This window comes from Kineococcus sp. R86509, from assembly GCF_042466365.1.
Taxonomy (GTDB): domain Bacteria; phylum Actinomycetota; class Actinomycetes; order Actinomycetales; family Kineococcaceae; genus Kineococcus.
In genome coordinates this window covers 2405762-2517565 of sequence record NZ_JAXHCE010000001.1, presented here as the reverse complement: position 1 = coordinate 2517565, position 111804 = coordinate 2405762, and the positions used below count along the sequence as shown (strand labels likewise).

Annotated in this window: 127 protein-coding genes, 2 pseudogenes and 1 riboswitch (2 of these 130 only partly in view); of the genes and pseudogenes, 74 read left to right on the top strand and 55 right to left on the bottom strand. The window is 72.0% G+C overall.

What is annotated here, in order from left to right; genetic code table 11:
• On the top strand, positions 1-1159 hold the 3' portion of the coding sequence (locus SJY07_RS12250; RefSeq protein ID WP_380159407.1) for a dipeptide ABC transporter ATP-binding protein. The gene continues 401 nt to the left of window position 1, outside the view; the window shows 1159 of its 1560 coding nt (coding positions 402-1560); the start codon falls outside the window, past its left edge; its stop codon occupies positions 1157-1159.
• A 1-nt stretch (position 1160) separates the two neighbouring features.
• Complete coding sequence (locus SJY07_RS12245; RefSeq protein ID WP_380159405.1) at positions 1161-1793, top strand: GntR family transcriptional regulator; 633 nt, start codon at positions 1161-1163, stop codon at positions 1791-1793.
• Between the two features lie 49 nt (positions 1794-1842).
• Here SJY07_RS12245 and SJY07_RS12240 read toward each other — a convergent pair whose 3' ends face one another.
• The 3 genes from SJY07_RS12240 to SJY07_RS12230 all read right to left on the bottom strand — a co-directional run bounded on the left by SJY07_RS12240 (position 1843) and on the right by SJY07_RS12230 (position 5541).
• Positions 1843-4026: a heavy metal translocating P-type ATPase gene (locus SJY07_RS12240; protein ID WP_380162294.1), complete on the bottom strand. Its 2184-nt coding sequence runs from the start codon at positions 4024-4026 to the stop codon at positions 1843-1845.
• Between the two features lie 73 nt (positions 4027-4099).
• Positions 4100-4378, bottom strand: a complete 279-nt coding sequence (locus SJY07_RS12235) for a DUF1490 family protein (RefSeq protein WP_328293978.1) — start codon at positions 4376-4378, stop codon at positions 4100-4102.
• A gap of 26 nt (positions 4379-4404) precedes the next feature.
• Complete coding sequence (locus SJY07_RS12230) at positions 4405-5541, bottom strand: GTP-binding protein (protein ID WP_380159403.1); 1137 nt, start codon at positions 5539-5541, stop codon at positions 4405-4407.
• 68 nt (positions 5542-5609) lie between these two features.
• On the opposite strand from SJY07_RS12230, the gene SJY07_RS12225 reads away from it, so the two are divergent.
• Positions 5610-6029: a hypothetical protein gene (locus SJY07_RS12225; RefSeq protein ID WP_380159401.1), complete on the top strand. Its 420-nt coding sequence runs from the start codon at positions 5610-5612 to the stop codon at positions 6027-6029.
• Here the strand turns inward: SJY07_RS12225 and SJY07_RS12220 are convergent.
• Complete coding sequence (locus SJY07_RS12220; protein ID WP_328293981.1) at positions 6014-6268, bottom strand: type B 50S ribosomal protein L31; 255 nt, start codon at positions 6266-6268, stop codon at positions 6014-6016. The two genes, SJY07_RS12225 and SJY07_RS12220, sit on opposite strands and share 16 nt — an antisense overlap.
• Before the next feature lie 72 nt (positions 6269-6340).
• On the opposite strand from SJY07_RS12220, the gene rpmB reads away from it, so the two are divergent.
• The 4 genes from rpmB to ykgO are packed head-to-tail and all read left to right on the top strand — an operon-like array spanning position 6341 to position 7189.
• Positions 6341-6577 carry a 50S ribosomal protein L28 gene (rpmB, locus tag SJY07_RS12215; RefSeq protein WP_380159398.1) on the top strand — a complete coding sequence of 79 codons (237 nt, stop codon included), beginning with the start codon at positions 6341-6343 and terminating at the stop codon, positions 6575-6577.
• Positions 6577-6744, top strand: a complete 168-nt coding sequence (rpmG, locus tag SJY07_RS12210; protein ID WP_380159396.1) for a 50S ribosomal protein L33 — start codon at positions 6577-6579, stop codon at positions 6742-6744. The genes rpmB and rpmG overlap by 1 nt, the downstream gene beginning before the upstream one ends.
• 3 nt (positions 6745-6747) lie before the next feature.
• On the top strand, positions 6748-7053 hold the full coding sequence (gene rpsN / locus SJY07_RS12205; protein WP_380159394.1) for a 30S ribosomal protein S14: 306 nt from the start codon (positions 6748-6750) through the stop codon (positions 7051-7053).
• 13 nt (positions 7054-7066) lie between these two features.
• The gene (ykgO, locus tag SJY07_RS12200; RefSeq protein WP_328293985.1) at positions 7067-7189 is read left to right on the top strand and encodes a type B 50S ribosomal protein L36; all 123 of its coding nucleotides are present in this window, start codon (positions 7067-7069) and stop codon (positions 7187-7189) included.
• A 43-nt stretch (positions 7190-7232) separates the two neighbouring features.
• On the opposite strand, the gene SJY07_RS12195 is transcribed toward ykgO, so the two are convergent.
• A complete protein-coding gene (locus tag SJY07_RS12195; RefSeq protein ID WP_380159392.1) occupies positions 7233-8045 on the bottom strand; it encodes an Fpg/Nei family DNA glycosylase in 813 nt (270 codons plus the stop codon).
• Between the two features lie 41 nt (positions 8046-8086).
• On the opposite strand from SJY07_RS12195, the gene SJY07_RS12190 reads away from it, so the two are divergent.
• A complete protein-coding gene (locus tag SJY07_RS12190) occupies positions 8087-9127 on the top strand; it encodes a CapA family protein (protein ID WP_380159390.1) in 1041 nt (346 codons plus the stop codon).
• Here SJY07_RS12190 and SJY07_RS12185 read toward each other — a convergent pair.
• A complete protein-coding gene (locus tag SJY07_RS12185; RefSeq protein WP_380162292.1) occupies positions 9109-10179 on the bottom strand; it encodes an alkene reductase in 1071 nt (356 codons plus the stop codon). The two genes, SJY07_RS12190 and SJY07_RS12185, sit on opposite strands and share 19 nt — an antisense overlap.
• A gap of 38 nt (positions 10180-10217) precedes the next feature.
• Here SJY07_RS12185 and SJY07_RS12180 point away from each other — a divergent pair, with 38 nt between their 5' ends.
• The 3 genes from SJY07_RS12180 to SJY07_RS12170 are packed head-to-tail and all read left to right on the top strand — an operon-like array spanning position 10218 to position 12270.
• Entirely contained in the window at positions 10218-10601 is a 384-nt protein-coding gene (locus SJY07_RS12180; protein ID WP_328293989.1) for a hypothetical protein, read from the top strand.
• Positions 10602-10612: 11 nt separating this feature from the next.
• The gene (locus SJY07_RS12175) at positions 10613-11020 is read left to right on the top strand and encodes a hypothetical protein (protein WP_328293990.1); all 408 of its coding nucleotides are present in this window, start codon (positions 10613-10615) and stop codon (positions 11018-11020) included.
• 44 nt (positions 11021-11064) lie between these two features.
• The gene (locus SJY07_RS12170; RefSeq protein WP_380159387.1) at positions 11065-12270 is read left to right on the top strand and encodes an MFS transporter; all 1206 of its coding nucleotides are present in this window, start codon (positions 11065-11067) and stop codon (positions 12268-12270) included.
• Positions 12271-12285: 15 nt separating this feature from the next.
• Here SJY07_RS12170 and SJY07_RS12165 read toward each other — a convergent pair whose 3' ends face one another.
• The 3 genes from SJY07_RS12165 to SJY07_RS12155 all read right to left on the bottom strand — a co-directional run bounded on the left by SJY07_RS12165 (position 12286) and on the right by SJY07_RS12155 (position 16905).
• A complete protein-coding gene (locus SJY07_RS12165; protein ID WP_328293992.1) occupies positions 12286-13740 on the bottom strand; it encodes an FAD-dependent oxidoreductase in 1455 nt (484 codons plus the stop codon).
• Between the two features lie 61 nt (positions 13741-13801).
• Positions 13802-15163: an APC family permease gene (locus tag SJY07_RS12160; protein ID WP_380159385.1), complete on the bottom strand. Its 1362-nt coding sequence runs from the start codon at positions 15161-15163 to the stop codon at positions 13802-13804.
• Positions 15164-15174: 11 nt separating this feature from the next.
• Entirely contained in the window at positions 15175-16905 is a 1731-nt protein-coding gene (locus SJY07_RS12155; RefSeq protein ID WP_380159383.1) for an amidohydrolase, read from the bottom strand.
• 105 nt (positions 16906-17010) lie between these two features.
• Between SJY07_RS12155 and SJY07_RS12150 the strand changes: the two genes are divergently transcribed.
• Complete coding sequence (locus tag SJY07_RS12150) at positions 17011-17658, top strand: TetR family transcriptional regulator (RefSeq protein WP_380159381.1); 648 nt, start codon at positions 17011-17013, stop codon at positions 17656-17658.
• Here the strand turns inward: SJY07_RS12150 and SJY07_RS12145 are convergent.
• Together SJY07_RS12145 and SJY07_RS12140 are read right to left on the bottom strand one after the other, a co-directional pair.
• Positions 17655-18035, bottom strand: coding sequence for an ATP-binding protein (locus SJY07_RS12145; RefSeq protein WP_328293995.1), 381 nt, complete (start codon positions 18033-18035; stop codon positions 17655-17657). The two genes, SJY07_RS12150 and SJY07_RS12145, sit on opposite strands and share 4 nt — an antisense overlap.
• Positions 18036-18227: 192 nt before the next feature.
• Entirely contained in the window at positions 18228-18845 is a 618-nt protein-coding gene (locus SJY07_RS12140) for a TMEM165/GDT1 family protein (RefSeq protein ID WP_380159379.1), read from the bottom strand.
• Positions 18846-18991: 146 nt separating this feature from the next.
• Between SJY07_RS12140 and SJY07_RS12135 the strand changes: the two genes are divergently transcribed.
• The 4 genes from SJY07_RS12135 (at position 18992) to SJY07_RS12120 (ending at position 22029) form a co-directional block, all read left to right on the top strand.
• Positions 18992-19879, top strand: a complete 888-nt coding sequence (locus SJY07_RS12135) for an Fpg/Nei family DNA glycosylase (RefSeq protein ID WP_380159377.1) — start codon at positions 18992-18994, stop codon at positions 19877-19879.
• Positions 19880-19944: 65 nt separating this feature from the next.
• Complete coding sequence (locus SJY07_RS12130) at positions 19945-21045, top strand: glycerophosphodiester phosphodiesterase family protein (RefSeq protein ID WP_328293998.1); 1101 nt, start codon at positions 19945-19947, stop codon at positions 21043-21045.
• 146 nt (positions 21046-21191) lie between these two features.
• Positions 21192-21446: a hypothetical protein gene (locus tag SJY07_RS12125; protein ID WP_328293999.1), complete on the top strand. Its 255-nt coding sequence runs from the start codon at positions 21192-21194 to the stop codon at positions 21444-21446.
• Between the two features lie 79 nt (positions 21447-21525).
• Entirely contained in the window at positions 21526-22029 is a 504-nt protein-coding gene (locus SJY07_RS12120) for a GNAT family N-acetyltransferase (RefSeq protein WP_380159374.1), read from the top strand.
• 45 nt (positions 22030-22074) lie between these two features.
• Here SJY07_RS12120 and trpS read toward each other — a convergent pair.
• The 4 genes and pseudogenes from trpS to SJY07_RS12100 form a co-directional block, all read right to left on the bottom strand.
• A pseudogene (trpS, locus tag SJY07_RS12115) lies at positions 22075-23158 on the bottom strand (tryptophan--tRNA ligase).
• Between the two features lie 281 nt (positions 23159-23439).
• A complete protein-coding gene (locus SJY07_RS12110) occupies positions 23440-24471 on the bottom strand; it encodes a cell wall-binding repeat-containing protein (RefSeq protein WP_328294002.1) in 1032 nt (343 codons plus the stop codon).
• Positions 24472-24506: 35 nt separating this feature from the next.
• A complete protein-coding gene (locus SJY07_RS12105; protein WP_380159371.1) occupies positions 24507-25442 on the bottom strand; it encodes a ferritin-like domain-containing protein in 936 nt (311 codons plus the stop codon).
• Between the two features lie 192 nt (positions 25443-25634).
• Entirely contained in the window at positions 25635-26150 is a 516-nt protein-coding gene (locus SJY07_RS12100; protein ID WP_380159369.1) for an SSI family serine proteinase inhibitor, read from the bottom strand.
• A gap of 230 nt (positions 26151-26380) precedes the next feature.
• On the opposite strand from SJY07_RS12100, the gene SJY07_RS12095 reads away from it, so the two are divergent.
• Positions 26381-28423 carry a HelD family protein gene (locus SJY07_RS12095; protein WP_380159367.1) on the top strand — a complete coding sequence of 681 codons (2043 nt, stop codon included), beginning with the start codon at positions 26381-26383 and terminating at the stop codon, positions 28421-28423.
• 17 nt (positions 28424-28440) lie between these two features.
• Here the strand turns inward: SJY07_RS12095 and SJY07_RS12090 are convergent, their stop codons facing one another.
• A complete protein-coding gene (locus SJY07_RS12090; RefSeq protein ID WP_380162290.1) occupies positions 28441-29379 on the bottom strand; it encodes a ribose-phosphate diphosphokinase in 939 nt (312 codons plus the stop codon).
• 61 nt (positions 29380-29440) lie between these two features.
• Here SJY07_RS12090 and SJY07_RS12085 point away from each other — a divergent pair, with 61 nt between their 5' ends.
• Complete coding sequence (locus SJY07_RS12085; protein WP_328294007.1) at positions 29441-29788, top strand: rhodanese-like domain-containing protein; 348 nt, start codon at positions 29441-29443, stop codon at positions 29786-29788.
• Here the strand turns inward: SJY07_RS12085 and SJY07_RS12080 are convergent.
• Both SJY07_RS12080 and SJY07_RS12075 read right to left on the bottom strand, forming a co-directional pair.
• Complete coding sequence (locus SJY07_RS12080) at positions 29767-30480, bottom strand: alpha/beta hydrolase (RefSeq protein ID WP_328294008.1); 714 nt, start codon at positions 30478-30480, stop codon at positions 29767-29769. The two genes, SJY07_RS12085 and SJY07_RS12080, sit on opposite strands and share 22 nt — an antisense overlap.
• A gap of 61 nt (positions 30481-30541) precedes the next feature.
• Positions 30542-31489: a glucosyl-3-phosphoglycerate synthase gene (locus tag SJY07_RS12075; protein ID WP_380159364.1), complete on the bottom strand. Its 948-nt coding sequence runs from the start codon at positions 31487-31489 to the stop codon at positions 30542-30544.
• A 276-nt stretch (positions 31490-31765) separates the two neighbouring features.
• Between SJY07_RS12075 and SJY07_RS12070 the strand changes: the two genes are divergently transcribed.
• The 5 genes from SJY07_RS12070 (at position 31766) to SJY07_RS12050 (ending at position 37212) form a co-directional block, all read left to right on the top strand.
• A complete protein-coding gene (locus SJY07_RS12070; RefSeq protein ID WP_328294010.1) occupies positions 31766-32194 on the top strand; it encodes an ATP-binding protein in 429 nt (142 codons plus the stop codon).
• A gap of 112 nt (positions 32195-32306) precedes the next feature.
• On the top strand, positions 32307-34424 hold the full coding sequence (locus SJY07_RS12065; RefSeq protein WP_380159362.1) for a SpoIIE family protein phosphatase: 2118 nt from the start codon (positions 32307-32309) through the stop codon (positions 34422-34424).
• 9 nt (positions 34425-34433) lie between these two features.
• A complete protein-coding gene (locus SJY07_RS12060; protein ID WP_328294012.1) occupies positions 34434-35186 on the top strand; it encodes a glycosyltransferase in 753 nt (250 codons plus the stop codon).
• A complete protein-coding gene (locus SJY07_RS12055) occupies positions 35179-36618 on the top strand; it encodes a hypothetical protein (RefSeq protein WP_380159359.1) in 1440 nt (479 codons plus the stop codon). Before SJY07_RS12060 ends, SJY07_RS12055 begins: the two co-directional genes overlap by 8 nt.
• Positions 36619-36810: 192 nt before the next feature.
• Complete coding sequence (locus tag SJY07_RS12050; protein ID WP_328294014.1) at positions 36811-37212, top strand: helix-turn-helix transcriptional regulator; 402 nt, start codon at positions 36811-36813, stop codon at positions 37210-37212.
• Positions 37213-37221: 9 nt separating this feature from the next.
• On the opposite strand, the gene SJY07_RS12045 is transcribed toward SJY07_RS12050, so the two are convergent.
• Positions 37222-37902, bottom strand: coding sequence for a PAS domain-containing protein (locus tag SJY07_RS12045; protein ID WP_328294015.1), 681 nt, complete (start codon positions 37900-37902; stop codon positions 37222-37224).
• Between the two features lie 138 nt (positions 37903-38040).
• On the opposite strand from SJY07_RS12045, the gene SJY07_RS12040 reads away from it, so the two are divergent.
• Entirely contained in the window at positions 38041-40614 is a 2574-nt protein-coding gene (locus SJY07_RS12040) for a DEAD/DEAH box helicase (RefSeq protein ID WP_380159356.1), read from the top strand.
• A gap of 10 nt (positions 40615-40624) precedes the next feature.
• Positions 40625-41455 carry an endo alpha-1,4 polygalactosaminidase gene (locus SJY07_RS12035; RefSeq protein ID WP_380159354.1) on the top strand — a complete coding sequence of 277 codons (831 nt, stop codon included), beginning with the start codon at positions 40625-40627 and terminating at the stop codon, positions 41453-41455.
• A 189-nt stretch (positions 41456-41644) separates the two neighbouring features.
• Here the strand turns inward: SJY07_RS12035 and SJY07_RS12030 are convergent, their stop codons facing one another.
• From SJY07_RS12030 to SJY07_RS12020, 3 genes are all read right to left on the bottom strand, one after another.
• Positions 41645-42778 carry an ABC transporter substrate-binding protein gene (locus SJY07_RS12030; protein ID WP_380159352.1) on the bottom strand — a complete coding sequence of 378 codons (1134 nt, stop codon included), beginning with the start codon at positions 42776-42778 and terminating at the stop codon, positions 41645-41647.
• A gap of 491 nt (positions 42779-43269) precedes the next feature.
• Positions 43270-43791 carry a MarR family transcriptional regulator gene (locus tag SJY07_RS12025; protein WP_328294019.1) on the bottom strand — a complete coding sequence of 174 codons (522 nt, stop codon included), beginning with the start codon at positions 43789-43791 and terminating at the stop codon, positions 43270-43272.
• A gap of 132 nt (positions 43792-43923) precedes the next feature.
• Positions 43924-44757, bottom strand: a complete 834-nt coding sequence (locus SJY07_RS12020) for a DeoR/GlpR family DNA-binding transcription regulator (RefSeq protein WP_380162288.1) — start codon at positions 44755-44757, stop codon at positions 43924-43926.
• 92 nt (positions 44758-44849) lie between these two features.
• Between SJY07_RS12020 and melA the strand changes: the two genes are divergently transcribed.
• From melA to SJY07_RS11955, 13 genes are all read left to right on the top strand, one after another.
• Positions 44850-46166 carry an alpha-galactosidase gene (gene melA / locus SJY07_RS12015; RefSeq protein WP_380159350.1) on the top strand — a complete coding sequence of 439 codons (1317 nt, stop codon included), beginning with the start codon at positions 44850-44852 and terminating at the stop codon, positions 46164-46166.
• A 25-nt stretch (positions 46167-46191) separates the two neighbouring features.
• The gene (locus SJY07_RS12010) at positions 46192-47484 is read left to right on the top strand and encodes an extracellular solute-binding protein (protein WP_380159348.1); all 1293 of its coding nucleotides are present in this window, start codon (positions 46192-46194) and stop codon (positions 47482-47484) included.
• Positions 47485-47493: 9 nt separating this feature from the next.
• A complete protein-coding gene (locus tag SJY07_RS12005; protein ID WP_380159346.1) occupies positions 47494-48432 on the top strand; it encodes a carbohydrate ABC transporter permease in 939 nt (312 codons plus the stop codon).
• Positions 48433-48437: 5 nt separating this feature from the next.
• Entirely contained in the window at positions 48438-49301 is an 864-nt protein-coding gene (locus SJY07_RS12000) for a carbohydrate ABC transporter permease (protein ID WP_380162286.1), read from the top strand.
• A 55-nt stretch (positions 49302-49356) separates the two neighbouring features.
• Positions 49357-50493 carry an SIS domain-containing protein gene (locus SJY07_RS11995; protein ID WP_380159344.1) on the top strand — a complete coding sequence of 379 codons (1137 nt, stop codon included), beginning with the start codon at positions 49357-49359 and terminating at the stop codon, positions 50491-50493.
• Entirely contained in the window at positions 50490-51446 is a 957-nt protein-coding gene (locus SJY07_RS11990) for a BadF/BadG/BcrA/BcrD ATPase family protein (RefSeq protein WP_328294025.1), read from the top strand. The genes SJY07_RS11995 and SJY07_RS11990 overlap by 4 nt, the downstream gene beginning before the upstream one ends.
• Positions 51443-52351 carry a 1-phosphofructokinase family hexose kinase gene (locus tag SJY07_RS11985; protein WP_380159341.1) on the top strand — a complete coding sequence of 303 codons (909 nt, stop codon included), beginning with the start codon at positions 51443-51445 and terminating at the stop codon, positions 52349-52351. The genes SJY07_RS11990 and SJY07_RS11985 overlap by 4 nt, the downstream gene beginning before the upstream one ends.
• Positions 52348-53190, top strand: coding sequence for a class II fructose-bisphosphate aldolase (locus SJY07_RS11980; RefSeq protein WP_328294027.1), 843 nt, complete (start codon positions 52348-52350; stop codon positions 53188-53190). The genes SJY07_RS11985 and SJY07_RS11980 overlap by 4 nt, the downstream gene beginning before the upstream one ends.
• Positions 53191-53243: 53 nt before the next feature.
• The gene (locus SJY07_RS11975; RefSeq protein ID WP_380159339.1) at positions 53244-53756 is read left to right on the top strand and encodes a hypothetical protein; all 513 of its coding nucleotides are present in this window, start codon (positions 53244-53246) and stop codon (positions 53754-53756) included.
• On the top strand, positions 53753-54913 hold the full coding sequence (locus SJY07_RS11970) for an aminotransferase class V-fold PLP-dependent enzyme (RefSeq protein WP_380159337.1): 1161 nt from the start codon (positions 53753-53755) through the stop codon (positions 54911-54913). Before SJY07_RS11975 ends, SJY07_RS11970 begins: the two co-directional genes overlap by 4 nt.
• Before the next feature lie 11 nt (positions 54914-54924).
• Positions 54925-56187 (top strand): FAD-dependent oxidoreductase, encoded by a 1263-nt coding sequence (locus tag SJY07_RS11965; protein ID WP_380159335.1) that lies wholly within the window; start codon positions 54925-54927, stop codon positions 56185-56187.
• Positions 56188-56242: 55 nt separating this feature from the next.
• Positions 56243-57226: an aldo/keto reductase gene (locus SJY07_RS11960; protein WP_380162284.1), complete on the top strand. Its 984-nt coding sequence runs from the start codon at positions 56243-56245 to the stop codon at positions 57224-57226.
• Positions 57227-57608: 382 nt separating this feature from the next.
• The gene (locus SJY07_RS11955; RefSeq protein WP_380159333.1) at positions 57609-58133 is read left to right on the top strand and encodes a hypothetical protein; all 525 of its coding nucleotides are present in this window, start codon (positions 57609-57611) and stop codon (positions 58131-58133) included.
• Here the strand turns inward: SJY07_RS11955 and SJY07_RS11950 are convergent.
• Both SJY07_RS11950 and SJY07_RS11945 read right to left on the bottom strand, forming a co-directional pair.
• The gene (locus tag SJY07_RS11950; protein ID WP_380159331.1) at positions 58090-59172 is read right to left on the bottom strand and encodes a DUF475 domain-containing protein; all 1083 of its coding nucleotides are present in this window, start codon (positions 59170-59172) and stop codon (positions 58090-58092) included. The two genes, SJY07_RS11955 and SJY07_RS11950, sit on opposite strands and share 44 nt — an antisense overlap.
• A gap of 320 nt (positions 59173-59492) precedes the next feature.
• Positions 59493-60782: an FAD-dependent monooxygenase gene (locus tag SJY07_RS11945; RefSeq protein ID WP_380159329.1), complete on the bottom strand. Its 1290-nt coding sequence runs from the start codon at positions 60780-60782 to the stop codon at positions 59493-59495.
• Between the two features lie 78 nt (positions 60783-60860).
• On the opposite strand from SJY07_RS11945, the gene SJY07_RS11940 reads away from it, so the two are divergent.
• Positions 60861-61388, top strand: a complete 528-nt coding sequence (locus SJY07_RS11940; RefSeq protein WP_328294035.1) for a MarR family transcriptional regulator — start codon at positions 60861-60863, stop codon at positions 61386-61388.
• 335 nt (positions 61389-61723) lie between these two features.
• On the opposite strand, the gene SJY07_RS11935 is transcribed toward SJY07_RS11940, so the two are convergent.
• Positions 61724-62242, bottom strand: coding sequence for a GNAT family N-acetyltransferase (locus tag SJY07_RS11935; protein WP_380159327.1), 519 nt, complete (start codon positions 62240-62242; stop codon positions 61724-61726).
• 367 nt (positions 62243-62609) lie between these two features.
• Here SJY07_RS11935 and SJY07_RS11930 point away from each other — a divergent pair, with 367 nt between their 5' ends.
• Positions 62610-63488, top strand: coding sequence for a CARDB domain-containing protein (locus SJY07_RS11930; RefSeq protein ID WP_380159325.1), 879 nt, complete (start codon positions 62610-62612; stop codon positions 63486-63488).
• A gap of 415 nt (positions 63489-63903) precedes the next feature.
• The gene (locus tag SJY07_RS11925; protein WP_380159323.1) at positions 63904-64914 is read left to right on the top strand and encodes an LGFP repeat-containing protein; all 1011 of its coding nucleotides are present in this window, start codon (positions 63904-63906) and stop codon (positions 64912-64914) included.
• Between the two features lie 139 nt (positions 64915-65053).
• Here SJY07_RS11925 and SJY07_RS11920 read toward each other — a convergent pair whose 3' ends face one another.
• Positions 65054-65977: a DNA-3-methyladenine glycosylase family protein gene (locus SJY07_RS11920; protein ID WP_380159321.1), complete on the bottom strand. Its 924-nt coding sequence runs from the start codon at positions 65975-65977 to the stop codon at positions 65054-65056.
• 445 nt (positions 65978-66422) lie between these two features.
• Between SJY07_RS11920 and SJY07_RS11915 the strand changes: the two genes are divergently transcribed.
• The 9 genes from SJY07_RS11915 to SJY07_RS11875 all read left to right on the top strand — a co-directional run bounded on the left by SJY07_RS11915 (position 66423) and on the right by SJY07_RS11875 (position 72361).
• The gene (locus tag SJY07_RS11915; protein ID WP_380159319.1) at positions 66423-67337 is read left to right on the top strand and encodes an SDR family NAD(P)-dependent oxidoreductase; all 915 of its coding nucleotides are present in this window, start codon (positions 66423-66425) and stop codon (positions 67335-67337) included.
• 170 nt (positions 67338-67507) lie between these two features.
• Positions 67508-68095, top strand: a complete 588-nt coding sequence (locus SJY07_RS11910; protein ID WP_380159317.1) for a YceI family protein — start codon at positions 67508-67510, stop codon at positions 68093-68095.
• Between the two features lies 1 nt (position 68096).
• Entirely contained in the window at positions 68097-68804 is a 708-nt protein-coding gene (locus SJY07_RS11905; RefSeq protein WP_380159315.1) for a hypothetical protein, read from the top strand.
• Positions 68805-68868: 64 nt separating this feature from the next.
• Positions 68869-69051 (top strand): hypothetical protein, encoded by a 183-nt coding sequence (locus SJY07_RS11900; protein ID WP_380159313.1) that lies wholly within the window; start codon positions 68869-68871, stop codon positions 69049-69051.
• A gap of 144 nt (positions 69052-69195) precedes the next feature.
• Entirely contained in the window at positions 69196-69417 is a 222-nt protein-coding gene (locus tag SJY07_RS11895; protein ID WP_380159311.1) for a hypothetical protein, read from the top strand.
• A gap of 200 nt (positions 69418-69617) precedes the next feature.
• On the top strand, positions 69618-70007 hold the full coding sequence (locus SJY07_RS11890) for a VOC family protein (RefSeq protein WP_380159309.1): 390 nt from the start codon (positions 69618-69620) through the stop codon (positions 70005-70007).
• Between the two features lie 193 nt (positions 70008-70200).
• The gene (locus tag SJY07_RS11885; RefSeq protein ID WP_380159307.1) at positions 70201-70443 is read left to right on the top strand and encodes a hypothetical protein; all 243 of its coding nucleotides are present in this window, start codon (positions 70201-70203) and stop codon (positions 70441-70443) included.
• A 925-nt stretch (positions 70444-71368) separates the two neighbouring features.
• Positions 71369-71785, top strand: a complete 417-nt coding sequence (locus tag SJY07_RS11880; RefSeq protein ID WP_380159305.1) for a hypothetical protein — start codon at positions 71369-71371, stop codon at positions 71783-71785.
• A gap of 105 nt (positions 71786-71890) precedes the next feature.
• A complete protein-coding gene (locus tag SJY07_RS11875; protein ID WP_380159304.1) occupies positions 71891-72361 on the top strand; it encodes a hypothetical protein in 471 nt (156 codons plus the stop codon).
• A gap of 109 nt (positions 72362-72470) precedes the next feature.
• On the opposite strand, the gene SJY07_RS11870 is transcribed toward SJY07_RS11875, so the two are convergent.
• The 7 genes from SJY07_RS11870 to SJY07_RS11840 all read right to left on the bottom strand — a co-directional run bounded on the left by SJY07_RS11870 (position 72471) and on the right by SJY07_RS11840 (position 76587).
• Complete coding sequence (locus tag SJY07_RS11870; RefSeq protein ID WP_380159302.1) at positions 72471-73007, bottom strand: hypothetical protein; 537 nt, start codon at positions 73005-73007, stop codon at positions 72471-72473.
• 319 nt (positions 73008-73326) lie between these two features.
• Positions 73327-73779 (bottom strand): hypothetical protein, encoded by a 453-nt coding sequence (locus tag SJY07_RS11865; protein WP_380159300.1) that lies wholly within the window; start codon positions 73777-73779, stop codon positions 73327-73329.
• A gap of 101 nt (positions 73780-73880) precedes the next feature.
• A complete protein-coding gene (locus tag SJY07_RS11860; protein WP_380159298.1) occupies positions 73881-74531 on the bottom strand; it encodes a hypothetical protein in 651 nt (216 codons plus the stop codon).
• Between the two features lie 172 nt (positions 74532-74703).
• Positions 74704-75267, bottom strand: coding sequence for a hypothetical protein (locus SJY07_RS11855; protein ID WP_380159296.1), 564 nt, complete (start codon positions 75265-75267; stop codon positions 74704-74706).
• Between the two features lie 120 nt (positions 75268-75387).
• Positions 75388-75738, bottom strand: a complete 351-nt coding sequence (locus tag SJY07_RS11850) for a type II toxin-antitoxin system PemK/MazF family toxin (RefSeq protein ID WP_380162282.1) — start codon at positions 75736-75738, stop codon at positions 75388-75390.
• Positions 75735-75953 carry a ribbon-helix-helix domain-containing protein gene (locus SJY07_RS11845; RefSeq protein WP_328294053.1) on the bottom strand — a complete coding sequence of 73 codons (219 nt, stop codon included), beginning with the start codon at positions 75951-75953 and terminating at the stop codon, positions 75735-75737. Before SJY07_RS11845 ends, SJY07_RS11850 begins: the two co-directional genes overlap by 4 nt.
• A 325-nt stretch (positions 75954-76278) precedes the next feature.
• On the bottom strand, positions 76279-76587 hold the full coding sequence (locus SJY07_RS11840) for a hypothetical protein (RefSeq protein ID WP_328294054.1): 309 nt from the start codon (positions 76585-76587) through the stop codon (positions 76279-76281).
• A gap of 220 nt (positions 76588-76807) precedes the next feature.
• On the opposite strand from SJY07_RS11840, the gene SJY07_RS11835 reads away from it, so the two are divergent.
• A complete protein-coding gene (locus SJY07_RS11835) occupies positions 76808-77179 on the top strand; it encodes a hypothetical protein (protein ID WP_328294055.1) in 372 nt (123 codons plus the stop codon).
• Positions 77180-77218: 39 nt separating this feature from the next.
• Positions 77219-78796, top strand: a complete 1578-nt coding sequence (locus SJY07_RS11830) for a GGDEF domain-containing protein (protein ID WP_380159293.1) — start codon at positions 77219-77221, stop codon at positions 78794-78796.
• A 17-nt stretch (positions 78797-78813) separates the two neighbouring features.
• Here SJY07_RS11830 and SJY07_RS11825 read toward each other — a convergent pair whose 3' ends face one another.
• Both SJY07_RS11825 and SJY07_RS11820 read right to left on the bottom strand, forming a co-directional pair.
• The gene (locus tag SJY07_RS11825; protein ID WP_380159291.1) at positions 78814-79260 is read right to left on the bottom strand and encodes an Lrp/AsnC family transcriptional regulator; all 447 of its coding nucleotides are present in this window, start codon (positions 79258-79260) and stop codon (positions 78814-78816) included.
• A gap of 3 nt (positions 79261-79263) precedes the next feature.
• The gene (locus SJY07_RS11820) at positions 79264-79833 is read right to left on the bottom strand and encodes a TetR/AcrR family transcriptional regulator (RefSeq protein WP_328294058.1); all 570 of its coding nucleotides are present in this window, start codon (positions 79831-79833) and stop codon (positions 79264-79266) included.
• Positions 79834-79933: 100 nt separating this feature from the next.
• Between SJY07_RS11820 and SJY07_RS11815 the strand changes: the two genes are divergently transcribed.
• Positions 79934-80761, top strand: a complete 828-nt coding sequence (locus SJY07_RS11815; protein ID WP_380159289.1) for an alpha/beta fold hydrolase — start codon at positions 79934-79936, stop codon at positions 80759-80761.
• Positions 80762-80775: 14 nt separating this feature from the next.
• On the opposite strand, the gene SJY07_RS11810 is transcribed toward SJY07_RS11815, so the two are convergent.
• The 5 genes from SJY07_RS11810 to SJY07_RS11790 all read right to left on the bottom strand — a co-directional run bounded on the left by SJY07_RS11810 (position 80776) and on the right by SJY07_RS11790 (position 84001).
• Positions 80776-81645 (bottom strand): GNAT family N-acetyltransferase, encoded by an 870-nt coding sequence (locus SJY07_RS11810; protein WP_380159287.1) that lies wholly within the window; start codon positions 81643-81645, stop codon positions 80776-80778.
• 4 nt (positions 81646-81649) lie between these two features.
• The gene (locus SJY07_RS11805) at positions 81650-82450 is read right to left on the bottom strand and encodes a phosphotransferase (protein ID WP_328294061.1); all 801 of its coding nucleotides are present in this window, start codon (positions 82448-82450) and stop codon (positions 81650-81652) included.
• A gap of 54 nt (positions 82451-82504) precedes the next feature.
• On the bottom strand, positions 82505-83218 hold the full coding sequence (gene aqpZ / locus SJY07_RS11800) for an aquaporin Z (RefSeq protein WP_380162280.1): 714 nt from the start codon (positions 83216-83218) through the stop codon (positions 82505-82507).
• A gap of 83 nt (positions 83219-83301) precedes the next feature.
• Positions 83302-83535, bottom strand: coding sequence for a hypothetical protein (locus tag SJY07_RS11795; protein ID WP_380159284.1), 234 nt, complete (start codon positions 83533-83535; stop codon positions 83302-83304).
• Between the two features lie 49 nt (positions 83536-83584).
• Entirely contained in the window at positions 83585-84001 is a 417-nt protein-coding gene (locus SJY07_RS11790; protein WP_328294064.1) for an Asp23/Gls24 family envelope stress response protein, read from the bottom strand.
• Positions 84002-84171: 170 nt separating this feature from the next.
• On the opposite strand from SJY07_RS11790, the gene SJY07_RS11785 reads away from it, so the two are divergent.
• The 3 genes from SJY07_RS11785 to SJY07_RS11775 all read left to right on the top strand — a co-directional run bounded on the left by SJY07_RS11785 (position 84172) and on the right by SJY07_RS11775 (position 85706).
• A complete protein-coding gene (locus SJY07_RS11785) occupies positions 84172-84963 on the top strand; it encodes a TetR/AcrR family transcriptional regulator C-terminal domain-containing protein (RefSeq protein WP_328294065.1) in 792 nt (263 codons plus the stop codon).
• Positions 84964-85060: 97 nt separating this feature from the next.
• A complete protein-coding gene (locus SJY07_RS11780; RefSeq protein ID WP_328294066.1) occupies positions 85061-85486 on the top strand; it encodes a hypothetical protein in 426 nt (141 codons plus the stop codon).
• Between the two features lie 61 nt (positions 85487-85547).
• Positions 85548-85706 carry a YqaE/Pmp3 family membrane protein gene (locus tag SJY07_RS11775; protein ID WP_380159281.1) on the top strand — a complete coding sequence of 53 codons (159 nt, stop codon included), beginning with the start codon at positions 85548-85550 and terminating at the stop codon, positions 85704-85706.
• A gap of 29 nt (positions 85707-85735) precedes the next feature.
• Here the strand turns inward: SJY07_RS11775 and SJY07_RS11770 are convergent, their stop codons facing one another.
• The gene (locus SJY07_RS11770; protein ID WP_380159279.1) at positions 85736-86404 is read right to left on the bottom strand and encodes a GNAT family N-acetyltransferase; all 669 of its coding nucleotides are present in this window, start codon (positions 86402-86404) and stop codon (positions 85736-85738) included.
• Between the two features lie 93 nt (positions 86405-86497).
• Between SJY07_RS11770 and SJY07_RS11765 the strand changes: the two genes are divergently transcribed.
• Together SJY07_RS11765 and SJY07_RS11760 are read left to right on the top strand one after the other, a co-directional pair.
• The gene (locus tag SJY07_RS11765; protein ID WP_328294069.1) at positions 86498-86845 is read left to right on the top strand and encodes a hypothetical protein; all 348 of its coding nucleotides are present in this window, start codon (positions 86498-86500) and stop codon (positions 86843-86845) included.
• Positions 86846-86883: 38 nt separating this feature from the next.
• On the top strand, positions 86884-87276 hold the full coding sequence (locus SJY07_RS11760) for a VOC family protein (RefSeq protein WP_380159276.1): 393 nt from the start codon (positions 86884-86886) through the stop codon (positions 87274-87276).
• An 80-nt stretch (positions 87277-87356) separates the two neighbouring features.
• Here the strand turns inward: SJY07_RS11760 and SJY07_RS11755 are convergent, their stop codons facing one another.
• The 6 genes and pseudogenes from SJY07_RS11755 to SJY07_RS11730 form a co-directional block, all read right to left on the bottom strand.
• Positions 87357-87884, bottom strand: a complete 528-nt coding sequence (locus SJY07_RS11755) for an ATP-binding protein (RefSeq protein ID WP_328294071.1) — start codon at positions 87882-87884, stop codon at positions 87357-87359.
• Between the two features lie 38 nt (positions 87885-87922).
• Positions 87923-88159 carry a hypothetical protein gene (locus SJY07_RS11750; protein WP_380159274.1) on the bottom strand — a complete coding sequence of 79 codons (237 nt, stop codon included), beginning with the start codon at positions 88157-88159 and terminating at the stop codon, positions 87923-87925.
• Between the two features lie 133 nt (positions 88160-88292).
• A complete protein-coding gene (locus SJY07_RS11745) occupies positions 88293-88541 on the bottom strand; it encodes a nuclear transport factor 2 family protein (RefSeq protein WP_380159272.1) in 249 nt (82 codons plus the stop codon).
• Positions 88542-88698: 157 nt separating this feature from the next.
• A complete protein-coding gene (locus tag SJY07_RS11740) occupies positions 88699-90714 on the bottom strand; it encodes an alkaline phosphatase (protein WP_380159270.1) in 2016 nt (671 codons plus the stop codon).
• Positions 90715-90857: 143 nt separating this feature from the next.
• Positions 90858-91860: pseudogene (locus SJY07_RS11735) on the bottom strand (alpha/beta hydrolase).
• Positions 91857-93077, bottom strand: a complete 1221-nt coding sequence (locus SJY07_RS11730; RefSeq protein WP_380159268.1) for an MFS transporter — start codon at positions 93075-93077, stop codon at positions 91857-91859. The pseudogene SJY07_RS11735 and the gene SJY07_RS11730 overlap by 4 nt, the downstream one beginning before the upstream one ends.
• An 89-nt stretch (positions 93078-93166) precedes the next feature.
• Between SJY07_RS11730 and SJY07_RS11725 the strand changes: the two genes are divergently transcribed.
• Complete coding sequence (locus tag SJY07_RS11725; RefSeq protein ID WP_380159266.1) at positions 93167-93730, top strand: TetR/AcrR family transcriptional regulator; 564 nt, start codon at positions 93167-93169, stop codon at positions 93728-93730.
• A gap of 6 nt (positions 93731-93736) precedes the next feature.
• Here SJY07_RS11725 and SJY07_RS11720 read toward each other — a convergent pair whose 3' ends face one another.
• Positions 93737-94192: an Lrp/AsnC family transcriptional regulator gene (locus tag SJY07_RS11720; RefSeq protein ID WP_328294078.1), complete on the bottom strand. Its 456-nt coding sequence runs from the start codon at positions 94190-94192 to the stop codon at positions 93737-93739.
• A gap of 101 nt (positions 94193-94293) precedes the next feature.
• Between SJY07_RS11720 and SJY07_RS11715 the strand changes: the two genes are divergently transcribed.
• Positions 94294-95958: an alpha-keto acid decarboxylase family protein gene (locus SJY07_RS11715; RefSeq protein WP_380159264.1), complete on the top strand. Its 1665-nt coding sequence runs from the start codon at positions 94294-94296 to the stop codon at positions 95956-95958.
• Between the two features lies 1 nt (position 95959).
• Here SJY07_RS11715 and SJY07_RS11710 read toward each other — a convergent pair whose 3' ends face one another.
• Positions 95960-96712 (bottom strand): SDR family NAD(P)-dependent oxidoreductase, encoded by a 753-nt coding sequence (locus SJY07_RS11710; protein ID WP_328294080.1) that lies wholly within the window; start codon positions 96710-96712, stop codon positions 95960-95962.
• A 101-nt stretch (positions 96713-96813) separates the two neighbouring features.
• Here SJY07_RS11710 and SJY07_RS11705 point away from each other — a divergent pair, with 101 nt between their 5' ends.
• Positions 96814-97650: a helix-turn-helix transcriptional regulator gene (locus SJY07_RS11705; RefSeq protein ID WP_380159261.1), complete on the top strand. Its 837-nt coding sequence runs from the start codon at positions 96814-96816 to the stop codon at positions 97648-97650.
• Here the strand turns inward: SJY07_RS11705 and SJY07_RS11700 are convergent.
• A complete protein-coding gene (locus tag SJY07_RS11700) occupies positions 97622-98581 on the bottom strand; it encodes a DUF389 domain-containing protein (protein WP_380159259.1) in 960 nt (319 codons plus the stop codon). The two genes, SJY07_RS11705 and SJY07_RS11700, sit on opposite strands and share 29 nt — an antisense overlap.
• A gap of 60 nt (positions 98582-98641) precedes the next feature.
• Positions 98642-98708, top strand: a riboswitch (guanidine-III (ykkC-III) riboswitch).
• Positions 98709-98718: 10 nt separating this feature from the next.
• Here SJY07_RS11700 and SJY07_RS11695 point away from each other — a divergent pair.
• A complete protein-coding gene (locus tag SJY07_RS11695; protein WP_328294083.1) occupies positions 98719-99033 on the top strand; it encodes an SMR family transporter in 315 nt (104 codons plus the stop codon).
• Between the two features lie 28 nt (positions 99034-99061).
• Here the strand turns inward: SJY07_RS11695 and SJY07_RS11690 are convergent, their stop codons facing one another.
• Together SJY07_RS11690 and SJY07_RS11685 are read right to left on the bottom strand one after the other, a co-directional pair.
• Positions 99062-99601 carry an SRPBCC domain-containing protein gene (locus SJY07_RS11690; RefSeq protein ID WP_328294084.1) on the bottom strand — a complete coding sequence of 180 codons (540 nt, stop codon included), beginning with the start codon at positions 99599-99601 and terminating at the stop codon, positions 99062-99064.
• 36 nt (positions 99602-99637) lie between these two features.
• Positions 99638-100831 (bottom strand): MFS transporter, encoded by a 1194-nt coding sequence (locus SJY07_RS11685; RefSeq protein ID WP_328294085.1) that lies wholly within the window; start codon positions 100829-100831, stop codon positions 99638-99640.
• A 29-nt stretch (positions 100832-100860) separates the two neighbouring features.
• On the opposite strand from SJY07_RS11685, the gene SJY07_RS11680 reads away from it, so the two are divergent.
• Positions 100861-101541, top strand: coding sequence for a GntR family transcriptional regulator (locus SJY07_RS11680; protein ID WP_328294086.1), 681 nt, complete (start codon positions 100861-100863; stop codon positions 101539-101541).
• A 16-nt stretch (positions 101542-101557) separates the two neighbouring features.
• Here the strand turns inward: SJY07_RS11680 and SJY07_RS11675 are convergent, their stop codons facing one another.
• Both SJY07_RS11675 and SJY07_RS11670 read right to left on the bottom strand, forming a co-directional pair.
• Positions 101558-101986 (bottom strand): acyl-CoA thioesterase, encoded by a 429-nt coding sequence (locus tag SJY07_RS11675; protein ID WP_380159256.1) that lies wholly within the window; start codon positions 101984-101986, stop codon positions 101558-101560.
• Positions 101987-101995: 9 nt separating this feature from the next.
• Positions 101996-102586 (bottom strand): TetR/AcrR family transcriptional regulator, encoded by a 591-nt coding sequence (locus SJY07_RS11670; RefSeq protein ID WP_380159254.1) that lies wholly within the window; start codon positions 102584-102586, stop codon positions 101996-101998.
• Between the two features lie 64 nt (positions 102587-102650).
• Here SJY07_RS11670 and SJY07_RS11665 point away from each other — a divergent pair, with 64 nt between their 5' ends.
• Positions 102651-103517: an oxidoreductase gene (locus tag SJY07_RS11665; protein WP_328294089.1), complete on the top strand. Its 867-nt coding sequence runs from the start codon at positions 102651-102653 to the stop codon at positions 103515-103517.
• 112 nt (positions 103518-103629) lie between these two features.
• Here the strand turns inward: SJY07_RS11665 and SJY07_RS11660 are convergent, their stop codons facing one another.
• The gene (locus tag SJY07_RS11660; protein WP_380159251.1) at positions 103630-104811 is read right to left on the bottom strand and encodes a hypothetical protein; all 1182 of its coding nucleotides are present in this window, start codon (positions 104809-104811) and stop codon (positions 103630-103632) included.
• A gap of 249 nt (positions 104812-105060) precedes the next feature.
• Between SJY07_RS11660 and ppk2 the strand changes: the two genes are divergently transcribed.
• From ppk2 to menC, 10 genes are all read left to right on the top strand, one after another.
• Positions 105061-105918, top strand: a complete 858-nt coding sequence (gene ppk2 / locus SJY07_RS11655; RefSeq protein ID WP_380162278.1) for a polyphosphate kinase 2 — start codon at positions 105061-105063, stop codon at positions 105916-105918.
• A gap of 187 nt (positions 105919-106105) precedes the next feature.
• Positions 106106-107323, top strand: a complete 1218-nt coding sequence (locus SJY07_RS11650) for an anion permease (protein WP_328294092.1) — start codon at positions 106106-106108, stop codon at positions 107321-107323.
• Between the two features lie 13 nt (positions 107324-107336).
• Positions 107337-107636 (top strand): hypothetical protein, encoded by a 300-nt coding sequence (locus SJY07_RS11645; protein ID WP_328294093.1) that lies wholly within the window; start codon positions 107337-107339, stop codon positions 107634-107636.
• A gap of 10 nt (positions 107637-107646) precedes the next feature.
• Positions 107647-107961 (top strand): DUF3349 domain-containing protein, encoded by a 315-nt coding sequence (locus SJY07_RS11640; protein WP_380159249.1) that lies wholly within the window; start codon positions 107647-107649, stop codon positions 107959-107961.
• A 161-nt stretch (positions 107962-108122) separates the two neighbouring features.
• Positions 108123-108467, top strand: a complete 345-nt coding sequence (locus SJY07_RS11635) for a hypothetical protein (protein WP_380159247.1) — start codon at positions 108123-108125, stop codon at positions 108465-108467.
• On the top strand, positions 108464-108877 hold the full coding sequence (locus tag SJY07_RS11630; protein ID WP_380159245.1) for a fluoride efflux transporter FluC: 414 nt from the start codon (positions 108464-108466) through the stop codon (positions 108875-108877). Before SJY07_RS11635 ends, SJY07_RS11630 begins: the two co-directional genes overlap by 4 nt.
• On the top strand, positions 108874-109236 hold the full coding sequence (gene crcB / locus SJY07_RS11625) for a fluoride efflux transporter CrcB (RefSeq protein WP_328294097.1): 363 nt from the start codon (positions 108874-108876) through the stop codon (positions 109234-109236). Before SJY07_RS11630 ends, crcB begins: the two co-directional genes overlap by 4 nt.
• Before the next feature lie 85 nt (positions 109237-109321).
• On the top strand, positions 109322-110635 hold the full coding sequence (nhaA, locus tag SJY07_RS11620) for a Na+/H+ antiporter NhaA (protein WP_380159242.1): 1314 nt from the start codon (positions 109322-109324) through the stop codon (positions 110633-110635).
• Between the two features lie 110 nt (positions 110636-110745).
• Positions 110746-111381: a GNAT family N-acetyltransferase gene (locus SJY07_RS11615; protein ID WP_380159240.1), complete on the top strand. Its 636-nt coding sequence runs from the start codon at positions 110746-110748 to the stop codon at positions 111379-111381.
• A 55-nt stretch (positions 111382-111436) separates the two neighbouring features.
• A protein-coding gene (gene menC / locus SJY07_RS11610; protein ID WP_380159238.1) for an o-succinylbenzoate synthase crosses the window boundary here: on the top strand, positions 111437-111804 show its start. 751 nt of this gene lie beyond the right edge of the window; only the first 368 of its 1119 coding nucleotides appear in the window; its start codon is at positions 111437-111439; its stop codon lies beyond the right edge, outside the window.

Below are 111804 nucleotides of genomic sequence, written 5' to 3'. Positions count from 1 at the left end.
ACTGCTGGAGGAGGCCGGGATCCCCGACGCCGGGCGTCGGGCGAAGCAGTACCCGCACGAGTTCTCCGGCGGGATGCGCCAGCGCGTCCTCATCGCGATGGCCCTAGCCGCGGAACCGGAACTCCTCATCGCCGACGAACCCACCTCCGCGCTCGACGTCACCGTCCAGCGCCAGATCCTCGACCACCTCGAACGTCTCACCGCGGCCCGGGGTGCCTCGCTGCTGCTCATCACCCACGACCTGGCCCTCGCCGCGGACCGCTGCGACGAGGTCGTGGTGATGTCGGCGGGCCGGGTCGTGGAGACCGGTGCGGCGCAGGGTGTCCTGCGCTCCCCGACGCACGAGTACACCCAGCGGTTGGTCGCCGCGGTGCCGGGACGGACCGAACCCCGCACCGCGCCGGAGGGGGCGGCGGAGGTGCTGCGGGTCGAGAACCTCGTCAAGGACTACCGGGTCCGCGGCCGGCGCGAACGGTTGCGGGCGGTGTCCGACGTGTCGTTCTCGGTGCGGGCCGGGACCACGACGGCCGTCGTGGGGGAGTCCGGCTCGGGGAAGTCGACGACGGCGCGGATGGTCCTGGGGCTGGAGGAACCCACGTCGGGCACGGTGACGCTCGACGGCGGGCGCCGCGACATGCAACCCGTGTTCCAGGACCCCTACGGTTCGCTGGACCCGACGATGACCGTCGAACGGCTGATCGACGAACCGCTGCGGGTGTTCTCGGTCGGTGACGCCCGGGCCCGCCGGGAACGCGTCGGTGAACTGCTCGACCAGGTCGCCCTCGGACGCGACCTCGCCCAGCGACGCCCGGCGGAACTCTCCGGCGGGCAGCGGCAGCGGGTCGCGATCGCCCGGGCGCTCGCGCTGAACCCGAAGCTGGTGGTGTGCGACGAGGCCGTCTCGGCCCTCGACGTCCTGGTGCAGAAGCAGGTGCTGGAACTCCTGGGCCGGTTGCAGGCCGACCTCGGGGTGAGCTACCTGTTCATCACCCACGACCTCGCCGTCGCGCGCAGCATCGCGCACGACGTGCTGGTCATGCGGCGCGGGGAGGTCGTCGAAGCGGGCAGGATCGAGGACGTGTTCGACCACCCCCAGCACGAGTACACCCGCGAACTCCTGACGGCGATCCCCGGGGCCACCCCCCGGCGCGCGGCCTGAGGTGGGCGCCACGGCGGAACGGGTCACCGAGGCCCTGCGCCAGGACGTCCTCAGCGGCGCGCTGCCCCCGGGGTCCCGCCTCACCGAGACCCTCCTGGCGCAGCGGTACGGGACCTCCCGCGTCCCGGTGCGGGAGGCCGTGCGGGCCCTGGCCGCCGACGGCTTCCTCGACCTGCGCCCCAACGCGGGCGCGACGGTCGCCGCTGTGCCCGTCGACGACCTCGCTGACCTCTACGCCGTCCGCAGGGTCGCCGAGGGGATCACCGCGGCCCGCTGCGCGCGGCGGGTCGCGGCGGGCGACGCGGACGGGCTCGTCGCCGAACTCGGGGAGATCGTCGAGGCGGGTTTCGCGGCGCTGGCCGAGGAACGGGCGGCCGAGGGGGCCCGGCTGAACGCCGAGTTCCACGCCACCATCGCGCGGGCCTCGGGGGCGGCGAGCATGACGATGGTGCTGCGCCGGGTGACCGAGCGGATCCAGTGGGCCTACGCGACGACCGTCCCGCAGCAGGGGAAGCGGGCCTGGACCGAGCACCGCCAGATCGTCGCCGCCATCGCGGCCGGCGACGAGACCCGGGCGAGCCGCTGCATGGAGACCCACGTCGAGAGGTCGCGGGCGGGGTTCCACGGCCGCTGAGCCCCGTTCGCCCACCTCGCCGCGGTGACGGGGACGTCGATCACCGCCGTCACGGCCGTCCTCCTGCTGCGCTCCGGCGGCGCACGGGAACCTGGTAGCGGATCAGCCGTGCGGAGTTGACGGCCACGAAGACCGAGGACGCGTTGTGTGCGATGGCCGCCACCACGGGCGACAGCGCCCCCGCGGCACCGAGCGCCAGCCCCAGGCCGTTCACGGCGATCGAGGCGCCGTAGTTCTGCTTGATCAGACCCAGGGTCCGGTCCCCCAGGTCCCGCAACTGCAGCAACCGGCGCAGGTCGTCGCCGACGAGCGCGACGTCGGCGGTCTCGACGGCGACGTCGGTGCCCGACATGCCCATCGCGATCCCGAGATCGGCCAGGGCCAGCGCCGGGGCGTCGTTCGTGCCGTCGCCCACCACGGCGACGGTGAAGCCCTCGGCCTGCAGGGCCCGCACGACGTCCTGCTTGTCCTCCGGCATCGTCTCCGCGCGGAACTCGGTGATGCCGAGTTCCGCGGCGACGGCGGCGGCCGTGTCGGGGTTGTCGCCGGTGAGCATGACGATCCGCTGGACCCCGCTGCGGCGCAGGGTGTCCAGAACCTCGCGCGCCTCCGGGCGGACCTCGTCACGCAGACTCACCAACCCCGTGAGAACTCCGTCCACGGCCAGCAGCAGCGGGGTCTCGGCGGCCCGCTGCAACCGGTCCACCCAGTCGGTGGCGTGCTCGTCGACGCTCACGCCCTCGCGGCGCATCAACCCCGGCGATCCCACGAGCAGGACCCGGCCGTTGGCCTGCACGCGCATCCCCAGACCGAGGATGACCTCGCACTCCTCGTGGGTGGGGATGAGCAGGTGACGTTCCTCGGTGGAACGGATGACGGCTTGGGCCAGCGGGTGCCTGGAGTGCACCTCGGAGTTCGCGGCCTCGGAGAGGACCTGCTCGGGGGTCCAGTCCTCGCGGAAGGACAACACGTTCGTCACGACGGGACGGCCGACGGTCAGGGTCCCGGTCTTGTCGAAGACGAACGCGTCGACACGACCCGCGGCTTCCAGGTGCGAACCGCCCTTGACGAGGATCCCGCGCCGGGCCCCGTTGCCGATGGCCGCGCTGATGGCCGTCGGCGTGGCCAGTCCGACCGCGCAGGGGCAGGCGATGAGCAGCATCGTCATGGCCCGCCGCACGTCACGGGTGAACACCAACGTCGCCAGGGCCAGGCCGAAGGAGGCCGGGACGAACTTGCGGCTGAACGCGTCGCCCACGGTCTGCACGGGGGCACGGTCGGCCTGGGCGTCCTCGACGCGGGCGATGATCCGTCCCACCGCGGTGTCCGAACCCGTTGCGGTGGCCCGGACGACGAGACGTCCGCGCAGGTTGACGCTGCCGGCCAGCACGGGGTCACCGACGGCGCGCTGGACGGGGAGGTTCTCCCCCGTCAGCGCGGCCTGGTCCACGACGGCCTCGCCGTCGACGACCAGGCCGTCGACGGGCACGGTGGACTGGTCGTGGACGACGACGAGGTCGCCGACCCGCAGTTCGGCGAGGTCGACGCGCTGCTCGACGACCTCCCCCTCGGCGGTGTTCCGCCGCACCCACGCGGTGGTCTCGCTGCCCTGCAGCAGGTCTGCGATGGCCCGCCGGGTGCGGCGCAGCGTGAGGTCCTGCAGGTACTCCCCGATGTTGAGCAACCAGAGCACGGTGAGGGCCACGACGTTCTCGCGCAGCAACAGGCTCGCGACCGTGGCGGCGGAGACCAGCGCGTCGGTGCCCGCGCTCCGCTTCCCGACGAGGGAACCGAAGGCCCCCTTGAGGAAGGGGTAGCCGGAGAAGATCGTCACACCCGTCGCGACGAGACGTGAGGTCGGGCCGAGCAACGCCGGGCGACCGAAGGCGTAGCGGCGCAGGCCCAGCAGGGCCAGTGCGGCACCGCCGACGGCGATGCGGGCCACCTCACCGTTGCCGACGTCGGCCGAGCGCGGGGTGCGGGACGGATCGGCGTCGTGCGCGACCCTCGCGCTGGAGGCGACCGCCGCCGCCATCTGCTCCACGTGCAGGGTCGCGGGGTCGAAGTGCACGACGACGTTGCCCGTCACGGGGTAGGCCCGCGCCAGGCGGACACCGTCGAGGCGGTCGAGGGCTTCTTCGGCCGCGACCGCACGAGCTGGGCTGCGGCGCAACCAGTCCGCCTGCAGCCGCAGGCGACCCGGAGCCACGGCCACGACGTTCAGCGGCGACAGCTCGACCGGGCTCCAGGTGGGGCTGGACACGTGCGCACCTCCTGGGGGGTGGGGGACGGTGAGCCGGAACCGCTCAGTGCTGGTGGTCGTGCCCCGCCTGCGGGGTGGGCGGTACGGGGACCTGCTCGCCGAGCTCGTCGTAGGCCTGGGCCACGATGTCGCCGGTGCCCAGGCGCAGGCGCTCGACCCCGGTCTCGGCGGCGCGGGAGGCCTTGATGCCGGCCTTGGTCCCGCTGACGGCGAGGCGGCGCAGGGCCGCGCCGCCGCGACCGTCACCCAGGGCCTTGACGATCCCGGCCGAGGCGGCTGCGGTGAGGGCGAGACGCCCGAGGGGCGCGGCGATGGGCAGCACGGAAGACCTCCTGAGACGACGGACGTTCATTCCACCACGAGCGGATCGGTGAGGAGGTGGTCCGGGACGTGGGGCTCTCGCGGGCCCAGCCACGCCTCGAACCCGTCCTCCTCGGGGCCCTGGGCACCGGCGGCCTGCTGGACCGCCTCCTCCTGCGCCCCGGCTTCCTCGGGCACCGTGGCCAGGACGTCGGTGAAGGCGGCCCGCACCCGGTCCCTGTCGCCGGGTTCGGTGCCGGTGACGACGAGGTGGGTGCTGCGGTCCCCGGGGCGCCAGGTGCCGGTCTCGCCGATGCTCAGCTGGCCCCCGGCGCCGTCCCACGCGCAGACCGTGCCCGGCCGGGTGGCGAGGCGGAAGGTGCCGCGGGCGCGCAGACGCCCGGCGCCGAGGTCCTCGATCCGTTCCAGCAGCCGGCCCGGGTGCAGCGTGCGGTCTGAGGTGAGCTCCACGGTCCAGACCCCGCAGGTGTCCTCGACCGGGGGGCGGCGCACGGTCAGCAGGTCGGCGCGGGCGCCGCTGCGGTGCGTCCCGCCCGCGACGTCGACGAGCTGCGCGCCGCCGGTGTCCTCCAGGGGCAGCACCGGTACCGCCGGGCCGCACAGGTGGGCGAGCAGGGTGCGTGCGCGCCCGTCGGGGGTGCCGTCGGTCAGCACCAGGTCCGCCTCGTCGAGCTGTCGGGCCAGGGCCTCGCCGACGGCGCGTTCGTCGTCCTCGCCGAGAGCGGTGCCGCGTTCGGACAGCAGTGCGTCGCCGAGGAGGTCCTCGACGAGGCCGGCGGCCTCGACGGCGGCCACGACCCCGCGCACGGCGACGGCGTCGCGCAGGTCGTCCTGCGTGCACAGCGCGGCCAGGACCGGGGTGGGATCGGCGCCGACCGGCAGGGCCAGCACGAGGGCGGACCAGCGGCCGGTCGCCGCGATGGCCGCCACCGTCGGCAGGAGGTCCTCCCGCTGGGCGCAGCCCAGGCAGGCGTGCTCGAGCGGGACCACCACGTCCTCCACCACGCCGCTGAAGTCGCTCACGACGCGCCGCAGGTCCTCGGCCCCGAGGTCGTAGCGCAGGACGACGGCGCCGGGGACGTCGCAGAAGACGGTGCTCGTCACCAGGTCGCGCTGCAGCGGGTGGATCGAGGTCACGACGGTGATCGGCAGGGCGGACGACACGGACACCTCCACTTGAGAACGGTTCTCGCTTAGGGTGACGCTACCAGCCGCCGAACCCTGGAGGAGACGTGCCCCGTCCCGCAGCCCGCACGCCCGCTGAACCGTTCACCACGCCGACGACCCCGCCGCCCGTCCCCGCGCCCCGGGGTTGGGTGCTCGTCCCCGCCGGGGAACCCGGCCTGCTGCACCGGGCGCGCGCCGTCGTCCGCAACTCACGGAACCTCGTCCTGGTCGCCCTGGACCCGGGGGTGGCGACCCCGGCCCGTGCCTGCCTGGCCGTCGGGGTGGAGTTCGCCTGGACCGCACCGCGCCCGGGGTGCCTGACGTGGTTCCGCGACCTCACCGCCCACGAGACCGCCGCGGCCCTGGACTGGATCGCGGGTCCCGTGGCGGAACTGACCGCGGTCCCCGCCGCGCTGCACCGCCGCATCGCCGCGGTGCAGCCGGCGGGTGCCCGGCCGCGGGGGGAGGGTCAGTCGCGCGCGTAGCGGCGGCGGAACTTCTCCACCCGACCCTCGGTGTCCAGCACGCGGGCGCTCCCGGTCCAGAACGGGTGGCTCGCCGCCGACACGTCGACGTCGAACACGGGGTAGGTGCGTCCGTCCTCCCACTCCGCGGTCGGCAGGTCTCGGCGCGCGGCGAGGGTGGAGTTCGACAGGAACGCCGTGCCCGCGGCCTTGTCGCGGAAGACGACCGGGCCGTAGACGGGATGCAGGTGTGGTTTCACAGTTCCTCCTGTAGATGAGATACGTTCTCAACAGTAGGACCCAAACCCGTTCACCACGACCAGGGAGCCCACGTGTCCGCTCACTGCCAGGTCACCGGAGCCGTTCCGGGGTTCGGCAAGTCCGTCTCGCACTCGCACCGGCGCACCAATCGCCGGTTCGACCCGAACGTCCAGCGCAAGAAGTGGTTCGTCCCCTCCCTGGGGCGCACCGTGACGCTGACCGTTTCCGCGCGCGGCATCAAGACCGTCGACAAGCGCGGCATCGAGTCCGTCGTCGCGCAACTGCGAGCCCGGGGGGAGAAGTTCTGATGGCCAGGTCCCAGGACGTGCGTCCCGTCATCAAACTCCGCTCCACGGGCGGGACGGGCTACACCTACGTCACGCGCAAGAACCGCCGGAACGACCCCGACCGCATGGTCGTCCGCAAGTACGACCCCGTCCTGCGCCGACACGTCGACTTCCGCGAGGAGCGCTGAACCATGGCCAAGAAGAGCAAGATCGCCAAGAACGAGCAGCGCAAGGACGTCGTCGCCCGGTACGCCGCGCGCCGGGCCGAACTCAAGCAGGCCGCCGTCGACCCGCACTCGACCAGCCGGGAACGGGCCGCGGCCCAGCTGGCCCTGCAGAAGCTCCCGCGCGACGCCAGCCCCACCCGGGTCCGCAACCGCGACGTCACCGACGGGCGCCCCCGTGGCGTCCTGCGCACGTTCGGGTTGTCGCGCATCACGTTCCGCGACATGGCCCACGCCGGGGAGCTACCCGGCGTCACGAAGTCCAGCTGGTGAGGGGAGCGACGTCGTGAAGGTACGCGCATCGTTGAAGAGCCTGAAGCAGAAGGAGGGATCCATCGTCGTGCGTCGTCACGGGAAGACCTACGTCATCAACAAGAGGAACCCGCGCTGGAAGGCGCGGCAGGGCTGACCCCGCGGTGGCGCTCCGACGCGATCGGCGGTCGGGAGCGGGGTCAGGCCTGTTCCGCCGAGCACCACCACGTCGTGCGTCCCCCGATCGTCGCGCGCACCATCTCGGCGCCGCAGCGGGGGCAGTGCCCTCCGTTCGTGCGGTGCGGGATCACCTCGCCGGTGTGGACGCCGCCGTGCTTGACGGCGTGCCGGATCCCGGCGCGCAGTTCCCGGCGGAGTTCGTCGAGCTCCTCGGTGCGCAGTTCCCCGGCCGGCCTGCGCGGGGACATCCGGCTGCGCCACAGCACCTCGTCGGCCAGCAGGTTCCCGATCCCCGCCAGCACCGACTGGTCCAGCAACCGCGCCTTCAACGGAGCGGTTCCGCGGCCGACGCGTTCGCGGAACTCCTCGCGCCCGATCTCCTCGGCGTCCGGGCCCAGCGCGTCCAGGTCGGGATCGAGCCGGACCCGGCCCAGCCGGCGCTTGTCGAAGAGCCGCAACTGCCCGCCGTCCTCGAAGTCGAGGGTGAAGCGGTACCACTCGTCCTTGACCGCGGTCGACTGCGGCCGCGGCCCGGCGTAGTCACCGCCGACCGCCAGGTCTCCCTCGCCGCCGGGCGGGCTGATGAAGATGCGTCCGCTCATGCCCAGGTGGATCCCGAGCGACGGACCGTCCTCGGAGGAGTCGCACCACATGGACTTCCCGCGCCGGTGGGCCGCGGTCAGGGTCCGGCCCAGCAGGGCCTTGCGCAGGTCGCCCGGTGCGTGCGGGCGGCACTCGTAGGTGTCGCGGTCGTCGACGTCGGCGATCCGGCGGTCCAGACCGCTCTCCTCGATGACCTTGCGGGCGGACTCGACCTCGGGCAGCTCCGGCACGTCGTGACCCTAACCTCCGGTTCCGCCCCTACTGTGGCCCGGTGCGCTCAGGGGTTCTCGCGGTCGTGGCCCTGCTGCTCCTCGCCGGGTGCTCCGGGGAGCCCGAAGCACCCGCGCCGCAACCCATCACCGTGAACGTCGCCGGCGACGTCCACTTCGCCGGCTCCAGTGCCGCGGCCCTCGGACCCGGCGGGCTGGAGGCGGTCGCGGGGGTGCTCGGCGACGCCGACGTCACGGTGGTCAACGTCGAGACCGCGATCACCGACCGCGGGGACCCCGCGGGCAAGAAGTACACGTTCCGGGCGCCGGCGTCCGGGCTCGGCGCGTTGAAGGCGGTCGGGGTCGACGTCGCGGCGATGGCCAACAACCACAGCCTCGACTACGGCCGGACCGGTCTGCAGGACACCCTCGCCGCGGGGAAGGCGCAGGGACTGCCGATCATCGGGCTGGGGACGGACGTCGGCGCGGCGTTCGCGCCGTACCGCACGACCGTCCGCGACAACCGCCTCGCCGTGTTCGACGCCACCCAGGTCCTCGACACCTCGCTCGCGACGGCGTGGACCGCGACCGCGGAGAAACCCGGGTTGGCCTCCGTGCAGACGGACTCCGGGCGGGCGCGACTCGTCGCCGCGGTGAAGGCCGAACGCGGACGCAGCGACTCGATCGTCGTCGTCCTGCACTACGGCAGGGAACTCGCCGGGTGCCCCACCGACGACCAGCGCCGGATCGCCCGGGAACTCGTCGCCGCGGGCGCCGACGCCGTCGTCGGATCGCACGCGCACATCCAGCTCGGGCAGGGTTTCCTGACCGCCGGGGACCGGACGGGTTTCGTCGACTACGGCCTCGGGAACTTCGTGTTCTACGCCGAGCGCCGCGGGACGGTCGACTCCGGCGTCCTGAAGCTGACGCTGCCCGGAACGGGCGGGGTCTCCGCCGCGGCGTGGACGCCCGCCACCATCCGTTCCGGGGTCCCCGTCCCGCTGACGGGCGACGAGGCGGCCGAGGCGCTGCAGGAGAAGGACTCCCTGCGCGCCTGCGCCGAACTCGCCGCCACGTCGGGAGGTCAGGCCAGGAAGGGGTAGTCCGTGTAGCCCTCGGCGCCCGAGCCGTAGCTCGTGGTCGGGTCGAGCTCGTTCTCGGGGTGACCCCCCTGCCAGCGCGCCAGCAGGTCCGGGTTCGCCATCACGGCGCGGCCCACGGCGACGACGTCCGCGACACCGTCGGCGACGAGGCCCGTGGCCTCCTCGCGGGTGGTCACGGCGGCGAAACCGGTGTTCAGCATGAGCGGACCCTCGAAGCGCTTGCGCAGGCCCTGGACGAGGTCGCCCGTCGGGTCGGCGTGCAGGACGCTCAGGTAGGCCAGACCCAGCGGAGCCAGGCCCTCGACCAGCGCGGCGTAGGTGGCCTCGACGTCGGCGGGGTCGGTCTCGAGCGCGTCCTGGATGTTGTGCGCGGGGGAGATGCGGATGCCCACGCGGCCGGCGCCGATCTCGGCGGCCACGGCCGTCGCGACCTCGATCGAGAGGCGCGCACGGTTCTCCGGGGAACCGCCGTAGGAGTCGGTGCGGTGGTTCGACCCCGGCGCCAGGAACTGGTGCAGCAGGTAGCCGTTCGCGGAGTGGATCTCGACCCCGTCCAGCCCGGCGTCGACGGCGCGACGCGACGCGGCGACGAAGTCGGCGACGACGTCGGCGATCTCGGACGTCGTCAGCTCGTGCGGGACCGGGTAGGCGACCTTGCCGGTCGCGGTGTGGGTCTCGCCCTGGATCGCGATGGCGCTCGGCCCGACGATCCGCTCGGTGCCGGTGATGTCGGTGTGCGTGACGCGGCCACCGTGCATGACCTGCATCACGAGACGGCCGCCGCGGGCGTGCACCGCCTCGGCGACACCGCGCCAGCCTTCCTGCTGCTCGTCGGTGACGATCCCGGGCTGGCCGGGGTAGGACCGCGACTCGCGGCTGGGGTAGGTGCCTTCGGTGACGATGAGGCCGGTGCTCGCGCGCTGGCCGTAGTGCTCGGCGACGAGGGGTCCGGGGACACCCTCGGCACCGGAGCGGGTCCGGGTCAGCGGGGCCATGACGAGGCGGTTGGGCAGCTGGAGGTCGCCCAGGGCGACGGGGGAGAAGAGGTCCACGTACCGGCTCAACAACCGGACCGGAGTCCGTCTTCCCGATGACCGTAGAGTTCACCCCCGTGTCCGGGATCCTCGTCGCGGTGGTCTGCCTGCTCGCCCTCGTCGTGGGTGCCTGGGCGGTCGTCGTCGTCGCCCGGGACCGCCGGGTCGGCCGCGCGCTGCTCGTCGGGCTGGCGGTTCTCGAGCTCGGTGTCCTCGCCCTCGTGGTCGACGGGGTCGTCGACCTCGTCACCGGACCGCGTCCCGTCGAGCTCGCCACCACGATCGCCTACCTCGTCGTGTCGCCGTTCGTGCTGCCGGCGGGGACGTTCTGGGCGCTCGCGGACCGGTCACGACCCAGCACGCTCGTGCTCGTCGTCGCCTGCTTCGCCGTCGTCGTCATCGCCTACCGCGCCTACCTGCTGTTCGGAGTGACCCAGTGAGCAGTGACCCGGTGAGCGGGCGACCCGAACCCCGCCGGACGACGGGGCTGGGACGCGTCCTGGTCGCCCTCTACGGCGTCTTCGCCATCGCCGCGGTCTCCCGCGCCGGCGTCCAGATCGCGACGCAGTTCCACGAGGCCCCGCTCGCGTACGTGCTGTCCGCCTTCGCCGGGGTCGTCTACGTCGTCGCGACGCTCGGGCTGGGCCGCACGGGCCACGGCTGGCGTCGCGCCGCCTGGGTGGCCTGCAGCGTCGAACTGCTCGGCGTCCTGACCGTGGGGACCCTCAGCCTCGCCGACGCGGCCGCCTTCCCCGACTCCACCGTCTGGTCCGGCTACGGCCGTGGCTACGGCTTCGTCCCGCTCGTGCTGCCGGTCCTGGGCCTGGTCTACCTGCGGCGGGAGTCCCGCCGCTCCTGACCGGTGTCCCGACCGAACCACCCGTGCGCGACGATGCCAGGGTCATGCGCACACCCGAGACCGCCGCCGCCCCGACCGCCCCGACCACCCGTGGCACCACCGTCGTCCTCCTCGTGGGGCTGCTGCTGGTCGCCTGCGCCATGCGCGCCCCCATCACCGGGGTCGGGTCCGTGCTCCCGATCGTCTCCGACGACCTCGCCCTGTCCGCGACGCTCGCCGGGGCGCTGACGTCGCTGCCGCTGCTGGCCTTCGCCGCGAGCTCGCTCGTCGTCCCGCGGGTCGCCGCCCGCCTCGGGACCCGGCTCACCCTGGTCCTCGCGCTGTTCCTGCTGGTCGCCGGGTCCCTGCTGCGCTGGGTCCCGGGCGTCGTGCCCCTCTTCGCCGGGACGGCCGTCCTCGGGGTCGCCATCGGCGTCGCCAACGTGCTCATGCCCGCGCTCATCCGCGCCGAGTTCCCCGGCCGGATCCCCCTGCTCACCAGCACCTACGTCGTCCTCATGCAGGTCGTCGCCAGCGTCTCCTCCGGCGTCGCCGTGCCGCTGTCGGAGCACCTCGCCGGCGGCTGGCGCAGCGCGCTGGTCGTGTGGGCCGCACCCGCCCTCGTCTGCGTCGTGCTGTGGCTGCCCCTGGTCCGCCGCGGTTCCGGCCCGGCGACCGGAGGACCGCGACCCCGCGCGCCCTGGGGTTCGGGACTGGCCTGGGCGGTCACCGCGTTCATGGCCGCCCAGTCGGTGATCTTCTACGTGATGCTGGCGTGGCTGGCGACGATGGTCCACGACCGCTCCGGGACCGACCGCGCCGCCGCCGGCGTGCTGCTGTCGGTGATGCAGGTCGCCGGAGTGGTCGGCAGCCTCCTCGTCCCCGTCGTCGCGGGTCGCACCGTCGTGCGCACCCGGCGCGCGGCGATGGGGGCCACGACGTTCACGATGACCGGCCTGCTCCTCCTCCTGCTCGTCCCCGACGCGGCCGTCGTCGCCGTCGTCGTCGCCGGGCTCGGGATGGGTGGGGCCGTCGTGCTGGCGCTCGCGAGCGTCTCGGCGCGGGCGGCGGACGGGGCCACGGCGGTCGCGTTGTCCGGGATGGCGCAGGGCGTCGGCTACCTCGCGGCCGCGGTCGGACCGGTGCTCATCGGGGCGCTGCACGTGGCGAGCGGTTCGTGGACGGTGCCGCTGGTGGTGCTCGTGCTGGTGGCGGCCGGGCAGCTGGTGGCGGCGCGGGCGGCCGGGAAGGACGCGTTCGTGCGGGCGTGACCGGTCCGGGTCGCGTCAGGAGTCGAACCCGAGACCGGCGGCGTCGAGACCCCGCAGGAAGAGACCGCGGTGCCCCTGCCGGTGGTCGGCACGGTCGAGGGCCGCGCGGGTCATGGCCACGCCCAGCGCGGCCACCGGTTCCGGGGGGAACGGCAACGGCTTGCGTCGCACCATCTCCAGCTCGGTCCGTTCCGTCGGGGCGCCGGCGATGAGGTCCAGCAGCACCTCGGCGGCGAAGCGGGTGCTCCCGACACCGAGGCCGGTGAAACCCCGGGCGTAGGCCAGCCGACCCGCCTTCGCCGTCCCGTAGTAGGCCGTGAACCGCGTGCACGTGTCGATGGCTCCGCCCCAGCGGTGGCTGAAGCGCACGTCCTCGAGCTGGGGGAACATCGTGAAGAAGTGGCTCGCGAGCCGCTCGTAGGAGGCGCGGTTGTCCTCGTAGCGGGAGCGGACCGCGCCCCCGGCGTGGTGGACCGCGTCGTAGCCGCCGAAGAGGATGCGGTCGTCGGCCGAGAGCCGGACGTAGTGGAACTGGTTGGCGAGATCGGTGATCCCCTGGCGGTGGGCCCAGCCCACGGACGCCTTCTGGGCGCTCGTGAGCGGTTCGGTCATCAGCACGTAGTCGTACACGGGGACCGTCCGGAGACGGTCACGCCGCAACAGGCTGGGGAAGACGCCGGTGGCCAGCACGACGTGGGCCGCGCTGATGCCGGCCCGGGCCGTGCGGACCGTCAGGCGGCCACCGCTGGGTTTCTTGTCCTCGACGACCTCGGTGACGGGGGAGTGCTCGAAGACCTCCACCCCGAGGTCCCGGGCCACCCGGGCCAGCTCCCGGGCCAGCCGTGCGGGGTGCAGCAGCGCGACGTCGTGGCGGTCCCACCGTGCGCCGAGCACGACGGGGGAGTCCACCTCGGCGCGGACCGCGGCCGCGTCCAGGAGGTCGCTCGGCGAGGTGGACCCGTCGGCCAGCCAGGGAACCTGGTGCGGTTCGACGGCGACGGTCAGACTGCCCGTCCGCTCGAACTGGCAGTCCACCTCCAGCTCGTCGACGTCCCGCGCGAACGCGTCCAGGTTCTGCCGCCCGAGACGCCGCAGCACCTCCTGGTCGCGGGGCCAGCGGGTGCGCCCGTTCTCGTCCCCGTGGGTGATGCTCGCCTCGCAGAAGCCCCCGTTGCGGCCGGAAGCCGCCCACCCCACGGTCTCGGACTCCAGCAGGACGACGCTGCGCGCGGGGTCGCGCCGCTTGGCCAGCACCGCCGTCCACAACCCCAGGTACCCACCGCCGACCACGACCAGGTCGGCCGTCGTCGCGCTGGTCAGTTGTTCCGGGGTCGGTCCCGCCGGGGCGTCCTGGAGCCAGTACGCCGCGAGTTCGGTGCCGGCCAGGGCCCGGTGGACGAGCGCCGGGTCCGGGGCGGACCGTTCCCACACGGTGCGGTGTCGGGCGGGCGTTCGAAGGTCGAGACTCACAGCAGCACGTCCAGTCGGTTCGTCGCGGTCGGTCGTCGTGCGGTTCAGGTCGTCGTGCGGTTCAGTCGGCGTCCTGCAGTGCCAGCGGTGCGGGCGGTCGGCGGAACCCCCGGGTCTTCACCCCGATGTAGACGAGACCCAGTCCCAGCCAGACGAGTCCCAGTTCCTTCGCGTGCGCGTCGATGCCCACCCACAGGACGACCGTCACCAGCACGCCGAGACCCGGGAGCACCAGGAACTTCAGGACGTCCGCACCGTGGCGGCGTCCGCCCCTGACGAAGTAGTGGTTGATCGCGGCGTAGTTGACCAGCACGAACCCGGTGATGGCGCCGAAGCTCACGAGCGAGGCCGCCCCCAGCAGGTCGTCCGCGTAGAAGATGGCTGACAACGAGATGACCGACGTGGCGAGGATGTTGCGCACCGGGGTCTGGAAGCGTGCGTCGACCCGCCCGAAGAACCGACGCGGCAGCACGTCGTCCCGGCCCATCCCGAGCAGGACCCGGGAGACGGCCGCCACCGCAGCCATCGCGCAGACGATGGTGGACACGTTGTCGACGACGAGGAAAGGGACCTCGATCCAGGACGTCCCGGTGTGCGCGATCAGTTCCAGGATGCCGACGTTCGGGTCCACCATGTCGCTGACGGACGTGGGCCAGGCCGTCTGCAGGAGGTAGGCCATGACCGCGAACCCGGCGCCGCCTCCGACGCACACGATCATCACCGCTCGCGGCACCGTCTTCCTGGGTTCCACCGTTTCCTCCGCGAAGGTGGAGACCGCGTCGAAACCCAGGAAGGACACGGCGAGGACGGACGCTCCCCGCAGGACGTTTCCGGTGTCGAAGGTGTCGGGGTTCACGAGAGCGTGGGTGTCGATCAGTCCGGTCGTTCCCTGGGCCCGGAGGATGACGACGACGAGCACGATCGCGAACACCGCGCTGAAGACGACCTGCGCGACGACGACGGCGATGTTGATGCGACCGGCGGCGCGCACCCCGATGACGTTGAACACCGCGACGAAGACCGCACCCGCGACGACCCAGAGCGCGACGGGAACCCCCGGCACGACGGCGTTGAGGTAGGTGCCCAGGAGCAGGTAGCAGATCATCGGGAGCAACAGGTAGTCGAGCAGCATCACCCAGCCGGTGAAGAACCCCAACCAGGGGTTCACCGACCTCTGCACGTACGTGTACGCCGAGCCCGCGACCGGGTGGGCACGCACCATGAGGCTGTAGCTGTACGCGGTGAAGGACATCGCGACGGTGGTGATGAGCACGGCCAGGGTCTGCATCCCCCCGGTCAGGTCGCTCGTGATGCCGAACTGGTCGAACACCACGGTGGGTGCGAGGTACGCCAGCCCGAACACGACCAGGTAGCGCAGGTTGAGGACGCGGCGCAGTGCCGGAGTTCGGGTTTCGACGGTCACGAGGGTCTCCTTCACACTGGGGTGGCGCCGGAGCGGGACGGTGCGGGCGATTCCGTGCCGAACGGGAGGGAGCCGGCGACGACGGTCCCCTCGAAGACCACCGCGTCGACCGTGACCTCGGACAGCCGGCTCGGGTCGACCGTCAGCGGGTCCTCCCCGAGCACGACGAGGTTGGCCAGCTTCCCGGGGGTCAGCGATCCCATCCGGTCGTCCAGGCGGAGTTGCCGGGCGGCGTCGAGCGTGTGTCCCCTGAGCAGGACGTCGGGACCGAGGCCTGCGTCCTCCGGAGGCCGTACCCCGCGGGGGTACCGGGAGGCGTCGAGCGGGAACTCGGGGTCGACGCGCGTGGCGGCGACCTGCATCCCGAAGAGCGGGGAACCCCGGTGGGCCTCGTACTGCGTCACGGTGTCGCTGCCGAAGGTCAGCGTGGCGCCGCTGGCGACGAACTCGGTGAACCGGTACATGCGGTTCCAGCGTCCGTCGCCGAGGTGGGCGCGTCCTTCCTCGCCGAAGTACCCTCCGGACCAGTGCGGCGTCCAGTTGACGATGATCCCGAGTTCCGCGGGCCGGTGCATGTCCGCGGGGTCGACCAGTTCGCAGTGGGCGAGCGTCACCTGCGTGCGCCAGGGAGTCCCGGTCGCGGCACACGCCGTCCGGGCGGCGGCGACGGCGTCGCAGGCTGACCGGAAGGAGCGGTCGCCGACGAGGTGGACGTGGAGGTCCGTCCCGTCGTCGTTGCAGGTCAGGAGGCAGGACGTCAGCTCCTCCGTCGACATCGCCATCTCGCCGAGCTCGTGCCCGTTCCCCGCTCGGCACAGCGGTTCGAGCACGGCGCTGTTGCCGCTCTCGTTGGTGCCGTCCAGCATGAGTTTGAGGGTGCGGACGCGGATGCGGGCACCTCCGTACCGTTCGTGGTACTCGTGCGCCTTCTCGAGGGCGGTGGGGAGTTCCCGCAGTTCCCGGAAGACCACCGCACCCTCGTAGTAGAGGTCGAGCTCGCCCCGGCGGTCCAGTTCCTGCGCGGCCGCGAGGACCTCGTCGTCCTCCAGGATGGCCTCGAACACGGCCGTCACGCCGTTCGCCGTCAGCTGGTCCAGCACGGGGGCGAGCAGTTCGGGGGTGATGTGCTCCGGCGGCCTCCAGCCCAGTCGGTCGTACATGGTCTCCAGGAACGGGAGGTGGGCGAACTCGCGCAGCAGACCGGTGGGTTCGCCGTCCTCGTCGCGGACGAACACCTGCAGCCCGGGGATGGGATCGGGCGTCCGGGCCGTCACCCCCATCAGTTCCAGCATCCGGCTGTTGACCCAGTGCTCGTGATCGCTGAAGTCGGTGCAGAGGACGGGACGGTCGTCGACCACACGGTCCAGCAGCTCCTTCGTGGGCTGACCTGCCGGGAACAACGTGCTGGGGTAGTACTCGAAGTACAGGTAGGGGGCCTCGTCGCGGGGGTGCTCGGCGGCGTAGCGTCGTACGAACTCGAGGAGCTCCTCGGCGTCGTGCGTCCACGGCAGGGTCGTGTGCCAGGCGCTGCGGGTGATCATGGCCGGGTGGGCGTGCGCGTCGACGAATCCCGCGACGATCGTGCGTCCGCCCAGGTCCACCGTGTCCGAACCCTCGGGTGCGTCCCACGAGTCCGCCGCCCCGACGAAGGCGATGTGCTCGCCGTCGATGACGATGGTGTCCGCGTGCGGTCGTTCGGGGTCGGAGGTGTGGATGTTCGCGTTGCTGAGGATCAGGCTCACGGCAGTGGTCCTTCGTCGGCTCTGGGGCACTCGCCCGGCTCGCGGTTGCGTGCATTTAGTCAGAAGTGACGAAGTTCTACAAGGGGTTCGGGGAGATCGGGGAGAGTGGTGGGCACACGAGATGCAGCGGGGTCGCGACAGGCGCGAGCTCACGAGAGGAAGGGCCAGGTCCTCGCGGCCGCCGTGCAGGCCATGGCCTCCCACGGCTTCCGTGGTGCCACGCTCGAGGTGATCGCGGACACGGCAGGGCTGGCCCGCGGTCACGTCCGCTACATCGCGGGCAACCGGGAGGACCTGCTCATCGAGGCCGCTCGCTACTTCTACTTCGGGGAGGCGGCCCTGGCCCTGACCGACCTGGCGGAGCTCGCCGCGGTGGCGCCCCTGGTGCCCACGGGCTCGGACCTCTCGGCCACCTTCGACTACCTGTTCGGAAAGTTCGCGGTGCCCGGTGTCGAGAACGCCGCGGTCAACGCCTTCGTCGACGCCGGTCGGACCATCCCGGCCATCCACGACATCGTCTCCGCGGCTTACCAGGGTCTCGAGGGGTCGATCCGCGCGGCGATCGTCCGTGATCGGCCCGGTGTCGAGGAGGCCGCCGTCGTCCCCGTCGTCTACGGGGTGCTCACCATCGCGCTCGGCAACAGCTACCTCAGTGACGTCCCGGAGCTGGGACGACGTCAGGCCGACGCGCGAGCGGCCGCCGAACAGCTGGTCGGGGTGCTCGCACGAGGGGCAGCGCCGACGGACGGCTAGGACCCGGAGAGCTCGAACCAGACGGTCTTGCCGAGCGGGCCGACGGCGAGGTCGGTCCCCCAGCGGCTGGACAGCATCTCGACCATGGCCATCCCGCGTCCGCTCTCGGCGTCGGCGCGCTGCGAGCCGATCAGCGGCATCCCGCCGCCGTTGTCGGAGACCTCCACGCGCAGCGAGGCGCCGTTGACGCGGTCGAGGGCCACCAGCACCATGCCGTCACCGTGGATGACGGCGTTGGTCACGACCTCGCTGGCCAGCAGCAGCGCCGCTTCGACGGTGTCCTCCTGGATCTCGTCGGCCGCGACCCAGGGCGCGCACCACTCCGTGATGAGCCACCTCGCGATGCCGACCGACCGGGGGTTGGGTGGGAGGACCACGCGAAACAACGGTCCTCGACCTCCCCAGCCCCGAACGACACCCCGCCGAGGTCCCTCCACGGCGCTCCAGCCCCACGCATGTGAGCAGAGTCATCGATGCGTGACACACAGTCAATCACTCGGGTCGCCGCTTGTCCGAACGCAGGCGGAACTCGTGTCTCGACCCAGCGCCGTCACAGGGGCCCCACGGGCTCAGACCGGCAGGTCGACGCCCACCACCTCGAGGAGGGTCAGGACCGCCAGGACGGTGCAGACGACCCCGCCGATCCGGCTCACGGTGGCGACGCTGAGCCGCTTCACCACCGTCGCGCCGATCGCCGCGGCCAGCCCGGACACCACGAGCAGTGCGGCCCAGGAACCGAGGAACACCGAGACCGGGTCGTCGTAGCGGGCGGCCAGGCCGGCGGTGAAGAGCTGCGACAGGTCGCCCCACTCGGCCAGGAAGACGACCCCGAAGCAGGCCAGGACGGCGCGCACCCCCGACTTCCCGCCCGTGACCTTCTGCTCGTACTCCTGCAGCGCGTCCGCCTCGGCCTGCTGCGCCTTCGCCGCACCGCGGAAGAGGGTGAAGGCGCCGACGGCGAACAGCAGCGCCGCCACCGCCGCGACCGGCCGTTCGGGCAGTTGGGCGAGCAGGCGTCCGGCGACGACGGCGATGAGGCACTGCACGGCGAAGGCGAGGCCGACCCCGATCCAGGCCGTCAGCGGCTTGAACCGGGTGGCGAGCACGAGGGTCGCCACGAAGGTCTTGTCGGGCAGCTCCAGCAGCAGGATCGGCAGGAAGCTGGCGGCGAAGACGGCGGGATCCACGGGTTTCCTCTCAGGGGGCAGCGGCCATGAGAGCACGTCCGCCGCGAGCCACGACAACGCCAGAACCACAGTTCTGCGGGCCGTCGAGCACGGTTGCGGTGCGACGAAACCTGGCCGCGCGGTGGCCGGTCCACCACACTGGGCGGGTGCCGGAGCTCCCCGAGGTCGAAGGGCTCGCCGCCTTCCTGCGCGAGCGGATGACGGACCGCGTCGTCGCCCGCGTCGAGGTCGGCGCCCTCAACGTGCTCAAGACCTACGACCCGTCGCCGACGGCGCTCGGGGGGCTCGTGGTCAGCGGCGTCGAGCGGCACGGCAAGTGGCTCGACATCGACGTCGACGGGATCCACCTCGCGATCCACCTGTCCCGCGCGGGTTGGGTGCGCTGGTCCGACGCCCTGCCGAAGGCGCCGCTGAGGCCCAGCGGCAAGAACCCCGTCGCGTTGCGGGTCCGGCTCGCCCCCGAGGGCGACGAGGACCCCGAACGCCCGCCGGGGTTCGACCTGACGGAGGCCGGCACCCAGAAGCGGCTGGCCGTGCACGTCGTGAAGGACGTCCAGCAGGTCCCGGGGATCGCCTCGCTGGGGCCCGACCCCCTCGACGACTCCTTCGACCTGGCGGCGTTCGCGGCGCTGCTGAACGGTTCGCGGCAGCAGGTCAAGGGGCTGCTCCGCGAGCAGTCGGTGCTCGCGGGAGTCGGGAACGCCTACTCCGACGAGGTGCTGCACGTCGCGAAGCTCTCCCCCTACGCGATCGCCGGGAAACTCCCCGAGGCGGAGGTGGAACGGCTCCACACCGCGTTGCGGACGACGTTGCGGGGCGCCGTCGCCGAGGCCGGCGGTCGACCCGCCCAGGAGCTCAAGGACGCCAAACGGGCCGGCATGCGCGTCCACGGACGGACGGGGCTGCCCTGCCCGGTCTGCGGTGACACCGTGCGCGAGGTCTCCTTCGCCGACCGCTCCCTGCAGTACTGCGCCACCTGCCAGACCGGCGGCAAACCCCTCGCGGACCGCAGGATGTCCCGCCTGCTGAAGTGAGTTCCCCCGGAGTCCACCCAGACCCCCCCTGTGCGGGACGGGCCCGGGAGGAGTTCACTGCGGGCATGACGCGACGCAGCGCAGCCCCCACCCGTCGTTCCGTCCTCACCACCTCCGCCGTCCTCGGCGGGCTCGCGGTGGTCCCCGCCACGGCCACGACCGCCTCGGCCGCCCCCGACCACGGCTGGCCGACCCCCTTCGTCGTCGGCCACCGCGGCGCCTCCGCCTACCGTCCCGAGCACACCACGGCGTCGTGGGAACTCGCGGCCCGGATGGGTGCGGACGTCGTCGAACCCGACCTGGTCCCGACGAAGGACGGCGTCCTGGTCTGTCGGCACGAACCGGAGATCTCCGGGACCACCGACGTCGCCGACCACCCGGAGTTCGCCGACCGGTCGGCGACGCGGACCATCGACGGGATCGTGTACACCGGCTGGTTCACCACCGACTTCACGCTGGCCGAGCTCCGCACGCTGCGGGCGAAGGAACGCCTCCCGCAGATCCGTCAGCACAACACGATCTACGACGGGTCGTGGCGGGTCCCCACGTTCCGCGAGGCCCTGCGGCTGCGGCAGCGCCTGTCCCGCGAGCTCGGCCGCACGATCGGGATCGTCCCGGAGATCAAGCACTCGACCTACTTCCGTTCCCTCGGGTTCGACGTCGAGGCGCAGGTGGTGGCGACGCTGAACTCCACCGGCCTGAACTCCGCCGACGCGCCGGTCGTCGTGCAGTCCTTCGAGCTGACCAACCTGCAGCAGTTGCGCTCGGCCTACGGCCTGCGGACGCCCACGGTGTTCCTCACCTCGGAGACGGGTGCCCCCGCCGACCTCGTCGCGGCCGGTGACCCCCGCCAGTACGCGGACCTGCTGATCCCCTCGGCCCTGCGCGAGCTCGCCACGTTCACGGACCAGATCGGTCCGTCACTGGTGCAGGTGACGCGGGGACTCGTCGATGACGCCCACGCGGCGGGCCTGGAGGTCGTGCCGTACACCTTGCGACCCGAGAACACCTTCCTGCCCGAGCAGTACCGCGACGGCGACGACCCGACGGCCTGGGGCCACGTGCTCGACTACGCGCAGGCGTTGTTCGACACCGGGATCGACGGTCTGTTCACCGACGCCCCGGACATCGGGGTCCTCGCCCGCGACCGGTTCCTCGGACGCTAGACCCACGCCCTGCGGGGGAGGGTCCTCCTGCGGGAGTACCAGCGGTTCCACCCGCGGTCCGATGCGCCCGCACAGCTCCGTCCCCGATGCTCGAGGTGTTCGGTTCGAGTGGTCGAGCGCCGGGGGAGGCGTGGGGGATGGGTATCGTGACGAGCATTCTCGTCGGGGTCGTGGTTCCGCTGGGAACGCTGGTTCTCGCCGTCATGGCCGCTGCGGGTCGAGCCGCGCGTGAGGGGAGGGGCGACGGGCTGCTGCTCGTCGCCCCGCGCGGCGCCGAGTTCGGCGACGCGACGCGGATCGTCCTGCGCGCCGCCCGCGAGGAGGCGGGACCGTACGCGGAGGTCGTCCACCTGGACGAGCACCGGACGCGTCGCGCGGACAGCTCGCACGAGGCCGCCTGAACCCCGCTGACAGGATGACCGGTGTGCGGATCGCCGTCGGTCAGGTCGTGTCCGGCCCCTTCGCGGCCGGGGGCCGGCGGTGAACGACCTCGAGATCCGTCCCGTCGACCGGGCGGAGCACGACGTCGTGGCCTGGTTGTGGCAGTGCTTCCGTCACGACCTCGCCCTCGTGGTCTCCGCCCTCCCGTACCCCGACGGCCGCTACCAGACGCAGGGTCTGCCGTCCGGTGCGGACGGGGACGTCGCGACGTACCTCGCCTGGCGACCGCACCCGAGGACCGGGGAGGCGGCACCGGTGGGTTTCGCGGTCGTCGCGGGGTCGACGGGGGAACGTCGTGCGGTGACGGCGTTCTGGGTCGCGCCGGTCGCCCGTCGTGACGGGGTCGGGCGCCGGCTGGCCCTCGACGTCCTCGGCCGGCACGCGGGACCCTGGGACGTCGTCTTCCAGCACGACAACCTCACCGCCGGACGGTTCTGGCGCCGGATCGCCGACGAGGTGTTCGGGCCGGGTGGGTGGCGCGAGGAGGAGCGGGAGGTTCCCGGCCTTCCGCAGGAACCCCCGGACCACTGGATCACCACCTGACGTGCCGCCGGGGCGGGAACCCTGGGCGGGGAGCGTCCGACGGGATCAGTACGTCATCCCCATCGCCTCCCGCACCCGCTGCAGCGTGGTGTCCGCGACCTCGTTCGCGTGCGCGTTCCCGGCGGCGAAGACGGCGTGCAGGTGGTCGTCCGCTCCCGCCAGCTCGCGACGGCGGGCCCGCAGCGGTCGCAGGTGTTCGTTCACCGACTCCGTGACCAGGTGCTTCAACGCGGCCGAACCGCCGTCGCCGATCTCCTCGGCGAGCCCCTCGGGGGGGACGGCCGCAGCACAGCGAGGCCATCAGGAGGAGGTTCGCGACCTCGGGACGGTGCACCGGGTCGTAGCTGATCCGGCGCTCGGTGTCGGTGCGGGCGCTGCGCACCAGCCGCGCCGTCTCGTCCTCGTCGGCCCGCAACGGGATGGAGTTCCCGGCGCTCTTGCTCATCTTCGCGCCGTCGGTCCCCAGCAGCAGCGGCGCGGCCGAGAGGAGGGCCTCGGGTTCGGGGAACACCTGGCCGTAGCGCTCCCCGAAGCGACGGGCCACGAGGCGTGCGGTCTCCAGGTGCGGCAACTGGTCCTGTCCGACCGGGACGAGGTTCGCACCGGAGAACAGGATGTCGGCCGCCTGGTGGACGGGGTAGGTCAGCAGCAGCCCGTTGGGTCCAGCTGCGCCGGAACCCCGGCGGGTGGCCGCCGCGGTCTCGGCCCTGACCGTGGGGTTCCGCTGGAGTTCCGCGACGCTCACCAGGCTGAGGAAGGGCAGCACCAGCTGGTTCAGCGCGGGAACGGCGCTGTGGGTGAAGACGGTCGCCCCGGGAACCCCGGAACCGTCGCGCACGGACAACCCCGCGGCCAGGTGGTCGAGGAGCACCTCGCGGACGTTCCCGCGGACGTCGCCGACGGAATCGCGGTCGGTGATCACCTGGTAGTCGGCGATCACGACGAAGACCTCGATCCCGGCCGTCTGGAGGCGGACCCGGTTGGCGAGCGTCCCGACGTAGTGGCCGAGGTGCAGGGGGCCGGTGGGGCGGTCGCCGGTCAGGACGCGGAAACGTCCGGGATCGGCGAGCAGGTCGTGTTCGAGTTCGGCGCTGCGTCGTCGCGCGACGTCGATGGAGGTGGTGGACAACGGGAACTCCCGGGGACGGGAGCCACCCACCGCACGTGTGCCACCCCGTGGCCCCGACCGCCGGTGGGCGGCTCGGGACGTGGAGGGTCGCGACAGCCGCCTTACGGCGACTGCCACCCGGTGCACGGGGTCGTGGACACGCTGCGACGGTACCCGCTTCGCGCCTCCCGCGGTAAGGGTTTCCCCTCGTGCTGCGGCCGGACGCAGATCGCCCCCCTCGTCCGCGCCGAGGCGGTGGACGAAGGGGGCGACTGACGTGGGTGTTCGTGGAGCGGGTGGGACTACTGGACCGCTGCGGTCGCCGCGTCCGCGGTGGCCTGCGGCACCGACGGGGTTCCGCCGAAGATCCATCCGGTGCCCGGGAGGACGTAGTTGCCCTTCTTCGCGACCAGGTAGGCCTTCGTGCTGTCGCCCAGGGAGCCGTCGAAGCCGGTGAAGACGAGCGACACCCCGTAGGAACCCGCGACCGGGGCCGCGGCGAGCGCGTCGGCCGCGGTGGCGTCCGTCCCGCCGACGAGGGCCACGCTCTGCGGGTCGAAGTTGTCGTTCGCGATGACGTCGTCGGCGATCTTGGTGGCCGTCTCCTGGCGGTTCGCACCGCCGAGGCGCTGGGTCCCCGCGACCTGGGTGTAGACGGAGTCGGAGACCGACGTCGAACTCCCCAGCACGACCCGGTTCGTCGTCCCGAGTTCCTTCAGGGCGTCCGCGGTCGCGGCCGGGACGCTGTTCGGGTCGGTCAGCAGGATCGGGTAGTTCCGGGCCCACGCGACCGGTCCGGCGGCGAGGGCGTCGGCGGTGGAGAGCCCGCTGGCGATGAACACCTGTTCCGGTGCGTCACCGGAGTCGTCGGCCTCCGCGACCAGGGCGGAGGTCTCGTAGCGGTCCGCGCCGGCGAGGCGGTGCACGGTCTTGCCCGCTGCCTTCCAGGCGTCCTCCTGGGCCTGCGAGACCCGGTTGGTGCCGCCGACGATCCAGACGTCGGTGGCCCCGAGACGCGCGATCTCGGTCGCGGTGGAGGCCGGCACGGCGTTCGTGTCGGTGTAGAGGATCGGGGCGCTCTTCAGGCCCGCGAGGTAGGACGCGGTGAGGCCGTCGACGGTGGCGTACCCGTTGACGATGACGATGTCGCTCGCCGTGTCGTCGGTGGGGTAGAGCAGCTTCGAGGCGGCCACGGCCGTCGCGAAGCGGTCCGCGCCCGAGATGCGGTGGTCGAACTTGAAGCCGGTGGCCGCCTGCGCGGGCAGGGCGACGGAGACGGTGGTGCCGAGGCCGACGAGCACGGCGACACCGGCGGTGATGACGGATCTCTTCACGGTGTTCTTCTTTCGAGAGGTCGAGGGGGACAGGGTCAGCTGGTCTTGAGGTCGCCGTTGAGACCGGCGGGGTAGAACCCGCCCTTGCTGACGCCGGTGCCCGGGGTCAGGTACACGATGTTGAGGACTTCCTGCGGCGAACGGCTGAACGCGATCGAGTTCGCGTCGGTCGGGACGAGGTTCGCGCGCCCGGACGCACCGGTCGTGATGCCCTGGTCCTTGTCCGCGCCGGCCCCGTCGAGGGAGTCGCGGGCGTCGGAGATGGCGTTGGTGGGGGTGGAGAGGCCGTTCTCGTAGAGCAGGGTGCGCACGATGCCCGCGTGGTACGCCTCGACGGCGAGGATCCCGGCCGCGGCCTCGAGGTAGTCCTTGTTCTGGATGAGCGGTGCCGCGCCCTTATAGGCGGTGACCCCGACGTCTTCGAAGAGGAACGCCCCGAGCAGGAAGAACGCCTCGGAGGAGAACGGGTCGAAGGTCTCGCCCTGCTTGATGACCCCGGCGGCGACGGCCGCACCGGTGAAGGAGCTCTGCAGGTCGATGGCCGGACGGGAGACGGCGGCGCTGCCGAGGGCCGTACGCAGGAACTTCACGTGGGCGATCTCGTCGTTGGCGATCTCTTCGGCGTAGTAGCGCATCGACTTGCTCTTGAAGGGCACCCGGTGCCCGCCGGTGACGCCACCCATGGTGCCGGTACCGGTGGCCATGGCTTCGGACAGGCCGTGGCCGTAGGCGGCGAAGCAGTAGAACTCGGCTTCGAGGTATTCCAAGTTGAGGGCGAAGTTGAGAACCGTGCCGTCACTGATGGGGTCGCCCGGGGCGGCTTCCGCGGGGGCGGCGACGGAAGCTCCGACGAGGCCGGCGCCGACGGTGCCGGCGGACAGCAGGCCCATGCCGCGCAGGAAGTTCCTGCGGTCGGCGGGGGTCTCGGAACTGCGGTTGATCATGTCGACGATGAGAGACTTCTTGAACATGGGCAGCCTTAGAGTCAGGGCGCCGTCCTTGGCACCGGTGCTCGACGCGGCAGGTGTCACGTCGTCGTCTTCGGACATCAGACGTTCGGTGCCGGTCGTGCCCTGGATGGGTACGGCTCAACACGTTCTGAGGTCGCCTCAACACACCTTGCCCTGACCGCGCTCTTTTCGCTACTCCTTGTGATCAATTGCCTACATCGCGCCAGGAGAGCCGCCGGGCACCGATCCCGGCTGCAGGAGCGGGGCGAGGCGGTCCCAGCGGGCGATCTCGCACCCGTCGGTCCGCACGAAGCGGGCGTCGACGCTGACGCCGTCCCAGGTCCCCTGGACGGTCGCGACCTGCGGACCGCCGTAGATCATCGTGCAGGCCATGTCCTTTTCGACGGGTGCCCACGGGTCCTTCGCCGCGGCGATCGCCGCGCAGGCGTTCGTGGCGTCGGGGTGGTCGCCCGAGACGGTCCCGTCGATCGAGCAGGCCAGCTGCCAGGTCTGGCGGGTGCCGTTCCCGTCGTCGAGGGCGACGGTCAGCGACCTCTCGGCGGGGGTCGTCGTCGCCGACGGACCGGACGGGCTCGAACTGCTCATCGTGGGACTCCCTGCCTGTTCCTGTCCGCAACCGCCGAGGACCGCGAGACCGGCCAGGGCGATCACGGCGAGACCGCCCCGTGCTGCCGGGACGGCCCTGCGGGCCTTCGTTCGTGCGGTCACCCGGGTACGACGCGGCGTGGCCGGCGCCGGTTCCCGCCGGTGCGACACGCGGGCGGTGACAGGGCCGCACCACCACCGTAGGCTGGGGCTTTTGACCACTTCCGGGAATTCTCAGAACCACCACGTTCATCATCCCGCGAACGGTGTCGAGATCACAACGTTGTTGTCCCGCAGCGATTCCGGCAGAATCAGTCGGCTCTCACGAACCGGGTCGAGCTCCAGGAGGAACCGTGTCCGACCACGACGGCGTCCTCGCCGCCGAGCAGTCCCACCTCGACCACGCCCGTGCGGAACTCGCCCGCATGCGCGAGCACACGCTGTCCCTCGTCCCCGACGGTGGGGACGCCATCGCCGACGAGGCCCTCGCCTGGGCCCTGCACCGCCGCGCCCTCAGCCTCGTCGACGACCCGTCGACGACGCTGTTCTTCGGTCGCACCGACCACGACGACGGCCAGCGCCTGCACATCGGGCGCCGCCACGTCACCGACTCCCACGGCGACCCCGTCGTCATCGACTGGCGCGCCGACGTCTCGCGCGGCTTCTACCGGGCCACCCGCGACGACCGCGCGGGGGTGCGATTGCGCCGCCGGTTCGGGGTCGAGGAGGGCCGGCTGACGGCCTACGAGGACGAGCACCTCGTCGACCGGCACGAGCAGGACCACTCCAGCGCCATCCTGGCCCGCGAGATCGAGCGCCCACGCTCCGGCCCCATGCGCGACATCGTCGCCACCATCCAGCCCGAGCAGGACGCCCTGGTGCGCGCCGACGCCCAGACCACGGTCTGCGTCCAGGGGGCCCCCGGAACCGGGAAGACGGCCGTCGGTCTGCACCGCGCGGCGTGGTTGCTCTACGCCCACCGCGAGCGCCTGACCCGGCAGGGCGTGCTGGTCATCGGGCCGAACCGGGCGTTCCTGTCGCACATCTCGGCCGTGCTGCCCGCGCTGGGTGAGGTCGAGGTCGAGCAGCGCACCGTCACCGAACTCCTGACCGTCGCGGGCGACGGGCGCAAGGAGGTGCGGTTGCGCGGTGAGGAACCCCCCTCGGTGGCCACGCTCAAGGGGGACGGGCGGATGGCCGAGGTGGTGCGCCGGGCGGTGTGGTCGGCCGTGGGCGACCCGGCGCAGGTCCTCGAGAGCGGGGCCGTCGTCGTCACCCGCGGGTCGCGGCGGTGGCGGGTCCCCGGCTACCTCGTCAAGGACCTCCTGCACGAGCTGACCCACCGCGGGATCCGCTACGAGGCCGCGCGAGCCCTGCTGCCGCAACGGCTCTCGCACGCCGTCCTGCAGTTGTTCGAAGCGGCGGGGGACTCCCCGGACGACGTGGTGCAGGACGCCGTCGCCCGCAGCGCCGAGGTGAGGAAGGCCGTGAAGCTGCTGATGCCGGCCCAGGACGCGGCGAAGGTGCTGTGGCGGCTGCTGTCCGACCGCGAGTTCCTCGTCGCGAACTCGCAGGACCTGCTGACCGGGGCCGAACGCGACCTGCTGCTGTGGCCGAGACCCCCGCGCACCGCGGGGACCGCGAAGTGGACGGCCGCCGACAGCGTCCTCCTCGACGAGATCGGCGACCAGCTGCAGCGCACCCGGTCCCGCGCCCACGTCGTCCTCGACGAGGCGCAGGACCTCTCCGCCATGCAGCTGCGCGCCGTCGGCCGGCGCTGCAGCACGGGTGCGGCGACCGTCCTCGGCGACATCGCCCAGGGGACGACGCCGTGGTCGGCGAGCAGCTGGGACGACGTGCTCGGCCACCTCGGGAAACCCGACGGCAGCCTCGAGGTCCTCGACCGGGGTTTCCGCGTCCCCTCGGCCGTCATCGACTACGCGGCGAGACTGCTGCCCCGCATCGCTCCCGACCTCTCCGTCCCGACGTCGGTGCGTGACGACCCCGGACGCCTCGACGTCCTCGAGGTTCCCGACCCGGTGGCGTGGTCGGCGACGGTCGCCGCGCAACTGCTGGCCGAGGAGGGTTCCGTCGGTGTGGTCGTGGCGGCGAACTCGCTCGAGGCGGTGGCCTCGACGTTGACCGCGGCGGGGGTCGAGTTCTCCCGGCTCGACGAGGTCGTCGAAGGTGATGTGCAGCAACGGGTGTCGCTGGTCCCGGCGAGCCTGGTCAAGGGTCTGGAGTTCGACCGGGTGCTCGTCGTGGAACCCGCCGACATCGTCGACGGGGAACCCGACGAGCGCACCGGCCTGCGCCGCCTCTACGTGAGCCTCACCCGCGCGGTCACCGCGATGGTGGTGCTGCACTCCCGGGAACTCCCGCCGGAACTCGCCTGACCGGCGACCCCGGGTGGTCAGTGCTGGAACAGGGCGCTGACGGACTCGCCTTCGTGGATGTGGCGGATCGCGGTCGCCAGCGCCGGGGCCACCGAGATGACGGACAGCCCGGGGCGCGGGCCGCCGCGCAGCGGCACGGTGTCGGTGCAGACGACCTCGTCGATGTCGGGGTGCTTGATGAGGCGGTCGAGGGCGTCGCCGGCGAAGATCCCGTGGGTGCAGGCCACCCGGATGCTGGCGACCTTCAGCTCCTTCAGGCGGGCGACGAGCTCGAAGACGGTGCTGCCCTTGGCGATCTCGTCGTCGAGGACGATGACGTCCTTGCCGGTGACCTCGCCGATGACGTTGGCGATGACGACCCGGTCGTCGGGGAAGCGCTGCTTGGCGCCGGCGGCGACCCCGCAGCCGAGCATCCGTGCGAAGGCGGCCGCGGGTTTCGCGTAGCCGAGGTCCGGGGAGACCACGACGGTGTTGGAGAGGTCGTCGCCGTCGAAGTGCGTCGCGAGCTGGTGCAGCGCGTGCAGGTGGTCGACGGGGATCCGGAAGAACCCGTGGACCTGTGGGGAGTGCAGGGTCATCGCGAGCACGTGGTCGGCGCCGGCGGTCTCGAGCAGGTCCGCCACGAGGCGACCGCCGATCGAGATGCGGCCGGCGTCCTTCTTGTCCGAGCGCGCGTAGGCGTAGTGCGGCATGACGGCGGTGACGCGTCCGGCGGAGGCGTGCTTGGCGGCGTCGAGCATGAGCAGCAGCTCGACCAGCGCCTCCTGCACCGGGGGGACCAGCGGCTGGATGATGTAGACGTCGCGCTGGCGGCAGTTGGCCTCGAGCTGGACCTCGAGGCAGTCGTTGGAGAAGCGGCTCACCCGGGTGGGGGAGAGGGCGATGCCCATCTCCGCGGCCACCGCCCGGGCCAGCTCGGGATGGGCCGAACCACTGAAGAGGGCGATGTCTCGCAGGCTGTCACGCACGAGGCGCCACGCTAGCCCCCGTCGTCCCCGGGCGACGTAGGGTCGGGGCATGACCGACTCGAACACCTTCGACGTCGACGGGGTCCGCACCACCACGGTGACGGACCTGGCCGACGACGCCGTGATCATCGACGTCCGTGAGGACGACGAGTGGGAGGCGGGCCACATCCCCTCCGCCGTGCACATCCCGATGGGCCAGGTGCCGCAGCGACTGGGGGACCTCCCCGACGGTGAGCTCCACATCGTCTGCCGCTCCGGCGGCCGCTCGCGCCGGACGACGGAGTGGCTGCAGCGCAACGGCTACGACGCCGTCAACGTCGACGGCGGGATGTCGGCGTGGGCCGAGGCCGGCCGCGGCATGGAGTCGAGCTCCGGTCAGGAGCCGTTCGTCCGCTGAGCCACCCGCTCGAGCAGGCCCCGCAGCAGGTCGTTGACCTCCGCGGGCCGCTCGAACGGCGGGGAGTGCCCGCAGTCCAGGACGTGCAGCTCGGCGTCGGGCAGCAGTCGCGTCGCCCGTTCGGCGTCCGCGACCGGGCGGGCGACGTCGTGCAGGCCGTGCATCACCAGCGCCGGGACGTCGAGGCCGCGCAGCGCCTGGCTGACGTCGAGGGCCTGCTGGCTGCGCAGCGCCTGCACGGCGTGCTCGGGCTCGATCCGGGCGGGGTACCCGAGCAGCAGCGAGCGCAGCGGTTCGTCGGGCGGCTTCGCCACCGAACGGGCCAGGAAGCTCGCGAAGAACTCCGGGCCCCACCCGGTGAGGACCCGGTCGATGACCCGGCTGACGTCACCCTGCGTGCGCATGTGTGCGCCGGTGTCGCAGAGCGCGATCCCGCGCAGCCGCTCGCCGAGGGCCTGCCCCGCGAGCGCCGCGACGACTCCGCCGGTGGAGTGGCCGAACAGGACGACGGGACCGGGGACGAGCGCGGCGACGCGCGACGCGACGGTGCGCAGGTCGTGCGGGGGTGGGTCCTCCAGCCAGCCCACGGTGCGGACGTCGACTCCCAGGTCCCGCGTGCACTCCGCGTAGGCCGCCGGGGGGCACAACGTCCCCGGGACGCAGACGAGGGTCACGCGGTCGAGCGGTGGCACAGGAGGAACCCTAGGACCGGACGACCGGTCTCCCGCAAGGACCCGCCCCCGCGGGGGAGGGTCAGGAGACCTTCGCGGTGCGCCGGGCGTAGCCCGCGACGGTGTTCATCGGGGGACGTTCCGCGGTGTCGAGGACGTGGGTGACGGGGGCGTAGTGGCCGTAGCCGTCGCGGGCGAACTGGGTGATCGAGGGCGCGTCGGAGCGCTCCCCGGAGGCGCGCTGGTGCACGACGTGGGTGATCTGGGTGGCCATCCGGCCCAGGGCCGCGGTGTCCTGGTGGCTGTGCTGGCGGCGGCCGAGGTCGACCTGGGCGATCGCCGGGAGTCCGCGCAGTTCCAGGGTGTCGATGAGCATGGCGATCTCGACGCCGTACCCGCCGCAGAAGGGGATCGCCTCGAGCAGGCGGCGGCGCCCGGCGTACTCCCCGGCCAGGGGCTGGACCATCCCGGCCAGGTCCGGGTAGAAGCGGCTGATCAGCGGTCGGGCGACGAGTTCGGTGACCCGACCGCCCGAGGTGGACCCGGCGCCCTCGAGCGGGCGGTCGTAGCAGCCCTTGACCAGCTCGACCGTGGGGTCGGTGAGCAACGGGCCGAGCAGGCCGGTGACGAGCTGCGGCTGGGGGTCCACGAGGTCGGCGTCGACGAAGACGACGACGTCGCCGGTGGTGACCGCGAGGGACTTCCACAGGACCTCGCCCTTGCCGGGGCGGGACCCGACCTCGGGCAGGACCTCGTCGCGGTGGTGGACGGTCGCGCCGGCCTCGGTGGCGACCCGTGCGGTGTCGTCGGTGGAGCCGGAGTCCATGACGACGATCTCGTCGACGAGACCGGTGTCGTGGGCCAGTCGGTGGACCATCCGGACGACCCGCCCGACGGTGGCCTCCTCGTCGAGGGCGGGCAGCACCACGCTGACCCGGGTGCCGGCCTTCTGGGCGCGGAGGCGGTCGATGGGCCAGTCCCGCGCGCGGGACGTCGACCTGTCGAACCAGGTCTGCACGGGCAGCTTCACGACGACCTCCAGTGGGCAGCAACGGATCTCACCGTCGCACGAGGTCGTCCGGGAAGGACACCCGCCGACGGGGAAGTTCACCTGGCCGTCACACGGGACCCCCGCAGACCCGGTGACGTTTCGGCCACGTTGCGGCGGGGAGTCCGGCAGGTCTCCGGGTGTCCCGTTCCGCGGGGCCGTGGAGTCCCAGGTTTGACTTCCCCGGACCCCGGGTACCCGTGGCTCGGTCAGACAGGGACGCGACGAGAGGGAACCATGCCGACGGGAGCACGACCCGTGCCGGCCACGCACTGGGCGACCTTCGCCCACGACGCGGCGTCGGTGCCACGGGCACGACACGTCGTCCGGGGTGTCCTCGACGGGGCGGGTCTCGACGAGATGGCCACGGCCGAGATCGAGATCGTCCTCTCGGAGATCGTGGGCAACGCCATCCGGCACGCCCGGCCCCTCGGCGACGGCGCCATCCACGTGCAGTGCGAGATCACCGTCGAGGTGCAGCCGCACGTCGAGATCGCCGTGACCGACGGCGGCTCGCCCGGTCGGATGGTCCACCAACGCGTCGCGGGGGAGTCCGACACCAGCGGTCGGGGGTTGTTCATCGTCGACGGCCTCGCCGACGAGTGGGGTGTCGTGGAGAACCTCGAGAACCTCAGCCGCACGGTGTGGGCCTCCTTCGGCGGTCCGACGAGGCATCACCCGCACTGACCCGTTCGGTCACTCCCTGCCGCTGATCGACCACCCAGCGCGGATGGTTCGGCTACGGTTCGGTCACGATCGGGCACCGGCCGGATCGGTGACCCGGACCGGAGGCGACTGCGTGGACTCGTCGGCGGCCATCCCTGCCCTCGAGCGACTGCACCGCACCGCCACCGAACTCGCCGCGGCGCTCGACGTCCGAGAAGCCGTCACCGCCGTGCTGCGCACCGGGCGCGACGTCCTCGCCACCAGCACCTGCGGGGTCTCCCTGCTCGACGAGACGGGGACCGTCCTGGTCCCGCAGCTGCCCGCCGAGGGCGACCTCACCGGCCTCGGCGTCGGACGGCCCGTCCCGCTGGCCTCCGCGACGCCCAGCGCCGAAGCGGCCCGCACGTCGCGTCCGGTGCTGCTGCACGACCGTGCCGAGCTGGCGGCCCGCTTCGGGGGCGGACCCGGCGGGCTCAACGACAGCGTCCTGGCCCAGGGCGAGCACTCCTGGGCGATGTACCCGCTGCTGGCCCGCGGGAAGCTCGTCGGCGTCCTCCGGTTCGGCTTCACCCGCGAGGGGTCCCTCGACGGGGAGCAGCAGGTCTTCGCGGCCACCCTCGCCGGGCAGTGCGCCCTCGCCGTCGAACGGGCCAGCCTGCTGCGCGAGGCCCGGATCTCCGAACGTCGCTACCGGACCCTGGCCGAAGCGGGGTCGCTCGACGTGTTCACCGTGCGCCCGGGGCACGGCGTCACCGGGACCATGCCCGGCTGGACCGCGCTCACCGGCCGCGCCGACGTCGGCGGCCGGGCCTGGCAGCACGACGTCCACCCCGACGACCTGCCCGCCGTCCTGCGGACCTTCCGCGACGCCGTCGCCGCGCGCTCCGGGGCCCGCTTCCGGTTCCGGATCGCGACCCCCGACGGCTGGCGGACCCTCGCCGCCGTCGCCGTCCCCGTGCTCAGCGAGCCCACCGCCCCCGACTCCGAGGTCCTGGAGTGGGTCGGGTCCCTCGACGACGTCACCGACCGGGCCCGCGCCACCCGGCGCACCCGCACCCTGCAGGCGCTGACCGCCGCGATCGCCACCGCCACGACCTACCCGGACCTGCTCGACGCCGTCCTGCGCGTCTGCCTCGACGGCCTCGGAGCCGTCCGCGCCACCGTCGTCCTCGCCGACGGCGAGGGGTCGGCCCTGAGCCTGCACCGCATGCTCACCGACCGCGAGCGCCGTACCGGGCAGGTGCCCGAGGTGACCCTCGAGCAGCTCACCGCCTTCGCGGGGGCCAGCGGGCGCTACCTCGTCGGGGCGCGCGGGATCGCGGGCCTCTCCGACGTGGTCCGCGGGAACTTCGAGGCCGCCCACGCCGCCGGCGAGACCGCGTGGGCGGTGCTGCCGCTGGCCACCCGTCGTCGTCGCCTCGGGACGCTGACCCTCGGCTTCACCGAACCGGGGGTCGACGACGAGGAGGAGCGGGAGTTCCTGCTCGCCTTCGCGGGGCAGGTCTCCAGCGCCCTGGAACGGATGCAGCTGCTGGAGACCGAGCGCGACCAGGCCACCGTGCTGCAGGAGGCGTTGCGGCCCGGCCCGTTGCCGGACGTGGACTGGCTCGCGACGCACCGCTCGGCGACGACGAGCGCGGGGGTCGAGGTCGGCGGCGACTGGGCGGAGATCATCCCGTTGAGCGGTGACCGGGTCGCCGTCGTGCTCGGTGACGTCATGGGCCGGGGGGTGCGCGCGGCGACGGTGATGGGCGAGGTCCGCACCCAGGTCCGCACCCTGGCCCTCATCGACCCGCACCCCACGGCGGTGCTGCGCGGCCTCGACGCCTGCGCGGCCGCGGGCGGCGGCGAGGACCTCGTGACGATCTTCTACGGCGTGCTGCACCGCGACGGCCGGTTGTCGGCGGCCAGTGCCGGGCACCTGCCCCCGTTGACGTGCAGCGAGGGCCCGCACTACCTCGACGTCCCCCCGGGGGTGCCGATCGGGGTGGAGGGCGACCCGCGCCGCGACGTCCTCGACGTGCGGCTGGCGCCGGGCAGCGCGCTGGTCGTGTTCTCCGACGGGCTGGTCGAGACCCGCACGCGGTCGCTGACCGAGGGGCTGGCGGAGGTGCTGGGGCACTTCCACGACCAGGCGTACGGCACGCCGGCCGAGATCGTCGAGGCGCTGGTCGCGCAGATGGTCGAGACCGGCGACACCGGTGGGGCCGCGGACGACGACGTCACGGTGCTCGGCCTGCGGCTGCGCTAGTTTCGCCGGGTGCCACCCCTGAGCCCGTCCCCGACCGTCGCGGTCGTGATCCCGGCCAAGGACGAGCAGGACCGGATCGCCGCCACCGTGCGCGCGGTCCGTTCGCTGCCCGACGTCGACCTCGTCGTGGTCGTGGACGACGGGTCGGGTGACGCCACGTCGAAGGCCGCGCGCGACGCGGGGGCGCTCGTCGTCGCCCACGCCCGCAACCGCGGCAAGGCCGCGGCGATGCAGACCGGCGCCCGCGCCGTCGCGGAGTTCGAGGCGGCCCGCCCGCGCGAGGGGCTGCGCGCCCGTCCGCTCCTCTTCGTCGACGCCGACCTCGCCGACAGCGCCGTGCGGACCTGGCCGCTGGCGCTGCCCGTGCTGGCCGGGGCCGCGGACATGACGATCGCGGTGCTGCCCCGCCAGTCCACCGCCGGGGGCGGGCACGGGTTCGTCGTCGGCCTGTCCCGCAAGGGGACCGTGGCCGCCGCGGGCTGGTCGCCGGAGCAACCGCTGTCGGGGATGCGCTGCCTGACCCGGGCCGCGTTCGAGGCGGCGTTGCCGCTGGCCCCGGGCTGGGGCGTCGAGACCGCGCTGACGATCGACCTGCTGCGCGCGGGGTTCCGGGTGCGCGAGGTGCCCTGCGACCTGCACCACCGGGTCACCGGCTCCGACTGGCGCTCGCAGCTGCACCGCGCGGCGCAGTACCGCGACGTCGCCCGCGCCCTCGGACGGCGCCGCCTCGCCGACGTGCTCCGTCGCGTCACCGGTGTCTGAGCGACCGCTGACCCCGGTGCGCCTCGCCGGCGGGTGTCTGGTCCTGTCCCTGCTCTGCTGGGCCGTCGTCGCGCTCGCCGGCCCCTCCGCCGCCGTCCCCCCGCTCGGGGGCGGCGCCGGGTCCTTCGACCTGGGCCTGCGGCCGTCGTCGGGGCTGGTGACGGCGCTGCTGGCCGCGTCCGTGCTGTCCGGGGGCGGTGCGCTGCTCGCCGGCTGGCGGGCCGTGGCCCGGGGGTGGCACCCGCGCCGGTTCGTGCTCGTCGCGCTGATCGGCGCGGTGCTGTTCACGCTGCTGCCCCCCGTCGGTTCCGCCGACCACCTCAGCTACGCCGCCTACGGCCGGATCGCGGCGCTCGGCGGCGACCCCTACAGCCAGCCGCCGGACACCTTCGCCGGCGGGCACGACCCGGTGACCTCCGCGGTGCGCGACCCGTGGCGCTCCACCACCTCCGTCTACGGCCCCGTCGGGGCGCTGCTCATGGCGCTGGCCTCCCTCGGGGGCGGGGACTCCGTGCGCACGACGGTCTCGTGCTGGCAGGTCCTGCTGCTGCTCGCGTGGCTCGCGAGCGCCCTGGCGCTGCGGGTCGCGGTGCGCGACCCGCAGCGGCGGGCCCGGGCCCAGCTGCTGTGGACCGCGAACCCGCTGCTGCTGACCGTCGGGCTCAGCGGCGCCCACGCCGACGTCCTCGCCGGGACCGCGGCGCTCGCGACCCTGCTCGCGGCGCGTCGCCACCCGTTCTGGGCGGGGGTGGCGCTCGCGGTCGCCGTCGGGACGAAGCTGCCCTACGGCGCGGTGGCCCTCGGGGTGCTGCTCGCCGCGCGGGCGGGCGGGTACCTGACCCGCGGGTGGCTGCTGCGGGGTGCGGCGGGGGCGTTGCTGCTGCTGGTCCCCGCGCACGTCTGGGCGGGCCCGCACGCCTACGACCAGACCCGCACCGCGAGCCGCTACGTCTCGCTGGCCACGGTCTGGCGCCCGCTGGTCGAGGCGGGGATGCCGCGCGGGTGGCTGCTGCCGGGGATGGTGCTGGTGATGGCGGCGGTGGCGTTCGCCTGGTGGCGCCTGCTGGTGCGCGGTGACGCCCTGACGCGGGCGGCGGGGGTGAGCACGGTCCTCGCCGCCGGGTACCTGCTGGGGACGGCCTACGAGCTGCCCTGGTACGACCTGCTGCTGTGGGGGCCGCTGGCCCTGGCCCTCGCGGCTCCGTCCTCGACGGGGGTGCTGACGGGGGTGCTGACGGGGAGGTTGACGCTGCTCGCGCTGGCCTACGTGCCGGGGCTGGTGGACGGGATGAGCCCGTCCGTCGAGGCGCTCACCCTGGGCTACCGCAAGGAGGTGGGTCCGTGGGTCTCGTGGAGCGCGCTGGTCGTCGTCCTCGTCGTGGGACTCCTCCTGCGCCGGAGGGCCCCGCGAGGCGACTCTGTGGGACATTGAGGGGAAGGCTCACCGTGCCTCCTCCGGGGTCCTCGACGGTTCATCCGGTCGGGTGGTGTTTTGACAGCGGGGTTCAGAACGGTCGGTCACACCCCGAACGTTTCAGAACGGAGTGAGCCGCTCCCGTGCGACACCGGCACCACAGCGAGCCAGGACCAGTGGACCAGCGGCGTGAAGAGGTAGAACACCAGGATGGAGCAGAACAACGTGGCGGTCGTCGACGGCAACCGGGTCCAGGTCCCCAACGACTGGTGGGGCGACGTCCTGCGGACGGTCGCGGACGGCGACCGCCGGATGATCGTCGAGGACGCGGCGGGCAACCGCTTCGTCGTCGTCTCCGAGGCCCGCTACCGCGCCCTCGAGGAGGCCGGGCGCGGAACCGCCCCCGCCCGCCCCGGGGTCAGCCTCACCGCCCGTGAGCAGGAGATCCTGCAGATGATCGCCGACGGGTGCCCCGGATCCGTCGTGGCCGAGCGCCTCGGCCTCGCCCCCAACACCGTCGCCCAGCACCTCGCCTCGGTGCGTCGCAAGTACGGCGTGCGCTCCTCCGCCGCCGCCGCCGCGGTCGCCCGCCAGGACGGTCTCATCTCCTGACGCCCCGGGTCAGGGGCTGGGCATCGTGAAGCCCACGACCTGCTCGGTCCCCCCGTCCTCCCCGGCCAGGGCGTGGCCCACGGTCGAGACCCACAGGACGCTGCCGTCCTCGTGCAGGACCCGGAACCGCATGCTCAACGACGCCTGCTTCTCGAACGCGTGACGCGTCGCGTCGGCCACCAGCCCCACGTCCGCGGGGTGCACGTTGCGCATCGACTCCGCCCACGGCAACCGGTGCTGCCGCGCGGGGAACCCCAGCAGTCCGCTCACCCGCTCGTCGAGGTCGATGACCGGGGGGTCGACGTGCATCGCGAACGCCCCCGACGGGGTCTGCGGCAGTCCCCGCGTCGCCGCCCACGCCGCCATCGCCAGCGGGTCCACCGTCGCCACCGCCAGGTCGACCCGGGCCCGCAGCTCGGGGGGGAGCTCCGTCAGGACCGCCTCGCCCACGCTGCTCGTCGCGAGCAGGCGGACGAGCAGGTGGAAGGGGATGGCGTCCCCCTGCACCAGCAGGCCGGCGGTCCGGCCGTGGTCGTCGTCGAGGGCCAGGGCGTCCACCAGCTCGGTGGTGCGCGGGTCGGGGCCCGGGGGGAGGTCGTCACCCCAGAGCGCCTCCAGGTCCGCGCGCACCTGCTCCGCGCGTCGCCGGACGTGGTGCTCCCGGGACAGGCTCTCGTCGATCGTGCTCACCCCTGTCGTCGTGGTGCGTCAGGTCAGGATGCTGCACGAACCCTGTGAGCACCAGGAGCGATCACCAGCGCGTCGTCGCGGCGCCCGCGGGCACTCGTCCAGCGGAGCGGGGTCCCCCGGTGCGACGATGGGCGCGCCATGACTGCGACCACAGACATCCCCCAGCTCACCGACCTGCTGCCGGCCCCGGGCGACGACGACCCCGACCTCGTCTACGAGGCGTTCTCGACGTGGGTGACCTCACGCGGCATCGAGCTGTACCCCGCGCAGCAGGAGGCGCTCATCGAGGTGGTCGCCGGCTCCAACGTCGTGCTCGCCACCCCGACCGGTTCCGGCAAGTCCCTCGTCGCCGCCGGGGCCCACGCCGCCGCGCTGAGCGCCGGGATCCGGTCCTTCTACACCGCGCCGCTCAAGGCCCTCGTGAGCGAGAAGTTCTTCTCCCTCGTCGAGGTCTTCGGCGCCGAACGCGTCGGGATGATGACGGGCGACGCCTCGGTGAACCCCGGCGCACCGATCATCTGCTGCACCGCCGAGATCCTCGCCAACGTCGCGCTGCGCTCCGGCGCCTTCGCCGACGTCGGCCAGGTCGTCATGGACGAGTTCCACTTCTACGCCGACCCCGACCGCGGCTGGGCCTGGCAGGTCCCGATCGTCGAGCTCCCGCAGGTGCAGTTCCTCCTCATGTCGGCGACGCTGGGCGACACCACGGCCCTGCGTGAGGACCTGACCCGGCGGACCGGGCGGCCCACCGCCAGCGTCACCTCGGTGGAACGGCCCGTCCCGCTGCACTACTCCTACGCGACCACCCCGCTGCAGGAGACCGTCGAGGAACTCCTGCACACCGACCGGGCCCCCGTCTACGTCGTGCACTCCACCCAGGCCGCCGCCGTGGAGCAGGCGCAGTCGCTGACCAGCGCGAAGATCGCCACCCGCGAGCAGCGCGACGCCATCGCCGACGCCATCGGCGGGTTCCGCTTCGCCGCCGGCTTCGGCAAGGTCCTCAACCGGCTGCTGCGGATGGGCGTCGGCGTCCACCACGCCGGGATGCTGCCGAAGTACCGGCGCCTCGTCGAGACCCTCGCCCAGGCCGGGCTCCTCAAGGTCATCTGCGGCACCGACACCCTCGGCGTCGGCATCAACGTCCCCATCCGCACCGTCCTCTTCGGGGGGCTGACCAAGTTCGACGGCCGCCGCAACCGCCACTACCGCGTCCGGGAGTTCCACCAGATCGCCGGCCGGGCCGGGCGGGCCGGGTTCGACACCGCGGGTACCGTCGTCGTCCAGGCTCCCGAGCACGAGGTCGAGAACGCCCGTCGCGTCGCCCGCGCCGGGGACGACCCCAAGAAGCTCAAGCGCGTCCAGCGGGTCAAGGCGCCCGAGGGGTTCATCTCCTGGTCGCAGGCGACCATGGACAAGCTCGTCGCCGGTGAACCCGAACAGCTGACGTCGCACTTCCGGGTCACCACGTCGATGCTGCTGAACGTCCTGCAGCGCCCGGGGAACCCCGTCGAGGCCATGCGGCACCTGCTGCTGGACAACCACGAACCCCGCAAGAACCAGATCAAGCACGTCCGGCGAGCCGTCGAACTCGCCCGCGCCCTGCTCGACGCCGGGATCATCGAGACGCTGCCCGAACCCCTCGCCGACGGACGTCAGGTCCGCCTCGTGGGCGACCTGCAGCTCGACTTCGCGCTCAACCAGCCGCTGTCGCCGTACGCGCTGGCCGTCATCGACGAACTCCTCGACCCCGAGTCCCTCACCTACGCCCTCGACGTCGTCTCCGTCATCGAGGCGACCCTCGACGAACCCATGAAGATCCTGCTCGCCCAGCGCTCCAAGGCCAAGGGGGAGGCGGTGCAACGGATGAAGGCCGACGGCATCGAGTACGAGGAACGCATGGAACTCCTCGAGGACGTCGAGTGGCCGCAGCCGCTGGCCGAGGAACTGCGCGGCGCCTACGAGACCTACCGCACCGGGAACCCCTGGGTCGGCGACTACGAGGTGAAACCCAAGTCCGTCGTCCGCGACATGTACGAACGCGCGATGACCTTCGGGGACTACGTCCAGTACTACCAGCTGGCCCGCTCCGAGGGTCTCGTCCTGCGCTACCTCTCCGACGCCTACAAGGCCCTCAAGCAGACCGTCCCCGACGACGCCCGCACCGAGGAACTCATCGACCTCGTCGAGTGGCTCGGGGAGGTCGTGCGCCAGACCGACTCCTCGTTGCTGGCGGAGTGGGAGGCGCTGCGCGACGGCGTCGACCCGGCCGACGTCGAGAACGTCCCCCACAACGGCGCGGCACCGCAGGAGGAGGAGACTCCGCCCGTCACCGCGAACTCCCGCGCCTTCCGCGTCCTGGTGCGCAACGCGATGTTCCGGTTCGTCGAACTCTGCGCCCTCGACCGGCCCGCCGCGCTCGCGGAACTCGAGGGGTCCCCCGACGAGGGCACCTGGGGCGACCAGCTCGACGCGTACTACGACGACCACGACACCATCGGCACCGGCCCCGACGCCCGCGGTCCGCACCTGCTGCAGGTCGACGACGGTTCCGGGCCGGACGCGAAGGGCTCGAAGCGGAACTGGTACGTGCGTCAGGTCCTCGAGGACCCGGCGGGTGACCGGGACTGGGGGATCGTCGCCGAGGTCGACCTCGACGCCTCCGACGAGGCCGGGGCCGCCGTGCTGAAGGTCGCGGGTCTCCTGCGGCTCTGACGCGACCCCCGTGCGACGTCTCACCACACCCCTCGCGACGCTCGGGCTGTGCGCGGCCCTGCTCGTCACCGGTGGGTCCGGGACGTCCGGTACATCCGGTACCGCTGCCCCGCAACGGCTCCCGGCGAACGGGCGCTTCGACTACCAGATCGGCGGTGCCTACACCCCCGACGCCTCCGCGGCGATCGTCGACCGCGACCGGTCCGCGGGGCCCGCCGGGGGGACGTACGACATCTGCTACGTCAACGCGTTCCAGACCCAACCCGCGGAGGAGGCGTTCTGGACGGGGTCGCACCCGGACCTGCTGCTGCGCGACGAGGACGGCGGCCTCGTGGAGGACCCGGACTGGCCGGGCGAGTTCTTCCTGGACGTCTCCACCGCCGGGAAGCGGGCCGACGTCGCGGAGATCGTCGGCGGCTGGATCGACGGTTGCCGCGACGACGGTTTCGAGGCCGTCGAACCCGACAACCTCGACACGTGGACGCGGTCGGGCGGCAGGCTGACCGAGGCGGACGCCGTCGCGTACGCGACCCTGCTGGCGGACCGTGCCCACGCCGACGGTCTCGCGATCGCGCAGAAGAACGCGGGGAGCCTCGGATCGATCGGCCGGGATTCCGTGGGGTTCGACTTCGCGATCGCCGAGGAGTGCCAGAACTACTCCGAGTGCGACGACTACACCGACGTCTACGGGGACGACGTCCTCGAGGTCGAGTACACGGACAACCCCCGTACCGCGTACACGACGGCCTGCGCGGCGCAGGGCAGGAGGATCTCGGTCCTCCTGCGCGACCGCGACGTCGTGCCGCGCGGAGACGAGGCGTACCACGACGAGACCTGCTAGGCGGGTCTCGCGGATCGCGAGTTCGGCTCGGGGGACCAGGATCCCGTGTGAACCCCGCATCCCGCCCGCCTGTCCGGAGCGGAGCCGAGGGGATCGGATCCCCCTCCGCGACAGATCCCCGTCGGAGGCCGGCGGACCTCGACCCCGATGCCCGCCGGCCCAGCACCCACCGTGTCGGTGCGCGCTCGTTCAGCGTCCGGGGTGCAACCCCAGCACGCCGGGGCTGGGTGCACCCTGGACCTCGCCGAAGTACAACGAGAACGTCTGACGCCAGCGCTCCACCTCGGCCCGGTCGGCCATGAAACGGGGGAACCCGTCCAGGTGGGCGTCACGGTTCTGCCAGATCGGGGCGAGGTCTCCCGCGGGTTTCACGTCGGTTCGTACCGACCAGCCGTTGAAGGAGTTCTGCTGCACCGGGACCGAGAGCTGCCAGTTCAGGTACAGCTTCGCGGCAGCGGGGTGTGCCGCGCGCTTCAGCAGGGCGGCGCGCTGCCCCCAGGCCATGAAGGGGTGGCCGGCCGGGGTGACCCACCGGACGCCCGGGGCCAGCGGACCGGTGAGGGAACCGGCACCGGCGATGCCGATCGTCTTCCTGCCCGAGGCCACGGCCTCGACGGGGGTGTTCGTTCCGCGGGCGAACTGCGGGTTCTGCGCGGCGAGCCGGCCCACCCAGTCCCAGCCGTAGGTCTCGGCGTAGAGCTTGTAGAGGTACAGCGCGGCGTCGTCGTCGTTGGGGTAGGAGGACGCGATCGCGCCGCGCCAGCGCGGGTCGGCCAGGTCGCGTGGGGTGGCGGGTGCGCTCGCACCCAGGGAGACCTGGTGCATGTAGCTGAAGGCGTAGACCGCGACGGCGATCCACGCACCGTCCTCATCGCGGAACGCGGGGTGCAGGGCGCCGAAACCCGCGGGCTTGTACGGCTGCAGGACGCCCTGCTGCTTCCAGCGGGTGAAGTCCTGCAACGTCTGGAGCTGGACGACGTCGGCGACCAGGGAGCGGGTGGCCAGCTGGTTGTCGACCCGGACGTCGTGGTACTTGCTGTAGTCCACGATCATCTTCAGGTCGATGGCCGGGAACTGCGCCGTGAAGGCGGTCTTGGCGGCGTCCTGCTGGTCGGGGGTGTCGCCGCCGGCGTACACGACGAGTTCACCGCCTTCGCTGCGGGCCGCCGCGTACAACGCGTCCAGCGATCTGCTCTCCTCCCTGACCCGCCGCGAACCGGTGGTGCTCGCGGACGCGGTGGGCGCGGTCATCGCGCCCAGTGCGGAGGCACCGAGAACAGCGCCGCCGGCCTTGAGGAGTCCGCGTCGATCGATCTGGCTCATGGAGAACCCCTGTGGGTGAGTGGGACGTGGCGGACCGGGCAGGTCCGACCGGGTTCCCGGCCGGGGACGGAAGAAGAGTGCCGGGCCGGGGCGGTGCTGATCGAGTGGTGCGGATCGAGTGGTGTCGGTGTCGCGCCGAACCCCGTCCTCGATCGTCGCGGGGTGGTGTGGGAAGGCGTGGATCCGCCTCCCCGGATGGTGCAGCGACACGTTCAGCGTAGGCATCTTTACTTTAAGCGTCAAGTCATTCGTGCCGGGGATCCGCTGTCTCGACGGGGTAGGGACCACCACGTGGTTTCGGGACGACGACCGCGAATCCCGCGATCGGGCAACGGGATCCGGTCCCGGAAACGGTCGTCCCGGATCGCGCGGGCGCTCCGTCGGCAAGGGGTCGGACGGTTTCACCCGACGACCCGACCGCGACGCCTCGGGCGGGTTCGGACCAGGTCGCGCGGATCACGCCGCGTTCGAGGAACTGCTGACGGTGGCGGTCAGGCTCCGTCGGGGCGGTTCGCGCGCGACGCGGACCCGAAGGCCTCCGCGGGCAGCTCGACTCCCAGACCGCTCTCGATGCGGACACAGGCGTCCTTGAGGTATCGGGCCTGGGTCTTCGTCAACCGGTCGAAGACGGCCTGGCGCACGGTCGCGACGTGCCCGGGGGCCGAGACCACCACCTTCTCCCACCCCTGCTCGCTCAAGGTGGCCAGGGTGGTCCTCCCGTCCGCGGGGTCGGGACGCCTGCTGACGTACCCCTGGCGTTGCAGACGGGAGACCACGTGGGACAACCGTGAGAGCGAGCCGTTGGACAACGCCGCGAGTTCGCTCATGCGCCGGGTCCGGTCGGGAGACTCCGAGAGCACGGCCATGACGAAGTACTCGAAGTGGCTGAGCCCGGCATCACGCTGCAGCTGCGCATCCAGGGCGTTGGGCAGGGCGGTGAGCAGTACCGTCAGGGCCAGCCACACCTGACGCTCCTGCTCGTCGAGCCAGCGCGTCTCCTCAGCGTCGCCCACGTCCTCAGCTTACGTGCACGCGAACCGGGGGTGTGGCCGACAACACGCGATGGGTGAGCTGCTGCTGCGGAGCGGGACCCGGCGGATGCGCCGACGTCCCGTGGGCCCGCGGCGGACCGACGGTCCAGGACGCTAGACCCCGTCCTGGACCGTGACGACGTGGACGCGGGTTCCGAGGGTCCGGATCCGCTGGAGTTCCTCGGCGGGGGCGGCGCTGTCGGTGACGAGGTCGCCGACGCTCTCGAGCCCGGCGACCTTGGCCAGGGTGATCCGTCCGATCTTGGAGGAGTCCGCGACGACGACCGTCCGCTGGGCGTGTCGGATCATGGCCGCGTTCGTCCGCGCCTCGGTCTCGTCGTGCGTCGTGATCCCGCCCTCGGCGCTCACCCCGTCCACACCGAGGATCGCCATGCCCACGTTGATGGAGGCGAAGGAGTTCTCGGCGAGCGCCCCCACCAGCTCGAAGGAGTTCGCGCGGATCAGGCCACCGGTCATCATCACCCGCAGGTTCGGCCGGGACCCGATCTCGGTGGCCGTCGTCAGCGAGTTCGTGACGATCGTCAGGTCGGTGCGGAAGATCAGCGCCCGCGCGACGCCCGCGGCCGTCGTCCCGCCCCCGATGGCGATCGCGAACGGCCCCTCGGGCAGGAAGGTGGCGGCGCGGCGGGCGATGAGTTGCTTGACCTGGTGCGATTGCCCCGCGCGCAACCGCACCGGTAGTTCCAGCGCCGGGGCGAGGACCCGCGCGCCGCCGTGCGTCCGCGACAGCAGCCCTTGTCCTTCGAGGTCGGCGAGGTCGCGGCGGACGGTCGCGACCGACACGCCGAGTTCGGTGACGAGGTCCTGCAGGCTCACGTCACCGCGTTCGTTGAGCACGCCGAGGATCGTCACCAGCCGGTCGGCACGTTTGCCGGAACCCGCGCGCGGGAGGGCCTCCGAGCCGCCGAGGGCGTGGCCACCGGGCATCTCCACCGCACCAATCACTCGAACCGATCAACCAGAATGAGCGTTTCGCTCAGAATATTGCGTCCATCGCGCAGTCGGAACACCATCCTGGCATGACACGAGTCACCTTCGTCGGGGCCGGGAGCGTCGAGTTCACCCGCCAGCTGGTGGGGGACCTCCTGAGGTTCGACGACCTCGGCCCGCTCGACCTGCGGCTCTTCGACATCGACGAGCGCCGCCTCGCCGTGGCCGAGGGCACCGCCCGGCAGGTCGGCGAACGCCTGAACCGCCCCCTGACGACCACCGCGACCACCGACCGGCGCCGCGCCCTCGCCGACGCCGACTTCGTCGTCGACATGGTGCAGATCGGCGGCATCGAGGCCACCCGCCACGACCTGGAGATCCCGGCCCGCTACGGGTTGCGCCAGACGATCGGCGACACCACCGGGGTGGGCGGGGTCTTCCGCGCGCTGCGCACGTTCCCCTTCCTCACCGCCCTCACCGCGGACATCCGCGACGTGGCGCCGGACGCGGTCTTCCTGAACTACACCAACCCGATGGCGATGAACGTCTGGTGGACCAGCCTCGTCGCCCCGGAACTCACCACCCTGGGGTTGTGCCACAGCGTCTACTGGACCGCCCACGACCTCGCGGAGCTCGTCGGGTTGTCCGTCGAGCAGACCAGGTTCCGGGCGGCCGGCGTCAACCACCAGGCGTGGTTGCTGGAGTGGACCCACGGGGGTCGTGACCTCTACCCGGTGCTGCGCGAGCGCATCGCCGCCGACCCGGAACTGCTGCGCCGCGTCCGCGTCGAGGTCTTCCGCCGGATCGGCTACTACCCGACCGAGACGAGCGAGCACTCCTCGGAGTACCTGCCGTGGTTCCTCCGCGACCAGGAGCAGGTCGAGAGGTTCCGGCTGCGGCCGATGGAGTACCTGGAGATCTCCGAGAACAACGTCCGTGAGTTCCACGCGGCCGAACGCGCCCTCGCCGCGGGTGAACCGCTGGCGCTCGAGGAGGAGGCGGCCGAGTACGCGCCGCAGGTCATCCACTCCCTCGTCACCGGCACCGAACGCGAGATCCACGCCAACGTCGTCAACCGGGGCCTGATCGACAACCTGCCCGCCGGGTGCGTCGTCGAGGTGCCGACCACCGTGGGCGTCGGCGGGATCTCCCCGGTCCCGATGGGTTCCCTGCCGGTGCAGGCCGCAGCGGTGAACCGCCCCTACGTCTCGGTCGCCGAGCTCACGATCGAGGCCGCCCGGACCGGGGACCCGCGCCTCGTGCGCCAGGCGGTGCTCGTGGACCCCAACGCGAGCTCGACGCTCACGCCCGAGCGGATCTGGGCGCTGTGCAACGACCTCGTCGCCGCCCACGGCGACCTGCTGCCGCCAGAACTGCGCGTGCAGCTGCCGGTCGACGCCCTGTAGTCCAGACCCCCGAGAGGAGTTCCCGGTGCACGTCCCACGACTCGCCGCCGCCCTCACCCTCGTCGCGCTCGTCGCGACGGGGTGCGGGACGAAACCCGTCACCACGCTCGACCCCTCCGCCCAGGTCCACCTGACCATGTGGTCGGGGCAGAGCGACGAGGCCGAGCGGGTGCTGGAGCGCCTCGCCGCGGAGTTCGAGCAGCAGCACCCCAACGTCAGCATCGACGTCACGCCCGGGGCCTCCTCCACCGAGGAACTGCTGCAGAAGCTCGCCGCCTCGTTCGCGGGCAACGACTCCCCGGACATCTCCTACACGTTCGGGTCGTGGGCGAGCCAGCTGGAACGCTCGAACCGGACCCTCGACATCACCTCCGTGGTGCAGGGCCCCGGGGTGGACTGGGAGGACTTCACCTCGGCGGCGCGGGCGACGGCGCAGCCGACCGGCCACCGCACCATCGGGTTCCCCGCCGTCGTCGACAACATCGCCCTCCTCTACAACACGACCCTCTTCGACCGGGCCGGCGTCGCGTACCCCACGCCCGACTGGACCTGGCCGGACTTCCGGGCCGCGGCGAAGCAGCTCACGAACCCCGGCGACCACGTCTACGGGTACGGGTACTCCGTCTCGGGGAGCGAGGAGACGACGTGGCAGTTGTGGCCGCACCTGTGGCAGAACGGCGGCGAGATCCTGGACGCCACCGGGCAGGAGGCGGCCTTCGACTCCCGGGCCGGGATCGACGCCCTCACCTTCCTGCGCGGGATGGCCGTCGACGACCGGAGCGTCTACCTCGACCAGACGGACACCAAGTTCGCCCAGCTGTTCGAGAGCGACCGCATCGCCATGATCACCTCCGGTCCCTGGGAACTGTCGGCGCTCAAGACCGCCGGAACCTCCTACGGCGTCGTGCAGCTCCCGGGGACGGACGGCGACCACCAGACGGTCTCCGGCCCCGACCTGTGGACCCTGTTCGACAACGACGACGTCAACCGCGCCCACTGGGCGACGCAGTTCACCGAGTGGCTGACCTCGGCCGAGCAGGACGAGCAGTTCAACGTGGCTCTCGGCAACCTCCCGCTGCGGGCCAGTGAGGCCACCAGCGAGGCGTTCCTGACCGCCTCCGCCGAACTCCCCGGGCTCGACGTGATGCAGGCCAACGCCGCGAACGCGAAGAAGCCCCGCCCGACCGTCCCCGGCTACAACGGCCTCTCGGAGGCCGTCGGGAGCGCCACCGCCCACGTGCTGCAGGGCGAAGGGTCGCCGCAGGGCGCCCTCGCCGACGCCGCCACCGCCGCCGACAAGGCACTGCGCCAGAGCTGAGGACGTGACGTGACGACCGTTGACCTTCGAGAGTCGCAGCGCCGGGGGACCTCGGGAGCGGCTGCCCCCCGGCCCCGCCGTGCCGTGGGGGAGGCGCTGGCCGGGTGGGGTTTCGTCGCCCCGGCCCTGATCGTGGTCGGAGGGCTCACCCTCTTCCCGGGGATCTGGGCCCTCGTGCTGTCCTTCCGCACGTGGGACGGGTTCAGCCCGCCGAGGGGGGTGGGGATCCAGAACTACCGGGACCTCGCCGTCGACCCCGCGCTCGGCGGTGCCGCGCTGCACACCGCCCTCTACACGGTCCTCTTCGTGCCGGCGTCGGTCCTGCTGGGACTGTTCCTGGCCGTCGCGCTGAACCGTCGGATCCGGTTCATCGGCCTGTACCGCACCGCGGTGTTCGTGCCCTTCGTCGCCTCCGCCGCCGCGACGGGCATCCTCACGACCTACCTCTTCAGCCCGCAGTTCGGGCTGGTCAACAACGTCCTGCGCGTCCTGCACCTGCCCCAGCAGGGCTGGCTGGAGGACGGCCACCAGGCCATGGTGGTCATCACCATCATGTCGCTGTGGGGGCAGGCCGCCTTCACCACGGTCATCTACCTCGCGGCGCTGCAGGACATCCCCGGCGACACCATCGAGGCCGCCCGGATGGACGGCGCGAACTCCCGGCAGGTCTTCTGGTGCGTCGTGTGGCCGCAACTCGGGGCGGTGACGTCGTTCGTCGCGGTCTACCAGACCCTGGAGGCCGTCCAGCTGTTCGACCTCGTCTACGCCACCACGCGCGGCGGGCCGCTCGACGCCACCCAGACGATCGTCTACTACGTCTGGCACCTCGCGTTCCAGCGGCTGCAGTTCGGCTACGGCTCGGCCGTCGCCTATGCGTTGTTCTTCGCCACCCTGGTCGTGACGATCGTCGTCACCATCACCCAGCGCCGCGCCGGGAGGAACCCGTGACGACCGTGACTCCGTCCGCGACCTCGACGTCCACGTCGACCGTGCCCCGTCGCCGCGGGTTGCCGTTCAGCCCGTGGCACCTGCTGCTGGTGCCGGTCTCGTTCCTCTTCCTCCTGCCGTTCCTCGAGATGTTCCTCACCTCCCTGGAACCGGCCTCGGAGATCAACGAGTTCCCGCCCGCGTTCGTCCCGACGCACTTCACCCTCAGCGGGTACACCCGGCTGTTCGCCGACTCCTCGATCCTGCGGTGGCTGCTGAACACGGCCGTCGTGTCCGCGTCGGCGATCGTCTCGCACCTGGTGCTCTGCTCGCTGGCCGGCTACGGGTTCGCCCGACTGCGCTTCCCGGGCCGGACGTTCGGGTTCCTGGCGATCCTCGCGACCATCATGGTCCCCTCGCAGCTGCTCATGATCCCGACCTACGTCATGTTCGCCCGGCTCGGCCTCGTCGACCACCTCGGGGCCGCGATCGTCCCCTGGCTGGCCTCGGCGTTCGGCATCTTCCTCATGCGCCAGTTCTTCCTGTCGCTGCCGAGCGAGCTGGAGGAGGCGGGCAGGATCGACGGGTGCTCCCGCCTGCAGGTGTTCTTCCGGATCGTGCTGCCGCTCGCCCGGCCCGCGCTGGCGACGTTGGCGATCTTCACCCTGCTCGGCTCCTGGAACGACCTCGTGTGGCCCCTGGTGGCCATCAACGACGAGCACGACTTCACGCTGCAGCTGGGGCTGACGAACTTCCAGGGCGCCCGCCGGACCGACTGGTCGCTGCTCATGGCCGGCAACGTCGTCGCCACCCTCCCGCTCATGCTGCTCTTCCTCCTGGCCCAGCGGCAGTTCGTCGCGACCATGGCCTCGGCCGGGCTGAAAGGCTGAGCTCCGTGCGCACCGAAGCGAGCACCACCCGCACCACCGACCGGAGGTACCTCCCGTGAACACCGACGTCGCCGCTCCCACGAGCGGATCCGCGACCCACCACGAGATCCGGCAGCAGCCGGGCGCGTGGCGCGACCTGGTCACCCTGCTCGCCGGGCACCGGGACGCCCTCGACGACTTCCTCACCCCGGTCCTGGCGCAGGAGAACCTACGCATCGTCCTCACCGGCGCGGGGACCTCCGCCTTCGCCGGTGACATCGCGAGCGCGTCGCTGCGCCGCCACCTGGGCCGCCGGGTCGACGCCCTCGCCACGACCGACCTCGTCGCCGACCCCTTCGGCCTGCTCGCGGAGGGCGGCCCCGTCCTGCTGGTGTCCTTCGCGCGGTCCGGGAACAGCCCCGAGAGCGTCGCGGCGACCCGGATCGTGGACGACCTCGCCCCGCGGGCGCACCACCTCGTCATCACCTGCGACGCCGAGGGGGCACTGGCCCGGGAGCACCGCGGTGCGGCGAACTCGTTCGTGCTGGTGATGCCGGAGCAGACCAACGACACCGGCTTCGCCATGACGTCGAGCTTCTCCACGATGCTGCTCGCCGCGCTCCTGGTGTTCCGGCCCGACCAGGCCCGCCACGTCGAGGCCCTGAGCGCCGCCGCGTCGTCCTTGATCGGGCGCAGCGGACAGGTCGAGGCCCTGCTGGACGCCGACCCCGAACGCGTCGTGTACCTCGGCTCGGGTCCGCTGCAGGGGCTGGCTCAGGAGTCCGCGCTGAAGCTGCTCGAACTGACGGCGGGGGCAGTGGCGGGTTTCCACGACTCCCCGCTCGGGTTCCGCCACGGCCCGAAGTCGGTGGTCGACGACCGCACCCTCGTCGTCGTGTACGCCTCCGCCGACCCCTACACCGCCCACTACGACGCCGACATCGTCACCGAACTCCGTCGTGACCGCCCCGCGCAGGTCGTGCACGTCGGCGGGCCGGACGGTTCTGCGCTGGACCTCGCCCTCCCGCAGCTCGACGGTCTCGACGACGGGTTGCGCAGCGTCGCCCTCGTCGCCTTCGCGCAGCTGCTCGCGCTGGGCGCGTCCGTCCGTCGCGGCTGCACCCCCGACAACCCCTTCCCGGGTGGCACCGTCAACCGGGTCGTCCAGGGGGTCTCGATCCACGACCTCCCGGGCCGGAGCGAGCAGCCGTGACGTACTTCCTCGGCATGGACGGGGGCGGGACGAAGACCGCCTTCGTCCTGCTCGACGGGAACGGGACGGTCGTCGCGGAGGACCGGCAACCCTCCAGCTACTACTTCGGGAGCGAGAGCGGGATCGACCTCGTCGAGCAGGTCCTGCGCGCCGGGGTCGGCGCCGTCGTCGCGGCGGCCGGGATCCGTGTCGAGGACCTCACCTTCGCGTTCCTGGCGATCCCCGGCTACGGCGAGGCCAGCGCCGACGTCGCCCACCTGGACGCGATGCCCGCCCGGGTCCTGGGGCACGACCGCTACCTCTGCGGCAACGACATGCTCAGCGGCTGGGCGGGTTCCCTCGCCGGCCGGGACGGCATCAACGTCGTCGCCGGTACCGGATCGGTGGCCTACGGCGAACGGGGTCACCGCGCCCACCGGACCGGCGGCTGGAGCGAACTCTTCGGCGACGAGGGGTCCGCGTACTGGGTGGCCGTCCAGGGACTGAACGCGTTCTCCCGCATGGCCGACGGCCGTGAACCCCGGACGGCGTTGCACGGCGCGGTCCGGGAGGCGCTGGAGGTCCGGGACGACGGCGACGACCTCGACGTCATCGGTGTCGTCGTGGACCGCTGGCAGGGCGACCGCAGCCGGATCGCGGGCCTCGCCCGCGTCGTCACCGCGACGGCCGCCGCGGGCGACGCCCGGGCCCTGGGGATCGTGCGCGCCGCGGCCGCGGAACTGGCCGCCCTGGTGACGACGACGGCGACCGCCCTGGGCCACGGTTCGCAGGACGAGGTGGCGGTGTCCTGGTCCGGGGGACTGTTCAACGCCCCCGTGGTGCGGTCGGAGTTCGAGGAGGCTTTGCAGCACAGCCCGTTCCGGCTGGAGCTCGTGACGCCGCAGCACGGTCCGGAACTCGGTGGTGCCCTCTACGCCGTCCGGGCGGCCCGGGCCCGCGGGGTGGTCGTGTGATCGTCGTCCTCACCCCCAACCCGGCGGTCGACGTGACGTACCGCGTCGCGGAACAGCGGGTCGGAACCACCCAGCGGGTGCTGGAGGTCTCCCGTCGCCCCGGGGGCAAGGGCGTCAACGTGGCCCGCGTCCTGGGCGGCGAGGGGGTTCCCGCCCGGTGCGTGCTGCCCCTGGGCGGGGCGGCCGGGACGTGGGTGCAGGAGGCGCTGCGCGACCTGGGGCTGGAACCCACGACCGTTCCCCTGGCCGGTGAGACCCGCACGACGGTGACCGTCGTCGACGACGTGGCCCACCCGACGATGTTCGGCGAACCCGGCCCCGCGGTGACCCCCGCGGAGTGGGCCGCCGTGCGGGACGCCCTCGCCGGGGCGTTGCGCGGGGCGGCGGCCTTCGTCGTCGCGGGGTCGCTCCCGCTCGGCAGCGACCCCGGCCTGGTCGGCGACTGGGTGCGCACGGCCCGCGACGCCGGGGTCCTGACCGTCGCCGACCTGTCCGGTCCGGCCCTGCTGGCGGCCGCCGACGCCGGGGCCTCCGTCTGCAAGCCCAACGTCGAGGAACTCCTCGGCGCGACCGGTGCCGGTTCCGAGGCGGAGGGCGCCGCGGACCTGCTGGCCCGGGGGGCCGGTGCGGTGGTGGTCTCCCGCGGGGTCCACGGGATCGCCGCCCACACCCGCGACGGGGTGTGCGAGGTTCCCGCCGTCCCGGGCGTCAGCGGGAACGCCACCGGCGCCGGGGACGCCGCGACGGCCGGTCTCGTCCTCGCCCTCACCGGCGGTTCCCCGCTGCCCGACGCCCTGCGCCGGGCCGCCGTGTTCGGCGCCGCCGCCGTCCTGCGTCCGGTCGCAGGTGAGATCGACCGGGCCGCCGCCGCCCGTTTCCTCGACACCACCGGGAGTCCCGCATGAGCACTCGTCCCCCCTTCGTGGAACTCCTCGACGCCGCCCGTGCGGCCGGTCGTGGGGTCGGGGCCTTCAACGTCGTCCTGCTCGAGCACGCCGAGGCCATGGCCGCCGGTGCCGCGCGCGCCGGTCTGCCGGTCGTGCTGCAGATCAGCGAGAACTGCATCACGTACCACGGTGGTCTGGAACCCCTCACCGTCGCCACCCAGGCCATCGCCCGCGCCGTCGACGTCGAGGTCCTGGTGCACCTGGACCACGTGGAGGACCCGGAGCTGGCCCGGCGCGGCATCGACCTCGGCGTCGACTCGATCATGTACGACGGGTCGAAACTGCCTTACGCGGAGAACGTCGCCGCGACCCGGGCCCTGGCCGAGGAGGCCCACGCCGTGGGGATCGCGCTGGAGGCCGAACTCGGCGAGGTCGGCGGCAAGGACGGCGTCCACGCCCCGGGTGCGCGCACCGACCCCGACGAGGCCGCGGAGTTCGTCGCCGCCACGGGGGTCGACGCCCTGGCGGTGGCCGTGGGGACGTCGCACGCGATGCAGACCCGCGTCGCCCGCGTCGACCGCGACCTCATCGCCCGGCTCGCCGCGAGCGTCCCCGTCCCCCTGGTGCTGCACGGCTCGTCGGGGTTGTCCGACGAGGAACTCCGCGCCGCCGTCGAGGTCGGCATGACGAAGGTCAACATCTCGACGCACCTCAACGGGGTGTTCACCCGCGCCGTGCGCGCTGTGCTGGCCGACCGGCCCGACCTCACCGACCCGCGGAAGTACGTCGCCGCGGGCCGCGCCGCGCTGGAGGACGAGACCGAGCGTCTGCTGCGGCTGCTCGCGGGGACCGCGTGACGACCTCCCGGGAAACCGGGCGGCGCACGCTGGTCCTCCGCTAGCGTCACGCCATGACGACCCTGGACACGTCGGCGCCGAGCTCCCGGAACGCTGACGCGCGCGTGGCCGCGGCCTGGGTCCTGGCCCTCTGCGGGATTCTGCTGGCGGTGTTGTGCGGGTGGCGCCTCGCCGGGGTCGCGGGGCAGGTGTACGAACTGCACTGGTTGCGGGAGAACGGGACCCGGTTCACCGGCGTGGTCGTCGAAGAGGGCCTGACGCGTCCAGACGGCAGCATGACCTCCTACGGGGTGCAAGCCCCCGGCGGACGGACGCAGGTCCAGGGGGAGCAGTTCTTCGTCGACGCGACCTGGAGCCCGACCCCCGTCACGGCGAAGGGCCAGCGCGTCGACGTCGCCGTGGATCCGCGCGATCGTTCCCTCCTCGGACTGCCGGCCGACTCCCTGCACCACGGATGGGTTCTGGAGGGGCTCCGGGCGGGGTTGCCGTCCGGTCTGGCGGCCGCGGCGTTCCTCGGCGGGGCCGTCCTCGTGGTGCGGCGGTGGACTGGTTCACTGCTGGGGTGACCCTCGCGTTCTCCCTCGACCCGACCCTGCGCCACCTGAACCACGGTTCCTTCGGCGCGGTCCCGACGCTCGCCCTGGAACGGCAGGCGGCCTACCGCGCGGAGATGGAGGGCGCGCCGGTCCGGTTCTTCGTCGGTGTTCCGGAACGCATCGCGGCGGCCCGGGAACGCGTGGCCCCCTACCTCGGGGTGTCCGCGGACGACCTCGCGTTCGTGCCGAACGCCAGCGCCGGGGCGAGCGTGGTCTTCAGCTCGCTCCCGGTGGAGCAGGGGTGCGAGGTCGTCGTCACCGACCACGGGTACGGCGCGGTGACGATGGGCGCGCGTCGGCTCGTTCGGCGCTGGGGCGGGCGGATCCGCACCGCGCACGTCCCGCTCGGTGCCGGTCCGGAGGAGGCGGCCGCGGCCGTCGCCGCAGAACTCTCGGACCGGACGGCCCTCGTCGTGCTCGACCACATCACCTCCCCGACGGCGCGGTTCCTGCCCGTCGACCTCATCAGCGCCGCCGCCCACGAACGCGGGATCCCCGTCCTCGTCGACGGTGCCCACGTCCCGCTGCAACTCGCCGAACCCCTCGCGGGCGTCGACTGCGACTTCTGGGTCGGCAACCTGCACAAGTTCGGGTGCGCCCCGCGGGGTTCCGGCGTCCTCGTCGCCCGCGGTGACCTCCGCCGGGAACTGAACCCGCTCATCGACTCCTGGGGAGCCGAGCAGGAGTTCCCCGCCAGCTTCGACCAGCAGGGAACCCTCGACTTCACGAGCTGGCTCGCGGCCCCGGACGCCCTCGACGCCGTCGAGGCGGAGATCGGCTGGGCCGCGCTCCGGGTGCGGGTCGCCGCACTGGCCCGGTACGGCGTGGACGTCGTCGCCGACGCGTTCGCGGCGCTGACGGGGGAGGACCACCACGTCGAGGTCGGGATGCCGGCCGGTCCGCTGCGGCTGGTGAGACTGCCCGGCCGGCTGGGGCTGGGGGAGGGGGGCGGCAACGCCGTGCGGGACCGCGCACTGGCCGAACTGGGCGTCGAGGCCGCGTTCACCGCGTTCGGCGACCAGGGTTTCGTCCGGCTCTCGGCCCACGCCTACAACACCCCCGACGACTACGACGACTTCGCCCGCCGCTGCGTCCCCGCACTGGTCGAGTGGTCCCGCACGGCGTAGCTTCCCGCTCCGTGCCGGAACCCGTGCAGTTGCTCGCCTCCGCCGTCTCCCGGTGGGGGGAGGACGAGTGGTCCCGCGGTGCGTGGAGCCTCATCGGCGTGGACGGGACGCCCGCGGACCGGACCACCGTGGGTTCTCCCGTCGGGACGCGGCTGCGGATCGCGGGGGAGGGGACCCACCCCACCCGGGCCGGGATGACCCACGGCGCGCACGAACAGGGCGTGCAGGCGGGGGAGTGGGCCGCGGCGCGCGGACACCGGCGGGTCGTCGTGGTGGGCGCCGGGATCGCCGGTCTCGCCGCGGCGCAGGAACTCCGCGGACGCGGGGTGGACGTGCAGGTGTGGGAAGCGCGCGACCGCGTGGGGGGCCGGGCCGTCGGGGTGGAGGTCGGCGGGTCCACCTTCGACCTGGGGGCCAACTGGTTGCAGCAGTTCGACGAGAACGTCCTGGCGCGCACGGTCGAGGCACTGGGGTTGCGGACAGTGGCGACCGACTTCACCGATCCGCTCGTCCTCGGGTCGCCCACGGGCGGGGTGCCCCGTCCGGAGGGCCTGACGCGCGGGCTCCGGGAGCGGCTCGCCGTCGCGGCGCCGGGAACCTCGATCGGGCAGGTCGTCGAGGAGTGGTTGCGGGACCCGCGGCCGTGGACCGCGGAGGTCGTCCGCCGGTTCGTGGACGCCGAGGTCGTCATGGACACCGGGGTTCCGTTGTCCTCCCTGAGTGCGCGGCACGGGTTCGAGGCCGGCGTCGGCGAAGGGGACCGGTGGATCGTCGGCAGTTACCGCCGCCTGCTCGACCACCTCGCCGAGGGGGTCGACGTCCGGCTGCGGCGGCCGGTGCGCCGGGTGGAGGTCCGCGACGACGGGGTGCTGGTGGCCGGCGCCGACGAAGAGGTGCACGACGGTGAGGTGCACGCCGACGCGGTGATCGTCACGGTGCCGTTCGCGGTCCTCGCGGCCGGCGCCGTCGAGTTCGTCCCGCCGCTGCCGGGCGGGCACCGGGACGCGCTGGCGCGGTTGCCCACCGGACGGGTGGAGAAGGTGGTGCTGCGCCTCGACCGGCGCTTCTGGCCCGAGCACGCGGCCGGCTACTACCGCGTCCACGGGCCGGGGGCCGGGTCCGTCAGCGAGTGGCTCGACGCCGCGGAGGCGGACGGGCGGCCCACCCTCGTCGGGTTGTTCGCGGGGCCGTGGGTCGAGGAGCTGTGGGCGGGGGAGGACGAGGCCGTCGCGCGAGCAGCCCTGGGCGTGGTCACCGCAGCCCTCGGCCTCTGAGCCGTTCCAGGGAGTGCTCGGCGTCCTCCGCTCGTAGTCTCACGCTGTGCAGACGATGGGATTGACCAGGGTGTTGGGCAGGACCGGCCGCAGGGTCGGGGCGATCGGGATGGGTTGCTGGCAGATCGGCGGGAGCTGGGGCGACGTCGCCGAGGACGCGGCGCTGGAGACGCTGCAGGCCGCGGCGGACGCCGGCGTGACCTTCTTCGACACCGCCGACGTCTACGGGGACGGGCGCAGCGAGAAGCTGCTCGGCCGCTTCCTGCCGACGGCACCCGAGGGCGTGTTCGTCGCCACGAAGATGGGCCGGCGGGCCGACCCGCACGACGCCTCCGCCTACACGCTGGACGCCTTCCGGGCCTGGAACGACCGCAGCCGCGAGAACCTCGGTGTCGACACCCTCGACCTCGTCCAGCTGCACTGCCCGCCGCCGCCCGTCCTCACGACCGACGCGGTCTACGAGGCGCTGGACACCCTCGTGGCCGAGGGCCGCACCCGCGCCTACGGCGTCTCCGTCGAGACCGTCGCCGAGGGTCTCGACGCGGTCGCCCGCCCCAACGTGGCGAGCGTGCAGATCATCCTCAACCCGTTGCGGCTCAAGCCCGTCACCGAGTTCCTGCCCGCCGCGGCCGAGGCCGGCGTGGGCGTCGTCGTCCGGGTGCCGCTGGCCTCGGGCCTGCTGACGGGCAAGATCGACGAGAACTCGACCTTCGCCGCCGACGACCACCGCACCTTCAACCGCAACGGCGAGGCCTTCGACGTCGGGGAGACCTTCGCCGGGGTCCCGCTCGGGGCCGGCGTCCAGGCGGCCAAGCGGCTGGCCGGGGTCGCCGGGGACGTCCCCCTCGCCGCCTTCACGCTGCGCTGGATCGTCGAGCAGCCCGGGGTCAGCGTCGTCATCCCCGGTGCCCGCAACCCCGAGCAGGCCCGCGCGAACGCCGCGGCGGCCGACGTCGCGGCGCCCACCACCGCCCAGCTCGACGCCGTCCAGGAGGTCTACCGCGACCTCGTCGCCGAGCACGTGCACGACCGCTGGTGAAGCGCCCGGAAACTTCTCCGGCAGATCTGTAACGCCCGAACGGGTGACGCCGATAAGGCCCCTGAGTCCGGGGGGAGCGGGGCTCGGAGGCCGGGGGGCCTGCGAGCGACGTCTGGTCTCAGGGGGGAAACGCGGTGTCGCGTCTGGTGGTCGGGGGGCTGACCACCAGACGCCGCGCCTGCGGGGAGGGGTCGCCGGCGGCCCGTCCCTCGCCTGCAGCGAGCCACGTCGTCCGTCCGCCACCACCGCGTCCGCTGTGGTGGCGTTCGTCGTCCGGGCGTGACCCACGCCCCGAGGACGACGACCGGGTCGTGGGTCAGCGTGGTGTGCACGGCGGGGAGGCCCGTCGGGGGCCGCGGACTCATCGCCCTAGGCTGCCGCGATGGCCAGCTTCCGGCACCGTCGCGACGGTGGGCTCGACGTCGTCCGCGCCCGGCACCGCACCTCGGCGTTCGTCTACGGCAACATCACGGTGCTCGGGGCGCTCGTCGCCGTGGACTCCCGTGCCGTCGAGACCGGGCACGCGGCGATCGCCGTCGCCGCGACCGCGGTCGCGACGTTCATCGCGCACATCGCCGCGGACCTCGTCTCCGAACGCGTCCGACCCGACCACCTCCCGGGGAAGCCGAGGGAGGAGCTCGCCGAGGAGTTGCGGGACGCCACCCCGATCGCGACGTCGGGGGTGGTCCCCGTCCTCCTGGTGCTGCTGGGGACACTCGAGATCCTCCCGGCCCAGCCGGCGCTGTGGATCGGCATCGCCTTCGTCGTGCTGCGGTTGGCGATCACGGGGGTGGTGACGGAGCGCCTCAGCGGTCGCGACCCCTCCGCCACAGCGCTGTGGGGCGGGATCGTCCTCGCGGCGGTCAGCGCCGGGGTCGCCGTGGCGAAGGCACTGCTGACCCACTGACCGTGCGACCGCGGCGCCGGTTGTGGACCAGCGAGGTGAGCAGCGAGGTCCCGATGACGACCGCGCCGAACCAGCCGGCGAGCAGTCCCGGGATGGGCGCGACCAGCGAGACCCACAGCAGCACACCGAGGACGCCCAGCACGTAGGCGGCCCCGGCGGGGAGGTGCTCGTAGCGCTTCAGCGCCTCCCCGGAGTCGAGGCGGCGCGTAAGCCGCACGAGGAACACCGCCCCGATGCTGACCCCGGCGACGGCGATCACGAGCCGCTCCCAGGCCGGGAGCCCCGTGCCGGTGTCGCTGAAGGAGTACGTGCCGTCCAGGATCTCCAGCAGCAGGAACACCGCGAGCGCGCGCTCGACGACGACGGCCGCCGCGTGCGTCCACACGTGCCGCGCCCCGGCCTTCACCAGGGCGTACCCGGCGACCCCGAGAGCGCCGGCGACGGCCACCGTCGTGCGGTTCCCCGGCGGGGCCCAGGCGATCGCGCCGCCGGCCAGGACGGCTGCGGTGCAGAACTGCACGAGTCGAGGGCGGGCCAGGCGGAAGAACGGCCGCTCCAGCGGCGCGATCCACAACGGCCGGTCCTTGCGCTCGCAGTTGAACAGGTACTCGGTGAACACCATCCACAGGAACACCCCGCCGAAGGCGGCGAGCCCCGGACGGACACCGGCGAGGTCGGCGGCGTAGTGCGACGGGTCCGCGACCATCGCCGTCGTCATCTCCGCCACGTCCTCGCCCCCGGCCGTCGCCACCGCCACCGGGGGGACGAACAACCGCATGACGACGACGCCGACGAACAGCCCGGCGGTCAGGAACACCTGACGCATCCTCGGGTGCAGCCGGCCGGCGACCCCGGCCATCGGTACCGCGTTGTCGACGCTGAGGGCGACCTCGTACGCGGCGAGCGTCACGAGGGCCGCGGCGGCGTGGGGTCCCTCGAGAACCCAGGCGGCGGCTCCGCCGAGGAGCGCGAGGGCCACGGGCAGGCCGATGACGTCGCGCCGGCGCAGGGGGGTGGTCGTGCTCAGGGTGGAGCTCACGGGTCTCCCGGGATCTCGCGGGGCGGGGTCTCGGACGGTCCAACCGTCGCACGTCCGGGTGCGGGTCCGCGAGTGCACGGGTGCCGTCGGAGGGTGAAGATCCAGCGGAGGGAGGGTGACCCGGCGCTCCAAAGGGTGGGTCGGCCGAGCGGAGCTTCCCCACACCGTCCGGCCGACCCGAGATCATCTTCGCACAGGTGTTCGAACGATGCACGCCCTTCCTGGCCGCGGCAGTGTCGTGCCGCAGGACACCGCTGGTGCCTCCAGTCGCCTCGCCGGCGACCCGTCCCGCCTCCGCCCCCGCTCCACGGTCACGGACGTCACGACGCCCGGGTGGTCGCTGATCGGTACTCCGGTAGTTCGACGGTGTCCGAGGTGGAGGCGAGCAGAGCGCGTTCGCCCGCTCTGCGCAGCAAGGGGGTGGCGGCCAGGCGGTGGGCCCCGTGCAGGAGAACCAGACCCCAGCGGCTCTTCGGGGAGGCCAGCGCCGGGATCCCCGGCCTCACCCGCTGGGTCTTGTCCACGTAGGAGCGGAGCCGCTGCTCGTAGGCGGCGAGAGCTCGTTCGGGCTCCATCGAAGCTCCCCGGGACAGTGCCCGGTCACGCTCGAGCGCCAGCTCACCAGCCAGCACGTGAGCGGCCAGCAGGGCCAGGCTAGTACCCATGCCCGTCGGCCCGCCCCACGCGGTGTCCCCGAGCAGGACCACCCGTCCACGCGACCAGCGCGGAGTGCGCACCTGCTCGGCACGTTCGAGGTAGAACTCCTCCGGAGCGGCGGCGAACCCGTCGAGGACGCGCTGCGTCTGCCAGCCCACGTCGGCGAACCGCTCGCGCAGCACCGTGAGCTGAGCCTCGACGCCGAGGCGGTGGAGGCCCATCGGTGGCGCCATGAAGGCCAGCGTCGCGCGCGTGGTCCCGACGTCGTCGGGGCGCAGGGAGACGATGCGACCACCGGGAGCCGTCAGCCACCGCCACCACTGGTCGTCGTCGCCGCTGGGCTGGATCCGGCCGTAGCCGACGTACTGGCCCCGGTCGGTGCAGGTGACCTCGCTCCGCCCGCCGTCGGTGAAGACGAGGTCGCGGGTCGCCGAGCGTTTGCCTTCCGCGACGACGAGCAGGTCGTAGTGCTCCCGTGATCCGCGGGAGGTGACGACGTCGACGCCCCCGCCGGGAGCGTCGTGCTCGACGTGGACGAGGTGTTCGCCGTAGCGGTGTTCGACGTCCCCGCCGGTGGCTTCCAGGAGCAGCTGCGAGAGCCGGCCGCGCAGGATCTCCAGTTCCGCGGTGGGCCCGTCCCCGGCACGGTCGGCCCCGGGGCGGTGGGGGTGATCGCGGACGGGGAAGGAGGCGTAGGCCGAGCCGTCGGGTCGCAGGAACCGCGTGCCGACCTCTCCGGTCCCCGCGGCGGCCACCGCCTCGTACAACCCCGTCCGGCGCAGCACCTCCCGCGCCGGACCGCGAACGTCGACGTTCTGGCCGGCGGTGCGGGGTCGTGGTGCTCGTTCCAGCAGGGTCGGCGCGAAGCCGGACCGCCACAGCTCGTGGGCCACCGCGGGCCCGGCGATGCTGCCTCCGGTCACCAGCACTCGGGTCTGGACGTCCGTTCCCATCGCCATCATCTCCTTGATTGCTTGACCATCAAGTACCTTCACGCTAAAGGTACTGCACGGCGGAGTAACCTCGGGGACATGGCGCGCGCGAACGACCGGGCGGACACCCTGTTCGCGCCGGGGCGACGTGCGCGGGTGCTGCAGTTGCTGCGCGCCTACACCGACACCCACGTCGAGCTGACCCGTCACCTGGCGCGGGCACTCGGGGTCCACGGCAGCGACGCGGTGGCCGTGGCGGAGGTGCTGTGGGCAGAGGCCAGTGGGACGCCCTTGACGCCGGCGCGGTTGGCGGAGCGCATCGGGCTCACCTCCGGTGCCACCGCCAGCCTGCTCAACCGCCTCGAGGACGCGGGGATGGTGGTCCGCAACCGTGAGGACACCGACCGGCGGATCATCAGGCTCCGTCTGACCCCGGCCGCCCGTGCTGCGACCACCGCCTTCTTCGAGAGCACCGGGCACGCGCTGGACGACGTGCTGGACGACTACGACGACGCCGCCCTGCAGCAGGTGGAACGTCTCCTGACCGGAGTGGTCGCGGCGACCGAGGCTCACAACGAGCGGCTGCGCGCAACCGGCTCAGGCGTCGGCGAACGCCGCAGTTCCTGAGGTGCGGGCCCGGTCCACCGGTCGTCCCGCGGTGTGCGCGCTGCCCGACCGGACCAGGACGGCAAGGAGATCACCGGTGAACCACACACCGACCCCCCGCGCACACCCCCGCCTCCGCTGGTGCGGCCCGGTCATCCTGGCTTCCTCGTCGCCGGCGACGAGGAACGCGTCCTCATCGACTGGACCGACGCCTCAGGGGTTCTGCAGTACCACGGTCACCTCGACGCCGACTGGCTGGAGGTCGTCTCCGAGCAGCAGCACCGGCGAGCCGGCGCGCGACGTCAAGCCTCCGACCGGCCCGGCTTCCCCCTCGAGGACGAGGGGTTCCTGGCGTCTCAGCTGACTGCAGCGAACAGCAAACTGTCCTCGCGCCGCCCGCGGATGATCAGGTGGCTGCGCATCAGCGCCTCCTGCTGCATGCCGATCTTGCGCAGCACACCGGCTGAGGCCGCGTTGCCCGGCCGGCACGTCGCCTCCACCCGCGCCAGACCCAGCCTCGTCTGCGCGAACTCCAGCACCACGGCCGCCGCTTCGGTGGCGTACCCGTGACTCCACGCCGTCCGCGCCAAGGCGTACCCCATCTCGCCACGGCGGTGTTCGGCGCTGCTCACCGTCACCGAACACGCACCCACGACGGCGCCGGCGACCGTGACCGCCCAGGTGAAGGAGGACCGGTCCTCCTGTCCACCGGCGGTGACCATCTCCTCCAGGAAGGTGCGGGTCTGCTCCACGGTGTTCGGCCCCCAGGACACGTGACGGCACACCTCCGGATCAGCTGCGTAGGCGTGCACCGCCTCGAAGTCCTCCGCGGTGAAGGCGCGCAGCACCAACCGCTCCGTCGTCAGCTCAGGCACCGGCCCAGCCTACGAAGACACCACCACGAACGCACGGTCGTCCCGCGAGACGCGGCGATCTTCAGCAGCACGGTGACGTTGCGGTCCTGCTGTCGTCCGGAGGGCCTGGTGTTGTCCGGAAAACCTGCGGGCGGTGTGGACTCCGCCGCTGAACTGTCGTCGCGGGTCGATTCCGTGAAGATCACTCACCGGGAGCAGACCGGGGCTACGTTGTCCCGTGGTCACGCGCTCGCGGGATCCGAGAACCGTTGGGGGACACCACGTGAACGACCAGTTCCAGTCTGCCGTCACACCGCCGGAACCGTCTCGGCGCGGACGAGGACGCGACCGCGTCACCGTGGCGGTGAGGACGAGGAAGAAAGCGGCGGTGGCGGCGGTGGGGGCCGCGCTCGTGGCCGCCGTGGCCCTCCCCACGACCGCTGATGCCGCGACCACCGGACCCGACCTGGTCGTCACCTCCACCCAGTGGGCTCCGGTGCAGGCGGTGGCGGGACAGCAGGTCCGCTTCACCGCGACCATCACGAACAAGGGCAAGTCCCCGACCCCGGACGGTGTCATCAGCGGAGTGGCCTTCGCCGTCGACGGCAAGCTGCAGACGTGGTCCGACACCACGACCTCCGCCATCCAGCCTGGACAGTCGGTCAAGGTCACCGCCAACAGCGGACCGACCGCCTCCCCCACCTGGCAGGCCACCGCCGGCCGGCACACCCTGCGGGCCTTCGTCGACGACGCGGCCCGCATCGAGGAGACCCGGGAGGACAACAACACCCGAAGCGTCACCTTCGAGGTCGCGGCGGGGTTGAGCGTGCAGACCTCCGCCGGGGGTTTCCTGGTGCAGATGGCGAAGTCGCCCGGTCCCACGCTGTTGACGACGAGCGTCACCGGCGACGCCTACGCCGGTTGCTTCGCCGCTGACGGGTCCTTGACGGAGGGCAGCGAACGGTTCGTGACGACCTTCACCGTCGGTCGCGACGTGCCGAACTACGGCGGCAAGTTCTTCGACGGGATGAGCTCGGTCGCAGCGGGCGTGACGCGGCAGCAGGTCGGCGTCGACTTCTCCCGGATGATCTACGCCAACCAGATCCAGTACCCCTGGGTGCTGGGCTGCGCCGCCGGCACCACGCCGGGGTGGACGGGTTTCCACGCCGGTTCGGTGACGGTGACGCGCTGGCCCGGGGAACTGGGGACGTCGGGGCCGAAACTGGCGCAGGTGACGAAACCCTTGGACACGATCCTGGCGATCTGAGCCGGCTCGGGGGACACAGGGCCACCAGCAACTCAGTCCGCCCGGAGCAGCCCATCCGGGAAGTGTCGTGACGTCGTCGCCGTCCGCTCGCACGATGAGCGGACGGCGGCGCGATCCACCCTGCTGGACGAAACGCACGAGTGGGCGACACCGCTCGCGGTCAGCAGGAGCGTGCGGGGTGGGGACGCAACTCATCAGCGAGTGACTCGCTGAGTGGTGGGGGTTCGAACCCCCGTGCGCGGCGGCGGCAGAGCGGCGGTCGAGGTGATGCATCCCCGAGACGCCGAACCCCGCTGCACGGGATGCTCGGGGCGGTGGCTCTCGCTCGTGTCTCACCTCAACCTGGTAGGGAGGGCTCGTGTGATGAGAAACCCGGACGGTGATGACGAACGAGCGGGTGCGAAGGAGTGACGACATGCAGACGACAACGCCGCGCACGGCAGTGACCGCAGCCCTGGCGGCGGTGGTGGTGGCCGCTGCTGCGTTCGGGTGCGGAACGGGAACTGCGCACGCCACGACCTACCCAGGACCGCAGGGCCCCCGCGATGTCCACGGGGCGATCGAGCAGGAGTGGCTGCACCTGCGCGCCGACCCGGGCGCCTTCCAACCCGGTCCACCACTGACCGATGAGCTTCGCACCCCCATCAAGACCGGGGCCTTCAACCACTTCGAGCGCGCCTCGATCTACTGGAGCCCCACCACCGGCGCGCACGAGGTGCACGGCGACTTCCGCACCTGGTGGGCCTCGCTGGGCTGGGAGAACAGCTACCTGGGGTTCCCCCTGACCGGGGAGCTGCCGGCGGTCGGTGGGGTCTGTCAACGCTTCCAGGGTGGGCAGGCGTACTGGTCAGCTGAGACCGGTGCCCACGCCGTGCACGGCGACTTCTTCTCCTACTACGCCAGTCAGGGCTGGGAGCGATCCTGGCTGGGCTACCCCCTCACCGAGGAGTACCCCGTCACCGAGGAGGGCGGGCTCAGCGGTGAGGTGGCGCAGGACTTCCAGGGCGGGACGTTGCTCTGGAGTCCGAGCACGGGGGTCATCGCCCCACCGTTGAGGGTGGATCTGAGCGTCAGTTCCGAGGTGCGTGCCGGGGAGGCGGTCGTGTCGCAGTTCACGGTCACCAACACCGGTCGCGAGACGATCAGTGGTGCGGTGCTGGACGCGGTCGCCCTCGCCTCCGGTGAGGGCGACCTGCGGGGTTTCGACGACTACCCACCGGAGTGCGACTACGCCGGGCTCAGTCACCGCTACTGCCAGCTCGGGGTGCTGGGCGCAGGCCAGCAGCGCACCTTCCGCATGGTGACCTCGACCACCGCCGCGGATGCCGGCTTGGTCTTGTCTGTCCTGGGCAGCGTCGAGGAGCGCGGAGACGATGAGCACACGTTTCTCAGCAACCACGTGAACCGAGGGGTCGCCCTGCACTGAGGTGCCGGCCCACCGGAGAACGGCATCCGGTGCCGCACGGTCATGACGACGTCCGCGACCCGGTGCTCGGTGCAGGAGGCCGACGGCGCCTCGGTGCACGCGCCGACCCGGCTGTCGGCCGCGCTGCAGGCGGCCGAGTTCAGCGTGACCCTCCGCGGGCGGCGGCTGCGAGGGTGACCCTGGCCCCGCGGGCGATCTCGCCGGTGCTGGCCTCGCGGTCGACGCGGAGCAGCACGGCGACCCAGGTCCGGTACGGGGCCCAGGCGCGGGCCACGGAGGCCAGCTCCTCGACGTCGGCTCCGGGCAGGTCGTACAGCTGGCGCATCGAGTCGTGCAGGCGCCCCTCGCTGGTCGGGAACCGGTCCGGGTGGCCCGCACCCCGCACGACCACGAGCTCGGCGGAGAAGGGGCCGATCCCCGCCAGCAGGCTGACGTCGGCGACCGCCTCCTCCGCAGACATCGCGCGCAACCGGGCGCCGTCGAGCCGCCCGTCGAGGGCGGCCTCGGCGAGGCCGCGCAGCCGTTCCCGCTTCACGTCTGGCAGCGGGAGTTCCCCGGCCACCTCGCGCAGCACCGCGGCGGACGGGAACGCCGCCACCGGATGGCCGGCGACCTCGGCGGCCTCCCCCCAACGGGCCCGGATGCCCGCGACGACCCCGGCGGCCTGGCTGATCCGCGACCGCTGCGTGATCACGGCCCAGCAGGCCGCCTCGTAGGGCGAGTAGAAACCGACCGGTCGCAGTCCGGGGTAGGAGGCGAGAAGCCGACCGACGACGGGGTCCCGGTCGGCGACGGCGGGGAAGCCGGTGCCGTCCACGTCCAGGGACAGGACGCGAGCCAGGTGGTCGGCGAACCCCGGCGGCTCGGCCCCCACGACCTCGGCGTGGACCACACCGTCGCCAGACTGGGTGAGCGCGACACCGGTCGTCGCGCCGCGGCCGTCGGGCGCGAACGCCAACCGGAGCGGGCCGTCCTCGACCGTCCGGCCCGCGGGGGCGAAACCGTCCAGGAAGCGCCTGCCGGCGGCGAGCGAGAACGGTCCGCGGGGGGTCAGGTTCAGCACGGTGACAGGTCTACCCCACCTCTACGACATCCCGGCCCGGCCGACCACTCCTCAACGAGTCAGATCACCGGTCCTGCCGCCCGTCCAGACGCCGGCGTTGCCCGCTCAGGCGGGGTCGACGTCGACGATTCACCATTGCCCAGAACGGTCTCGAGATCGCCATCCCAATCCTCAGGTCCTGTCTGTGGCAATCCTCACAGGAGACTTCCCTTGCCCGATTCCGTCAGTTCTGGGCAACCGAGCGCATCTCGAACTCACTGGAACGAACAGGTCTCGAGCGGGTTATGCTCAGATCGTTCGCCTCATGGTGAAGTGGTCGCTCGACACGAGCGGTCCGGGGCTGGAAACCCACGCCCCTGACTCGTGTTCTCGTCTCCTCGTGCGCCATCGGCGAGGTGCTCGCTCTCGCGAACCAGGGTCTGTCCCCCTCCTGGAGAGAACCACCATGACCGAGGCGAAGTTGCCCACAGCCACGCCCCCCACATCAGGCACCCCCGCAGCAGCTCGCGCGACGGTCGACGCGCAGGAATCCGCCGACGAAGAGACCACCACCGTGGTGGAGACCAGCCCTCGACCACGCTCGTTGTTCGACAAGACGATGATCGTGACCGGGGGCGGACGTGGTCTCGGCGCCGCCATCAGCACAGCCCTCGTAGCTGCCGGGGCTTCCGTGGTCATCACCGGCCGCGACGAGACGTCGCTGCAAACCCACGCCGATCGACTGGGGCCCTCCTGCACCTACCTGGTGGGTGACCTGACCGAAGCGGACGCCGCGGCTGTCCTGGTTCGTGAAGTGCTGCAGCGACATGGCCGCATCGACGGCCTGGTCAACAACGCCGGGATCGCACCGTTCCAACCCGTGCAGCACCTGCAGGCGTCCACGATCGATCACGTCCTGGCCTTGGACGTACGTGCTCCACTGCTCCTGATCGCGGCAGCTGCACCGTACCTGCAGCCAGGCGCCAGCATCGTCAACATCTCCTCCGCGATGGCGGCCGTGGGCCAGCCGACGACCAGTCTGTACGCCGCGGCCAAGGGTGCGCTGGATGCCGCCACCCGAGCCCTGGCGGCAGAGCTGGGACCTCAGGGTGTGCGGGTCAACGCGATCCGCCCCGGGCTGACGCGCACTGATGCCACTGCCTTCGCCTACGACGACCAGGCCGGTATGGATCGCTTTCTCCGCACCATCCCCCTCGAGCGGGCCGCGACCAGCGAAGAGGCCGCCGCGCTGGTGCTGTTCCTGCTCAGTGACGCGGCTTCGTTCATCACCGCTCAGATCATCGCGGTCGACGGTGGCTACACGGCCACGGACCTCTCGGTGCTGGGAGCACACGGGCTCTTCAGCTCCGCGGTCTCCTGAGTACCCCCAGCGCAGGCAACAGATGGCCTGAAACGACGCTCACCGCGTGAAGCGCCCTCGCTCGACGGTGAGTCCTCGAGACGAACCCGAGGAACAACCTCGGAGAGACGTCGCCCGTGAAGCACCCAACCTGTTCTCGACAATCGAACTGGACCTGGAGACCGAGACCCATGGCACAAGCATCCGGCAAGTACGTGACGGGGACCTGGATCATCGATCCACAGCACAGCACGGTGAAGTTCTCGATCCGCCACTTGATCACCAAGAAGGTGCCAGGTGTCTTCACCGAGTTCGACGGCCGGATCGTGACCCGTCCCGACGTCACCAGGTCCTCCGTCCAGGCGAGCATCCAGGTGCGCTCGATGAACACCTTCGACACCCGGCGTGATGACGGAACCCGCTCCAAGGACCCGTTCGACGCCGAGAACCATCCAGCGATCACGTACACCTCGACCGCCATCACACCGAGCAACGACGACGTTCGAATCCACGGCTCCCTCACCATGCGCGGCGTCACCCGCCCCGTCGTGCTGGAGGTGACACAGATCCGGTTCGAGCGCGACGCCGAAGGACGCCAGGACGTCCGGTTCCGTGCGACGGGGCAGGTGAATCGTCAGGACTTCGGAGTCCGCTTCGGCGTTCCCCTCGATCGACAGGGGGTCTTGGCGGGCAACCGGGTCGACATCGAGCTCGGAGTCACCGCTCGCCTGCTCGACGACCAGGACGACGAGCTCGGCTCAAGAGCCGGAGGTCACTGACATGGACGACGTCAACTTCGTCGAGTTTCCCTTCCTCGTCGTGGTGAAGGCAGACGCCGACCCACACGATGCAACCGACCCACGCGGTGCAGGGAACAGGTGGACTGGCCTCGTGACGTCCACCGAGGCGCTCGCACGGCCGCGACCAGGGTACGGCGGCGGGATCTGGCTGGCGCAGGGCCAGGTGCTCGGTCCGCCCCCAGCCCCTGACACCGAACTCCTCATGGGGTTCTTCTTCTGGCGCAGCAGCAGCGACGCCGAAGCGCTCGCCGTGGAGCTGAGTCGGACGCAACCCGGTGACGAGTTCGTCGACGACCTCGTCGTCGACGAAGGGATCTACCAGTTCGCCGCCTCGATGACTGCGAGTCCGGACGACGTGACCGGACTCGACCCATCGAGCGCTCGGTCCGACCCGGCGAACGAGATCATCCGGCTGACACCCGACAGCGGTAGACAAGGGTGGGTCGGCGAGTACAACGAGAGCGAAACGCGCGACCACACCAGGCATCTCGACGGATTCGTCTCGGCGAGCTTCTTCCGCGACCTCCGCAGCGAGCGAATCGTCGAGCACGTGCAGTGGCGCTCAGCCGCTGACTTGACCGCGGCGTTCGACGACGCACGCTTCGCCGAGCACCTGAGCGTGAACAGTCACTACTCCACCGGGGAGGCTGTCCTCTTCGGAGAACGACTGGCCGACGACACCGTGTGATCGTCACCGCTCGCGTGGCGTCCGTGCTTCACGGGGCAAACCCGTCTCGCTCATACCAGGGACCGTGACCGCGACGACCGAGGCGAGGGTCCAGGGACTGCGCCTGGAACTCACCGGCGGAGCGATCGTCCTGCTGCCCACCCGTGATGAGCCCGAGGGGCCAGAGATCGCCATGCTCTTCGGCTTCGAGGACAAGGGTTGGATGTGTCGGCGGCGCGGCGAGGAAACCTTCGAGCACCTCACTTGATCTTCCGTCTCACCACGAGCTGCGTTCCTTCGGCGTACTCACGACTTCACGGTCATCCCGCGATCTGCGCGCTCATGGCGCCGATCGCGTGACGTCAAACGAAGATCGCGAATGGACGTGTCGTCCGTACGGCAAGGTGTTCTCGTGGCCCAGCATCGGCGTCAACTCAGCCGGACCGAGGAGGTTTCGCGTCTCGCGCGAGCGATCCTCTTCGCCCTGGTGGTGGCAGTCGGCCTGTGGTTCGCCTTGCGCGAAATCGTGGATGGGAACTACGCCAGCGTCATCACTGCCGTGGCTGCTGGTGCGCTCAGCACCGCCTGGACTTCGTGGCGTCGTGAGAAGCGCTCCTCGAACCCGAAGCAGTAGCTCCCACATCGCGGTCATCCCGCGATCCGCTCGGCCGGCGACACAGTGACCATGCCGATCTCCGGATGGCTCTGGAGCAGCTTCCGCAACGGTCGCCACCTCGTCGAGGAGCGTGGGCCGGCGTCAGGTGCTGGGGCGAGGTGACGACCGAGCTGTCCTGAGAACCGATGACTCTTGCAGCGTCGCGAGGTCTGAGCGCCATGACGATGACAACGACCGTGATCAGCGTTGCGCTGCCGGTGGCGGACCAGGACGCCGCCCTGGCCTTCTACACCGGCGTCCTGGGGTGCGAACTGCGCTACGACGTGGAGGTGTGGCCGGGGGCACGCATGGTGGAGGTGGTCCCGCCGGGCTCGCGCGTGGGTCTGGTCCTGCTGCCACCGGACACCCCGCTGCCGATGGCGCTGCGGTTGGGTACGCGCGACGCCGACGCCGCGTACGAACGGCTGGCAGGCGCGGAGGGTGTGGTGCTTCACAACGCGGAGGTCCTGCGCTGGGACGGCGTGCCGGCGATGTTCCACTTCAGCGACCCCGACGGCAACCAGCTGGTCTACCTCCAGGAGACGCTGATGCCTGACGACGACGCCTGACCACGGCGGAACGCCGGCGATGCCCGGCAGACGGGAACGCCGGCGCGATCAACCGTTTTGCCCTGTTCGTCCTCCAACACCGCCACCGCCGCCGGCAGAAGGTCACACCCAGGACGAGCACCCTCAGTGGTGCCTGCAGAACAAACCCGCAGAAGGGCATGATCAAGACGAGTAGTCGTCACCGAGGAGAGACATGAGCACCTGGCCCGGCACCTACCCACGTCGGTTCGCCGTCGCCGCTGCGCTGTGGGCCGTCGGCGTTTTGGCGGGGTTTCTGGTCATGAAGGTCCTCCACGTGCCCGTCTCCGTGCACGGGTGGACCTCGACAGTGGTTGGTTCCTCGATCTCCGGTCTCATCTTCGTCTTCGGCATGGCGGCTCGGGCGAAACCGGGGCAATCGCTGTGGCGACCGGCGCGGCCTGGCCAGAAGCGCTGACCGCCCCAACGGAAGGAGCGACCACTGCCCGGTGTCGCTCCGGCCTTTCCCGCTTCGGCCTTCGTTCGACTTCGCGCTCATCCCGCGGTGCGCGCGAAGTGCACGGTCATCCCGCGTTGTCCGCGGTCGGCGACGTCGCGGTCATGGCGAGAAGCGGACGTGGTTGCAACCGCGAGAGGCATCCTTACAAGGTGAAACAAGAGCTGAAACCGAGGGACACGCGGCTAATGCTTCTCGCCCTGGTGCCCATCCTGGGGGCGGTCGTCCTGATGCTCTTAACTCACGGCGATCCGAAAGGCTGGCAAACAGTGCTCCTCTGCCTGCTTGCGGTGGTAGCACTAGGAGTGATCTTGATCGACGACTTTCGGCGACGGCCGAAGTAGGACTGGACCGCACCGGTCCTCACCGCGCTTCACGTACATCCGGTCATCCCGCGTTGTGCGCGGTCGACGGTTGCTGGCCACGTCGCGCTCTTGGCGATGACCAGGCGGTTGCCAGGCGTCGGCAGCGTCCGTCTCCGGCAGGAAGATCACGGCATGTCGCGACCTGGTGAGCCTGTGATCGGTGGACCTGGCGTACCCCGCTGGTGGTGGCGATGGACACCGCCTGGTCGTCGCCGCATGGCCCAGCTCTGGAACGAGGTCGCCGTGCAGTGTCGGACATGGGAGGTCGACGGCCTGCCCCAGGACTTCGTCAGCCCGCCAGACGGCTACGCGCGACGGGGTGCTGAAGGCGCCGAGCGGATGGCTCGTGTGTGGACAGGCCCTCTACGACAACAGCTGCTGCGGTAGCCGAGTTTCCGACCTCACGGTCGTCCCGCGTTGTGCGCGCTCTTGCTGGGGGCCGGCGACGTCGCGGTCTTGGCGAGATGCGGACGGTCCAGACCGAGCGGATCCCGCGGAAGGAGCCGGGCTAGGGTCGAAACGTGACCGCCAATGAGGGTCTCGAGCGACCCCACGTCCTGGACTTCGAGCAGCTTCGAGCGGCCCTCAACGGCGCAATCGACCTAACCATCGACCGTTTCGGGCCGAAGGTGGACGTTGCAGCAGTGCCTGAGTACAACGACTACTACTGGCACCTCCCCACCGACACAGCCCACGCCATGGACGACGACCCCGGTCTCTACGTCAACGCTGGACAGAGCAGCGATGACCTGGAAGAGCTGGCTGAAATGCTGTCTCAGCCGCAGGACCAAGTGCTCTGGCACTCAGTGGAGCACCTGGTGGGGCTGCTGAACCTCGTCTCCTTCCTTGCCGACCCCCGACGCAAACGAAGCCGACCCCTTGGTGCCTCTGCACCCAGCTCAGCGCCTCTGCATCGCGCCAACGAAACTGACAGCTGAGCCGAGCCCGGACGACCTCACTGCGATGGCCGACAACTCGCCCGCTCATCCCGCCGAACGGGTGATCTGGCTAGCGGTCTGCCCTCGCGCCGACAAGGTAGCGACATGGACGACGACGCGACCCCAACCGGCGACCACGCCGCACCCCGTCTCCTCATCGACTTCTCGGGACTGCAACGGCTCTACCCCCAGTCCTACCAGGGCCGTTCCCGCGTGTGGCCCCTGATCATGGCTGGACTCGCGACCCTCTTCGCGGTGCCTCGCATCATCTCCGGCGGCTGGTTCGACAAGGTCCTCGGACTCGTAGTCCTCGTCAGCATCGCCATCACCTTGATCATGTACTTCTGGCGCCCGCCCGCAACCGTTCTGGACGAACACGGCCTGCGGGTCCGAAAGGTGCTCTTCGACGGCCCGCTCCTGCCGTGGGATGAGGTGGAGCAGGTACACGTACAGGGACGATGGGAGGACTACAGCACGGTCCTGACCCGCGGCGGCCGGAAGATGTCCCTGATCGGGGTGCCTCGCGAAGCTGCTCAACGTCTGGCCGAGGCGCTGCAGCAGGCCCAGACCTCCTGACCGCTCACCCTGGAGATGACCAGGGCGTCGAACGTTCTACCGGTCATCCCGCGGTGCGCGCGACGTCGCGATCATCATCCGGACCTGGACTACCGATGGCCGGGTGGCCTCATCCCAGATGGGCAGCCGTATGGTCCTCGACCAGCATCTCCACCGACGCCCGCGGCGGACGGGCACTCATCACCGTGACGTTGAAGTCAGCAGCGTCACCGCCGGCACCATCGAAGCGGTACGACCACGCCAACCGGGTCACCCCGCCCTGGTGCTGAACCCCCACAGCGCTCGAGCCCACCACCACTGTCATCGAGTCACCACTGGAGGGGTCGCGGCGGATGTCCACCGACGCCTCCGTCCCGCCAGACCACGGCGCCCCGCACCCAGTCTTCAACCACAGAGACGTTAGCCCCTGGCGCCGGGCCTCCACGAAGGGCGTCTCCGGCACCCACTGCGCGCCGGGCGGAAGGTAGAACACGTACACCGACATGCTCTCCCCGCGACCCAGGTCAGCGCGTGGGATGAGCTCCTGACCGCTCTGACGGGCGAAGTACCGACCGAAGCCGGCCTTGCTCAGGCTGGGCAACGTGGGTGGGACGAAACCCAGCCACTCCCGTGCCGTTTCCTCGGTCACCGGCTCGAAGTGCCTCAACCGGCCCCGCTCTCCCGGCCCGCGGGTGGGACGCCCACGCGGAGGCAGCAGCGACTCAAGGGCAGCAGCAGCGGGTGGGGGTAGCGGCAGCTCGACCAAGGGTTGGGACCAGTCGTGGTCTCCGCTGTCGACGCTCACAGGCCTACCGTGCCAGCCCATGCACCACCATGAAAGGGCACGAACGATCTACCGGTCATCCCGCGTTGTGCGCGCTGCTATTGGCTGCCGGCGACGTCGTGGTCTTGCCGAAGAGCGAGCGGTACTGCGGTCATGGCGCCGTCGACCTGCTCGGCCCAAGCCGCAAACCGCATAGCCGCCCTCAGAACTGACTGGCAACGTGGAACGGGCTGCGATTGGGCCAGACCAAGATCAACCAGCGCTCCTGCGCGGCGTCCTCGGCATCCAACCCATTCACCGCCGCGTGAATCCATACCCGATCGCTGGGCAACTCGATGCCGTCGATGCGCTGCCGCCCCAGCGCCTCGTACCCCGGAGGCCCGTACAACCAGGCCCTGCGGGAGGGGAAGATCGCCGTGATCGGCGGCAGAACGTCTGACCACCCCTCCGGAAAGGGCGCCTTGGAGGAATGCACCTGCACCTCCACCTGCAGGTCAGCGTCTTGGCGACGGGATCTGAAGTAGGCCCCCTCCACCTCGAAGCGCCCTACACCGACGACAGGACGCGGACCAAGCTCGGCGCCGGCCGGATCATGCAGCGCCAGCGCCTTCCACTCACCTGTGGTGACCTGCCCCTGGTAGGTCTGCTTCAGCACCGGTGCACCACCGGCGCAGGCTACTTCCCGCGTGAGGACGGCAGTTGCTCCGAACCCATGCCACACGCAAGGTCATCCCGCCGTTCGGGCGCAGCGATCACCTACGCCAGGGCCAAGATCACCGGCTCGAGCAACCGCTCCATCGCGGCGGCGTCTTCGCGCAGGCGGGTACTGAGCAGGATCTGCTGTTCATCGAGCACCCACCCCACCGACTGCTGCAGCGGCAGCAGACGCAGGTGCAACGTGAAGGGACGCACCGGTCGTCCCAGCCGACGCTCATAGCCGTTGACCAGATGCGTCAGGTGCAGCGGGTCACTGCCACCATGTTGGCCGCGCTGCCGCTCCCTCTCGGTGTGCTTGGGAGCATCGAGCCAACGCCAGAAGTCGGGGTGGTGGAGCTGCGCCAGTGCGCGCATCGTCGGCAAGTCCTGCAGGCCGCGCCACTCCGGTGGTGCCGGGGGTCCGGCTTCCTGTGCTTCTTGTGGGGTCGTCGCGGACACCTGCTGCAGTGCCCGGGTCCACCAGGTCGGCCACTCACGAACGGCCAGGCGCAGGTCGGTCATAGCCTGGGCGCTGCTGTCCCCGCCGCCGGTCGCTACGTGCGTGGGCACGGGTGGGTCCAAGACACTGACGTCGGGCTCGGTGACCACGTACGGCTCCAGACCAGCGGCGTCGCGCACGTACAAGGCCATCGCCAGGTTGTGGTCGATGCCCTCGCGGATCTGCCAGCTCATCGTCCCGGCGAAGTGCATGGCCTCACCCTTGCTGTTGACGACCGCAGCAAGCAAGGGTCGAGCGGATCTCGCGCTTATCCAGCGCTGCGTCCGACGTCACGGTCATCCCGCGTTGTGTGCACTGTCGGGGCGGCCCACGACGTCGCGGCCGTGGCGATGAGCGGGATGCCGACCAAGCAGGGTGCGGACGTCAGCTGGCCGCGGCCAGCGGCTCCCACCGGGCCGCGCCAGCAGCCACGTCGATCACCACCCGACCCAGCGGCTGCGTCGCTGCCTCCACCACGAAGTCCGGCCCACCACGACTGGCATCCTCACCCGGACGCCGGTCCAGGTACGGGGTGAGGGTGAAGACCACCTCACGCGCACCGCCGGGCAACGGGTAGGGCCCGTAGCTGCCCCGGGAGTACGGCTGCCCCGGCTCACTGGTGATGCTGCCGCCGCCGATGCTCCCCGCTTCCTGCACCTCCCGCGGCAGGGGCGGGTCGACCTCGTACTCCACATCGGCCACCGGGCTGACGAACCACTGCCCGGCGTCGGCGTCGTTCTCGTGGACCGCCGGGGCGATCTCGTAGTCCAGCGACACCATCTGCCAGGACCCACCTGCTCGCTCAGGTAGCCGGTTGCCTGCGGCGTCGGGCCAGTGGCCTTCGTTGCGTAGGCCCCGCAGGTGCAGGTGACGACCCGGGACGACCTCCCCGCAGTCCACGTCGAAAGCCACCAGCAGCGTGCCCTGCTCGTTGTCGATGTCGCTCATGTCGTCAGCGTCGCGGGTCACCCCGACCGCGCGCATCAGGGATTCCCCTGAGCGCACCCCGGTATCGAGGTACCCAACCGCACGGTCATCCCGCGATGGGGGTCGTTCTCGTCACCAGCCTCAGAGATCCAGGTGCAGCCGCAAGGCGTCGTCGAGGGCGTCCAACGCCTCGAACGGCAACCGCCCCAGCGCCGGCCCCAGGCGTTCGACCGACACGGCGCGGACCTGCTCCGCTTGAGCCTTGGAGTCGAGGTGCAGTCCGGTGTCCTCTGCCGCGAGGAACACCTGGAAGGGAAACACCTTGGCCGTGTTGCTGGTCACCGGGACCACGGTGACCACTCCTCGCCCCAAACGCTCGGCGACCGCGTTGGCCCGGTCGTTGCTGACCACGACCGCCGGTCGGCGTTTGTTCGCCTCGCTGCCCTGGACCGGGTCGAAATCGACGAGGCGAACTTCTCCGCGGCGCATCAGCGCAGTCCGTCAGTACCGGCGCCTTCCCACACCTCACGGTCCCCGGAGTCGTCCCAGTCCTTCCACGCGGCGGCGTAGTCCTGCTCCAACTGCTGGTGGGTCAGTGCCCGGACGGCCCGCTGGATCGCCGCGGATCGAGACGGCAGACCGGTCGCGCGGACGTGTTCGTCGAGGGCGGCGACGTCGGCTTCGGAGAGGCTGATGCTGAGCTTCACACGGAAATGCTACCCGGGTAGCACCGGTGGTGCCACCCTCCGGACATCCCGCTGGTCGCGCGCCTCCCATGCGACGCCGAGTGACAGCGAGGCGCAGTAAAGGGATGGCGGTACACCTTCCCTGCCGATACGACTGGACGATCCGCGGCCTCAACCTCACCCGGCCGACCCGGCACACCGACCCAGGAACGTGATGAGCGACCTCGAACACGAAGACCTGCAGGGAGGGCGTTTCGCCCGTCCCGTCCGTCGGGGCGACACCGTGGTCGGCGACGTCGTGATCATGGCGATGACCAAGCGATCGCCGAGAAGGTCCTCCGACGCCTCACTCTGCCGGTGCGGTTGTTTCCTCGGCCCGCCGTGCGACCTCCTGCTGCGTGAGTCGCAAGTACGTCTCAGCCCCAGCAGCGAGACCGAGGGAGACGACGGTCAGCTCGAGCACCACGTTCTGCCGGTCCGCACGTTGCTGAGAGCACGCCGGCCAGAGATCAGCGCTGTCGTTGACGTTGCCAGCGAAAGCGGAGGTGCAACCGTAGTTGTGCAGCGGCAGGGGCATGGCGCCGAAGATCAGACCACCTCCCAAGGCGATGGCACTTCCCACCTGCAGAGCTCGGACCATCGCTGCTGTGTGCATGTTCGGACCGTAGCGATACGAGGAGGTGGTGTCAGACGATCATCGGCATCACCCGTCTCGGAACGCACTGTCATCCCGCGAAGTGTGTGCTGTCGGGGCGGCCGCACCTGATGACTCCACAACCGTCACCGAAGTCCTGATGAATCGACTGTCGCCGGAGTTCTGGGACATCACGCCCCCGCTGCGGCAGGATGGCCGCACACGACGAAGGGGTGGTGCGGTGAGGCTGGGGTTCGAGAAGCACCCGGTGACGAACCTCAAGCAGGCGCTGACCGGCTTCGAGCGGTCCGGGTTCACGGTGTTGTGGCACCCGGACCGGGACTCCGCGCTGCTGGCCGCGCCCGGGACGAGCACGGCCGCGGTCCTGCTCGAGGTGCACGACGTCGAGCTGGAACTGGGCGCCGGCGGCGTCTACCTGCTCGACGACGTCGACGCCTTCGAACGCGAGCACCCCGACCGCGACTGGGTCGTGGAACCCTGCGACGGCCCGTTGGGGCGTTACGCCGCGCTGCGGACCAGGGCCGGCCTGCCGCAGCGGTTCCTGACCCTGGACCCCGTCGGCGGGGCGCGGCGCTACTTCCTCGAGGGCTGAAGGCTCAGGGTCGCCGCCGGACACGCCGATGTCCACGACGTGGCGATCCCTGCGGTGCGCGTCACGCCCCTGGTGGACCAGGTGCGTGCGCTCGAGCGCGCCCGCGGGTACGAACTGCTGGCCCAGGGCGAGGCCGCTGCGGCGATCGAGGCCGCGGCCGAGGCCGCGGGGGACCGCGTCGCCGCCGTCCGCGCCGCCCTCGTGCGGGCCGACGTCATCGGCACGACGGGCGACGTGGAGACCGCCGGCCTGATCGTGCAGAGCGCCGTCCGGGTCGCCGAGGAGACCGGCGACGACGAACTCCTCGCCCGCACGCACTTCCTGCGGTTCCAGCTGCACCTGCAGGCGGGAGACGTCGCCGAGTCCCGCTGGCACGCCATCCGTGCCGTCGAGGTCCTCCCCGCGGACGCCCCGGCCTGGTTGCGCGCCGAGCACCTCCTGGCGCTCACCGTCGTCCTCGACCGTGCCGTCGACTCCCACGAGGCCGTCATCGCGGAGGTCCTGGCGATCGCCGCGAGCGAGGACGACCCGGCGCTGGAACTCTTCGCGCTGAACAACACCGCCTGGGAGCACGCCGACGTCGGGCACGTCGACGAGGCCGTCCGGCTGGCCGCACGCATGCGTCGCGTCGCCACCGCCTCGGGGATCCCGCTGCGCATGGCCGACCTCGACACCGTCGCCACGGTCGAGCTGCGGGCGGGGCGGTTCGAGGAGGCCTGGTCGGCCATCACCGAGGCGTTCCAGCCGGGCTGTCCCGACAACGGCGCCGACCACGAACCCATCGCGCGCCTCACGGCGTTCCGGATCCTCATCGGTCTCGAGCGGACCGAGGCGGCGTTCGAGCAGCTCCAGGCCGCCCGCACCCTGGCGACCGAGCGGCACCTCCCGGGGGTGCTCGCCGAGGTCGAGGAGGCGGACGCGACCTACCGCGCCACGACGGGCGACTGGGAGCGGGCCTACCGCGCGCACGTCCGCTTCCACCGGGAGCACGTGCGCCTGCAGGACCGTCAGAACGCCGCGCGAGCCCTGCTCGCCCAGGTGCAGTTCGACGCCTCCACCGCCCGACGCGACCGGGACAGGTTCCGCACCCTCGCGCTCACGGACTCCCTCACGGGTCTGCCCAACCGTCGCGCGGTCGAGGAGCACGTCCGCGAGGTGCTCGACGGGCCCGGCCCCGTCACCGTCGCCATCGTGGACCTCGACCACTTCAAACGCGTCAACGACGAACGTTCCCACGACGCCGGTGACGCCGTCCTGCGTGAGCTGGGGGTCCTGCTGCGGCACTACGTCGACGGTGCCCCGGGGAAGTTCTGCGCGCGCCTCGGTGGTGAGGAGTTCGTCGTCGTGTGGGAAGGGTGGTCCGTCAGCGCCGTCGAACTCTCGGCGGAGACGCTGCGGTCCGGGATCGAGCAGCACGACTGGTCCCCCTCTGCGGCAGGGATTCCCATCACGGTCAGCGTCGGTTTCGCCACGACCGTCGCCGAATCGCTGACGACCTGGTCCGACCTCCTGGCCCGTGCCGACGCCCGCCTCTACGAGGCCAAGCGCGCTGGACGCAACCGGGTCCTCGGCCCGCAGGGTCCACCCGCACCGCACGCTCGGGGCTCCGGTCGCTGAGTCCGGCGCGGGAGGTCTCAGGCCGGTGGCAGGCGACGCCTCGGGAGCGGGCTGGAGTACACGACGTTCGTCGTGATGCCACCGAGCGTCGCCAACCGCCCGGCGATCCGTTCCAGGTCCGGCATGGAGCGGGCGACGACCTTGACGATGAAGCAGTCCGCGCCCGTCACGTGGTGCGCCTCGACGATCTCCGGGGTCGTGTCGATGACGTCGTGGAAGGGTTTGTAGTTGCCGGTCGGGTAGGCCAGCCGCACGAACGCCGTGATCGCGAACCCGAGGGCCTGCGGGTCGACGACCGCGCTGTAGCCCGTGACCACGCCCCCCTCGGTGAGGCGGCGCAGCCGTTCGGCGGTGGCGCTGGCGGAGAGGTTGATCGTCCGGGCCAGGTCGGCGACGGAGATCCGGCCGTCGAGCTGCAGCTGCTCGACGATGCGGTGGTCGGTGGCGTCGAGGTCGAGAGGCACCGCTCAGCGTCCCGTCAGCGCGACGTCGATGAGGGTCTCCGCGGCCGAGCGGGCGTGTGCCGCGGCGACGGGATCGCCGCTGATCGCCGCGGTCGTCTGCGCGCCCTCGGCGAGGAGGGCGAGTTGCGGTGCGAGCAGCTGCGGGGCGCCCAGCTCGTCGACGAGGTCGGCCACGTAGGCCTGGAAGGACGCCTTCTGCGCCCGCACCAGGTCGACGACCTCCGGGGAGACGCCGCCCAGCTCACCGAAGGCGTTGATGAACCCGCAGCCGCGGAAGTCGTTGCCGCGGAACCACTCGTCGAGGAAGTCGTAGACGGCGAGCAGGCGCTCGCGCGGGGTCGTCGCGGTGGCGGCCGCCCCGGCGAGTCCGGCGTCCCAGCTGCCGCTGCGGTGGTGCAGGACGGCGAGGAGGAGGGCGTCCTTCGACGGGAAGGCGGCGTAGATGCGCTTGAGCGGCACCCCGGACTCCGCGCGGACGGCGTCCATCCCGACGGCCTGCACGCCGCTGCGGTTGAACAGCCGGTCGGCGGCCTCCACGATGCGGTCGCGGTCTGCCGCGGTGTCGGTCGTCATCTCGTGCCTCCTGGGGGTTGCGCTGAGAACCGTCGTTCTCTACTGTAGGGCCATCGCTAGAGAACGCTCGTTCTCAACGACTCGACCACGGGAGACGACCATGGGCACCATCACCGCCGGCCAGGAGAACTCGACCTCCATCGAGCTGTACTACGAAGACCACGGCACGGGGCAGCCGGTCGTCCTCATCCACGGCTACCCGCTCGACGGCTCCTCCTGGGAACGTCAGAGCCGCGAACTGCTCGCCGCCGGGTACCGCGTCATCACCTACGACCGCCGCGGTTTCGGCCGGTCCTCCAAGGTGGGCACCGGTTACGACTACGACACCTTCGCGGCCGACCTGAACGCCGTCCTCACGACGCTGGACCTCGACGACGTCATCCTCGTCGGGTTCTCCATGGGCACCGGTGAACTCGCCCGCTACGCCAAGCTCTTCGGCACCGACCGCGTCGCGAAGTTCGCGTTCCTCGCCTCCGTCGAACCCGGCATGCTCGGCCAGGGGGTTCCGCAGTCGGTGTTCGACGACATCGCGGCCTCGGCGAAGAAGGACCGCTTCGCCTGGTTCTCCGACTTCTACGCGAACTTCTACAACCTCGACGAGAACCTCGGGTCGCGCATCTCGCAGCAGGCCGTGGACGCCAGCTGGAACACCGCCGCCGGCAGTGCCCCGGTCGCCGCCTACGCCGTCGTCCCCAGCTGGATCGAGGACTTCACCGCCGACGTCGCCGCGGTGCGCGCCAGCGGGAAGCCTGCCCTCATCGTCCACGGCACCGCGGACCGGATCCTGCCGATCGAGGCCACCGGCCGTCCGTTCCACGCCGCGTTCCCCGAGGCCGACTACCACGAGATCGACGGTGCGCCGCACGGTCTCGGCTGGACCCACGCCGAGGAGCTCAACGCGATCCTGCTTCCCTTCGTCCAGGCCTGAACCCGGCCTGAACCTCAGGGCAGGTCGCGGCCCAGCCAGTGGTGGGCGTACGGGTCGTCGTTGAAGGGCTCGACGTCTGCGTAACCGAGCCGGGCGTACATCGCCCGGGCCTCGACGAGGTCGTCGCGGGTGTCGAGGCGGATCCTCGTCCGTCCGCTCTCCGCGGCGAAACCCTCGAGACGCCGGACGAGCCGGCTGCCGAGACCCCGCCCCCGGGCGGCGGGGGCGATCCAGACCCGGGTGAGTTCCGTGACGTCCGCGTCCACGTGGCGCAGCCCGCCGCAGCCGAGTTCGCGTGGGCCGTCACGGACCACGAACAGCGCACCCGTCGGACCCGTGAGGTCGTGGCTGGGACCTTCCGCCATCGCCCGGCTCACCTCGGCGGGCGTCGCGGGACGCCCGTACCAGCGAGTGACGATGTCCTCGTAGTACGCCGTGAGGACGTCGCCCGCCTCGGCGGGAGGGGTCAGCACGAACTCGACCCGGGGACGCCGGTGCAGCACGACCTGGCGGGTGTCGGAGAACCCTGCGCCTCGGTAGAGCTCGACGAGTTCCGGGTCGCAGAACAGGGTCGTCGTCGCACCGTCCGGGAGTTGTTCGAGCAGGGCCTCGAGGAGTTCCCGGGCGAGACCCCGGCCGCGGAACTCCCGGTCGACGACGACGTCCTCGACGTACGCGCGGAACGCCCCGTCGGAGACCGCCCGGGCGAAACCCACCACGCGCCGGCCGACCCGAGCCGCGACGGCAGGCCCGCGGTCCAGGACGTCCTGCACGGTCGACGGGGTGCGCTCGGGCCACCACCCCTCGGCCGCGAAGAGGGCGAGCACCGCGGAGGGGTCGAGCGGTTCCTCCGCGTGGGTCGCGATGCGCCAGGACGTCGTCACGGGCTCAGTCCACCAGAGCCGCGAGCAGCGGGCGACGGTGACGCAGCACCCAGTCCGCACTGGCGGTGCGCCACGCCATCGCCCACAGCGGCGCCGGATCGGTGCTGGCCGGCGTGACGGCGGCCTCCACGGCCTGGGTGTGGGCGTCCGCGACGATCACCGAGACCACGTGGTCCAGCAGGGCCTCACGGTGTGCGCGGGCCAGGCCGTAGCCGTCGACGAGCAGCCGCAACCGTCGGGCGCGGTCCTCGATCGACCCGAGACCCTGGAGCTCGGCGACCTGGTCGCCCACGAGGTGCGCGTTGAGCCACGCCGCCTGCGCGAGTTCGACCAGGGGATCGACCGGACCCGCTGTCTCCCAGTCGATCAGTGCCACCGGGAGGCCGTCCCTCGCGACGATGTTCCACGGTCCGGTGTCGCAGTGCCCCAGGACGCGGGGAGTCCGCCCGAGGTCCCGGCCGAACCAGGGCTGCCACTCCGCGTCGTGCGGGGGGACGAACGTCGCCGTCGCGTCGTGAAGCCGGCGGAGGAGTTGGCCGACCGCGGCGGTCCCGTCGTCGGACCAGGCGTGCGGGTGCACGAACCCGCCCGGGACGAACTCCACCGCCTCGCGGCCGTCGGCGGCGAAACCGTCACCGACGGGGCGGGGAGAACCCTCGAACCCGACGTCCGCCAGGTGCCGCAGCAGGGCCATGACGGTGCGCGACCAGGGACGGGCCGGGCGCAGGACGACGTCACCCCGCCGGGTGACGGTGCTGCGGCCACCGCCGGTGAGAACGGTCTCGTCGGGCGGGGTGCCGGTCACGGGCCCACCGTGCAGCACGTCCCTGCCGTCGCGCACCCGGTTTCCCCCGCCAGGTCAGTCGCGGTGTCCGGGGGTTCGGAAGAGCCCCGCGTGCAGCGCACCGGCGAGCGCGGCGCCCACCAGCGGGGCGAGGACGAAGAGCCAGAGCTGCTCCAGAGCCGGTCCTCCCGCGAAGAGGGCCGGGCCGAGGGAGCGCGCGGGGTTCACCGAGGTGTTGTCGACCGGGATCGACACCAGGTGGATCAGCGTCAGGGCCAGCCCGATCGCCACGGGGGCGAGGGCCTTCGGTGCGCGGGGTGCGGTGGCGCCGAGGACGACCAGCACGAAGACGGCGGTGAGGACGACCTCGACCACGAGGGCCGCGAGCAGGGAGTACCCGGCCGGTGAACGCTCGCCGTAGCCGTTGGTGGCGAACCCCGAGGTCGCCGCGTCGAAACCGGGACGTCCGGAGGCGACGGTGAACAGGACCGCCGCCCCGGCGACGGCGCCGACGACCTGGGCCAGCGCGTACCCCGGGAGGTCGCGCCACGGCAGGCGTCCCGCCACGGCGAGGCCGAGGCTGACGGCGGGGTTGAAGTGCCCACCGGACACCCCTCCGAACGTGGCGGCCATGGCGAGCACGGTCAGCCCGAAGGCCACGGCGACCCCCAGGTAGCCGATGCCCACCGCGGTTCCGTCCGTGGTCGTCGTCGCGGCGGCGAGCACGGCGGCCCCGCAGCCGCCGAGGACGAGCACGAACGTCCCGATCGCCTCGGCGGCGAGCTTCACCGCGGTCCGTGGTTCGGTCACCGCGTCGGTGGAGTCACCTTCGCGGGGGGTGGTCACGCCGTCGTCGTGACGGCTCGGCGCGCTCACCGTCGGCCCCGCAGCAGACCCCGACGGCGTGCGGACGTGCCGGTGTCCGCGTCACGGCGGTCGCGCTCGACGGTGTCGGCGGCCCGGGTGAGCCCGCGGGTGACGGTCGTGGCGCCACCGCGTCGCGCCTCGAGGCGGCGGGCGAGGCGCCGGGCCCCGGAAGCCACGAGGGGGATGGCGACGGTGGTGAGCAGCCACCGCCGCAGGACGGTGTTGATCAGGAAGGGCACGGGTTTCTCCTCGGTGTGGTGGTGCGGCGCCGGGGTGGCGGGACGGTCCTCAACGGACCCGCTCGGCGGGGTCCTCGCCCTCGACGGGCAGGTGCAGGTCCTGGACGGTGACGTTGACCTCGGTGACCGTCAGGTCGGTCATCCGCCGGACGGCGGCGGCCACCTCGCGGCGCACCCCGGCGGCGACGTCGACGACGTCGCTGCCGTACTCCGCGACGAGGACGACGTCGACCACGGCCTGCGTCTCGCCGACCGTCGCGTGGACACCCGTCGCCAGGTCCGGCCGACTGCGGGGGGTGCGCTCGCGCACGACGGCGACGGCGCGGGCCGCGCTGCCGCCCAGGGCGAACACCCCCGGCACCTCGCGGGCGGCGATGCCGGCGATGGTGGCGACCACGTCGTCGGCCATCGTGGTGCTCCCCTCCGGGGTCGCGGCCCAACTGGTGGTGGTGGTGTCCTGCGGCACGGGACCGTCTCCTCGGCGTCGTCGGTCCGGCCGGGACGGCCGGGTCAGGAAGAGACTTACACCGTAAGTTCGACGAGCGCCAGCCTGGGTGGGACCCCTGTGGCACCCGTCCGGGCCGCTGCGGGACCCGGCGGAAGGCGCAGCGGGAGCAGCGGTGCCAGGATCGGGACGTGGCGGCAACCCCTGACGACGGTGGGCCCACCGAGGCCCGGCGCAGCGACGAACCCGACCCGGGTCACCTGCCCGACGTGGACGAGCTGGTGGTCGACGGGCAGGAACGACCTTCCGACCGGGTCCCGCTCAGTCGTGAGCGCATCCTGTCCACGGCCCTGCGCTCCATCGACGAGGAGGGCCTGGCCGCGCTGACGATGCGACGCCTCGGGGCGCGGCTCGGAGTCGAGGCGATGTCCCTCTACCGCTACGTCCCGGGCCGCGAGGCCCTCCTCGACGGGGTCGTCGACGCGCTGGTCGGCGAGCTCGACCACGACGCGGACGTCCTGCGGTCCCCCGAGCACGGGTGGCAGGACTTCCTGCAGCGGATGGCCCACGGTGTCCGGCGCATGGCCATCGCCCACCCCAAGGCCTTCCCCCTCATCGCCTCGACGCCCCCCGAGGCGCCGTGGCTGCGTCCGCCGCTGCGCAGCATCAGCTGGGTGGAGACGTTTCTCTCCGGGCTGGTGCAGCAGGGGTTCTCCGACCAGGAGGCCGTGGCGGCCTACCGGGCGTTCACCAGCTTCCTGCTGGGGAACCTGCTCCTGGAGGTGGCCCAGCGGGGTGGTGCGGTCGGACCCCTGGACCTGGTGGACGAGGAGGAACCCGTCGGGGGCCTCGACGACGCGCCCATCGTGCGGCGCCTGGCCCGGAGGCTGGGGGAGGACCGGGCGTTGCAGGAGTTCGAGGAGTCGCTGGAGAGCCTCATCGACCGGATCTCCGCCCAGGTGCTCGGCGGCAGCGGCGCCTGAGCGTCCCGAGTGGCCCTCTCCCGGACTTACGGTGTAAGACTGCGGGACGTGGCCGCCGGAGAGGGCGCCACGCCCTCTGTGAGGACCGAGGCCCCCGATGTCGCGCACACTCCGCTACCGCCGTTCCGCTCGACACTTCTCGCGCCGGTTCCCGACCCGCGTGGTCGCGGTGGCGGTCGGGACGGGGTTGCTGCTCCTCAACGCCCTGCTGGTGCTCGGCCCCGTTCTCGGCCTCGCCGGTGCCGTCGCGCCCGCGAACTCCCTCCTCGACGTCCACACCGCGAGCGTCGCGGTCGTCGTCGTCCTGGGGTTCCTCGCGGCCGGCCTCTGCCTGCTGGGGGCCTACGTCGCGCGTCGGCGGGTGCTCACCTGGAGCCTGGTCGTGCTCGCCTGGGCGATCTCGCTGCTGGCGTGCCTCTGGCCCGTCATCGCCGGCGCCGAAGCGACGGTCCACCGGGTCCAGGACGTCCTCCCGTGGGTCGACGCCCTCCTGCACAGCGTCTCCGGCGTCCGCTCCGCGTGACGTCCAGGCGATTCCCTGACGGAGCCCAGGCCGCACCCGGGAAACTCCGAGAAAGTCGAACATGCGCATCGTACTGATCGTTCTCTGCTTCTTCTTCCCCTTCCTCGCCGTCCTCCTCAAGGACGGGTTCAGCCGGAAGGTGGTCATCGCCTTCCTGCTGCAGCTCCTCGGCCACGTCCCCGGCGTCGTCTACGGCCTCGTCGTCGTCACCCGCGACTGACCCCCCTGCCGCACGGGAGACGCCTGCGCCTACCAGCGCAGTCCGAGCTGTTCCCCCAGCACGTCGTAGCCCAGGCTCCGCGCCACCCGGAGGGAGTCCGCCGGGCGGGCGCGCCACTGGCACAGCAGCCCGGCGGACTGCGCGTGCGCGCTCGCGCGGGCGGCGACGGTGCGGGCCAGGTGGCGCCCTCGCGCGTCGGCCCGGACGAGGACGCAGAGGTGGGCGACGTCGTTCGGCCAGAGTTCGTACCCCGCCGCGGCGAGGGTCTCGCCGTCCTCGACGACCAGGAACGAGGGAGAGTCGATCCCGGTCATCCCGCTCTCGCCCACGTCGTCGGCGGAACAGCTGCGCAGCAGGTCCTGCAGGGCATCGCCCCGGTCGGCGGGGTGGAGTTCCCCGGGCGCGATCGGGAGAGGTGCGTCGCGGGCCAGGTACGCCAGCCGTGCCGGTCCGAGCACGGCGGGAGGGGCCGGTCGGTCTCGGTGCAGGTGGTCGTCGAGAACCAGGGCCCGCTCGGCGTCGGGGGCGGTGGCCAGGACCCGGCCGGCGATCGTCACGATCCCGCACCAGCCGACGGGGAAGACCGCCGAACCCGGTGCGACCAGAGCGCGCGCCTCCTCGACCGGGGCGAAGCGTGCCCCCGGACCGGCGAGGTGTTCCCAGTGGCGGCGCACGACGTCGACCAGGGCTGAGTCCACCGGACCATCCTGCCCGCGACGTCGCGGCCGACCACGTCGACCAGGTCTCCCGGTCGGTTCAAGACCGGAGCGGAACCTGCCGATCCGGCAGACGTGGCGGACACCGGGTGCGGTCAGTGCGGCCGCGCCCTGGCCCCCACGGACCAGTGGTGCGGGCTCTGCTTCGCGCCCGCACCCGACGCCCGGTTCACGGCCCCCCTGCAGACCCACCGCACCGACGACCCACCGCCGCTCGAGCAGCCCGCCTTCAGGCAGTCGCGCTGGGCCGGGTCCTCGGTGACCTTCGGTCCGGTCGGTCGGATCGTCCTCACGCTCGTGCTCGTCGCGATCACCGCGCTCCTCCTCTGGTCGGGCAGCCTCGTCGGCCTCGCGGCCTGGCTCGTCGTGGCCGTGCCCTGGGCGCTGCGCGACATCTGGCGCACGGTCCGCGTCCGTCGCTGAGGGGTGACACGCCCGTTCCCCGACGGCAGGCTGTGCGGGTGAACACCTCCACGACGCAGAGCGGTCGCCCGCGGTTGTCGGCGGTCGTGCTCGATTCCCCCGAACCCCCGGAACTCGCGACCTTCTACCGGCACCTGCTGGGGATGGAACCCGAGCAGTGGTCGCCGGACTGGATCGTGCTGCGCGACCCCGACGGCGGGGTCGGGATCTCGTTCCAGCGCGAGGCGGCCTACGTGCCGCCGCGGTGGCCGCAGAGCCCCGGAGAGCAGCAGGTGCAGGACCACCTCGACATCGCCGTCGACGACCTCGCCGCGGGCGTCGCGCACGCTGTCGCCGCAGGTGCGGAACTCTTCGAGTTCCAGCCGCAGGACACCGTCCGGGTGATGCGCGACCCGCACGGCCACGTCTTCTGCCTGTACCTCCCCGAGTGAGCGGGGCCAGCTGCGGGAGCGTACCGACGTCGTCGTCGCGGGGACGCCGGTGATCCCGTTGCGGCCCCACGAGGTCGCGGTCAGCGTCCCCGGTCGGGTAGGGACGGCCACCGGTCCGCCGCCCACGCCGACCACGTGAGGAACCCGGCGGGCGGCCCGTTCGTGCTCGTGGCGAGTTCCTCCGCCGTCGGCACCTCGAACAGCGTGCGCCAGTGGTCGAGTTCCCCGCGGGTCATCGTGAACGTGTCACCGGGGGCCTCGAGCTGGCGCCTGCTCACCCGCTCCCACTGAGTCGTGGGATCGACGTCCAGGAACTCCACCACGCACTCCGCGCCCACGGCGGCGAACAGGTGGCGCAGGGCGTCACGTTCCGCGCGGGACCAGAACCCGAAGTCGAGGACCACGTCGACCCCGAGTTCTGCGGCCCGCAGCCCCGCCCAGATCAGCCGACCCTCGAGGGTGTCGCGTTGACGGGTCCCGTTCTCGCCGGCGAACAACGGCAGCATCCACTCGTCGAGGCTGAAGCGCAGTGCCCCCTCCGCCTCGAGCTGACGGGCGCGGGTCGTCTTCCCGCTGCCGGGCAACCCGACCATGAGGACGACGACCACTCCCCGGGCGGCCGCGACACTGCCTTCCCCACCCGGCGTCAGCAGGAACCGCCGTCCCCGCCGCCGGCGGAGCCGCCGCCGTCGAAGGAGCCGCCGCAGTCCCCGGACGAGGACCCGCCGTCCCAGGAACCCGACGAGCCACCGCCGTCGCTCCCGCCCGGGAACGAGTGGTGGGAGGACCCGCCCGACCGGCCGGTACCGGTCAGCGAGCGCCAGAGGGAGATGCCGGCCAGGACGACGAAGCAGACGACGAACAGGACCACCAGACCGGTCACGCTGCACCACCTCTCTGCGGAGCGGGGTCGCTCACGCCGCTTGGAGGTGGGCCGACGCCGATCGGTTCCGTGGGCGACCGGTGCTCCTGCGTCCTGGTCGGGCTCACCCCGCCGCCTGGGAACCGGTCCTCGGTCAGGATGTCGTGAGCATGGTCCAGACCTTGGTGATCAGGTCGTCCGCCACGAGGACGACGTCCACTCCGCGCACCACCGGGGCCTCGCCCTCGGGCCCGAACTGCCACGTGAGGTAGCCCAGGTCCTGCACGACCTGCACCTCGCCGCCGGGACCGAAGACGAAGGACGGCGATTCGTCGAGCGGTCGCTGCGCCTCGTCGTTCAGCGCCCGGTGACCCACCACCGACTCCTCCGGGTCGGCGAACACGACGTTCGGGGCGTCGACGCGGACGACGCTCGCTCAGCGCCGCTCGGGGTCCACGATGCGCTGGACCGCGGTGTCCACGCACCCGCCGGGCGACGGAGCCGGAACGCCGAACGCCCCCCGCCGCTGGGTGCGGCAGGGGGCGTTCGTCAGGGAGGTGTCAGCTCACGCGGGCGGTCTCGGCGGCTGCGACCTCGGTCTCGGCGACCTTGGCGCTGGTGGACTTCAGCGAGTAGGTCGGGATCTCCAGCCCCAGGGCCGCGCAGACGTTGTGGAAGACCTCGGTGTTGTCGAGGAGCTTCGAGAACCGCTGCGCACCGGGGCCCGAGGCGCCGATGAAGACGTCCTCGACGGTGTGGACGCAGTTCGTGTCCTCCATCGGCAGGTTGCCGATCTGGACGACGGCGCCCGGGTCGCGGGCCGGGTTCGGGAACGCGAGGCCGGTGGCTGCGTCCTCCAGCGCCGGCTGGGCCAGGACGGCGTTGTGCGCGAAGTCGTCCGGGTGGTCGGGGTGGTTGGACCAGCCGAAGAACAACTGCACGTCGGGGTTCGGGTCGTCGGGGAAGCCGTCACCGTTGGAGTCGACGTAGGTGGGGAACCCGGCGTCGGCGTAGACGCCGTTCTGCTGGCGCGCGGGCGACCCCTCCTTGGAGAGGGTGTGCGTGCCGGCGATGCTCATGGCGTGGTTGTGGTCGGCGGTCACGACGATCAGGGTGTCGTCGCGGTCCTTCGCCCACTCCTTGGCGATGCCGACGGCCTGGTCGAGCTCGATCGCGTCGTACACGGCGCGGGGGCCGTCGAGCGGGTGCTCGGACTTGTCGATCGAGGCGCCCTCGACCATCAAGAAGAAGCCCTTGTCGTTCTTCTCGAGGACCTTCAGCGCGGCCTTGGTCATCTCGACCAGCCCGGGCTGGTCGTCGAACTCACCGAGGACAGCGGGGTTCGGGGTGACCTGGCGGTCGATGTAGACGTTCAGGTTGCCGGTGTGGAAGGAACCCAGCAGCTTGTCCGGGGTGCCGGCGGCCATCACCGCGGAGAGTTCGGTGCGGGTCGCCGCGTAGGCGAAGCCCTTGTCCTTGAACTCCTCGACGAGGTTGCGCTCGTCGGTGCGCTTGGAACCCTTCACCGACATGGGCAGGAACGTCGCGCGGCCGCCACCCATGTACACGTCGGGCATCTGACCGGGCTCGAGGGCCTGGTCCATGATGCTCGCGTACTCGGAACGGCGACGGGTGTGCGCGAAGACCGCGGCGGGAGTGGCGTCCTGGACCTCGGCGGTGGTGACGATGCCGATCGACATGTCCCGCGACCGCTTGAGGACCTCGGCCATGGTCTCGACGTGCGGGCTGGCGGTCGGGTCCTCGGAGTTGCCCGGGTAGACGCCCATGGCGTTGACGGCCGACTTGTGGCCGGTCATGTACGCGGACATCGAGTTCGCGGAGTCGGTCGCGATCGAGTCGCAGCCGGAGGTGGTGACGTTCCCGCGGAAGTCGAGGGTGTCCATCTCCAGGAGGGAGTCGTACTTGCCCTCGGTGATGCCCTTGGACAGGATCCGGGCGCCGGTGATGGCGGCCTGGCCCATGCCGTCACCGAGGAAGAAGATGACGTTCTTCGCGGTCTTGGCGTCGGTCTTCGACAGCACGACCTCGTGCTTCACCTCCTGCGAGGCGGAACCGGCGGAGGAGGTGACGGCCGCGGCGATCGTGTAGCGGCCGGCGGCCGGGTAGACCAGGTCCTTGAACGTGACCTCGACGGAGTCCGGGGCGGAACTCGTGCGCAGCGGCGCGGGGGCGAGCAGCGGCGCGGGGCCGCTGCCGTCGCTGACCTTGATGACGATCTTCGTGGTCTCGGGGTCGACCCCGGTGGCCTCGATGCGCAGGTCGAACTTCGCGCCGACCTGGAACTTCGCGCGGTCGATCGGGAGGACCTTGACGGCGCTGCCGGTGCCCGAGCTGAGTGCGATGCGGCGGAACGTGGTGGTGTAGTGCGCGTCCTTGACGTTCAGCTGCGCGGGCACGTAGGCGGGGGCGGCGGACGCGGCGGACGCGTCGACGAGGCCCTTGCCGAAGACGACGGCGGTGGCGAGGCCGCCCGTGCCGAGCAGGCCTCGACGGGTGAAGAATCCGCGACGGTCCTGCGAACCGTCGTCGTTCGTGCTGGACTGGGTGTCGGACACCGGGTACCTCTCACTCGATCTCCCGGCGCGAACCGCCGGCTCCAAGGGCAGGCACAACCTGACAGTGCCTTTCGAACTCGCAGGAAACTCCAGACGAACAGCCGGTGCACAGCGTCGTGACCCTGGGAACCCGGCCGACGAGGTCAGAGATCCTTCGCCCGGAGCCGGTTCCGGATCGCCGCCACGAGTTCGCCCTCGCGTTCGACCGGCAGCCGGTGCCCGCCGGGAACCTGCGTCACGGTCAGGTCGCTGCAGGCCGCGCGCATCGGGTCTCCCTGACGGTTCCCGTTCGTGCTGCAGATCACGTCCCACTCGCCGTTCACGAACAGCACCGGCAGGGTGAGTCGTCCGCCGGCGGGAGCTCGCCGCGCGTACTCGAGGTTGGTGTCGTCGTTCACGTACCACGCGCAGGATGCTCGGAACCCGTTCGTGCGGAACTCCTCAACCAGCTGGTCGACGTCGTCCGGTGGCCAGAGCGTCGGATCCGGCGGTGTGGCCGGAGCGCGGTGGGTGTCGCCGAACCTCCCGCCGCGACGCGTGACCGTCGCGCTGGGTGAGACCTTGTCGACCCCGACGGGGTCACCCGCCCGGAAGATGGACGCCAGTGACGCCGCCGGATCCGCGTCGAGGTCGGCGACCGCCGCCTCGAACCGCGTCGTGCAGTAGTGGTAGTAGTTCCACTGGCCGTCGGGGTACTGCTCGACCGGGTAGATCGACCGGTCGACGAGCGGAACGAGCGTGGCCGACGTGAACGCCTGCGGGAAGTGGGCCAGGGACGTCAGGACGACGCCTCGGCTGCGTCGGGGTTCGTGCGCGGCCAGGGCACCGGCGACGGCGCTGCCCCAGTCGTGACCGATCCAGATCGCGGGTTCGCCCCGAGGTGGTCGTGCAGTTCCACCAGGTCGGGCACGACCTCCTCGGTCGTGCAAGTGTCCACCGCGGGGATCGAGGACCGGCCGAAACCACGAAGATCGGGTGCGATGCAGTACCATCCGTCGGCAGCGAAGGAATCCAGCTGCGCTCGCCACACCAGGCCGGAGCCCGGCCAGCCGTGCAGGAACACCATGAGTGGCCCGTCGGTGGGCCCGTGGTCCAGGTAGTGCGTCGTGTGCCGGGGGTGCTGTGAGTCCGGGACGTCTGTCTCACGGTCGGTTGCTCGCCTGGCGTTCGGCGGCTTCCTCGGTGGTGGTGCGCCGCGTCCGGACGAAGGCGGTGACGCCTGCGACCGCGACGAGGGCGACGTCGAACACCCCGTAGGCGACCACCGTGGGTTCGAGTCCGAACCGGGCGACGGCGAGCCCGGCCGCGAGGGCCGGGACGCTGAACGCGAGGTAGCTGACGATGTACATCGTCGCGAACACCTGTCCGCGGTGGGCGGGCGGTGCCGCCTTCCCGAGCGCGTCCACGGCGAACCGGAACGTGGCGCCGAAGCCGAGTCCCGCGATGACCGATCCCGTCACGTAGAGCGGCAGGGAACTCGACGACATCGCCTCGATCGTCGTCAGGACGCCGAGGGCGAGCGTGCCCAGGCCGAAACCCTGACGCGCTCGCGGGGGCAGCAGGGCCGAGAGGGCGGTCCCGCACGTTCCGGCGGTGAAGAACACCGCGAGCACGAGGCCCACGACGAAGTGGCTGCGCACACCGAGGACGGAACCGATCACCGAGGATCCGAGCGAGAGGTACAACCCGCCGAGGGCCCACGTCGCGGCGATGGAGGGGAGCAGGCCGAAGAAGACCGGCCGGGTCGTCGCGGGGACCCCGGCGCTGGGGAGCAGTGAGCGCCAGAGCGGCTCCGGCGACGTCGTGGTCCGGGCGCGCTCGGGAACCCACCACACGAGTGCGGCCAGCAGCAGGTAGACGACGGCGAGGACCCAGAACACGAGTTCGCGGGGGTGCGGCGCGAACTCGACGAGAGCTCCGGCGAGGGCGGCGCCGAGCGCGATCCCGAAGGTGGGGACGGCGCTGCTGACGATCGAACCGGTGCGGGGACCCGGCGCGGAATCCATGACGAGTGCCGTCGTCGTGCCGGTGGCCGCGCCGACGGCGAGACCCTGCACGATCCGTGCGGCCACCAGTCCGCCCGGACCGTCGGCGACCGTGAACAGGAACATGCCGACCGCGAGCAGGACGAGCGCCGTGGAGGCCACCGGCCGGCGACCCACCCGGTCGGAGAGCGAACCGACGGTCAGCAACGAGACCAGCAGCGCGAAGACGTAGACGGCGAAGACGGTCGTCAGGGTGAACGCCGAGAGTCCCCAGAGACGTTGGTAGACGGGGTACAGCGGGGACGGCGCCGAGGCAGCCGTCAGGGTCGCGGCGCCGGCGGCACCGGCGACGACGAACGAGACAGGACGGCTGAACACGAGGCCTCCATCGCAAAGCAAAGATCGTTGTTTTAGTGACCGTAGCCCCCGGCCCGACGCAAAGCAAACTTCTCTGCTACAACGGGGACGTGTCCAGTCAGACAGCTCTGAGTCGCCCCGGTGGTCGCAACGCCCGCGTGCTGGCCGCGATCTACGCGGCGGTCGGGGAACTCGTGGGCGAGGGCGCCGAGAAGGTCACCTTTCCCGTCATCGCCGAACGGGCCGGGGTCAACCCGACGACGCTGTACCGGCGCTGGGACGACGTCGGCGCGCTCCTCGAAGAGGTCGCGGTCGCCGCACTGACGCGCGAGGGCGAGTCGACGCCCGACACCGGAACCCTCGAGGGCGACCTCATGGAGTGGGCGATCGTCATCGCCGACGACATCACCCGGCCCCACCGCGCCCGCTACCTGCGGGCGATGGTGGCCTCCCGTCAGGACGTCGTCGTGGACTGCCCGGTCACCGACCGGCGGCGCGAGCAGGCCGCGGAGGTCGTGCGCCGCGCCGTGGAGCGGGGCGAGACGGCACCGACGGTGGCCCAGGTCCTGGACCACGTCATCGCGCCGCTCTACTACCGCGTCGTCTTCGCGCTGGAGGTCGACCACGAGTACGCCCGGCGCGTGGTCCGCGACGTCCTGGCGATGGTGCCCTGAGCGCCCTCAGCCCAGCAGGTGGTCCATCCGGAACCCCAGCAGTTCCCGCAGCACGATCGAGGTCGAGGTCCGGCGGATCCCGCGGCAGCGCATGATGCGCTGGGTGATGTCGTAGACGTGGTCCGCGTCGCGCGCGGCGATCTGGATCATCAGGTCGGAGTCGCCCGAGATCCCGAGGCACTCGACGACCTCGGGGATGCCGGACATGTCCTCGACCATCCCCTCGAACTCGTCCTGGTCGACACCCGCTGTGACCAGCGCCCGCATCGGCAACCCCAGTCGCGCGGGGTCCAGCCGGGTGGAGTTGCGCCGCAGGCTGCCGTCCGCCGCGAGCCGCTCGAGCCGGCTGTGCACGGTGCCCCGCGCGAGGCCGAGGGTCATGGCGAGCTGGGCCACGGTGGCGCGGGGATCGGTGTCGAGGGCGACGAGGATGCGTCGGTCCGTGTCGTCCAGGGTGGTCACGTCGACCAGTCTAGGGGGAGGTAGCCGCCCGGGACTGGTCGGAACGACCAGTGGCGCGGGAGTCGGTTGCACGATCCGCCCGGTTGGCATGTCATGCGGACATGACCACGACGATCAGCGTGGGCGGCTACCTCGCCCGCCGGCTCGAGCAGCTCGGCATCGGACACCTCTTCGGGCTGCCCGGTGACTTCAACCTCGCCCTGCTCGACGAACTGCTGGCCGCGGGCGGGTTGCGCTGGGTCGGGTCGGCCAACGAGCTGAACGCCGGCTACACCGCCGACGGTTACGCACGGTTGCGACGCGGGCCGTCGGCGATGGTCACGACGTTCGGGGTCGGTGAGCTGTCCGCCGTCAACGCCCTCGCCGGGAGCTACGCCGAGGACGTCCCCGTCGTGCACGTCGTGGGCCTGCCCCCGACGAGGGCGATGAGTGACGGTGCGCTGCTGCACCACTCCCTCGCGGACGGGGACTTCGGGCACTTCGTGCGCATCGCCGCGGAGGTGACGGCGTCCGCCGTCGTCGTGCGCTCGCAGGGGGCGGCCACCGCCATCGACCAGGCCCTGCTCACCGCGGTCGGCACCTCCAAACCCGTCTACCTCGGGATCCCCGCCGACGTCGCCGTGCAGCAGGTCTCGGCCGCTCCGCTGTCGCGGCCGTTGCGGGTGCTGCGCAGCGACGCCGGGGCGGTCGAGGAGTTCCGCGCCGCGATCGGCGAGTTCCTCGGGGACTCCCCGGAGGCGACCGTGCTGGCGGGACCGCGGTTGCACCGCCGTCGCCTCGAGGAGCTGGTCCGGGGGATCGCCGCGCAGAACGGGGTCCGGGTCGCGACGCAGTCGGCGTCGAAGGCGCTGCTCGACGAGTCCCACCCCGCGAACCTCGGGGTCTACGCCGGGAAGTTCACCCGGTCCGCCGACACCCGCCGCTTCGTCGACACGGCGCACCCGCTGGTCCTCGCCGGGGTGGTGATGACGGACTTCCTCACCGGCTCCTTCAGCCACGGCTTCGACCCCGACGCGGCGGTCGACCTGCAGCTCGACCACGCCCGCATCGCCGGGACGGCGTTCTACGGGGTGTACCTCGAGGAGTCGCTGCGCATCCTCGAGGAGGTGCTCGACGCGCGGTCGCCGCGCCCGGAGCCCCTTCCCCGACAGCAGGTTCCGGTGCTCGAGCCGCACGTCCCCGCCGAACCCGACGGGCCGCTGACCCACGCCGACCTGTGGCCCCTGCTGCAGCAGTGGCTGAACCCGGGGACGCTGCTCGTCGCCGAGGCGGGGACGTCGTTCTACGGGGCGCTGGAGCTCACGACCCCCGACAGCTGCGACCTGCTGGGGCAGCCGGTCTGGTCCTCCATCGGGTACACGCTGCCCGCAACCCTCGGCGCGATGCTCGCCCAGCCGGGACGCGAGACCGTCCTGGTCATCGGTGACGGTTCGGCGCAGCTGACGATCCAGGAACTCGGCCGGATCCTCGCCGAGGGGCTCACCCCCACGATCCTGCTCGTCAACAACTCCGGGTACACCGTCGAACGGGCGATCCGCAGCCCCGAGGCCGCCTACCAGGAGGTCGTCGCGTGGGACTGGACCAGGCTGCCCGCCGCGCTGGGCTCGCCGGGAACCCCGACGCACCGGGTCGCCACCCCCGCCGACCTCGTGGAGACGCTCGACGAGGTCCGCGCCGATCCCGACCACGCGGCGTTCGTCGAGCTGGTCCTGCCGCGCGACGACGCCCCGGACTCCCTCGTCCAGCTGGCTCGGAGCATCCGCTGACTCAGTGCACCGGGAAACCGGCGAGCACCTGCAGGAACCGCCCGTAGGTCCCCTGCGCCTCGGCGAAGCGGAACGGCTTCGCCTCGTCCACGACGACCTGCTCGACGTCGGGATCCTCGCGCAGGATCGCCATGACCCCGTCGAGGAAGGCCGGCAACGGCATCGCCCGGTCGTCGTCCTGCTGGCCGCCGAACTCCGTCCGGACGGCCGGCGGGACGATCTCGACGACGTCGATCCCGCTGCCCGCGAGCTGCACGCGCTGCGTCTCGGAGTAGGAGTGGATCGCGGCCTTGGTGGCGCTGTAGGTGGGGGAGGCCGGGAGCGGGACGAAACCCAGCCCGGAGCCCACGTTGACCACCGTGCCCCCGCCCCGGGTCGCGAAGAACGGCACGAACAGCGACGACATCCGCAGGGGACCGATGAGGTTCGTGGTGATGACGTCGATCGCCGCGTCGAGGCTCTCGCCCGTGCGGAGGTCCTCGTAGAGCGCGATGCCGGCGTTGTTGACGAGGACGTCGACGTCGGGGAAGCGGGTGGTCACGTCGTCGAAGGCGGCCCGGACCGAGTCGGGGTCGGCGACGTCGAGCTCGACGGCGGCCAGGCCCGGGTGGTCCTGGACGATCTGGTCGAGGAGGGCTGTGCGGCGACCCGCGACGACGACGGTGTTGCCCTCGCCCTGCAGGCGCTGGGCGAGGCCCAGGCCGATGCCCGCGGTGCCGCCGGTGATGAGGACGGTGCGTCCGGTGATCTTCATGTCCCCACCCTGCGCCCGCGGATCCCGTTGCGGGAGAGGACCGGTCATCCAGGGATCGGCGGTCCCTGGCTGCGCCGCGGCCGCGGAGCGAGGATGGTGGTGTGGACCGACCCGGACTCGCCGACTTCCTGCGCCGCCGCCGCGAGGCGCTGCGACCCGGCGAGGTCGGGCTGCCGCCCGGTGTCCGTCGTCGCGCGCCGGGGTTGCGGCGGGAGGAGGTCGCCGCGTTGGCGGGCATGTCCACCGACTACTACGCCCGCATCGAGCAGCAGCGCGGCCCGCAGCCCTCGGACCAGGTGGTGGCCGCGATCGCCCGGGCGCTGCGCTTCGACCTCGACGAGCGCGACCACCTGTTCCGCCTCGCCGGGCACCGGCCGCCCGTGCGGTTGCGCCGCGAGGAGCACATCGCCCCCGGGTTGATGCGGGTGCTGGACCGCCTCGACGACACCCCGGCGATGATCGTCTCCGACCTGGCCGAGACCCTGGTGCAGAACCGGCTCGCGATCGCCCTCCTCGGCGACCAGCGCCACCACGCGGGACCGGCGCGCAGCCAGTTCCACCGGTGGTTCACGGATCCGGAGGAACGCACGCACTACCCGGAGGACGACCACGAACGGCAGACCCGGCTGCAGGCCGCCGGGTTGAGGGCGGCGTTGTCCCTGTCGTCGGACGCCCGGGCGCGCGAGGTCCTCGAGGACCTCCTGCGGCGCAGCGCGGAGTTCCGCGAGGTCTGGCAACGCCACGAGGTGGAGGAGAAGACGGGAACCCGGAAACGTCTCGTCCACCCGCAGCTGGGGGTCCTCGAGGTCGACTGCCAGAGCCTGTGGACCGAGAACCGCGCGCAGGCCCTGCTGGTGTTCACCGGCGTCCCCGGTACGGAGGCGCAGGAGAAGCTCGACCTGCTGCAGGTCATCGGGACGCAGCAGTTCGCCCGGTGACCCCCCGACGGACCCGCAGCCACAGGTGGTGCTGCACCCGCAGCGTCACCACCGCGGCCAGCAGGATGCAGGCGAGGTTCAGCACGAGTTGCCCCAGCGCGCCGAGCGCCGTCCCGTACTGACCGGTCACGACGCCCGCGGCGAAGTCGGCCGCGGCGGGAACCGTCGTCACGCTGATGAACACCCCCACCAGCGGTCCCGCCTTCGCCGACGTCAGGGACAGGGTTCCCGCGATCCCCGCCAGCACGGCGACGATGACGCTGAACGCGTCCGGGGAGGCGACGAACGACGTGAGCGGCCGGCGCCCGTCGAGGAACTCGTGCGGCACCAGCCCGACGAGTCCGAGCACGAACACCGCGGCCGCCGTGACCACCACGGCCAGCGGGAAACCCAGCGCGAGGGCCCGCACCGGTCCGGCGACGAGGTCGCGACGGCGCCGCACGATCGCCACGGCCAGGGCCGCGAGCGGGCCGAACTCCGGACCGAGGACCATCGCCCCGACGATGAGCACCTGCGAATCGGTCAGCAGGCCGACCGCGGCGATCAGCGTGGCGAGCACCAGGAACGCGTAGTACGAGGCGGAGCCGGTGGCCCCGCCGTCGGCGGCGTTCTCGACCTGCTCCCAGATGAGGGCGTCGTCACCCGCGCCGGGCGCCGCCTCCTCGGCCTCCTGGATGCGGCGGCCGAGGGCCGTGTCGACGGTCTCGAGCACGATCGACCCGGACTCCTCCAGGCCCAGCGCCTGCAAACCGTCGACCACGGCGTCCACCGCCTCGCGGGCGACGTCGGCCTCCAGCAGGTCACCGGGTGGGAGCAGGCAGGCGCCGACGTGCCGGACGACGTTGGTCACCCCCGCGTCGGCACGCAGGACCTCGAGGGCCGCGGACGTGGTGGCCGGCGGGCAGATCAGCCGCAGGTGGAGGACGCTCACCCCGCCATGCTGCCGCAGCGCGCGGACTTGACCCCGGAGACCGGGTGGGAGAACCTCGGAGGAGCGCCCGTCACCCGGGCGCCCGGACGAGCCCGCCGTACCCGGTCACGCGACAAGACGGCGGACGTGAGGTTCTCGTGTCCTGGATCGTGCTCGTCGTCTCCGGTGTGCTGGAAGCGGTCTGGGCCACCGCCCTGGGCCGCTCGGCCGGGTTCTCCCGCCTCGCACCGACCCTCGTGTTCGCCGTCGCGCTGCTCGCCAGCACGGCCGGTCTGGCGTTCGCGATGCGCTCCATCCCCACCGGGACGGCCTACGCCGTCTGGGTCGGGATCGGCGCCGCGCTGACCGTCGGCTACGCGATGGCGACCGGGGCCGAGGCCGCGTCGCTGGCGAAGGTGGCGCTGCTGCTGGGCATCGTCGGCTGCGTGATCGGCCTGAAACTCCTGCACTGACCCCTGCCGGTCGTCAGCCGGGGCGGGTTCAGTCGAGGTGCGGGAGGTGGGCGGCGTAGGCGGCCCGCAGTTCGCGCAGGCGCAGGTCGTTCGCGGTGCCCCAGGCGGCCCAGTCGACGCTCCCGCCGTCGAGCGCGATCGCGAGCTGGTCGAGGTGCAGGTGCCAGGCGGCCAGCGACATCGGCACCCACTCGTCGTCGCCCTCGACGATGTTCGTCAGGCGCAACCGGGTGCGGGCCCGGAGGGCACCGACGTCGAGGGGTTCCAGTTCCCACCGCAGCCGGCCGTGCTCGGAGTTCGTGTGCTCCAGCAGGTTCGGGGCGTCCATGTCGACGATCTCGCCCGGCCACCACTCGAGCTCACCGGGAGGGCCCGTCAGCCACTCCAGCGAGAACTCACCACCGACCTGCAGGTCGGTCCGCAGGTCGGCCCACCACAGCCGGGTCAGGGCCGGGACGGTCAGGGCGGTCCACAGCGCGGCGACCGGGTGGTCGTAGTCACGGGCCAGGCGCAGGGTGGCGCGGTCTCCGCCGTGCAGGATCGCGTCGCCGATCGGTTCGATGCTCACCCCACCATCCTCGCGCACGGCGCCGTCCGCGGTCCGCTACCGGTGCTCGTCGTGGCGCGGGACGAGGGGCAACGCCGCCAGCGGGGCGAGGGCGACGAGCGCCATCGTCGAGGGGTACCCGACGGCGGTGACCAGCGCGCCGACCCCCGGCCCGACGGCGGAGGCGGCGAGGAACTGCCCGGTGTTCTGCAGCCCGAGGGCCTTGCCGGACCAGCGCGGTCCGGCGGCCTCGGCGACGGAGGTGAACGCGAGACCGTTGTCCGCGACGCTGACCGTCGAGGCCACCACGAGCACCGCGGCGATCGCCACCGGCCAGTGCGCGTACCCGACGGCGGCCAGCAGGGCCAGGACGACGACCCCGGACACCGCGACCCAGCGCAGGACGCGGACCCGGCTGCCGACCCGGTCGCTGAGGACCCCGACGACGATCCGGCCCAGTGCGCCGACGAACTGCGCTCCGCCGACCACGACCCCGGCGAGCGTCTGGTCCCAGTCGAGCCCGACGGTGAGCCACACCAGGCCGAAGGTCGACAGGGTGAACTGCGGCAGGACGAGCAGGACGGACACCAGGTGGATCCGCAGCAGGAAGTGGTTGCGGCGGTAAGGGTTCTGCGAGGCGGCGGCGTCGGTCATCGGTGCGCGCGGCGGGTTGCGGATCCCCGCCGCGCACACGACCGCCAGCACGGCCAGGACCCCGGCACCGAGCAGCAGCGGGGCGCCGATCCCCGCGGAACCCGCCAGCGGCGGCACGACGAGCGCCGCCACGGCCATCCCCAGGGGCTGGGACATCTGTCGCAGACCCATCGCGAGGCCGCGACGTTCGCGCGGGAACCAGCCGACGACGACGCGTCCGCTGGCGGCGTTCGTGCTGGCCGCGGCGGCTCCGCCGAACCCCAGGGCGAGCCCGAGGGGGAGGAGACCGGACGTGCTCGCCGCGACCGCGGCGCACACCGCCGTGAGGGCCAGGCCGCCGGCGATGACCCAGCGTTCCCCGACCCGGTCGGCCAGGGCGCCCCACGCGACCAGGGTCAGGACCATGCCCAGGGTCGGCGCGGCGGCCAGGGTCCCGGCCTGCGTCAGCGGCAACCCGCGCTGCAGGTGGAGGAGGGGGATCAGGTACACCGGCGTGCTCACGAGGAGGGTCCCGGCCGCCTGGGCCGCGATCCCGAGGGTGAGCATCCGCCACGCGGCCGCGGGAACGCGGGGCGCTGCGGTGTACGTTTGTGGCATACCAAAACGGTATCCCACGAGGAGGCGACGTGTCGGACGGTCCCTACGAGACCCTGCGGGCCGCCGTCCTGGGGTTCGAGTTCGTGCCCGGCGAGAAGCTCAGCGAACGCGGTCTCGAGGAGTTCCTCGGCGCGTCCCGCACCCCGATCCGTGCCGCCCTGGTCCGGCTCGAGAACGAGGGCCTGACCGGGCGGGTGGGCCGCGGCTGGCGGGTCGCACCCATCGACCTCGCCGAGGTCCGGGCCGTCACCGAGCACCGCGAGGTCGTCGAGACCGGGGCGCTGGCCCTCGCCGTCGAACGCGCCACGCCCGCTGAACTCGCCGCGGTGCGGGCGCTCCTCGAGGCGGAACCCGTGGCCGACGACGAGGAGAGCGGCCTGCGGGGCGGCAGCGACTTCCACCTCGCGCTGGTGCGGTTGTCCCGCAACCCCTTCCTGGTGGAAGCCCTCAACGGGACGCTGACCCGGCTGGCCCGCACCCGCTGGCTGGAGGTGCGGACCGCGGCGTCGCGCGAACAGGCCCGGGCCGAGCACCGGGGGATCCTCGACGCCGTCGAGGCCCGCGACGCCGACCGGGCCGCGGAACTGCTCCGCGCCCACAGCCGGGGGACGGCGGAGCGGTTGCTCGCCCACCTGGCGCAGGAGCGACGCCGGTTGCGCGGGCGGGGTTTCTCGATCGTCGAGAGTTCGACGGCGCCGCCCGCGCTGTGAGCGGCGGTGAGCGTCCTCAGTCGGGCCGCATGCTGCTGGGGATCCGGTCCCGGTCGTAGGTGATCGTCGAGTAGCCGTGCGGCGCAGGCAGTCCGTCGGCACCGAGGTTCACGAACACGATCTTCTCGATGGTCAGGATGCTCTGCCGGGTGATCATGTTGCGGACCTCGGCGCGCATCGTCAGCGAGGTGCGACCGAAGGCCGTCGCGCGCAGACCCATCTCCACGAGGTCGCCCTGCTGCGCGGAGGAGACGAAGTCGATCTCGGAGATGTACTTCGTGACGACGCTGCCGTTGCCGAGCTGGAGGATCGCGTAGATCGCGGCCTCCTCGTCGATCCAGCGCAGCAGGCTGCCGCCGAAGAGGGTGCCGTTGGCGTTGAGGTCCTCGGGGCGGACCCACTTGCGCGTCCGGAAGGTGATCTCTTCCCCGTCATGTCCTGACATGAAGACAGCTTAGTGGGCTGTTCCGTCGACGAGGAGGAGCTGGATCGCGTCGTCGACGAGGGCGTCGCCGAGCTCCTGGGGGATCCGGTGGGAGGCGATCAGGGAGGCGACGCCCTGCAGGGTCGCGACGAAGAGGAGCTTCGTCCGCTGCCGGTCGGGTCCGCGGAAGCGGCCGGCCCGCAGGTCGGCGTCGAACAACGCGTCGAAGGTCGAGAAGAACGCCGCGGCGGCTTCCCGGACGCTCTCCGCGGCGTCTGCGCCCTTGGTGGAGAACATCAGCTCGAGCAGTCCGGCGTCGGTGACGGCGAAGCCGACGTAGGCCGCCGCCACGCTGCGCAGACGGTCGACCAGGTCGACGGGGTGGGCGGCGCCCGCCGTGGCGACGTCGTGGGTCAGTCGCGCGAAGCCGCGTTCGGCGAGGGCGACCAGCAGGGCCTGACGGTCGATGAAGTGACTGCGCGGTGCGCCGTGACTGACGCCGGCCTGCCGGGCCAGCTCGCGCAGGGAGAGGTCCTCGACGCTGCCCTCGCGCAGGGTCCGTTCCGCCTGGTCCAGCAGGACCGCGCGGAGGTTCCCGTGGTGGAAGGGCTGGCGCGTCACGCAACCAGGGTAGCGGTGAAGTAGACGTTGACTATTTGACTAGACGCTGCCTAGTATCTTGTCCATGCCTACATCTGCGGCGACACCGCTCCCCGACCTCACCGGCCGCACCGCGATCGTGACCGGAGGCGGCAGCGGGATCGGCGCGGCCACGGCCCGGGCCCTCGCCGCCCGGGGCGCCCGCGTCGTCCTCGCCGTCCGGAACCGCGAGAAGGGGGAACGGGCCGCCCGGACCATGCCCGGGCAGGTCGAGGTCCGGGACCTCGACCTGGCGGACCTGGCCTCGATCCGCTCCTTCGCCGCCGGCTGGGACGGGCCGATCGACCTGCTCGTCAACAACGCCGGGGTGTCCGTCCCCGACCTCCGGCGCACCGCCGACGGTTTCGAACTGCAGTTCGGCACCAACCACCTGGGCCCGTTCGCTCTGACGAACCTGTTGCTGCGCCACGTCTCCGGCCGGGTGGTCGCCCTCTCCTCCCAGGCCGAACGGATGGGGAGGATCGACCTCGACGACCTGGGCCTCGAGCGGACGAAGTACGTGGAGTCCCGGGTCTACGCGGCGTCGAAGCTCGCGAACCTGCTCTTCGTCACCGAACTGCAGCGCCGGTTGACCGCGGCCGGATCTCCCGTCCTCGCCGCCGCCGCGCACCCGGGCCTGGTGACGACGAGCATGACCACCGGGAGCGGCGGCGCGGTGACGAGGCTCCTGGTGCGCCTCCTGGCCCAGGACCCGGACCAGGGCGCCCTGCCCGTGCTCCTCGCCGCGACGGGAGACGTTCCTCCGGCCGCCTTCACCGGTCCCGAGCGGTTCGCGCACATGCGTGGCGGCGCGATGCTGATCGGACGGTCCCGGCAGTCGAAGGACCCCGTCCTGGCGAGCCGGTTGTGGTCGGCGTCCGAGGAGCTCACCGGAATCGGTTTCGGTCTCTGACCCGCCCGAGGCCGTGAGCACACTTCCTCGTCCGGAAGTTCACGCGCTCGGTCTCCATCCGTTCTGACCCGAGGGCGCGGTGGCGGGGCCGCGCACGGCCCCGCCACCGCTGTCAGCAGGCCGGTTCGACCGCCACCCGGGCGCCGGTGTCGACGTAGGTGTTGCCGCTGACGCGCAGCCGGCCGGGGGCGATGACGCCGCCGTACTTGCTGCCGTGGCCGAAGCGGTTGTCGCGGAAGACGACGCTGGAGTCGATGTTCGCGCTGCACTTCACGTTCACGGAGAACGTGCCGCCGTCGAGGTAGTTCTTCTCGAACACGACGTCGCGCAGCCGCTTGGTCCCCGTCTCGGTGCCCAGTTGCACCGCGGAGTTCAGGAAGTCGTCGTCGCCCGCGGTCCGCGGGTCCAGGGTGTTGTGACGCACCAGGATCCGCTCACCGCTGGTGGACTGCAGGGCGTCGGTGTGGACGCCGTCGTGGCGCACCAGGGCGTGGATCCAGCTGTCGACCACGGTCACGTCGTAGCCCAGGCGCGGGCCGTCCTGGGTGCCGCGCACCTCGACGCGGCGCAGGGTGTAGTCGCTCCAGCCGATGGCGTTCTCGGTGCCGCCGTCGCCGCCGTCGATCTCGGAGTCCTCCATGACGAAGCCCTCGGCGTCGGTCAGCGCCACCGCCAGCTGGCGGCCGTCGGTGCAGGTGACGCGGGACCGGCGCACCACGACGTCGGCGGCGCGGACGGTGAGGCAGCCCATGTCGAGGCCGCTGAGGACCGTGCCGGGCTCGGTGACCACCACGTCTCCGGTGCGGGTGAGGGTGGTGCCGGCGGGGACGCCGGTGGAGGCGGCGTTGGGCCAGCCGGCCGGGATGGCCGTCCGCGTCGCCGGCACCACGCGCAGGACCTTGAACACGGTCTGGGCGAGGTACTTGCCCTTGTAGAGCTTCGCGACGAGCGTGATCGAGCCGCTGCGGCCGCCGAGGTCCACGGTGGTGCGGGCCCGGTAGGTGCCACCGGCCGCCGTGCCGGCGCCGAGGGTCCCGACCGGGGTGGTGCCGACGACGTAGGTGCCGCGGTCGAAGGCCACGGGGGTGACGAGCTCGATCTCGACGTCCGTGGCCGGGATGCGGGCGTTGTTGACGGTGGTGCCGTCGTAGTTCATCACGGGCGCGACGGAGGCCTGGGCGGCCGGCGCGACACCGGCGCCCGCGGCCAGCGCGGCCAGGACGGCGGCGGTGGCCAGCAGGGCGCGGGGACGGCGGGGGCGGCGGGGAGTGGGGGTGGTGACGGGCTGAGACACGGGGGATCCTCCGGGGGGTGAGGGGTGGTTCGTCGCTCCCTCTGGACATCGGGCCGGGCTTGAGAGCACTGGCTGCGCCGGTGGGGTGCCGGCGAACGGGTGACGTCCTGCAACGGAGCGCCGGGAGGCTACCCGGGACGTCCGACGCGACCTGTTCGCCGTGAGTTCACCGCCCGATCACCGGGCCGTCGACCGGCGCGGGGCGGCCCGGGGTTGCATGCCGGCGTGCACCTGACCCCTGACCTCGGCATGACCGTTCGTGACGACGAGGACGAGCCGGAGCTGCTGACGCCCGACGGCAGCGTCGTGGACACCTGGCGCGAGGACTACCCCTACGACGAGCGCCTCGGCCGCCCCGAGTACGACGCCGAGAAGCGGTTGCTCCAGATCGAGCTGCTCAAGCTCCAGCGCTGGCTCAAGGAGTCCGGCGAGCGCATCGTCGTGCTCTGCGAGGGACGTGACGCGGCGGGCAAGGGCGGCACCATCAAGCGCTTCATGGAGCACCTCAACCCGCGCGGGGCCCGCGTCGTGGCGCTCGAGAAGCCGAGCGAGCGCGAGTCCACCCAGTGGTACTTCCAGCGCTACGTCCAGCACCTGCCGGCCGCCGGGGAGTTCGTCCTGTTCGACCGCTCCTGGTACAACCGCGCCGGGGTCGAGCGGGTCATGGGGTTCGCCTCGGCCGCGGAGTACGACCGCTTCGTGACCCAGGCCCCGCTGTTCGAGCGGATGCTCGTCGACGACGGGATCCACCTGGTGAAGTTCTGGTTCTCGGTGACCCGGGCCGAGCAGCGCACCCGCTTCCTCATCCGCCAGATCGACCCGGTCCGCCAGTGGAAGCTGTCGCCGATGGACCTCGCGAGCCTGGACCGCTGGGACGACTACACCGCGGCCAAGGAGGCGATGTTCTCCACCACGGACACCGACTTCGCCCCGTGGACGGTGGTGAAGACCAACGACAAGAAGCGCGCCCGGCTCGCCGCCATGCGCCAAGTGCTGGCGATGTTCGACTACGACGACAAGGACGCCGAGGTCGTCGGCGTGCCGGACCCGCTGCTCGTCGTGCACGCGCGGACGATCCTCGAGACGGACCGCCGCCCCGCCGCCTGAAGCCACCGGACCGGCGCACGGAGTCGCGCTCGCGGGGGTCGCCACGACCACCGCGGGTGCGCCGCCGTGACCGTCCGTCCTGCTGGAAGGCCGGGTTCCCGACGCGGGATGAACGCCGCGTGAACTCTCCCGCCGGAGGGCCGAAGTGGCTTCTCGCGGGTCCTGCGGAGGGGCAGCCTTTCCCCTCGTGGAGACAGCAACGCTCATCCTCGTGCTGGTCGTCGTGGTGGCGCTCACCTTCGACTTCACCAACGGCTTCCACGACACGGCCAACGCGATGGCCACGTCCATCGCCACCGGAGCTCTGCCACCCAAGGTGGCCGTGGGCCTCTCCGGCATCCTCAACCTCGTCGGGGCGTTCCTGTCCGTCGAGGTCGCCCTCACCGTCTCGAACGCGGTCGTCAAGATCCAGGACAAGAGCGGTGCCCCCAAACCCGAACTGCTCGACGGCGGGGGCTCGGCGCTCCTGCTGATCGTCCTCGCCGGCCTCGTCGGCGCGATCGCCTGGAACCTGCTGACCTGGCTGATCGGTCTGCCGTCCAGCTCCTCGCACGCCCTCTTCGGCGGCCTCATCGGCGCGACCGTCGCCGGCCTCGGCTGGGCGGGCGTGAACTGGAACGGCGACGGCACCAAGATCGACGGCGTCGTGGGCAAGGTCATCATCCCCGCGGTCGCGTCGCCGATCCTGGCCGCGATCGTCGCGACCGTCGGCACCTTCGTCGTCCACAAGGTCATCTCGGGCGTCGCCCAGCGCTTCACCGACCAGGGGTTCCGCTGGGGCCAGATCGGCTCCGCCTCGCTGGTGTCGCTGGCGCACGGCACGAACGACGCGCAGAAGACGATGGGCGTCATCACCCTCGGGCTGATCGCCTCCGGGCACTGGTCCAGCACCGAGTCCATCCCGTTCTGGGTCAAGGTCGCCTGCGCCCTCGCCATCGCCTCCGGGACCTACCTCGGCGGCTGGCGGATCATCCGCACCCTGGGCAAGGGCCTCATCGAGATCACACCGCCGCAGGGCATGGCCGCCGAGACCGCGTCCGGCGCGGTCATCCTGATCTCCAGCCACCTGGGCTTCGCGCTCTCCACGACCCACGTGACGACCGGCTCGGTGCTCGGCGCCGGCGTCGGCAAGCCCGGTGCCGTCGTGCGCTGGCGGGTCGCCGGCCGCATGGTCATCGCCTGGGTGACGACCATCCCGGCCGCCGGGATCGTCGGGGCCCTCATGTGGTGGATCGGCCACGCGCTGGGCGGCGGCGCCGTCGGCGCGATCGTCATCACCGCGATCCTGGTCGCCTTCACGCTCGTCGTGATGCGCCACTCGCGCAAGAACCCGGTGCACGCCGGCAACGTCAACGACGAGTGGGAAGCGAGCGAGGGTGCCGACCGCACCCCCGCCGCGGTCTGAGGGGAAGAACGACATGGTCCAGAACCTGACCCTCGTCGGCGACGCGCTGTGGAAGATCCTCCTCGTCGCCCTCGTCCTGGGCGCCGGCCTGCCGGTGCTCTTCTCCGCCGGTGTGCGCTCGCTGGCCTACGGGGCGGGTGGCTCGGCCGAGACCAGCCACGCACCCGGACACCCGATCGGGAAGGTCCTCGCGGTCGTCTGCTTCGCGATCGTGATCCTGGCCGTCGCGCTCGGCATCACGTTCATCGTGGCCAGCGGGTTCGGCAAGGCGCTCAGCTTCGAGCACGTCTTCCCGACCATCGTCGACAAGTGACGGGACAGCCATGACCTCCAGCTCCACCAACCTCGCGACCCGCGTCGTCGACTGGCTGCGCGCCGGGTACCCGGGCGGCGTCCCGCGCCAGGACTACGTGGCCCTGCTCGGCCTGCTGCGCCGCAAGCTCACCGACGAGGAGGTCCACTCCATCGCCGCCGAGATCGTCGGTCTCGCCCGGCAGGGCGAGGTCATCACCGTCTCCGACGTGGAGCGCCTCATCAACGAGGCCACCCTCGACGAACCGGCGACCGCCGACGTCGCCCGGGTGTCCTCGCACCTGGCCGCCGGTGGCTGGCCGCTCGCGGACCACCCCCGCGACTGAACGACTCCGCCCCCGACGCCGCACCCCCTCGACGGGGGTGCGGCGTTCGTCGTCCAGCGCACGGTCCCACGGCGCGGTCCCACCGCACGGGCCCACCCACACGGACCCGGCGCGGGCACCCGGTGTTTGCCCCGACGTGATCTCCCAGGCACACTCCCGCCGTGACCCCCACGCGCGACACCGGGACCGTGCTCAACGACTGGTTCGAAGGGCTCGACGTCGAGGACACCGATGAGGCCTTCTTCTGCCTCCGGACGGGCGCCTACTCCCGCAAGCTGCTGACGTCGCTGCGGCGTGTGCTGGCCCCCGCCACCGCCACCCGGCACGGGCTCGACGACCCGCACACCGCCGCCCCGGGCGATCCGCTGAGCGCCAGCGTCCAGACGTTCCTGCGCCAGCACCTGCTGGCCGGGGAGACCGCCGACCTCTGCGCGGTCCAGCACCCGTTGCCCCTCCAGCGGCGACGGACGACGACCCTGCGCGACGTGCGAGGCTGCCGTCCGTGAGCACGCCCGAGGCGCCGCCGCACCGTGATCCGCGGCTCCTCGTGCTCGTCGGCGCCGGCGGCGCGGTGGGGACCGTGGCCCGCTGGGCCGTCTCGGCCGGCGTTCCCGTCGTGTCCGGGTGGCCGCTCGCGACGCTCACGGTGAACCTCCTCGGGTCCTTCGCGCTGGGCCTGCTGCTGGAGTCCCTGCTGCGACGGGGACCGGAGACCGCAGCGCTGCGTCGCCGGCGCCTCGGGCTCGGGACGGGGTTCTGCGGCGGGTTCACGACGTGCTCCAGCTTCGCCGTCGAACTGGACCGCCTGGTCAGCGGGGGGCACCCGGCGACCGCCCTCGGCTACGCCGCGCTCAGCCTGCTCGGCGGCCTCGTCGCCGTCGTGCTCGGCATCGCCTGCGCGGTGCGGACCCGGTGATCCTGCTCCTCGCCCTGGCCGGCGGTCTCGGCGCCGCGGCGCGGTTCGCCCTCGACGGGGAACTGCGCGCCCGGCGTCCCTCGGAGTTCCCGTGGCCGATCCTGCTCGTCAACGTGCTGGGTTCGCTCCTGCTCGGGTTCCTCACCGGTCTCGTCCTCGACGGCGCGGACGAGCGGTGGCACCTCGTCCTCGGCGTCGGGTTCTGCGGCGGCTTCACGACGTTCAGCACCGCGATGGTCGACACCGTCCGGCTCGCGCAGCGGGGGGCGGTGCGCTCGGCGACGCTGAACCTCGTCGGGACCCTGGCGACCACCGTGGTCGCGGCCGCCTTCGGGTGGGGACTGGCCGTCCTCCTGTAACCTCGACCCCAGGTGTGCCGGGAAGTCTGGTCGGCGGTCCCGTCAGGGATCTCGCCCCTCATCGATCCCGGAAGCAGGTCGCTCCGTGCCCACCCCGCCCCCCACCGCCCGCCGTCTCCTCTTCCCCCGCGGTTCGTGGGAGGAACGCACTCGCCTCACCGACGTGCTGCGCAAGGAGACCACCGGCGGGGTCCTGCTGCTGGTGCTGACCGTCGTCGCGCTGGTCTGGGCGAACCTCCCCGGCGGCAGCTACGAGGACGTGCGGCAGTTCCACCTCGGGCCCGCGGCCCTGCACCTGAACCTCTCGATCGAGCACTGGGCCGCCGACGGCCTGCTGGCGATCTTCTTCTTCGTCACCGGCCTCGAACTCAAGAAGGAGTTCGTCGCCGGCGACCTGCGCAGCCCCCGCGCGGCGGCCCTGCCGATCGCGGCGGCGCTCGGCGGGATGGCCGTGCCCGCCCTGCTGTTCGTGCTCGTCAACGTGCTGCACCCCGACGCCCCCGAGGGGGCGCTGGTCGGCTGGGCCACCCCGACCGCCACCGACATCGCGTTCGCGCTCGGGATCCTGGCCGTCGTCGGTTCGCACCTGCCGTCGGGGTTGCGGACGTTCCTGCTGACCCTCGCGGTCGTGGACGACCTGCTGGGCATCACCGTCATCGCGATCTTCTACACCGAGCAGGTGAACTGGCTGCCGCTGCTGCTGGCCCTGGTGACGCTCGTGGCCTTCACCGTGGCGGTGCAGCTCCGGATCCGGGCGTGGTGGCTGCTCGTCCCCCTCGCCCTCGCGACCTGGGGCCTGGTCCACGCCTCGGGGATCCACGCCACGGTCGCGGGGGTCCTGCTGGGGCTCGTGGTCCCGGTGCTGCGCAGCGAGAAGAACGGTGGCCCGGACGCCGGGCCGGGTCTCTCCGAGCACTTCGAGCACCGCTGGCGACCGCTCTCGACGGGGTTCGCCGTCCCCGTCTTCGCCCTGTTCTCCGCCGGGGTCGCCATCGGCGGCGCCTCGGGTTTCGCCGCCGCGATGAAGGACTCCGTGGCCCTCGGCGTCGTCGCCGGCCTCGTGCTGGGCAAACCGATCGGCATCGTCGCCACCACCTGGATCGTCTCGAAGGTGACGAAGGCCGAGCTCGACGAGAACCTGCGCTGGATCGACGTCCTGGGCATGGCGATGCTGGCCGGGATGGGGTTCACGGTCTCGCTGCTCATCGGGTCGCTCGCCTTCGGGGAGGGCACCGCAGCCGGTGAGCACGTGACGCTCGGGGTGCTCGTCGGGTCGGCCGCCTCCGCGGTCCTCGCCGCCGTCGTGCTCTCCACCCGCAACCGCGTGTACCGCCGGATCGAGATCGAGGAGGGGGTCGACGCCGACGGGAACGGCATCCCGGACGTCTACGAACGCTGACCGCCGGGAGCGGGTGGACCGGATCACACCCGCCCCGTCTTGACGTCCGCCCGCGGCCGCCGCGATCGTGCAGGGATGCGCCACGGATCCCGGCCGTGCTGAGGAGTGCGGTGCTCGACACCGCGGACCTGCAGGACCAGGCGTGCGCGCTCTACCGCGACGTGCTGGGCCACGGTAAACCCGGGATGGAACTCAACCCGCGGCTGCTCTCGGCGTTGGTGCGCAACGGGGGTTCCGCCGTGGGCCTGGTCGAGGGGGAGCGCCTGGTCGCGTTCGCCTACGGCGTGCACGCCCACGACGCGGACGGCGACTACCACTACTCCCAGAGCGCCGCCGTCGCCCCCGACCACCAGGGTCTGGGGCTCGGCCGGCGGCTCAAGCAGGCCCAGGCCGACGTCGTCCGGACGGGCGGGGTGACGACGATGCGCTGGGCCTACGACCCGGTGCTGGGCCGCAACGCCCACTTCAACCTCGACGTCCTCGGCGCGCGGGCGCGCTGGTTCGTCGACGACTTCTACTTCCGCCCCGGCACGGACCGGGTGGTCGTCGAGTGGGACCTGCGCGGCCCGCCCCGTCCTGCGCCCGTCGTCGAGGAACTCCACCTCCCCTCCGGTCCCGTGACGGCCGCGGTCCGGACCGACCTGCGGCGGGGTTTCCGCGCGCTGCTGGACGCCGGGTACGTGGCCGTCAGCTGCGGCCGGGCCGAGCACGGCGGATCGGTCTACGGTTTCGGGCGTCCCCGATGAGAACCACCTGCCTGAGAAGAACCACCTGCCTGACGAGAACCACCGAGGAGCGAGCGTGAAGATCGTCCGTGCCGACCTGCACCAGGTGCGCCTGCCGCTGGTCCACGAGTTCCAGACCAGCTCGCACCGCAAGGGCTTCCTCGAACACCTGCTGGTGGAACTGACCGACGAGGACGGCCGCACCGGGTGGGGTGAGATCGCCTGCCCCAGCGACCCGTTCTTCGCCCCCGACACCGTCGCGACGAGCTGGCTGGTGGCGACGACCTACCTGCTGCCCGCCGTCGTCGGACGTTCCGTCTCCTCCGCCCCGGAGGTCTCGGGCGCCTACGCCAAGGTGCGCGGACACCAGTTCGCGAAGGCCGGGGTGGACGTCGCGGCGTGGTCGTTGTGGTCGGCCCGCCAGGGGGTTCCGCTGTCCGCGGC

Bases quoted from the DNA above. Each gene is read 5' to 3' on its own strand.
- SJY07_RS11640 (WP_380159249.1), top strand. From the start codon at position 107,647: ATGACCTCCAGCTCCACCAACCTCGCGACCCGCGTCGTCGACTGGCTG.
- melA (WP_380159350.1), top strand. From the start codon at position 44,850: ATGACACGAGTCACCTTCGTCGGGGCCGGGAGCGTCGAGTTCACCCGC.
- SJY07_RS11940 (WP_328294035.1), top strand. From the start codon at position 60,861: ATGGCGCGCGCGAACGACCGGGCGGACACCCTGTTCGCGCCGGGGCGA.
- SJY07_RS11885 (WP_380159307.1), top strand. From the start codon at position 70,201: ATGAGCACCTGGCCCGGCACCTACCCACGTCGGTTCGCCGTCGCCGCT.
- SJY07_RS12105 (WP_380159371.1), bottom strand. From the start codon at position 25,442: ATGTTCAAGAAGTCTCTCATCGTCGACATGATCAACCGCAGTTCCGAG.
- SJY07_RS11710 (WP_328294080.1), bottom strand. From the start codon at position 96,712: ATGAAGATCACCGGACGCACCGTCCTCATCACCGGCGGCACCGCGGGC.
- SJY07_RS11645 (WP_328294093.1), top strand. From the start codon at position 107,337: ATGGTCCAGAACCTGACCCTCGTCGGCGACGCGCTGTGGAAGATCCTC.
- SJY07_RS12050 (WP_328294014.1), top strand. From the start codon at position 36,811: ATGGAGCAGAACAACGTGGCGGTCGTCGACGGCAACCGGGTCCAGGTC.
- SJY07_RS11775 (WP_380159281.1), top strand. From the start codon at position 85,548: ATGCGCATCGTACTGATCGTTCTCTGCTTCTTCTTCCCCTTCCTCGCC.
- SJY07_RS11905 (WP_380159315.1), top strand. From the start codon at position 68,097: ATGGACGACGTCAACTTCGTCGAGTTTCCCTTCCTCGTCGTGGTGAAG.
- SJY07_RS11945 (WP_380159329.1), bottom strand. From the start codon at position 60,782: ATGGGAACGGACGTCCAGACCCGAGTGCTGGTGACCGGAGGCAGCATC.
- SJY07_RS12030 (WP_380159352.1), bottom strand. From the start codon at position 42,778: ATGAGCCAGATCGATCGACGCGGACTCCTCAAGGCCGGCGGCGCTGTT.
- SJY07_RS11840 (WP_328294054.1), bottom strand. From the start codon at position 76,587: ATGCACACAGCAGCGATGGTCCGAGCTCTGCAGGTGGGAAGTGCCATC.
- SJY07_RS12170 (WP_380159387.1), top strand. From the start codon at position 11,065: ATGCGCACACCCGAGACCGCCGCCGCCCCGACCGCCCCGACCACCCGT.
- SJY07_RS11675 (WP_380159256.1), bottom strand. From the start codon at position 101,986: ATGTCAGGACATGACGGGGAAGAGATCACCTTCCGGACGCGCAAGTGG.
- ppk2 (WP_380162278.1), top strand. From the start codon at position 105,061: ATGACCGTTCGTGACGACGAGGACGAGCCGGAGCTGCTGACGCCCGAC.
- SJY07_RS11715 (WP_380159264.1), top strand. From the start codon at position 94,294: ATGACCACGACGATCAGCGTGGGCGGCTACCTCGCCCGCCGGCTCGAG.
- SJY07_RS11925 (WP_380159323.1), top strand. From the start codon at position 63,904: ATGCAGACGACAACGCCGCGCACGGCAGTGACCGCAGCCCTGGCGGCG.
- SJY07_RS11890 (WP_380159309.1), top strand. From the start codon at position 69,618: ATGACGATGACAACGACCGTGATCAGCGTTGCGCTGCCGGTGGCGGAC.
- SJY07_RS11685 (WP_328294085.1), bottom strand. From the start codon at position 100,831: ATGCCACAAACGTACACCGCAGCGCCCCGCGTTCCCGCGGCCGCGTGG.
- SJY07_RS11915 (WP_380159319.1), top strand. From the start codon at position 66,423: ATGACCGAGGCGAAGTTGCCCACAGCCACGCCCCCCACATCAGGCACC.
- SJY07_RS11910 (WP_380159317.1), top strand. From the start codon at position 67,508: ATGGCACAAGCATCCGGCAAGTACGTGACGGGGACCTGGATCATCGAT.
- SJY07_RS12020 (WP_380162288.1), bottom strand. From the start codon at position 44,757: ATGCCCGGTGGCCACGCCCTCGGCGGCTCGGAGGCCCTCCCGCGCGCG.
- SJY07_RS11855 (WP_380159296.1), bottom strand. From the start codon at position 75,267: ATGAGCGACATCGACAACGAGCAGGGCACGCTGCTGGTGGCTTTCGAC.
- SJY07_RS11665 (WP_328294089.1), top strand. From the start codon at position 102,651: ATGCCTACATCTGCGGCGACACCGCTCCCCGACCTCACCGGCCGCACC.
- SJY07_RS12180 (WP_328293989.1), top strand. From the start codon at position 10,218: ATGACCGTAGAGTTCACCCCCGTGTCCGGGATCCTCGTCGCGGTGGTC.
- SJY07_RS12085 (WP_328294007.1), top strand. From the start codon at position 29,441: ATGACCGACTCGAACACCTTCGACGTCGACGGGGTCCGCACCACCACG.
- SJY07_RS11820 (WP_328294058.1), bottom strand. From the start codon at position 79,833: ATGACGACCGACACCGCGGCAGACCGCGACCGCATCGTGGAGGCCGCC.
- SJY07_RS11815 (WP_380159289.1), top strand. From the start codon at position 79,934: ATGGGCACCATCACCGCCGGCCAGGAGAACTCGACCTCCATCGAGCTG.
- SJY07_RS11780 (WP_328294066.1), top strand. From the start codon at position 85,061: ATGTCGCGCACACTCCGCTACCGCCGTTCCGCTCGACACTTCTCGCGC.
- SJY07_RS11975 (WP_380159339.1), top strand. From the start codon at position 53,244: ATGACGACCCTGGACACGTCGGCGCCGAGCTCCCGGAACGCTGACGCG.
- rpmG (WP_380159396.1), top strand. From the start codon at position 6,577: ATGGCCAGGTCCCAGGACGTGCGTCCCGTCATCAAACTCCGCTCCACG.
- SJY07_RS11860 (WP_380159298.1), bottom strand. From the start codon at position 74,531: ATGCACTTCGCCGGGACGATGAGCTGGCAGATCCGCGAGGGCATCGAC.
- SJY07_RS11955 (WP_380159333.1), top strand. From the start codon at position 57,609: ATGGCCAGCTTCCGGCACCGTCGCGACGGTGGGCTCGACGTCGTCCGC.
- SJY07_RS11875 (WP_380159304.1), top strand. From the start codon at position 71,891: ATGGACGACGACGCGACCCCAACCGGCGACCACGCCGCACCCCGTCTC.
- SJY07_RS12040 (WP_380159356.1), top strand. From the start codon at position 38,041: ATGACTGCGACCACAGACATCCCCCAGCTCACCGACCTGCTGCCGGCC.
- SJY07_RS11960 (WP_380162284.1), top strand. From the start codon at position 56,243: ATGGGATTGACCAGGGTGTTGGGCAGGACCGGCCGCAGGGTCGGGGCG.
- SJY07_RS11980 (WP_328294027.1), top strand. From the start codon at position 52,348: ATGAGCACTCGTCCCCCCTTCGTGGAACTCCTCGACGCCGCCCGTGCG.
- SJY07_RS12130 (WP_328293998.1), top strand. From the start codon at position 19,945: ATGACGCGACGCAGCGCAGCCCCCACCCGTCGTTCCGTCCTCACCACC.
- rpsN (WP_380159394.1), top strand. From the start codon at position 6,748: ATGGCCAAGAAGAGCAAGATCGCCAAGAACGAGCAGCGCAAGGACGTC.